Raw genomic sequence first — 108932 nt, forward strand, 5'->3', positions numbered from 1 at the left:
AATTTGAGGTCCTGGGGAACTGGTTGCGGATGACGGGCAGGCTGAGATAAGTATTGATGGTACCCGTATCCCGGATCAGCGCGCGGGCGATGGCCGAAGGGAACTGCGTTTGCCCTTTGGCGTCCTGCTGAGGCTGCATGGGGGGCATCAGGCGGAACAGCGGATTCTGGTTGGCCAGGTTCGCGGCTGTATCCTTTTTAGCGGTGTCGACGATGGGTTTCCCGGTTGAATCGACCTTGACGCTGTCTGCCTTAACGCCGTTGAGGTAATTCTGAAGGTTTTTGTCGGCGTTGATCAGCGAGGTCTGCAATTCACCTACATTATACACTTCCCAGAACTGGAGGTTGGCGGTCGACTGGAGGTACTTGCGGACGCGCTCGGGGTCGGTTGCGCCGGCGAGTTCTACGGAGATGATACCGCGGTTCTCGTCAAGGCTGATAGAGGGGCTGGGCCACGCCGAACTGGTCGATACGTTTCTGCAATACCTGGAAGGTCTGCTTCATCGCAGCGCTGGCCTGTTCGTGCAGGTAGCTGACGACTGTTTCGTCCGATGCGTCGTATTTTATTTTATTGCGGTTGCTGTTGGAGAAGAGGGGCGCGAGCTTACCTGTCGGGTTGACATTGTGGAAAGCTTCCGCGAAAAGGTCAATGAGATTCCCGGCACGGGTGGTCTTCAGCTGCTGGGCCTGGTCGAGCGCTTTGAGCAGGTTGGCGTCGTGAGAGTTATTGGCCAGATTCTTGATCAGCCCGTCGAGTGCAACATCGAGCGTAACGCTGATACCGCCCTGAAGGTCGAGACCGAGGAGCAGCTCGCTCTCTTTTGCTTTCAGGTAGGAAGTCCCCCACCAGGTGATCTTGGTATCCTGAGTGCTGTCCAACAATTTTTTCTTTCTCGTGTTGAGCGCGTTGTCGAGGGTATCCTGGTACAGGGCGCGGGCTTCCTTGTTGTCGGGATATTTTTGGGCAGCGGTTTCAGGGTACATCCGGTGCACCTGAGTTTTGGCTTTAGCCTCCATCGCAGATTCGTGCTTGTTCACGAACCAGGTGAAGCTCAGCTGGTAGAGGGAGATGATGATCAATAAAGCAGCAAAAATACTTACCAGTGCTCTCATTGGAAGTTTCGTTTGTTATTTTTAGAGCGGCAAATATAGGTTTTAGAATTGATTTATAGCCGGCGATCTTCTATTCAGGTGATTTTCCTACCTTTGCGGGCCTGAATTTTAATCAACTATGCAATTATCATCCATTCTTTCCCGCTTCAGCGAGCCGGAAACCTTGAAAATGGCCAAGCTGGGCCGTGAATTGAGAGCGAAAGGCATCGACGTTATTGACCTCAGCCTCGGCGAACCCGATTTCGACACCCCGACCCATATCAAGGACGCCGCCAAGAAGGCCATCGATGATAACTGGAGCCATTACACCCCCGTAGCTGGCTATGCCGACCTCCGGGAGGCCGTTTGCGTCAAGTTCAAACGCGATAACAACCTGGATTACAAGCCCGAAAACATAGTGGTTTCCACCGGCGCCAAGCAGAGCCTGGCCAACGTCATCCTCGCCCTCGTGGACGACGGCGACGAGGTGGTCATCCCAACCCCTACTGGGTTACCTATTCCGAGCTGGTCAAGATCGCGCGTGGCAAGGTCGTGGAAGTACATACCTCCCTGGAAAGCGGTTTCAAGATTACGCCCGCCCAGCTGGAGAAGGCCATTACCCCCAAAACAAAGGCTTTCCTTTTCTCCTCCCCCTGTAACCCCTCGGGGGCTGTTTACAGCAAGAGCGAACTGGCGGCGCTGGCGGAGGTTTTCCGCAAGCACCCGGACGTCACGATCCTCTCCGACGAGATCTATGAATACATCAACTTCGTAGGAAAGAACGAGAGCATCGCCCAGTTCGACGATATCAAGGACAGGGTCGTGATCATCAACGGTCTTAGCAAGGGTTTTGCCATGACGGGATGGCGCCTTGGCTATATCGCCGCCAACACCGAGATCGCCAAAGCCTGCGAGAAACTGCAGGGACAGTTCACCAGCGGAACCAATTCCATCGCCCAGAAGTCGGCGGTTGTCGCACTTACGGCGGACCTCGCGCCTTCGTTCGACATGGTCAAGGAGTTTACAGCCCGGCGTGAAAAGACGCTCCAACTGGTAAATGCTATCCCCGGTCTGAAATGTTTTGAGCCGGAAGGCGCCTTCTATATCTTCCCGGATGTATCCTATTATTATGGTAAATCCGACGGGACGACCACGATCAACAACTCGGGTGATTTCAGCATGTATATTCTGAATACGGCCCACGTCTCTTCTGTAATGGGAGACGCATTTGGGGAGCCTGCCTGTGTACGGTTCTCTTTCGCGAACAGCATGCCCAATATCGAGAAGGCCTGGGGCCGGATCAAGGACGCGCTGGCAAAACTGAAATAACTATTTTCCCGCGGCTGCTGCGAGTTGCAGCAGCCGCTGGTGCAACTCCAGAACTTGCGGCAATACGGCGTGCTGGTCGTCATTCACGATCACTGCGTCGCACAGCCGCATTTTTATTTCCTCGTCGATCTGATTCCTCATGCGCTGCAGGACCTCTTCGCGGGTGATATGGTCGCGCTGCATGGTGCGGTGGATGCGTAGGGTGGAGGGGGCGTATACGCCGATGACAAAGTCGAGATGCGCGGCCGCGCTGGTCTCGAAGATGATAGCCGCCTCGCGGATGGCGTACGGATAGCCACCGTCGAGTGCATGCATCCATTTCCTTCCTTCCCGGATGGTGGCGGGGTGGACAAGAGAATTCAGCGTCTCCAGTCTGGCAGGGTCGGAGAACACCTGTTTGGCCAGATATTTCCGGTTGAGGGCCCCTTCGCGGTCCGGCTGGCCTTTGTCGTTGACGTAGGCTTCGGCGCCGAATTTTTCGATAATGGCGCCCCTTAGTTCGGGATCCTCATTCATTACCCGTTTCGCCTCGCGGTCGGCATAACTGACAGGAATGCCGAGGACTTCGAAAATAGCGGCGATCGTGCTTTTTCCGCTGCCGATGCCGCCGGTCAATCCGACTCGGAACATATCTTTCTAAAATGGCCAGAGCCCGGATGGACCGGGCTCTGCGTTGGTAACTATTTTTTCTCTGCTTCGGCCGTTGCGGGCTTGTTCAGTTTTTGTGTCCACTCCATGGAGATGGCGCTTTTCTCGATCTTCAGGTAGCTGCCCGGGCTGGTTGCGATCTCGAGGGTATCGTCGTCGTTGATCTTATTGACGGTGCCGTGTATGCCTGCGATCGTAACGATCCTGTCGCCTTTCTGCATGTCCTGCTGGAATTTCTTGGCCAGCTTGGCTTTTAGCCTGGGGACGGATCATGAACAGCCAGAACACCAGGATCATACCACCCAGCAGGATCAGCTGAAAAGAACCTCCTCCGCCCGGAGCCGACTGTAAGAATACAAATAAAAGAGAATTCGTCATTGTTGTATTGTTTGAATTGAATTGAGATTTACGAAGCTTTCTTTTCCTGTTTTTCCACCTGTACCACGAACTGAAGGGAAAATTCCTGTTTGTCCTTCGTGTTGGCGGTCACAAATAAGGTTTTGTGATTGATACCCGTGCGTCCCTCGCTGTTGAATACGGCCCTGATCTGGCCTTCGCCGCCGGGGGCGATGGGTTCGCGGGGCTGTTCGGCTACCGTGCAGCCGCAGCTGGGTCTCACCGGCCAATGACCAGCGGGGTCGTCCCTGTGTTCCTGAACCGGAAGGCGACGTCCAGTTGCTGCCCTTCCGGCACTTTACCGTAGTCCTTTGTGGAATCGAGCCACTGGATCGTGGTAAACCTGGCCGTATCCGCAAGCGCGGCCTTCACGGCCGTTTGGTTCGCCCCGCCGTTACAGGCCGCGGCAGCGATGATAACCACGGAAAAGACCACCGGCAGGTATCGCATGGAAGAGATAATTTTTTGCAAACCTACTAATTTACTTGAAATTGATCTTGTGCATTTTCTCTTCCCGGACCAGGTCCTTATGGATATTGTCCAGGATGCCGTTGACAAACTGGCCGCTCTGGGGGGTGCTGTATTCCTTGGCCAGGTCGATGTATTCATTGATGGTCACCTTGGGCGGGATGGTCTCGAAATAGAGGAACTCGACGACGCCCATCTGCATCAGGATCATGTCGAGCGTGGCGATTCGCTCGGGGTCCCAGTTCTTCAGTTTGGGGCGGATCAGGTCGCCCACGACCTCTTTCTTATCGTTCACAGTCTCGAGCAGCCCTTTTGCAAACTCCCATTTCTCCTTGCTGATGATCTCCTGGAAATGTACCGAACCGGGCTTTGCCAGATAGCTCATGAGGATCTGACAGATCATCTCCCCGTCATCGTCCCAGTTGGTGAATAATTCCTCAATATGATTGATAAACAGCTCGTTAGGGAACATGAGGCCGGAGAAAACGAATTCCAGCATCTCCTTTTCCGACTTCTTGTCACGGCCTTCGACGGCAATATAGGCCTTGTACTCTTCGGTTGTGACCAGTTCGAGATAGAGTTTGCGGATCAGCTCCTTATGGTCCTGCAGGTGAGGCTTGTCGACCTCGATCGCTTTCTTATAGCTGTTATCCTCAAGGATCTTCCAAAGGTATTCGTTACCGGCCAGCTTGATGTTCACATTCAGGTCTTCATAGCTGGGGAGGTGCTTGGAACCACGCAGGCGGCTGTCTGTCTCGGCATAGCGCGCTACCTCGGTAATACTGAAGATGAGATATGTAAGTAGCTGTCTGGATTGGTCGAAATGCTTTTGCAGTATCCGTACGGGGTCTCCTGGCTTCAGGGTCTGTTCCTGCGCGTCCAGTGTATAAAGCGTCTGCATCACTTTTACCCGGATATTTCTTCTGCTGATCATTATATTATAAGAGCGTATTTAGCGGCTGCAAAGATAGGCTTAAATAATTTATTTTAAAAAGCGTAAATCCGGTGGCGTTCCGCTGTCGTATCTAAACCGGAGCTCCCCTATTTCACAGCTGAACTTTTTTATTCGTTTTCTCAGGTTTACATTTTTCACCAATCAGTAATCTTTTTTTATGAAGAAAAGGACATGGAAGAGAATTGCCCTTGCGGCGCTGGGAGTATTCGTACTGGGCGTCGTTGTGCTCGCTGTCCATATTTATGTAGTGACCCGGCCGCGCGTTGACTCCGATACCCGGGTCATGGTGCGGATCGATCTCCGGAAAGACATTGGCCAGGCCGAGGCTGACACGATCACGGCGTGGTTGTATCAGCAAAAGGGGTCGACCATGTTCTGGTCAACCCTCAGTCTGATATCGCCATATTTACGTTCGCGCCCGTCATGAACGACGCCAACCGGATCGTCGGCGACTTCTGTGCGCAGACGGATTGCAAACAGGCCCGGCGCTATTTGCCTTCTGAAAAGGAGATGCAGGGAGGCTGTCCGGTGGCGACGACATCGGCTACCTATAAGGTCGCCCGGTTTATTCAACACCTTTTTTAATTTTTAAACGAACACACATGAACTTGAAAAGAAGCGCAGCAGTCGCGGCAATTATCGCGTTGGGGGCGATCCCCATTTTGACTTCATCCTGTCACAAAGACCACAACAATCCGCCGGCCACAATGACCTTTTATGACACTCTTGGAGGAACCGCGACGGTCAATGACCCCGCTCATCCCGGGACGATGATCGAAAAAGGTCGCCTCGGGCTTCGTACCGTAGTGGACAGCGCCATCTTTATCATTGCAGGCGACAAAGAGATCAACGGATACTTTACCGTGCTGCTAAGTGAGGTAGGACAGGGCAATCTCAGCGGCTTTCAGGCGCTGAGCAAAAACCTGACGGATTTTCTTTGCGTGGCTACCGGCGCAAAGGATTTCAGCTATACGGGCAAAAATATGACGGATGCACACAATCCCGCGGCCAATTCCAGGATCAGCATGAAGGTGGCCGCCGACGATTTCGATCAGTTTGTAGTCGATGTGGCAGCATCTGCAAAAAAGAACGGGCTGACTGACGCAATGATCGCCAGGGTCGGGGCGCTGCTAAATTCGCTGAAGACTACAGTTGTCCAGCAATAGTTAATTGATTACTAGTATGTTATGTTGTGGGGCGAAACACCGGTTTCGCCCCTTTTTATTTTACAGGCTGACAAACAATCGCGGGCAGCTGAAAAATTGACACGGCTTCCCGATTTGGTACGGAATTAGTGTAGCTTTGCAAACCTGCAATTCAGACAGGCAATACATTTCATCAAATCAATAAATCAATACAACTATGGGCAAAAAGTTAAACGTTACCCCATTATCTGACAGGGTAATTGTGAAGCCAGCTCCTGCTGAAGAAAAAACGGCCGGCGGTATCATCATTCCCGATACTGCAAAGGAAAAGCCGCAACGTGGTACGGTAGTAGCTGCTGGTCCCGGCAAGAAGGACGAGCCGGTAACTGTAAAAGTTGGAGATACGGTATTGTATGGCAAATACGCCGGTACTGAGATCCAGATCGAAGGCGACGATTTCCTGATCATGCGGGAATCTGACATCCTGGCAATTGTCTAATGATTCGCTCTCAAAAACATTAACTCTAAATAATTCAAGATAATTATGGCAAAACAACTTTTCTTCGATATCGAAGCCCGCAACAAAATGAAAAAGGGCGTAGATACCCCGGCTAACGCCGTTAAGGTTACGCTCGGCCCCAAAGGACGCAATGTAGTTCTGGAAAAGAAATTCGGCGCTCCTGCTGTCACCAAGGACGGTGTCACCGTTGCAAAGGAAATCGAACTGGAAGATCCCATCGAGAACATGGGTGCCCAGATGGTAAAGGAAGTCGCCTCCAAGACTGCCGATATCGCTGGTGACGGTACGACTACCGCTACCGTGCTGGCGCAGTCCATCATCAGCGAAGGTCTGAAGAACGTCGCCGCAGGCGCGAATCCCATGGACCTGAAGCGTGGTATCGACAAGGCAGTTGAAAAAGTAGTCGCCAATCTGGGCGCTCAGTCCCAGACGATCGGCAACGACAAGAATAAGATCGAGCAGGTTGCTTCTATCTCTGCCAACAATGACAACGCTATCGGCAAGCTGATAGCCCAGGCTTTCGGCAAGGTCGGTAAGGAAGGCGTCATCACCGTAGAAGAAGCCAAGGGTACCGATACTACCGTTGACGTAGTAGAAGGCATGCAGTTCGATCGCGGCTATATCTCCCCCTATTTCGTTACCAACAGCGAAAAAATGGAAGCCGAACTGCAGAATCCCTACATCCTGATCTATGACAAGAAGATCGCAGCCATGAAGGATATCCTGCACATCCTGGAAAAGGTTGCGCAGAGCGGTCGTCCCCTGCTGATCATCGCAGAAGACCTCGAAGGCGAAGCACTCGCTACGCTGGTGGTCAACAAGCTGCGCGGTACCATCAAGGTAGCGGCAGTCAAGGCTCCCGGCTTCGGCGATCGCCGCAAGGAAATGCTGACCGATATCGCGACCCTCACAGAAGGCACCGTTATCAGCGAAGACCTCGGGTTCAAGCTGGAGGCTGCCGATCTGAAATCGCTCGGACAGGCTTCTTCCGTAACCATCGACAAGGACAACACGACTATCGTCGGCGGAAAGGGTAAGAAACCCGCGATCCTCGAGCGTGTTAACCAGATCAAATCTCAGATCGAAAATACTACTTCCGACTACGACAGGGAGAAACTGCAGGAACGCCTTGCCAAGCTGGCCGGCGGTGTTGCCGTCCTCTACGTAGGCGCTGCTACCGAAGTAGAAATGAAGGAAAAGAAAGACCGCGTTGATGACGCGCTGCATGCTACCCGCGCTGCCGTTGAAGAAGGCATCGTTCCCGGTGGTGGTATCGCTTACATCCGTGCCGTCGAAGCCCTCGACAAGCTGAAAGGTCTTAACGAAGACGAGACCACAGGTATCGCGATCGTTAAGCGCGCGCTCGAAGAACCCCTGCGTCAGATCGTTGCCAACAGCGGTCTCGAAGGCAGCATCATCGTTCAGAAGGTGAAGGAAGGCAAGGCCGATTTCGGTTTCAACGCCCGCACCGAACAGTACGAGAATCTGCTGAAGGCTGGTGTGATCGACCCGACCAAGGTTAGCCGCATCGCCCTCGAGAATGCAGCTTCCATCGCCGGCATGTTGCTGACCACCGAGTGTGTCATCGCCGACAAGCCTAAGAAGGAAGAAGCGCATGCTCATCCCGGCGGCGCTCCTGGAATGGGTGGAATGGACTATTAATAAAGTCCCCTCAATATTGAAAAGCCCCGCGTTTGCGGGGCTTTTTGTTTTTGGCAATCCGCACGCGGGGCTGCGTCGTATATTATGTGTTGTATACCCTTAAAACCATAGGAATGATATTGATCGGCAGCCTTTTATGGCTGTCTGTCAGACCGGCGGTTCACACGACAGCCGGGTCGGCGGTTCGCGTGGCTGGCCCGATGGTTCACGCCGACGGGCCGGCGCCCCTGCGGATGCTGGCGCTGGGCGATTCGTATACTATCGGTGAATCTGTGGCGGCTGTTGATCGTTATCCCGTTCAGCTGGTCAGGCGGCTCCGCGACAGCGATCATATCTTTTTTGACAGCCCGGAGATCATCGCCACTACAGGATGGACCACGGGCAATCTGCTCGACGCGATCCCGATGTCGAAGCCTGAAGGCCCCTATGCCGTCGTTACGCTGCTGATCGGAGTGAACAATCAGTATCAGGGGCGCAGCCTTTCGGAATACAGTGAGCAGCTGACGACACTGCTTCGGCAATCGATCGCGCTGGCCGGCAACAGAGCGTCGCACGTGCTCGTACTTTCCATCCCCGACTATTCCGTGACGCCTTTTGGGAAGGCTCTTGCTGATCCTGCGCGAATAGCCGCTCAGATCGATTCCTTTAATATTGTTGGGCGGCAGGTGACGGCGGTGCATGGCGCTGCCTGGCTCGATATTACGACGCAGAGCCGAAAGGCCGCGGATGATCTGTCGCTCGTTGCAGTCGATGGTTTACATTTTTCCGGAAAGGAATATCAGAATTGGGCGCGGTTGATGGAGCCCGTGATCAGGGGGATGGGGGAGTAGCGATCTCAGAACTTGATCCCCGCCGTTACGATCACCGTACCCGCGGTCTCCTTAAGGGCGGCGTAGGTATTAAGCTTATCCGAAAGCCGGTAAGGCACGTCGATGTCGCGGTTGAAGGCCATGACATAAGCAAGGTCGATAAAGTAGCCGTTCTTCCGGTAGCCGAGGCCGGCGCTTAGCATGGCCTTGTCGGCCTTGAGGCCCTGTCCTTCGTATGGGTTGGTGTAGTACGCTCCGCCGATACGCGCCATCAGCGTGTTGAATTTCATTTCTCCGCCCAGTCTCGCGGCGAAGCTTCCTTTGTAAGAGGCTTTAATGGCCTGGTTGACGGCGTCGTAATAGCTGTTGTCGCCGCTGCTGCCGTCTTCGTTGTCCGGTGCGCCGTAGCGTGGGCTACCCGTAGTAATGTATTCAAGGTCTGCGGTGATGAACCCCTTTTGCTGCCGCGCATCCTGCCGGCCACCGCCGAAGATATAGGAGCCGCTTACCAGAAAATGCCAGGGGGAATAAAAATCATATTTGAAGGTATTGGCCGGGCTGATGCCGACGCCCCTGTCGAGTGAGTCGCTGCTGATCGTGATCAGCTGGTTGGGATTTTCCAGCTGCGTGGCCATGCTCGCGTTGATGCGGTCCGTGAGTCCCATCAGACTGGGGGTGGTGATCGCCATGCCAAAGCGGAAGGAGTTGCTGGGCCGGAAGATCGTACCGAGTTTGAAATTGAAACCCCATCCGCTGGTGTGGTAGGTTTCGCGATAGACGAAATTGCTGAATCCGTTGCTGGTGTTGCCGCTGATATCATTCTCGGTAAAAGTCTGCTCGCGGGTGTAGTTGAGGATGGGAATGCCAAGGCTGCCGCCGATATACCATTTGTCGTGCTGGCTTGTGGCCAGTGCAAGGTCTATCTCGGTGATCCCTCCCGAGCTGCGCAGGTTATTCTGCTGCAGCAGGTGTCCGGCTAGTTGTGGAGCGGCGATCACCTGCTTGCTGCCGTTGATCGTCGCCGTATCGATCAGATAGGTCCACAGCGCCATTCTTGTGCCATAGCTGAGGCCGGGGGTGCCGATCGCCTCGTCGATGCCCAGACCGGAATAGGCAAACTCTTCGGCATATTGTTCGGCATAACTGCTGTAGTCGTTGCGCCCGTTGTAGGACAGCTGTTTGTTGAAATTCGCCATCCTGTTCACAGCGATCGTGAAAGTATTGGTCACACCCGGCGACCTGCCCGAATAGGCAAAGACGGCTCCGCTCGTACCGAGGTTGAAATTATTGGCTGCACTGCCCGTCTGACTGGTACCGAGATAGGACCCTTTATTTGTTCCGAAAGACCAGCCGGGGCTGAGGACAAATTCGTTGGTTTTGTAAATGCCGAGTCCGGCGGGGTTGACGAAAGCCGAAGTTATATCTCCGCCCAGCGAACCCATCGCGCCTCCGATGGCTTGTGAACGGGCGGTTCCGGAAGGGGTTGTCCAGGAGGCACGAAGAGCGTCTTCGGGCAGCTGCGCCTTGACTTGCAGGCGCACACGACTAAGCCTACAAAAAGCGGGAAATACTTTTTCTTCACAACAAATGGGGGTGTTAGTTAGCTCAACAAAGATAAGGGAGCCTGGGCTTAGTGCCTTCCGGGTCTGCTGAAACCACCACCGCCCCCGCCACCACCGCCCATCGACGGAGTATAGCTGCGAACCGGCTGGCTGTTCTGGAAGGTCGGCCTGTAGGTATTTGTATTGTTATTGCTGCGGTACCAATTGTTGTTGTTATTGGTACTGTTGACCGTTCTGTAGGTCTGACCCTGGCCATTCAGCCCGGAGTTATACGCAGAGGTGCCGGTCATGCCCGGACGATAAAAACGATTGCCGCTGCCATTGACCGACCTCGTAGTGCTGCCGTTGACCGTACGCACCAGCCCATTGTGGTAGGCGGGGGAGTTGAAAGGACGCAGGTGTGAGTAGACGTTTGTCGCAGGACCCCCTTTGTTGACTACGATCGCTCCACCATAGTACGGATTGTAGAAATAAGGATTATACCAGCTGTTCCACATGTAGTAGCTGTTCCAGGCAAAGTAGGGGTCCCAGAATCCATAGCCGAAGGCCGGACCGAATCCCATGCCATAGCCAAAGCCATAATAAGGAGAACCGATGCCGTAGCCATAACCTGCCGACAGCGACCAGCTGCTGGTGGGAGCATAGTAGGAATCGTAGGCGCTGTAATCGTCAAAATAGGACCAGCGGTTCGGGTCCTGCGCCTTCATGCGGATATAGTTGTCGCCGGGCGCTGTGCTGTAGTATTCGTCGTTATTGCCGGAGCTCCGGGTTGCGGCGGGTCTGCTGCCTCGGAAGAATAATAAATATCGTCTGTATTCTGCACGCTCCTCGACGAGGAACAGCTGCTCAAAAGAGCGCCAGCGCAGCGAAAAAGGTCAGTAGAGTATATAGGCGTTTCATGGCGAGTTTATTATTTTTTTATCGGAGCCACGCAGTCGGCGGGGGCCTCTTGTCATGGCAATAAACTTTATAAGTGCGTTATTTTCACCCCAGAAGTCGCTACCTTTGGCAGCCTTCGGGGTTAAAGTAAAGTTACAATAAATAATGAGCCTTGTTAGGAAAACTTAACATTTTATTGTTAAAAGCTGATTAATATATCATAAGCTATGAGCAAAGAAATTACGAGCCGGGAAGAGGATTATTCGCAGTGGTATAACGACCTGGTGATCAAGGGGGGATTGGCCGATCATTCCGAGGTCAAGGGATGCATGGTCATCAAACCTTATGGTTTTGCCCTTTGGGAAAAGATGCGCGACCAGCTGGACCGGATGTTCAAGGATACGGGTCACGTCAATGCCTATTTCCCTTTGTTCATTCCCAAGAGTTTTTTGAGCAGGGAAGCGGCCCACGTGGAAGGATTTGCCAAAGAATGCGCCGTGGTGACACACTACCGGCTGAAAAACGACCCCAACGGGGGTGGGGTCATCGTCGACCCGACAGCCAAACTCGAAGAAGAACTGATCGTACGCCCCACCAGCGAAACGATCATCTGGAATACCTATAAGGACTGGATCCGCAGCTACAGGGACCTGCCCCTTCTCATCAATCAGTGGGCCAACGTCGTTCGCTGGGAGATGCGCACCCGTCTTTCCTCCGGACTACCGAATTCTTATGGCAGGAAGGCCATACGGCGCACGCCACCGCAGTGGAAGCGATAGCGGAGACCCGGCAGATGCTGGACGTCTATGCCGAATTTGCCGAAGAGTATATGGCGCTGCCGGTCGTAAAGGGCGTAAAAACGCCGAACGAACGCTTCGCCGGCGCCGTCGACACCTATTGTATCGAAGCGCTCATGCAGGACGGGAAGGCGCTGCAGGCCGGGACCTCCCATTTCCTGGGACAGAATTTCGCCAAAGCCTTTGAAGTGAAGTACTCCGACAAGAACAACCAGCTGGAATATGTCTGGGCTACCAGTTGGGGGTCAGCACCCGTCTTATCGGCGGTCTCGTCATGGCGCACAGCGACGACAGCGGTCTTATTCTGCCTCCGCGAATAGCTCCCCTGCAGGTCGTGATCGTCCCCATCTACAAAGGGGAGGAAAAGAAGCAGGAGCTGGACGCGAAGGGGCAACAACTGGTAAAAAACCTCAAAGCCGCCGGTATCAGCGTCAAATTCGACGATAATGACAACTCGCGCCCGGGCTTCAAATTTGCAGAGTACGAGATGAAGGGCGTACCCGTTCGTATCGCAATGGGACTTCGCGACCTGGAGAACAATAGCGTAGAAATAGCCCGCCGGGACACGAAAGAAAAGAAAACAGTTTCCCTGGACGGGTTGACCGAATACATAAAGACATTGCTCGAGGATATCCAGACCTCCATGTATCAGAAGGCAAAAGCCTACCGCGATTCGCATATCACGAAGGCAGATACCATGGCGGAATTCGAACGGCTGCTGGACGAGAAAGGCGGCTTTGTTCTGGCGCACTGGGATGGCACCAACGAGACGGAGGACGCGATAAAGGAAAGGACCAAGGCGACCATCCGCTGCATCCCGCTGGATAACCCCGAAGAGCCAGGAAAATGTATCCTGACGGGACAGCCCAGTACACAACGCGTGCTCTTCGCCCGGGCCTATTAAGCGGACGGCAAGCGATAACGGACTAAAAAATAGTGGCTTTCCCTGCAGTGTTGAGCCACTATTTTATTTATATTAATGCTATGGAAACGATTGTGCCTTCTACTCCCGGATTGTTCGAGCTTTCGATTGACGGTACCTCCCATGTCTATCTGAAAGACGCCTCCCGCTGGGCAAAATTCCTTGCCATTGTGGGGTTCATCTTCTGCACCTTCTTCCTCGTCTTCGCTCTGCTGGCGGGAACGCTTTCCGATATCTTCACCTCCTGGGGAGTCAGTCCTTCAATGCCGTGGCGAGGGTGTTCATCACCATCTTCTATTCCGGGCTGGCGCTTCTCAATTTCTTCCCTGTCTCTTCCTCTACCGGTTCGCCGTCAAAATGCAGCTGGCCCTGCAGAATAGTAACCAGGGAGCAGCTGACGACCTCGTTCAAAAATATGCGGTCCTTCTACCGGTTTATCGGCATGGTGATGATCATCAGCCTTTGTTTCTGGGCGCTGGCCCTCGTCGGCATCCTGCTGCAGGCCCGCCTCATGCACCCCGGCACGGGTACCGGGATATAGCCCCCCGGCCTAGCGCGTCGAATAATAATTATAATCTTTCAGCAGCGTCTGCAGGAACTCCAGCGAATCCTGATCACTCGGAATATCCAGTTTCGTGCGGATGCGCTCGGCGATGCGGATCGAAAGGTCGTAGTCGCGGGTGCGGCTGACCGTATTGATGATCCCCTTGAGGGTATTGATGTCCTTGTCGCTGAGCTGCATGACCTTCGGATAACGGGGATGGTAGTCCTCTTCCAGCTTCCGTGAAGACGGTGTCCTCCGAGAGGTATGGCTTCGGGTGTCGATGAGGATGGTCCCGGCCACGAGGTCGCCGATCCGCTGGGAGTAGGGGGTCACGATGATGCAGATCAGCCCGGCGAAGATGAAGATGATCCACCACCAGGGGATGGCCTGGACGGAGATCGCGTAGATGATCCACGCGGAGGGAATGTCGATGGTCAGGAACAGCCAGCGGATCAGGTACTGGCTTACCGAGGGCTGGCCGCCGTCGGCGGCGATCACCTTCAGGCGCAGCAGCTCTTGCCGATGCTCTGTCCGTTGAGGAAGATCTCGCAAAGCAGGTGATAGAGAAAGGGGGCAGAAAGAACAGGGTGCGCAGCCATATTATGGAAAACCACCGCGCGCCGAAGGCCTTTTCCAGCAGCCATATGCCGATGAGGATATAGGCGGCGACGATAGCGTAGTCGATGAGGCGGGCGGCGACCCTCCGCATGAACGGTGCCACCTTGAAATCGATCTCGATATTAAAGCCGGTATCCAGTTTGACCTCGAGCATAAGGATCTTGGTGAATTATAATAATTCCATTTTAGTAACTATATTTAGAGGCTAATAGTATCCAGTGGTAAATATAAGTCTAAATTTTTCCTGTGAGAGAAGGCCTTTTTATTAAAAAATATTGATAAGTGGAAAGACTATCAATATGAGCCTACCAATAATCCTGATGAAATGGCCACCCAGTTTACCGAGCTGGTGAATGACCTCGGCTATTCCAAGACCTTTTATCCGCACAGCCGGGTCACCCAGTACCTTAACGGCCTTTCTTCCCGCATCTATCTGGGGATCTACCGAAATAAAAAAGAGGCCAGCTCGCGCATATTCCGTTTTTGGCGTACCGAACTGCCGCTCGTCATCCGCCGTCATCACCGCCAGTTGCTCTATTCCTTCCTTATCTTTACGCTGTTCGCCGTCATGGCCGCCTTTTCGGCAGCCCACGACGAAACGTTTGTGAGGGGCGTCCTCGGCGACCAGTACGTGGACATGACGGAAGACAATATCTCCCGCGGCGATCCTTTCGGCGTCTACAAAAGCGACAACCAGGCGAGCATGTTCACGGCCATCGCCGTCAACAATATCAAGGTGTCATTTACCGTTTTCGTCGCCGGGATCTTCGTGTCGCTCGGTACGATCTGGAACCTGTTCACCAACGGCGTCATGCTCGGGGCTTTTCAATATTATTTTTTCGCAAAGGGCCTTGGAATGAAGTCGGTGCTGGTCATCTGGATCCACGGCACGCTGGAGATCTCCTCGATCATCATGGCAGGAGCGGCCGGCCTCGCCCTGGGCAACAGCATCCTGTTTCCCCGTACGCACGGTCGGTTGTACTCCCTGAAAAAGGGCGGGAAGGACGGGGCAAAGATCATGATCGGCCTTGTACCTATTTTTATAACGGCCGCTTTCTTCGAGGGTTTTGTCACGCGCTATTCCGGAATGCCGGTATGGCTGAGCGTCTCCATCCTCGGCGCCTCCCTGTATTTCGTGATCTGGTATTTTGTCGTTTATCCTATCCGGCTGGAGAAAAAAATAAAAAACACTCCGGTACCCGAATCCTGAACCTCGTTCCCCAATGATCCTTTTAAAACATACGATCTTTCTTCGATATATTTTATCTCTGGTGCTGGCCCTTGCACTCTGTTCCGCGCGGGCTCAGAACGAGCCCAGGGTGGACACCACGGTGCTGGACTCAGTGATTAAAGAGAACGCATACGTGGATACCACCACTTATGTGACGGGCAGCGACACCAGCACTCCTGCCGGTAAAGAAGAAGGGGCTTCGGTACCCGAACGGTATGTCCTGCGGCAACTGCCGGACACCCTGGTCCGTCGCTGGAAGGACGACCCCGCCTATGCCTATGCCAATGACCCCGCCTATTGGAAGAAGGAAAAAGAAAAAACGCACGAGGCCGATCCACGCTTCCTTTTATGGCTGTTTCGGATCCTGAGCAGCCCGTACTTCTATTATACCCTGTATATACTGCTTGGCCTCCTTTTGCTATACATGATCATCCGGATCATGAACGACAATAATGTCCGGCTTTTCTATCGTTCGTCAAAGCTGGAAAAAGAAGGGCGAAGGACCGGACCGGCCCGACGACGACGCGGAAGAGGACCTGAACCAGCGGCTGAAAGAATGTTTGCTGGCCAGGGACTACCGGCAGGCTACCCGCTATCTCTACCTGATGAGTCTTTCGCTGCTGAACGAAAAGCAGCTGATCAAACAGCACGCCGATGCGACCAACCACGAATACGTTTCACAGCTGCAGGGCTCCGTCTGGGAAAGCCCCTTCCGTTATCTCACCGGCCTTTATGAAAAAGTATGGTACGGCGATTTTGCGCTGCAGGAATCGCAATTCACCCGGCTGCACCGCTATTTCGAGGACTTTTTTAAATCCGTCGCCGCATGAGAAGCCTCTACTTTTTAGGAAAGCTGGGTATTTTCCTGCTGCTGCTGTCCGGGACCTTCACGTCGTGCATCAGGGGCTCTAAAAAGCTGAACCGGAGGATCACTCTCTGGAGGAAGGACGATATACCTTACGGGACCAGGCTGGCCTATGAAGGACTGCCTCATCTCTTCCCCGACGTCGGGGTATCGGTGAATAAGAAATCTCCCGTAGACCTGGCGTCGAACAGCGGAACAAACAAGGCCTATATCATCCTCGTGGATCATCTCGACCCCCGGCCTTCGGAGGTCACCGCCCTGTTGAATTTCGTAGGGGAGGGCAACCATATCTTTATCTCCACGCACCATGTCGCGGATACCCTGCTGCACGCCCTGGGCCTGAAAGCATCCTGGGGTACTATGCAGGGGGCAGAGCCGGACAGCCTGCGCCTCAAACTGTACGATCCCGATACGGAGACCTTCCATCCCTTCTCCTATCCCGGCGACAGCTACGACAGCTGGTTCACGTCCCCTGGACACGCAGTATGCCACCGTGATGGGCAAGGACGGACGCGGCAGACCCGATTTCGTCAAGTTCACCTATAAAGGCGGCGGTTCCCTTTACCTGCAGCTCGCGCCCCTGGCCTTTTCCAATTTTTTCCTGCTGCACAAAGACAACCGGATCTATTACGAGAAGGCCATTTCCAACCTTCCGTCGAAGGCCAGCGAGGTACTATGGGATGATTATTACCGTTATAGCCATAACGAGGACTTTTCGGCATTTCAGTATATCCTGAGCAACAAGTCGCTGCGCTGGGCATTCTGGCTGACGCTGGTCCTGTTCGCCCTGATCTATCTTTTCGATTCCAAAAGAAGACAGCGGATGATCCCCCTGATCAGTCCCCTGCGGAATACTTCAGTGGATTTCGTCCGTACGATCGGCAGACTCTACTTCCAGCGAAGGGACAACCACAATCTGGCCATGAAGATGGTCGCCCACTTCCGAGGACCAGGTCCGTACCCGATATCATATGGCCTCCCCGACAATGGACGGAGAGTTCATCGACCGGCTCTCTTACCGCACCGGCTATCCGAAGGAGCAGCTGTCCCGCCTGGTAGGCTATATGCAGATGCTGCCCTCGAAGGCCTATGTCCCGGACGAAGAGCTATTGGAATTTCATCAGCAACTGGACGAATTTTATAAAACTGTATAAACAACATGGAAGAAAATTTATTCGAGCAAAGGACCGACCTTGGCGATCTGCAGGAGTCCGTCAATCAGCTGAAATCGGAGATCGGCAAGGTGATCGTCGGCCAGGAGAACATGATCGAGCTGCTGCTGGCCGGGATCCTGGCGGACGGCCATATTTTGATCGAGGGCGTCCCGGGCGTGGCCAAGACGCTCACGGCGAAGCTGCTCAGCAGGGCCATTTCCATCGGCTTTTCGCGGATCCAGTTCACCCCCGACCTGATGCCCAGCGACGTCATCGGTACTTCCGTGTTCAACCCGGGAGAAAGCAATTTCCAATTCAAGCCCGGGCCCATTTTTAGCAATATCGTCCTGATCGACGAGATCAACCGGGCTCCTGCGAAGACGCAGTCGGCGCTATTCGAGGTGATGGAAGAACGGCAGATCACGGTCGATGGCCAGACCTGGCATCTCCAGCCCCCTTCATGGTCGTCGCGACGCAGAACCCTATCGAACAGGAGGGCACCTACCACCTGCCCGAGGCACAGCTGGACCGCTTCCTGTTCAAGATCTCCGTTCACTATCCGACGGCGGAACAGGAGTTCCATATCGTATCCAACCACCACCAGATGAAGGGCCAGCAGCGGATCGAGATGGTTCAGCCCGTGCTTACGGCCGAACGCATCGAAGCGCTCCGCAACAAAGTACGCGCCCTGCACGTCGAGGGCAAGCTCATACAGTATATAACCGCGATCGTAGGGGCGACGCGCAACCACAAGTCCATCTACCTGGGCGCATCGCCCCGCGCTTCGATAGGCGTGCTCAACGGAAGCAAGGCGCTGGCGGCTATGCGGGGGCGTGATTTCGTAACGCCGGAAGACATCGTCTATGCGGCGCCCGCCGTGCTCCGCCACAGGATCGTGCTGACCCCCGAAAAGGAAATGGAAGGTGCGTCGGCCGACGAGGTCATCGCAGAGATCATAAAAGGAATAGAAGTGCCCAGATAACCCAACCAGAACCCCATACATGCTTAAACGGTTCTATAAATCCCTGTTCTTCTCCCGGCGTTTTTACTGGACGTTCGTGGGCATCATCTTTTTGTTCGTCTTTTCATTCGGCGTGCCCTTTCTTTTTACGATCGCCCAGCTCTTTTTACTGTTCCTGGCGCTGGTACTCATTCTGGACTATATCGTGCTATTTATGCGCAGGGAGCCCGTCGTTGTGAAGCGGAGGATGGCGGACCGGTTCAGCAACGGAGACCCCAATCCCGTGCATCTGTCGGTGACCAATCTGTATCCATTTCCCGTCTCTCTCCGGATCATCGACGAACTGCCCGAACAGCCGCAGCTGCGGGATTTCTCGCTGAAGGCCCAGCTAAAGGGCGGCGAACAGCGGGAGCTGGACTATACCCTCCAGCCAAAGGAGAGGGGAGAGTACGAATTTCACGACATCAACGTATTTATAAAGAGTCCCTTCAGGATGCTCATCCGCCGCAAGACGCTGCAAGAGAAGACGACCGTGCGGGTGCTGCCTTCCTTTCAGGCGCTTAGACAGTTCGAGCTGCTGGCCGGCGCGAGCAATGTGGCGGAAGCCGGGAACCAGCGGATGCGCAAACTGGGGCATAGTCTGGAATTCGAACAGATCAAGGAATACGTGATGGGGGACGATATCCGGAGCATCAACTGGAAGGCGACCGCACGAAAAGGCGGACAGCTGATGGTCAATAATTTTACGGATGAAAGAAGCCAGCAGATTTATTGTCTTGTGGACAAAGGCCGTGTCATGAAAATGCCCTTCGATGGCATGAGTCTGCTCGACTATGCTATCAATGCGACGCTGGTGCTTTCCCGCGTGGCGCTGATCCGGCAGGACAAGGCGGGTATCCTGACCTTTGCGGACCAGATCGGCACCTTTCTGCCGGCGGGCCGGAAGTCCATGCAGATGAGTCATATCCTGGAGATCCTTTACAACCAGCAGACTCGTTTTCAGGAGACCGACTACGAAAAGGTCTATGCGATGGTGAGGACCCGCATCACACAGCGCAGCCTGATCGTTCTTTTTACCAATTTCGAATCGCTGACGGGAATGCAGCGGCAGATGCCGTATATCCGGGCCATTGCCGGAGCCACCTGCTGCTGGTCGTTTTCTTCGAGAATACCGGGCTGGCCGAACTGCAGCAGAATCCGGCGGAGACCGTCGAAGGGGTCTATGAAAAGACCATCGCCGAAAAATTCGCCTACGAGAAAAGGGTGATCGTAAAGGAATTGAACCAGCACGGAATCCTGACCATCCTGACGGCCCCCGAACACCTCACCGTGGCGGCAGTGAACAAATATTTGGAAATAAAGGCACGCCTGGCGATTTAGAGCCGATAATACCCCTGTGGGCGATTGGGAGCTGGGAAAACCCCGGTTGGCAATCCAGGGCAATTGCCTCATCTTTGCGGCGATGAAAGGAAAAGCCGAAAATGTTAGCGGTGAGTCCGCGCCGAATATCTTTGAGCAGGGACGGGTATTGCTGATCGACAAGCCCCTCGACTGGACCTCTTTCGACGTCGTTCGCAAACTGAGGCGGCAGGTCCGCACCAAAAAGGTCGGTCACGCGGGCACGCTGGATCCCCTGGCCACCGGGCTGCTCATCCTCTGCACGGGGAAATTTACCAAAAGGATCAACGAATACATGGCGCAGGAAAAGGAGTACACGGGCACGATCACCCTCGGCGCTCTGACGCCCACCTACGACCTGGAGAGCGAACCCGAACAGCAGAAAGACTATGGTTTCGTAACGCCGCAGCTGGTAGCGGATACCATCGCAGCGTCCTTTACGGGTGCGATCCTGCAGAGGCCGCCGATACATTCCGCGATAAAGGTGGACGGCAAGCGGGTGTATGAACTGGCCCGCAAGGGTAAGGAAGTGAAGCTGGAGCCGCGGCCCGTCACAATTAAAGTATTTGAAATTACGTCCTTTCAACTGCCCGTCCTAGGCTTCCGGGTCGTCTGTACAACGGGGACCTATATACGAAGCCTGGCCAACGACCTCGGCGCTGCCTTGGGGTGTAACGGCTATCTCAGCGGTCTCCGGCGGACGCGTATCGGGGAGTTCAGTGTGGAGGATGCGATGGATATCCAAAGGGCTGAGGAATGGATCCAGGCGCAGCTGGATGGGCCGAAGGCTGGGCAGGCAGACGGGGCCCAGGGGCCCAGCCGGAAGGTCAGAACGGATAACCGATGCCCAGCTGGAACTGTCCTTTGAACAGCTTCATATCCTTGAACCATTTTTCGCTATAGTGAATGTTCTGCGGGTCTTTCACCTTGTAGGCCCAGTCGAGGCGGATGAGGAACAGGTCGAAGTCTACGCGCAGTCCCGTGCCCGCGTCGACGGCGATCTCCTTGTAGAAGCGGTTCAGCTGAAAATCGCTGCCCTGCTGCTCGGGGGATTTGTCGATGGGGTAGCGGTCCCAGATGTTACCGGCGTCGACATAGAGGGCGCTGAGGAACTTGACTCCGAAGATCGTGCCCAGCGGGAATCGGTATTCGATATTCCCTTCCAGCTGTACATCGCCAAAACGGTCGAGCTGCCCCTTGTTGGCCGTATCATAGAATTTTGCCGATCCCAGACCGAGCTGCCGGATCTGCCAGCCCCGCATACTGTTGGGGCCGCCGGCGAAGAAGGCCTTATAGAAGGGTAGGGTCTCCTCCCAGCCGCTGCCTTCTCTTCCATAGGCGATACCCGCCCCCGCATAAGCATGCATCGCCAGCTGCGTTCGACGGAAGTCGATATGGTGCCGGTAGTCGACCTCGCCCTTGACAAAGCGCCAGAGGTCGCCCTCGTCGAGCTGCCGGATGAGCCCGAACAGCGCCCCGCTGGACTCTCCGCTCAGCGTAAGATAGTTGGTCCTGTTCTCGTGCTTTTTTACCGATTTATAAACGTACTGCGTGCTCAGCACCAGTCCGCTGCGGAAGGCGAGGTTCAGCGAGGGTATCTCGTTGAGGAAGCGCTGGAAGCTGTCGGTCTTGATCAGCTTCGTATACTCCAGGTTCAGCAGTTTTAACAGATGGGATCTGTTCTTATTGGTCCATTCCCATCCGAATGAGGCATTGAAGGACCGAACGGTAAAGAACTCCCGTCTGTCGATATACGAAGCATTGAGGTTGATGACCGAGCGCAGGCTGTCGCGCACCCTCCTGAACCAGCCGGTCAGCGGGGCCACGTCGGGCAGCAGACGGGGAAAGGAGACGGTATGCGAGATGCTGGCCTGTGTTGTCTGGATAAAATTGGACCCCAGCTCGATACCACCGCGGAGATTGGTAGAGGTCAGGACGGACTGCCGGAAGGTGTTGCGGTTGCGCAGGCCCAGATTGACGTTCATACCGAACAGGTTGGTTGCCGTCACAATGTCATTCGTATTGCGGCTGGCTTCCAGGTCGGCGGAAAGAGACTGCTTCTTGTTCGGATATAGTTTCAGCGTGACGTCCAGTACGGAGTCCGAACTGTCGGACGGGATAAAGTTGAGGTTGGCCTGCTGCCAGGCGCCCATGAGGTTGAACCGGGCGATCGTGCGGGCCTCGTTGTCCACCTTGTAGACGCCGGCCCGGCCGGAGTCGGATATTGTTGGGGAAGATAGAAGGCTTGAACTTATCCGTCCTCGAGATCAGGGTGAAGCCTTTTGCGGTAGTCGTATCGATGGTGCTGACCGTAACCGTATCCTCGGCAAGGATCGGAAGGTCGGGATAAACGGTCACTCTTCCGATAGTATACTGGGTCAGGTGTGCCGAATCGCGGACGGGGCGTTGCTGGACGACGACGTTGACGGTGGGGTGCTCTCTTTCTTCTTCAGTTCTTCGAGCAGGGCTGCCTGCTGGAAGGGGTCGAGGTTGGGGTCGATGAGGGCAGCCACCACGGTATCTTTCACGATCAGCAGGTCGTCTTTGGAGAAATTGTAGTAGCCATTGTTCCGGAACAGTGTGACCAGCCTGTCGAGCTCAGAGGAGAGCGTCTGTTTTGAGTAGGGCTGCCCCTTTTTCAGCAGCGACTGGTGAAGGCTTTGGATGGCCAGGGCCTGAAGGGGAGGGCTGGACAGACTGTAGCCGATGGAATCCAGTATTACCTGCTTGCCCGGATAGACGGTAAAGTCTACCGTCACCCGCCGTTGGATGGTGGATTCGTTGCGGAAGAGGTGGCGGATATGAAAATGGTGGACGCGTACCGTGTCGCGCCGGAAAGTATCTTTTAAGACGGGGTTATAATAGCCGGAAGCGTTGAGCAGAGCGACCATGAAACCGACCGAACGGCGGACGTTGGCCGTGTCGAATACCGGCGGATACATTACGGTATTGAAGATGCCAAGGATGGAGCGTACCTGCACCCGCAGGCTGTCCGTCCAGCTGGTTGGAAAGCCGGGCGGAGAGGTCCAGTTTCTCCCCCTTGCGGATATTCCCCTCGACCTTGATGTTGGTAGCATAGACAAAGGGCTGTGTCTGCGAGGTCTTCGCGGTGGAACAGGAAAACAGCAGCACAGTGACGGCTGATAGTAGGAATGCGAGTTTGAAAAAAGATACTGTAAATTGCCGGGGCAATGGTAACAAAATCACAGGTCAAATATATTCAAAGTTTAGGCCATAAAAAATTTCGGGATGAGGAGGGGGTATTTGTGGCGGAAGGCCCGAAGATAGTAGGCGAGCTGCTGCGGGCCCCGCAACCTGCGGCTGCGGCAGCTGTATGCGCTCAAAGACTGGGATCCGGGTGGCGAATTTCGTTTGGCACAGCCATCCGTAGACGAGGTCAGCGAATCCGAGCTGGGAAGGATTTCGGGGCTGTCCACGCCCAATCAGGTGGTGGCCGTTTTGAAAAGCCGTCTTTTCCGGGGCCTGACTGGACTTCCGGTCTCCACCTCGTGCTGGACGGCATCCAGGACCCGGGTAATCTGGGCACCATCGTTCGTATTGCAGACTGGTTCGGCGTCCGGCAGGTGCTGGCCAGTCCCGACAGCGCGGACGTATTCAATCCCAAGGCCATCCAGTCTACCATGGGGAGCATCGGTCGGGTACAGGTGGTGTATGCCGACCCGGAGGTTTATCTGGAGAACCACCCCGGTCTGCCGTTGTATGCGGCAGTGCTGGAAGGGAAGCCGATCGCTGAAGTTGGACGGGTCGCGAACGGCGCACTGATCATCGGGAACGAATCGAAGGGGATCCGGCCGGGGGTCATGCGGCTGGCGAGTCATCTGATAACGATCCCGAGAGTGGGGCACGCCGAATCGCTGAACGCGGCCGTGGCGACGGGTATCATACTTTCCCATATCGCGGGTTGACCGGCCTATTTGAACTGGATCGCTCTTACCGGCTGTACCCGGCGGACGACGATGGTCGGGATCATCAGCACAAGGAAGCAGATGACGAAGGTTCCGATATTGACCACGGCAAAATGCCACCACTCGAATTTGACTACGGCCTTTGAGATAAAATAGGCCTCCTCTCTGAGGCGGATAAAGCCATAGCGGTTCTGTAGCCAGCCCACGAGCACGGCGATGATATTCCCCAGCGCCAGTCCGACCAGGGTAATAAAGGAGCCCTGATAGAGGAAGAGTTTCTGGATCGGAAATATCGCGGCTACCCAGGGCCTTTAGGACGCCGATCATATGGGTGCGTTCCAGCACGAGGATGACCAGGCAGGTGATCAGGTTCAGCGTAGCCACGACGATCATGATGATCAGTACCAGGACGATGGTGTTGTCCTGCAGGTCCAGCCACTGAAAAATATTGGGATAGGTTTCTTCTGTGGTACGGCTTCCCCAGGTGGGGGAGGCGGGCGAAGATGAGGCTGTCGATAAGGGAGGCTTTTCTGTAGTCGGAGGTAAATAGCTCGTAGCCGCCGATCTCGTTGGCCTCCCAGCCGCTGAGGCGCTGGATCAGCCGTAGGTCCCCGATGGCGATCAGCCTGTCGTAGTCCTCGATGCCGGTCTTGAAGATCCCCGATACGGTGACAGGCCGCACGCGGGGCGCTCCCGGGTTTGTATAAAATATACGAGTACCTTGTCGCCGGTTTTCAGCTTCAGCTCGTTGGCGGTATACGCGGACAGGGCGATCTCGCTGCTATAGCCGCTGTCGGGAAAATTTGGCCAGCGGCCATTTTTGAGGAAGTCCCGCAGGTTGCCGAAGTCGTAGTCGTTCTCCACGCCTTTTAGCAGGATATATTCGATGCCTTCCTTTCCGCGGACGATGGCGTTCTTTGTCGCATATGCCTGGACCGTACTCACGCCGTCCATGTGACGGAGCATGCGAAGAATGCTATCGTTCTTTTCGATGGGCTGTTCTTCTGTCAGCGGGCCGCTGGCGGGGGAAAGCGCTGTACCCGGATATCTCCCCAGAGGTTGAAGACCTTGCCGCCGACGGCCTTCTGGAATCCGTTGGTAAAGGCCAGGGTCACGAGCATCGCCGCGACACTGATGACCGTTGCCGCTATCGCGAGCCGGATGATGAATCGGGAGAAGGACCGTTGGTGGTTGAAGGCTATGCGTCGGGCGATAAAAGCGGCTACGTTCATTCTTTAATGTCTATGGACTGGAACTTCGTCGAAACTGCTTCGTCACGTTTCTCCCCGTTCGTTCGCTTCGCTGCACTCGCGAATGTCCAGTTATGCCCAAAAATAGCTAATATTGAGATTACTAATTCATTTCCCATGAATCGAATCCTTTTCGGGGCATTGTTGCTGATGGCGATGAGCGTGCGTGGCCAGCAACCCGATTTTACGTATTCCCCGTGATCCGTACCCCACAGTTGTTCACGGCCGGCAACCAGCTGGGCTATCCCGTACTCCGGCTGGGCACCAGCGACCAGCTGGAGCTGCATTTCGACGATATCGACGGCAACGTAAAAAGCTACTATTATACCATCGTTCTTTGCAACGAAGACTGGACCCCGGCGCCGGTGAGCGATTTCGATTTCATCAAAGGCTTTAACTCGATAAGGATCGACAACTACCAGCTGTCCTCCGTGGCCCTGACGAGGTACACCCACTATCAGGCGCTGCTGCCTGACCGCAACTGCATACCGATACATTCCGGCAACTATCTGCTGAAGGTCTATCTGGATGCGGATACCAGCAAGCTGGCCTTTACCCGCCGCTTCCTGGTCACGGACGCAAAGGCTACGATCCAGGCACAGGTGCTGGCGCCTATCGACTATCGAGCTGGCGCGTACGCACCAGCGCCTGGTCTTCCGGGTGAATACAAACGCGATCAATCCGAGCAATCCGCTGGACCAGATAAAGGTGGTCGTTCTTCAGAACAATCGCTGGGACAACCCTCTCCGGGGCTGAAGCCGACTTTTTATGCGGGCAATAACCTCGAGTATAACAATGACAATGACCTCGTCTTCGAGGGAGGGATGGAATGGCGCTGGCTGGACCTGCAGAGTTTCCGGTATCAGAGCGACCGCATCCAGAGCGTTAACTACAGCAAGACGTCTACCGATGTGACCGCACGGCCCGATGGAGAGCGCTCGCGTCTGGACTATTATTTATACAAGGACCTCAACGGCTATTTTATCATCCAGACCACGGAAAGCATCAATCCGCTGTGGCAGACCGACTATGCCAGCGTGCTGTTCAGTTATGTTCCGCCGGGCAACAGTCCCTATCCCAATAAAGACGTTTATGTGCTGGGGAAATTCAACGGCGGGTTGCTCAACGACAGCAGCCTGATGACCTTTGTTCCCGAGAGGGGCAGGTACGAACGCCGGTTCTTTATGAAGCAGGGCTATTACAGCTATTGCTACGCGACGGTCGGCAAGGGAGACCCGGACATGCGTCCTTCATTCGCGCTTACAGAAGGCAATCACGTGGAGACGGAGAATGACTATACTATTTTAGTGTACTATAGGGCTTTGGGCGCGCGGGCTGACGAACTGGTCGGCATCTCTCGTTTCAATTCATTGAACAGTAGATAATACAAGAGAAAAATAAAATTAGTTGATCGTTTTTTCAGTCAGAGACCCTATCTTTGTGCCGGCAAAGTCTTATACGACCAGCTCCCGCTGAACCCCGCCAGGGCCGGAAGGCAGCAACGGTAGGTGGTCGTAGCGGTGCGATATAAGTAACTTTGCCATTTTTTATTTCCCTCCAATATAACATTTTATGAAATTCTTCATTGACACCGCCGACCTGGCGCAAATTAAAGAAGCAAATGATCTGGGTATTTTAGATGGTGTGACGACCAATCCCTCACTGATGGCAAAAGTCGGTATTTCGGGAGAAGCAGCGGTCATCAACCACTACAAGACGATCGCAGAACTGGTAGACGGAGACGTGAGCGCAGAAGCTGGTATCTACGACATTCAACGAGATCGTCGAAGAAGGAAAGAAGCTGCACGCCATCCACCCCAATATCGTGGTGAAAGTGCCGATGATCAAGGACGGCATCAAAGCGCTGAAATGGTTTTCGGACAACGGCATCAAGACCAACTGTACGCTGGTATTCTCTGCCGGTCAGGCCATCCTCGCGGCAAAAGCAGGCGCCAACTACGTATCGCCTTTTATCGGCCGTATCGACGACAGCAACTGGGACGGTGTCGAGCTGATCGCGCAGATCGCCGAGATCTATAATATTCAGGGATATGAGACGGAGATCCTCGCGGCCTCCATCCGCAGCCCGTTGCATATCGTTAAATGTGCGGAAGCCGGCGCCAACGTGGTGACTTCTCCGCTGGAACCCATCCTCGGCCTGCTGAAGCATCCCCTGACCGATATCGGTCTGGCGAAGTTCCTCGAGGACGCCAAGAAATTCAAATAACTTTCCGGGGGTCAGATAGCTTTCTGAGTTATCAGATTGCTTGACGACTTGGAATAACGAGGGTTACAGGCGGCTGCTGGTATTGGCAGTCTGATCTGTAACCTTCTTTTTGCCGGGGTGGCTGCGCTCAGTCCCACCAGCTTCTCCGATGATGATAAGGGCAGGGTGTGAGAGTCCCTGTTCTTCCGCCATCTCCTGCAGTTCTTCCGCCGTGCCGACGGCGATCTTTTCGTAGGGCTGCGACGCGTGCTGGATGATGGCCGCGGGCATATGGCCAAAACCCTCCGACCGGTACAGCCCGGCGATCTCCGCCAGCTTTTTCATACCCATGTATATTACTACCGTGGCCTTGCTTTTCAGCGCGAGCCGCAGGTCTTCCGACAGGGTGCCGTCCCTTTTAGTACCGGTGACGACCCAGATACTTTCGCTGACCGCACGGTGTGTCAGGGGATGTCCGACAACCCCGTAGCCTGCATACTGCTGATGCCCGGGATATAGGAAACGGCCAGCCCCAGCTGGCGTGCAAACAGCGCCTCCTCGAAGCCGCGTCCAAATATATAGGGGTCGCCTCCTTTCAGCCGGACAATGATCTTTCCTTTCACCGCCTTTTCGCGGATCAGTTCGTGGATCCGGTCCTGGGGAGTCGTCGGGCCATAGGGCTCTTTTCCAACATATATCTTCTCACAGCCCTGCGGCGCCGGGTCCAGAAGGGCAGGGTTGGCGAGGTTGTCATACAGAATAACGTCCGCCCGCTGCAGGGCCTTCCAGGCCTTGACCGTGATCAGATCAGGGTCGCCCGGTCCCGCACCTACCAGTATCAATTCGCCAACAATCTTCATATATAATCTATTTAAATTCGAATATTACACACAAGTTAAGTGAAAAAACTGGCTCTTTTGAAATTTTATATTACATGAATAATAATTCGAAGACAAATTTTTAGTATACTTGTAAAATAATATTACATAGTAATATTTTTAATACGTCTACGATTGCCTGCCTTTACCATTAACTTTTAAATTGAACGCAGATGAGTTATACTGCCAAACCCATAGTTGTGGTGGTGGGCAATGGAATGGTCGGACACCGGTTTTGCGCCCGGCTCAAGGCTACCGGCACGTACCGGATCGTCCTTTTCGGCGAGGAGCCCCGTCCCGCCTATGACCGGGTTCACCTTAGCGAATATTTTAGCGGGAAGACGGCAGCCGACCTCAGCCTTCCGATGACAGGTTGGTTCGAGGACGAAGAGATCGTCCTCCATCTTGGCGACCCCATCCGCGAGATCGACCGGGAGCACCAGATCGTCCATTCCCTGAAGGGGCTGACCCAGGCTTATGATTATCTGGTGCTGGCCACCGGGTCTTCTCCCTTTGTTCCGGACATTCCCGGCGTCGAAAAAGAAGGCGTGTTTGTATACCGGACCATCGACGATCTGGAAAAGATAAAGGCGTACGCTCCGCGCGCTACCAACGGCGCGGTCATGGGAGGCGGGCTATTGGGCCTGGAAGCCGCCAAGGCGCTGCTCGATCTGGGCATCCCCAGACCCATGTCATCGAATTCGCCACCCGTCTCATGCCTCGCCAGATAGACAGCGCCGGCAGCCATACACTGGAGTCGAGTCTGAGACGACTGGGTCTGCAGCTGCACCTCAACAAGTCGACGCTGGCCATCGAGGGCAAAAATCATATCGAAAGCCTGCAATTCGCCGACGACACGCGCCTCGCGGTAGACATGCTGGTTATATCCGCAGGTATCCGTCCGCGTGATGAACTCGCCCGACTGGCCGGACTTCGGGTAGGCACCCGGGGTGGGATCATCGTGAACGAGAAACTGCAGACCAGCGACAAAAGGATCTACGCCATCGGCGAATGCGCCCTGATCAGCGGGATGGTCTATGGTCTCGTCGCACCCGGCTACGATATGGCGGACGCGGTAGTGACCAACCTGACCGGCGGGAACAAGAGCTTTACCGGATTCGACATGAGTACTAAGCTGAAGCTGATCGGTCAGGACGTCGCCAGCTTTGGCGATCCCTTCGCCAGCGAGCCGGACTGCAGAAGCATCGTTTTTGAAGACCGTCATAAAGGAGTATACAAACGGATCAATGTCAGCGCCGACGGAAAATACCTGCTGGGCGGCGTCCTCGTCGGGGACGCGTCCGCATATAATATTCTGCTGCAGACGGTGAACAACCGTCTCGTTCTGCCGCCCGACCCCGAGGACCTGATCCTCGGCAGCCGTGGTGGCGCGGGAGAGTCAGCAGGGGTGACCAGCCTGCCCGACGAGGCGCTGATCTGCAGCTGCGAGTCCGTTACCAAGGCCGCTATCTGTACCGCCGTTACCGAACAGGACGCGACGACCATCGACGCGATGAAGAAATGTACAAAGGCCGGCACCGGCTGCGGCGGCTGCGTTCCGCTGGTGAAAGACCTGATCACGGCCACGATGAAGGCCAATGGTCAGTATGTCCGCAACACCGTCTGCGAGCATTTCGACCACTCGCGTCAGGAGCTGTTCGATCTGGTCAGACTGCACAGCGTCCGTACGTATGGCGAGGCGCTGAGCAAATGGGGCAAGGGCGATGGATGTGAAGTTTGTAAACCCGTCCTCGCCTCCATCTTTGCCAGCCTCTGGAATGAGACGATCGTCAAACAGGCGACAATCCAGGATAGCAATGACCGCTACACTGGCCAATATACAGAAGGGAGGGAGTTACTCTGTAGTTCCCCGCATCCCGGGCGGAGAGATCACGCCGGAAAAGCTGATCGTCCTTGGAAGGGTCGCGAAGAAATATAATCTCTACACCAAGATAACAGGCGGTCAGCGCATCGACCTGTTCGGAGCCCATGTCGGCGACCTGCCCGATATCTGGGAAGAACTGATCGCCGCCGGATTCGAGAGCGGACACGCCTACGGAAAGGCCCTGCGTACGGTCAAAAGCTGCGTCGGCAGTACATGGTGCCGTTTTGGTCTCCACGACAGCGTATCCTTTGCCATCGAGATTGAAGAGCGCTACCGGGGTATCCGGGCGCCGCACAAGCTGAAGGGCGGCGTCAGCGGCTGTATCCGCGAGTGCGCCGAGGCCCAGGGGAAAGACTTCGGCATCATCGCCACCGAGAAAGGGTGGAACCTGTATGTATGCGGCAACGGCGGCTCAAAGCCGCAGCACGCCCAGCTGCTCGCGACCGATATCGACAAGGAGACCTGTATAAAATACCTCGACCGATTCCTTATGTTCTATATACGCACCGCGGATCCGCTGACGAGAACTGCCACCTGGCTGAATAAAATGGAAGGGGGATGAGCTATCTGAAGAACGTGGTGGTCAATGACAGCCTCGGGATGGGAGAGACCTGGGAAGCGGAAATGCAGGGGCTGGTCGACAGCTATTCCTGCGAGTGGAAGGACGTGGTGGAAAATCCGGAGCTCCGCAAGCGTTTCGTTCATTTTGTCAATGCCCCCCGCAAGAAAGATCCCGAACTGCAATTTGACCCGCTCCGCAGCCAGATAAAGGCGCAGGAATGGCAAAAATAAAACCTATACCATGAGCACAACAACATCAGTCAATTGGCAATGGCGTCTGGCCTGTCGTACCGGGGATATCCCGGCGGAAGGCGGAGCCTGCGTACTGCTGGACGGACAGCAGATCGCCATTTTTTATTTTGCCCGCCGCAACGAATGGTTTGCCACGCAGAACCGTTGTCCGCATCGCGGACAGATGGCGCTGTCCCGCGGCATGACCGGCAGTGCGGGTGAGAACTGCGAGCCCAAGGTCGCCTGTCCGTTTCACAAAAAGACGTTCTCTCTGGTCACAGGGGAATGCCTCAGCGGTGACGACTACCAGATACAGACCTATCCTGTGCGCGTGAAAGGGGACAAGGTCTATATCGGTATTTCTGCCTAACTTTCGGCAGAATTATTCACATGCGCGATATCACTCACAAACAGTCCACACTTCGAACCGCACGGGCCGTAGGCATTCTTTTTGCTCTGCCGCGACTGTGGATCTCATCCGGAACGAACAACTTCCCAAGGGTAACCTCTTCGACGTGGCCAGGGCCGCAGGTTTTCTCGGCGCCAAGGCGACGCCGCAACTGCTGCCCCATTGTCATCCGGTCGCTATCGACGGGATGGAGCTCGAGTTCGAATTCCTTGATAAGGAACTCCACTCCGAACTTTTTGGCGAAGCCATTGCCGGCAGGACGGGGATCGTTATAAAAGGCGAGGCCCGGTCCATCGGACGCACGGGTATCGAGATGGAGATGCTTACCGGCGTCTCGGTGGCGGCCCTCGAGATCTACGATATGCTCAAGCCCGTGGATAAAGTACTGGAGATAGGACATATCAGGCTGCTGGAAAAGAGGGGAGGAAAGAGCGACAGGCATCGGTATTTTGCCACGCCTCCTTCCTGTGCCGTGCTGGTCTGTTCGGATTCCACGGCCGAAGGAAAAAGGGAAGACAGGAGTGGTAAGATAATAAAGGAAATGCTGGAAGGCGTCGGCGCCTGGGTAAAGCACTATATGGTAGTACCCGACAACAAGGAAGACATTCAGCGGCAGGTCCGCGAGTGGGTGAAGGAGGATATCCAGTTCGTATTTACCACAGGGGGAACGGGACTTGGGCCCAGGGACAACACCGTTGACGCCGTTAAGGAGCTGCTCGAGCGGGATGCGGACGGCATCGCCGAAGCCATGCGGGTCTATGGCCAGCAGCGTACGCCGATGGCGATGATGAGCCGGGGCGTGGCGGGTTCGGTCGCCCAAACGCTGATCGTGACCCTGCCGTGCAGCAGCGACGGCGCCCGCGAGTCGCTGGAGGCCATCCTGCCGGCCGTATTTCATGCGCGAAAAATGATGAAGGGAGGAGGACACTGATGATCGACTACCGACAGGCGCAGCAGCTGGTCCTGGCGCAGGCCGGGTCGTACGGGCACGAAGAACTGCCGCTCGGAGAGGCATTCGGCCGCGTGCTGGCGGAGTCCGTCTATGCCGACCGCGACTACCCGCCCTTTCCAAGGGCTACCATGGATGGTTATGCGCTTCGGTCCGCCGACCTTGAAAAAGAAATATTTACCTATACTATTACTGAGACGATCTTTGCGGGTGACGCCGCCGCGCGGGACATCGGCGAAGGGGAATGCTACAAGATCATGACCGGAGCCGCCGTACCGGGGGCAGCCGACTTGATCGTCCGCCGGGAAGACGTGAGGGAGGGCGGGGGAAAGCCTTTTTGTTCGACACGCAGGCACAGCCCTTTCAGAATATTGCGAGACAGGGCGAGGACCTTCCGGGCCGGCGACTTCGTCATCGGGAAAGGCTGCCGCTGCGAGCCCGCCGTCATGGGTCTGCTGGCAACGCTGGGCAGGGACAAAGTGAAAGTGGAAAAGCTGCCGCGCATTACTATCCTGACGACGGGCAACGAGGTCGTTCAGGTAGGGGAACCCGTTAGTCCGGTACAGATAAGGAACAGCAACCGCTGGCTGCTGGAAGCTGCGCTGAGGAAGGAAGGCGTGGCGATCGATCGTTGCGCCCATGTCCCCGACGACCCCGAGCTGCTGCGCCTGCAGATCGGCGAAGCGCTTGAAGGAGACATCGTCATCCTCTGCGGAGGGGTTTCCGCCGGCGACGCGGACTATGTGCCGGAGGTGCTCGCCCAACTGGGGGTGGAAAAACTATTTCACAAGATGGCCATACGTCCCGGCAAGCCTACCTGGTGCGGCGTGGGGAAGGGAGCGGCGATGGTGTTCGCACTGCCCGGTAATCCATTTTCGTGTCTGGTGAATACGATCCTGCTGATAAAACCTTTTTGCAGGCCTGCTGGGGGCTTCCCGTTTCGACCCCGCTGGGTTTGCCGATGGGGGAGGCCCGGAAAAAGAAGACCCCGCTGGACGAATTCTTTCCCGTCCATTTGTCGGGTGCGCCGGCTCGGATCGTTCCTGTCAGTCTCAATGGCTCGGGGGATATCCGGCTCGGGAGGCAAGCCAACGGCCTCGCGCTGCACGCGGCGGATAGCGGTGACCTTTCGGCGGGTGATGAGGTCCTTTGCTATTCTTTTGTATAGTCGTCCAGTGTTTGGGTATCGAGCAGGATAATGTCCTTGCCGTCCAGCGCGATCAGTTTTTCGCTGCAAAGATCGTTGATGATCCGAAATACGGTTTCATAGGTCGCGCCGACGAAGGAGGCCAGGTCCTGGCGGCTAAGCGTGATACCGATATGGCCTTCAGGCGAGACGCCGAATTTCTGCTGAAGACTCAGCAGCGCCTGAGCTACCCGCCCCCTTGACCTGCATGTGGGCAAGGTTTCGCATCTTGCGCTCGGACTCCTGCAGCTCGTCCGCGAAGAACAGCAGCAGGCCGTACATCAGGTCCTGGTTGACCCGGAGGGAGGTCTGAAAGAAGTCGAGACCGATATAGCAGACGTCGATCGCTGTGATGGCCGTTGCCGAGATGGGGTAGTGGGGATCGTGTCCGAGACCGCGGTGGCCGAAGATGTCGCCTTTTTGGGCAAACCGGATGATCAGTTCTTTCTCTTTGCCCCATTTCTTGTGCACTTTTACCGTTCCGTCATATACAAAATAAATACCCTGCACTTCCTCGCCCTCCCTGAAGATGACTTCCCCCTTCTTAAAATGCAGGTTCTTTCGCTGCGCCTCCACGGCTGGCAGCCACTTGAGGAAGGCAGCGCTGACACAGAAAACAGCTTTTTCCGTCGCAACTATTGTTTCTTTTCTTCATTTAGCCCACAAATTAGGTTGGATCAGCCAGTTTTTATTACATTATTAAAATAAAAATATAATATTTATCGGAAATACAGATTAAAAGTTGCGTGTTATTTCTTATTTTTATTATATAGGTCAGGAAATAGTCAAATATTTTGTGTTGATACTTCTGATCTAATTATATTGATATATTTATAATATAAACGCGAGAGCGCGCCGTCTTCGATTGCCATCCATTCTCCGATTGCTTCCATTTGAACATTTTTTGTAACCAAAACGCGACTAACATGCAAAAAATCTTTAAAGGGATGCCTATTCTCCTTCTTTCCGGACTCGCGCTGTCCTCCCGCGCTCAGCTATCGCTGACGGGACAACTAAGAACGCGCACCGAACTCCGGGACGGCTATGGAACGCTGGAGACGACGGGTTCGAAGCCCGCTTTCCTCACCTCTCAGCGGGCCCGGCTCAATTTTAACTACCGCGGACAACGGGTGATCTTTCAAGCCTCCGTCCAGGACGTCCGGGTATGGGGCGCCGACGCTTCCACCATCAACAACGCCGACGGTACGCGGCTCGGTATTCACGAGGCCGGGCCGAGATCGTGCTGGCCAACAAGGCGGACAGCTCGTTCGGCCACAGCGCGGTCGACTATTTCGGCGTCCGCATCGGCCGGCAAGAGCTGGTGTATGACGACCAGCGGCTGCTCGGCAATCTGGACTGGCTGCAGCAGGCCCGACGCCACGACGCCGTCGTATTCCGCCTCCAGCACAGGGGCTGGCAGGCCGACCTGGGCGCCGCGTTCAACCAGAACACCGACGCATTCAATTATAACGGTACCTATTATACACCGGCCAACCTGCCGCCGTATGTAAAAGACAGCAGGGGCAATCTGGCGCCCGTTCCGGCGGCCTTTATCCCGCTGACGAACGCGGCCGGACTCAGCGCCCGCAACGGCAATCCGTCGCTGGCAGCCGCGCCAGGCACCAACGGCGCTACCCAGGACTACAAGTCGATGCAGTATCTCTACGTAGCCCGCAATATCCGGCGCGCACGCATTTCCGGTCTGGTATTCGCCGACGAGTTCGGCAAATACAGGCTGGACTCCTCACGTTCGGTCGCCGGCTCGGACACGGGCTATATATATGGACGCCGGTTCAACCAGACAGGGGTCAACGCCCGCGTGACAGCAGGGCTCCTGCTGAACGCTCCTTTCGGAAGGGACTGGCGCCTGCAGGGAGGATTTTATTATCAGGCCGGAAAGGACCGGGACGGGCTCGACCTGTCCGCCTACACGTCCACCCTGTCCGTCACCTATACCAAACAACTGTTCTCTGCCACCCTGGGGTGGGACTATGTTTCCGGGAACGACGCGTTCTCGGGCTCGACCACCAGCCACCGGTTCGACCCCCTGTACGGTACGCCGCACAAGTTCTGGGGATATATGGACTATTTCTATGCGGGAACCGGTTCCGCGACCGGCGGCCTGAACAACCCATATGCAAAGGGAAAATATACCTCCCGTAACAACCGGCTGACGCTGGAGCTGTGCTATCACTATTTCGCGCTGGCCGCCGCGCAGAAGGACGCAAAGGGCAGCGAGCTGTCGCGCGGCCTCGGCAGCGAGGTCGACGCCATCTCTGGGCTACCAGTTGAACAAGATCACCAATCTCGAACTCGGCGCCTGTATGGTCGCCGCTACGCACAGCATGGAATACGCCAAGGGGATAACCCCCGGCTCGGCCCGGATGAACGCCGCGTGGACCTATCTGCAGATCAATATAAGACCCGATTTCCTGACAAAATAAACTAACTGATCTATGACCAACAAACAGCTCGACCGCATCCGTCTCTTCTCCCTGGATACCATCCAGATGCGGACTTTCCATATTACCTGGCTCATGTTCTTCACCTGCTTCTTCGGCTGGTTCGGCCTCGCACCCCTGATGCCGGCCATCCGCGCCGACCTCGGTCTGACCAAGGCGCAGGTGGGCAACACCATTATCGCGTCGGTGTCGTCGACGATCATCGCCCGCCTGCTGATCGGCAAACTCTGCGACCGCATCGGGCCCCGCAGGACGGCCGTGGGCCTGCTGCTGCTGGGTTCGCTGCCCGTCATGCTGGCCGGGCTGGCCACCAGCTATACCACCTTCCTGTTATTTCGACTGGCCATTGGGGTTATAGGAGCCTCTTTTGTCGTTACGCAGTTCCATACTTCCATGATGTTTGCCGCGAAAATAAAGGGTACGGCCAACGCCGTTACCGGCGGCTGGGGCAACCTCGGAGGCGGGGTTACCAATATGGTCATGCCCCTCATCTTTTCGGCGATCGTGGGCTTTGGCTATGCTCCCCACTATGCCTGGCGGTATGCGATGGTGGTTCCCGCGGTGATGATGTGGGTCGTGGCCTGGCTGTATTACCGCTATACAAAAGATACCCCGGATGGCAATTTTTCGGAGATCCGGAAGGCTTCGGGAGCCGCCGGGCCAACCGACTGGTCTGTGCTGGCAGACTGGCGCGTAGTCGCGCTGACACTGGCCTATGCCATGTGCTTCGGCATGGAGATCACTTTTGACAACGTCGCCTCCCTTCATTTCGTGGATACCTTTCATCTGCCGCAGGGCAGGGCCGGATTCTGGGCCGGGCTATTCGGATTCATGAACATCTTCGCCCGTGCACTCGGCGGCTTCCTGTCCGACAAGGCCGGCTATCGCTGGGGGATGCGCGGGAAGGGCGGGCTGCTCGCCGGAGCCCTGTTGCTGGAGGGACTGGGTCTGATCGCATTTGCCCACGCGCCCAGCTTCGCGATAGCGATCGGCTTCATGATCAGTTTCGCCCTGTTCTTAAAAATGGCCAATGGCGCCGTATATGGTATCGTCCCCTTTATCAATGAAAAGAATGTCGGCCTGATCAGCGGGATCGTCGGAGCGGGAGGTAATCTGGGGGGATGCTGTTCGGCTTTCTGTTCAAGTCTGATACCATCACCTACGCGCAAGCCTTCACCTATATCGGGACGACGGTAGTGATCATCGCGGCGGTGGTGTCGCTCACGCGATTCAGGAAGGCGGACGCCGAACCGGGCGGTCGCCCGGCGCCGGTCACGGCTTAACTATTTTGAATATCTATGTCTGTAAACCCTCGCCATTCGGAACGTTTTTCTTCAACCTGCTGCTACTGCGGCGTAGGCTGCGGGGTCACTGTCTACAAGGACAAGAAGGGCCGTATATCCGTCGAAGGCAGCGCCGACTATCCCGTGAACAAAGGCATGCTTTGCAGCAAGGGGCTCAACCTGCACCATACAGCCAATGACCGCAGCGACAGACTGCTCTTTCCTCAAATGCGTCCGGCGCGGCATATGCCGCTGCAGCGGGTGGGCTGGGACGAGGGGCTCGACCGTGCGGCGGCGGTTTTCAGGTCGCTCATCGCCCGATATGGACCCGACTCCGTCGGGTTCTATATCTCCGGTCAGTGTCTCACGGAAGAATACTATGTGGTGAACAAGCTGATGAAGGGATTCATCGGCAGCAACAATATCGACAGCAATTCCCGTCTTTGCATGAGCAGCGCCGTGGCGGCCCACAAGCTGGCCTTTGGCGAGGACAGCGTGCCGCTCAGCTACGAAGACCTCGAGCTGGCCGACTGCTTTTTTGTGACCGGCGCCAATCCCGCCTGGTGTCACCCCATCCTCTGGAGAAGAATAGAGGCCCACAAGGCCGCCAATCCCGACGTGCGGATCATCGTCGCCGATCCGCGCCGCACCGACAGCTGCGCGGTCGCCGATCTGCACCTGCCCCTCAATCCGGGGACGGATATGACGCTGCACTACGCGATCGGAAGGCTACTCATCGAAGCCGGAAGTTTTAGTCCCGAATTCATCCGCGACCACACCGAAAAATACGAAGCCTACCGGAGCAGGGTGTTCGAACGGACCGTCGAAGAATCCGCCGTCATCTGCGGGCTGTCCGCCGGCGATATCCGCCAGGCCGCCGCGTGGATCGGAGACGCCAGCGCCTATATCAGTCTGTGGACAATGGGACTGAACCAGAGCGTCAGCGGAGTGAACAAGGTACTTTCTCTCATCGACCTGCACCTGCTGACAGGACAGATAGGCCGTCCGGGCGCGGGGCCCTTTTCCCTGACCGGTCAGCCCAACGCTATGGGTGGCCGTGAGACGGGCGGACTGGCCAATCTGCTGCCGGCGCACCGGGATCTCTCGAATCCGGAGCACAGAGCGGCCGTCCAGGACTATTGGGGTTCCGGGCCGCTCGCTGCGAAACCGGGACTAACGGCGACCGAGATGTTCGAGGCCATGGCAGATGGACGGCTGAAGGCCATCTGGATCATGGGAACCAATCCGCTGGTCAGCCTCCCCGATATCCGCAAGGCCGAAGAGGCCCTGAAGAAGGCGCGCTTCGTCGTGGTCCGAGGACGTTAGCCAGCGGCCGGAAACGCTGGCTTTTGCCGACCTCATCCTGCCCGCCGCCACATGGGCGGAAAAGACGGGCACCATGACCAATTCGGAACGCCGGATCTCACTGCTGGACAAAGTACTCGACCCACCCGGAGAGGCGCTGCCCGACTCGGTCATCCTCAGCCGGCTGGCGCAGAAAATGGGTTTTCCCGGATTCGACTACGACGGACCCGCGGAGATCTTCCGCGAACACGCGATGCTGACCGCGGGTACCTCCATCGACATCAGCGGTCTCGACTATGAAATACTGCGCCGCCGCCGGTCGGTACAGTGGCCCTATCCCGCGGGCAGCGAAGGGGCGGGGACGCCGAGGCTGTTCCTCGGACAGACAGTTCCATACTCCTTCCGGTAAGGCCGTATTCCATGCCGCAGAAGACGGTCTGAAGGGGGAGCTGCCGGACGCGGAATTCCCGCTCATACTAACGACGGGGCGTATACGCGACCAGTGGCATACGATGACCCGGACGGGAAAAGTGAATCGCCTGAAGCAGCATATCCCGCAGTCTTTTCTCGAGATACATCCCATTAATGCGAAGGAACAAGGGCTGGAAGACGGAGAGATCGTCGTGGTCCGGTCGCGCCGCGGAGAAGTAAGGGTGCCGGTCAGGGTCACGGACTCGGTGAAGAAGAATACGGTATTCCTGCCCATGCACTGGGGAAAAATATTGGGCAGCGACCTCAACAGGGCAAATAACGTGACCAACAACCTGGTGGACCCCATCTCGAAAGAACCGGATTTTAAGTTCTGCGCGGTTGCGGTCGAACGATATAAAAAGAGAAAAGAAAGGATCGTGATCGTAGGCGCGGGGGCGGGAGCCCACGGCTTCGTCCGCAGCTACCGCGAACTCAACAGGGAAGACGAGATCGTCATCTTCAGCAGGGAGAACCTGCCTTTCTACAACCGCGTCCAGCTGCCCGACTATATCAGCGGCACGCAGACCTGGCAGGACCTGGTGAGGATGGAGGACGAAGAAGAGGCGGACATGGCCATCGACCTGCGCCGGGGCGTCAGCATCGAACGCATCGACAGGGCCGGGAAATACGTGGTGGATTCAACGGGTACTGTCACCCACTATGACCGGCTGATCCTGTCTACCGGCAGCCGTGCTGCCCTGCCGAAGAACCTCCCCGCGCTGGACGGCATCTTTACCCTGCGCAGCCGGACGGATGCCGATAACTTCCGGCAACGGGTACCCGAAAACGGGCATATCGTAGTCGTCGGGGGCGGGCTGCTTGGGCTGGAACTGGCCGCCTCTCTTCGGGAAATGGATATCAGGGTCTCCATCGTACACCGCAGCTCGCGGTTTTTAGACCGTCAGCTGGACGCCCTGGGCAGCCAGCTGCTGCACGAAGAGATCGTCGACCTGGGCTGCGAGGTCTACTACTCGGACGAGGTCCAGCTGTTCTACGGCCAGTCCAAACTAACGGGGATACACCTCCGCAGCGGCCGCGTGCTGGACTGCGACCTGCTGGTCTTTGCCATCGGCACGGTGCCCAATATCGAGATCGCAAAGGCGGCGGGCCTCGAGATCCGCAGGGGCGTCGTCGTCAACGGACGCCTCCAGACCAGCGACCCGGATATCCACGCTATCGGGGAGATAGCGGAGTACAACGGCAACTGCTTTGGCTTTACGGCCGCCGCCGAACAGCAGGCCGCGGTGCTGGCGCGCTATCTGCACGGCGATATCGCCAGCCACTACAGGGGGACCGTACCGATGAACATCATCAAGATCCATGGCTTCGACCTCTGCAGCATCGGTCTGCCCGAGAGCCCCAATTCAAAGGAATACGAAGAGATCGTCTTCATCGACAAGGCGAGACGTTACTATAAGAAATGCATTATCCATCAGGACCGCACTGGTCGGGGCCATTCTCGTCGGCGACAAGGAAGAGTTCCGGCAGTTCAGGGAGTGGATCACGGAAGGCATCGAACTGAGTGACAAACGGCTGAACCTGCTGCGCAGCGGCGCGCGCGCGGAGCCCGTGCAGGGCAAGTTGGTCTGCAGCTGCAACAACGTCGGAAGGGGCAATCTGGAAAAGAAGATCAGGGAGGCTGCGGCGACATGGCGGCTCTGTCCGCGGCTACTGGCGCGGGGACGGGCTGCGGCAGCTGCCGCCCTGAGATAAAAAATACTGGAAGAATGTTCCGTAAAAATCACCTCGTAAAGATCAACCTGCCCGGCGGCATCATCGCTGCGGGAGACCTCTATACCATCGTGGAGGCGGCGGACCGCGCCCGCGTCACCGAATGCTGCTTCGGCACGCGGCAGCAGCTGTACTGCAAGGTCAGCGACGCCTACAGCGAAACCTTTCTGCGCCAGCTGGAGCAGGCCGGTATATTCTACGAATCCGGCAGCGACGGGCACCCCAATATCATCAGTTCGTATGTGACGGAAGCCGTCTTCAGCCGGTCAGCCCTGGGTCAGCGAGGGGCTGTACAAGGATATCCTCGGCGGTTTCGATTTCCGTCCCCGGCTAAAGGTCAATCTGGTGGAGAACAGCCAGAGTCTGATCCCGTTCTTTACCGGACACCTCAACTTCATCAGTTCGGCGATCAATAACCACTGGCATCTCTTTATCCGCCGGCCAGGGACCAATGATCTTTATGCCTGGAAAACGGGCGTCTATTCGCCTGATATCCCGCGCATCAGCCGCATGATTGAAGACTTTCTTATGGGAGGGAACACTCCGTCCGGCGGAATATCCCCTGGCGTCACCGCGTCCGGCGCCGCCTGGGGCGAGCAGCTATATGCCGCCATCCAGTCTTCCGGCGCCTTCTCCGAAGCGCCCGTTCCGCCGCCGCTGGAGCTGGCTCCCTTTACGGTCCCCTACTACGAGGGTTTCAACCGCTACGGCAATAAGAGCTGGCTGGGCATCTATCGCCGGGAAGAGCTGTTCCCGCTGGATTTCCTGAAGGCCGTCTGCCTCGTCTGTCTCAGCACCAGGATCGGTCAGCTCTATACCACGCCGTGGAAATCGCTGCTGATAAAGGGCATCGAAGATCAGGACCTGCCGCTATGGGAATTTGCCCTGGGCAAACACCGCATCAACGTCAGGCACGCCTCCGGCGAGCTCAACTGGCAGATGGAGGATTTTTGTCCCGAGGGGCTCCGGCTCAAACGCTATCTCGTGCGGCAGTTCGACCAGGACGATATCCGCACCGAAGGGCTGACCTTTGCGGTCAAGACCCGGAAAGGATCTGGTTTGTCGGGGTCGATCATCATCCGCAAACAGGAGGGCATCCGGCCCGGCCAGCTCAAGCTGCTGGACCGCTACGAGATCCAGCATACCAGGGGCTTCGACCCTCACTCCAAAGAATATATCGTCTTCCGGAAAGACCTGGAAAAGGAAAATCTTTTTCCCTATCTCGTGTCGCTCTGCAAGGAATTCTACCGGCTGCAGAACGAAAACGCCAGTTTCCCGGCGGGGGCCGGTGCCCTTTCCGGCGTTATGACGCCGCCTTCTGAACGCCGGCTATACCGCTGCAGCCACTGTCTCACCTGCTACGACGAACAATACGGCGATCCGGAAGGGGGAATAGCCCCGGGCACGGGGTTTGAATCGATAGCTTCCGCCTATAACTGCGGCGTTTGCGGGGCGCCGGGGACCGACTACATTCCCGTTGAGAAATCCCCTGTAACTGTCGTACCTTTATAGAATATAGTCGATAAATAAATGACCGTAATTGCGGATAAATATGGAAGGAGTTTCAGTACCCTAAGGGTAAGCCTGCTGCATCACTGTAACCTGGGTTGTGTGTATTGTGTCTCAGGGAATGACGAGCTGAAACAGGCCAATAATTCCGGAAAGACCGATACGCTGGCTCCCGATCGCCTGCTGGCGATGATCGGCAGGCTGCACGGACAGCTGGGGCTGAAAACGATACGCCTGACCGGCGGTGAACCGCTGCTCTACCCGGGACTTGTTGACCTGATCCGGGGGATAAAGGCGCTTGGGATCCCGAAGATCAAATTGACCACCAACGGCTTCCTTTTGGAGCGACTGGCCCTTCCCCTCAAAGAGGCGGGGATGCAGTCGATCAATGTCTCGCTGGACGCGATCGACGAGGACGTGTTCTTTGCGATGAGCAGGCGTCATCTCGGCCGACCGCATCGTCCGGGGATCGACGCAGCGCTTGCCGCAGGTCTGAACGTCAAGATGAATACGGTGGCCATGAAGGGGATCAATGATTCGCGAGCGCTTCCGCTGGCCGGGTTCGCCGCGGAACGAGGGCTTAAGATCCGCTTCCTCGAAGTGATGGCGATGGGGCATCTGTACGCGCAGGCCGACCGTCACCTGCTGACGCAGGATGAGATCCTCGGAGATCTTGTCGCGCAGGTATACGCTGACGCCGCTGGACAGGGAGGGCTTCAGCCACGGCGCGCTACTGGCAGGCGCTGAAGGAGGTCCGGTCGTCGGGATCATCGCCAATGAGAGCGAACCTTTTTGCCGGGACTGCGACCGGCTCCGGCTGGACAGCGGCGGGAATATCTATGGCTGTCTGAGCAGCAACCATCCGATAGCGCTGGGCCTGGAAGAGACGGACGCGGAATGGGAACAAAAACTGCAGCAGGCGATGGAGCAAAAGCAACTGGTGCGGTTTACCGGCAGCGACCTGAGCATGTTGAGAATAGGAGGGTAGACCCGTTGGGTCGCCCGACCTTGGATAAAACAAAAAAGCATGAAAATTCACGTCTACGCGGGCCTGAAGGACTATTTTCAGCCGGAATTCGAGCTCGGGGAAGAAATAGCCAATACAGACGAGTTGAGGGCCGTCCTGGTAAAGATCAACGGCAATGCAGGGCCGCTGTTGTCCACCTGCCGTTTTGCCGTCGAAGAAGGGTTTATCGATAAGAATTTCAAACTTAATTCGCATGACACCGTCGTCATCATACCCCCCAGCAGCGGAGGTTAGCGGCATGCCCCGTGCAGCCAGTCCGCGGGATCTCATCCCCGCCCTTTCCGCCGACCCGCTGGACGTCGTGGGGCTCCTCGCCGGCGCGCACCATCCAGTGCGCGGGCGCCGTCGTCCTGTTCAGCGGCGAGGTCCGCAACAGCAACAGGGGGCAGGCCGTTCTGGGTCTCGAATACAGAGGCCTATGCGCCGATGGCGGAAAAGCTGATCGGGGAAATTCTGGAAGAAGCCCGCACGAAATGGCAACTGCATATTGCCATAGCCCAGCACCGCGTCGGAAAGGTGGCCGCCGGCGACAGCGCCGTCGTCGTCATCACGGCCTCGGCCCACAGAAGCGAAGCCTACGCCGCCAACCGCCACATCATCGACCGTATCAAACACGAAGCCCCCATCTGGAAGTGCGAGCACTACGCCGACGGAACGAAGGAATGGGGCAATAACTGCAACTGTCACTCCGTGACCGGAGACATTCATAAACATATTTACGAGACCGACCAACGTCCATGAAGCCCACTATCACGATCGAATACTGTCCGCAGTGCGGCTGGATGCTCAGAGCCGCGTATATTGCTCAGGAACTGCTCACCACCTTTACGACCGATATCCACGCCGTAACCCTCCAGCCGGCGACGCTGGCCGGCACCTTCATCGTCACCATCGACGGAGACGTCCTTTTCGACCGCCGCAAGGAAGGCCGGTTCCCAGAGACCAAAGAGCTGAAGCAACTGGTCCGGGACAGGGTCAACCCCGAAAAGAGTCTGGGACATTCCGATAAAACACCTTAGTCATGCCCGTTATACCAAAGGATGATGCACTCCGCAAGCTGCTCGGCCTCGTGCTCTGCGGCGGCGAAAGCCGGCGGATGGGTCGGGACAAGGGCCTCATGCTGAAAGACGGCGTTCCGTGGGCGCTGCAGATGGGAGAGAAGATGACCCGGCTGGGTATTCCCGTCGTATATTCCGTCAATTCGGGCCAGCGCATCGCCTACAGCGCCATTCTCTCCGAAGAGCAGATGGTCTTCGACTCGACCAGTCTTGCCGGACCGCTGAACGGCCTTTTCACTGCGCACCGCTGCTATCCGGACCGCGACATCGTTCTGCTCGCCTGCGATATGCTGGATATGGATATGACAACACTGGAAAGTCTGATCGCCCGCTATCGCCAGGGCGGCGACTATGAATTCTATGCCTACGAGGAAGGCGCCTGGCTTCAGCCTTTTTGGCGCGATATACACGGCTGCCGGGCTCGGCAGGGCAGGGGCGCCGGCTGATGGGCGCCTGCAGAGTCTGCTGCGCTCGGGACGGACCATGCGGCTGGCTGCGGCCGGCGGCCCGGCCTTCAACAACTACAATACGCTCCCCAAATAAAAGGCCGGCTCAGAAGAGCCGGCCGGTTAGCACTATCAACATGGATCAATAACCATCGTTCTGTTTAAGGCTCGGGTTCTTGTCCGTATCGTATTTCGGGATGGGCAGCACCCGGTAGTTGGAACCCCATGCCTGCAGGGGTACCGTGCTGTGCGCGGGCAGGTCCATCTTGTTGCGCTCGAATTCCAGCGAGCCCTGACCCTCGAAGGCCAGCTCGATCCTTCTTTCTCTGATGATAAGATTGATCAGGTCCTGCTGCGTGAGGGGGCGATAGGCGCCGCGTTTGCTCTGGTCCTGATCTGGTTGACCAGGGAGACAGCATTCGCGTCGACCGTGCCGTTGGCCAGTTTGGCCAGGGCTTCGGCCTTGGACAGGATCACTTCCGCATAGCGCAGTGCCGGAACGAAGTCGGTCGTAAGACCCGTATATTTCCTCGTCCAGTAGGCCTTGTTGGAGATCTCCATCAGCGAATCCCCGCCGAAGCCGCGATACCTGCGGTCGACCGTCGTGTCCATCAGGTTGATAAAGTCGGTGCTGATCGAAATATCGCCCCTTGCCCTGGGACCGTAGTGCTGGCCGAGGGAATTGTTGGTATTGGGGTTGTCGGCGCCGCTCATGGCTACGGAGAAAATGGATTCCGTCGTGGTGTAGGGCGGACGGAAGACAGCGATCGGATTGTTGGCATTCAGCGCATACTTGCTCATACCGATCACCGCATCCGCGTATTGATTGGCCTTCGCCCAGTCGCTCTTTATAGAGGTAGAGACGCATCAGCAGCGCTCTTGCTCGCGCCCTTTGGTAGCCCGTGCTACATTGGTGAAGGCGTCCCCTCCCGGTGCCGGCAACTTTGCTTCCGCATCCAGCAGGTCCGTTTCCATCTGCGCATATACGTCCTTTACAGACGCGCGGGGGATAGCGTTGGAAGGAGAAAAGCGGATCCGCCGCGGCAGTCAGGACCAACGGCACACCGGGGTGTGACGCGTCTGCCGTAAAGTTATAAGGCTGTGCCCAGAGATTGACCAGATAAAAGTATACCAGAGACCGGATGAATTTGGCTTCACCGATATACTGATTGCCTTTGTCCGCGGACACCAGACTCGCCTTCGGAGTAAAACCTGCCAGGAAAAGATTGGCCTGATAGATCGTCCTGTAGGCGCCCTGCCAGGCGGCGCCGATGGTGCCGTCGCTGGAGTTGGCGCTGCTATAAAACCCCATATTGCCGAAATAGTTGCTCGGGATAGCGTCGAGACCGCGGATATCGGCATAGATCAGGACGCGGCCGCCAAAAAAGTTGGAATTCTGCAGCGCGTCATACATACCGACGGAGGATTTCTCGATCCGGTCGGGCGTGCTGAATGCCTGGTCCGCGGAGATGGCGTTCTGCGGGTCCTTGAACAGATCTGACTTTTACAGGCCGGTAGAACGGCGCCGGCGAGAAAACAACTGAATACGATATTTTTAATTTTCATTTTTTGCTGAATTTAATATTTAGAAACCCAGATTTACGCCGACAGTAAAGATCCTCGGCTGGGGCGTAGCGCGGGAGTCTACACCTACCTGAATATTACCATTGTTGGTGGAGGTATTCTGTATCGTACCAGCCGTGCTTACCTCGGGGTCCAGACCGGAATATCTGGTGATCACGAACGGGTTGAATGCCTGGGCATAGACGCGGATGTTTTCAAAGCCGATAGTGGTCAGCAGTTTTTTGGGAACATTGTATCCGACGGTGATCGTCCTGAATCGGATGAAATCACCCTTCTCGAGCCAGCGCGTAGAAGCCTGATTGCCGGTATTGTCGCTGCCCAGCCAGAGTTTAGGAACATTGGTGATCTGTCCGACAGTCGTCCACCTGTTCAGGATATCCGTGAAATTGTTGCTGAACTGGTTGGTCATCATACCGGCTTTCGAGCTGTTGTAGATGTAGTTGCCGCCGGAATAGGAGATCGAGACATTCAGGTCGAAGCCCTTATAGCTGAAGGTATTGTCCCAACCGCCATAATAGGTGGGCAGGCCCGCTCTCGACTGATAGACAAAGTCCGAACCGCTAAGCGCCGACGTAGGTTTGCCCTTTTCGTCCGTCCAGATCTGAGTTCCCGTAGCGCCATAGTTATACTGCTTGACGCTGCCATCCTTGCCGAACCAGCGCGGGTTGCCAGTTTGCGCGTCCTACACCGGCCCAGTTGGGCAGATAGAAAGTACCCAGCCTTTTGCCGACGCTGGCCACCGATTGACCAAACACAATGTCCGCATTGTTGTTGGAGGGCACCAGTCCTGTCACCTTGTTCCAGATGCGCGTAAAATTGATAGACGTGGTCCAGGTAAAATCCTTCGTGGATACAATCGTGCTTCCGACCGTCAGCTCGATACCCCTGTTATACATCCCGCCGACATTCGTGGCGATGCTGGAGCTGGGTATACCGACCGTATACAGCGTCGGAGCGGAAAGGATGAGCTGGTCGATCTTGTTGTTGAAATAGTCGACCGTCACGTTGAGCCTGCCCTTCATCACCGTTGCGTCAAATCCGATATCGGTCTTTTTCGCGCTTTCCCATCTCAGGTTGGGGTTGCCGGCCTGTGTGATACCGAGGCCGTTGAGGCTGGTGTAAGCAGCACCGCCATACAGCGTACGCGCAGCGAAGTCGCCGACGATCGAGGAGTTCCCCACCGTGCCGTAGCTTGCCGCGGAGCTTTAAGTAATTCAGCCAGGTAAGGCTCTGGACGAAGTTCTCCTTTGTTATTTCCCATCCGGCGCTTACGCTGGGGAAATTACCGAACTGGTAGTTGGTACCGAACGCGGAATAGCCGTCCCTGCGGAAGGAACCCTCGATAAAGTACTTCCCGGCGAACGAATAATTCACGCGGCCGAAATAAGAGATCAGGCCGTTGGAGCTAAGATTGCCGCCCGTATTGTCGAGGATGGTCGTCGTACCGGGCAGCGTGTTCGTATAGGCGCCGTCGACGATATGATCGAAGAAGGGGTCCGTGAAGTTGTTGGCCCCGGTGTACTGTGTGAAGGACTTGTTCCGCTGGTATTCCGTACCCGCGATCAGGCCGATCTTGTGTACGCCGGCGATGGTTTTGTCATAGTTGGCGTAGTTCTGCCATACCCACTGGTCGAACTCCCGGCGTTGTTCCTCGAGCAGACCACCGTAGGAATAGCCCAGACCGTTGACAAGCGGAGAGCTGTACTGGTCTTCGAAGTTGGTGATATACTGCGTCCCGAATTTCGAGGTCAGGCTAAGGCCTGCGATCGGAGTGATCGTTCCATAAATATTGGCGCGCACGTCCGTCGCTGTGTTGTTATTCCGCTGCAGCTTGATCTGAGGCAGGACATTCACGTAGTAGGAAGCGCCTGGCAGATAGTTGACGCCGCCAATCGTGGTCACGTTGTTGCCATTGCCCAGCAGACCGTTGGCCGTCAGGTTATAGCCCGTGGCATTCTTGGGGTCATAGGGTGATACATTGGGCTCGGACTGCCAGCCGGAGATCGTCGTACCGGCGATATAAGCGTCCGTTAGTACGCCCTGGTTAAGGGTTCTGGCGAAGCTCAGCTGGATCCCGGACTTGAACCATGTCTTTGGAGTGAAGTCCATGTTCAGTCGTCCCTGTCCCGAGGTCAGCTTGTTGCCGATGGTGATGCCCTCCCGGGTCAGGTATCTTCCTCGATCCATATACCGACAGCTTCGTCCGCGCCGCCGGAGAAGGAGATCGAATTATCGTAGGACTGGCCCGGTACGATAGATCACGTCCATCCAGTTGGTATTGTCGTTCTGCCCGTCTCCGTTGACGTCGCTGGCCTTGGCCATGCTTGCGGCGGGAGATCCGGCGCCAAAACGGTTGGAGCCTTTTTCGTTCGTTATGGTCATGAACTGGTCTGCATTCAGCAGGGAAGGCAGCTTTCGTAAGTGGCCCAGCCCGTCTTGGAATCGACCGATACCTTAGTCGTTCCTTTACGGCCTTTCTTGGTGGTGATCATGATCACGCCATTGCTGGCGCGACTGCCGTAAATGGATGCGGCGCCGGCGTCTTTCAGGACATCGATGGACTCGATATCGTTGGGATCCGAGCAGCTGCAGGGGATCGAACCGGGTACCGTTGCCGCTGTTGAAGCCGTTCAGGTTGTAGGAGTTGGCGTTCTGGGGAATCCCGTCGATGACGACCAGGGGCTGCGAGCCGGAAGAGATCGAGTTGATACCGCGCACGCGGATGGCGGTGCGGTCGGCAAGAACGCCGCTGCCCAGCGAGATCTGTACGCCGGCGACCTTTCCTGCGAGCGCCTGATCGACAGAAACGACGGGGTCGTTAACGATCTTTTCGCCTTTGACTTTCGATATGGCGCCGGTGTTCTCCCTTACAGCCTTGACGCCATAGCCGACTACAAGCACTTCTTCGAGGTTCTTGTTGGCGGGCTTCATGACGACATTCGCCGTAGAAAGACCTGCCAGGTCGAGCTCCCTGGGTTTCGAGGCCGATCCCGGAGACGACCAGCCTTTGGCGCCGGCGGGCACCACGATGCTGAATCCCCCGTCCGATGCCGACGAGGTTCCGGCTTTAGTGCCTTTGATCGTGATGCTGACCCCAAAGACGGGGCCGCCTTTTTCATCGGTGACCCTTCCCGTGACTGTACGCTGCTGGGCGAACAGGTGCACGGAAAGCAAAAACAGTCCTGCAATTAATAGCAGTTTTCGCATGTTGATAGTGTTTTGATTTGAAGGAATAGAGAAAAGGTGTCCGCGCATGTATTGGAGGGTCCAATGCACGCGTGCGACTGTTAGCGTGGGCTACAACAAATGTCGTTATGCCGTTTTACCGGTCAAGTCGTTAAATCAGTATGTTGATGATGGGGGAGGAGGCGGTCCATGAAATGGATAAGTAGCCAGCGATCGGAGCAGCTGTGCCATGTGTAGTGGTGTTTTGGTTAGTTAACAATGAAAGTATAGCGAATGTAAGAATTTAATTAATCAAAAAAAATCTTCGCTAAATAACGCTAAAAAAGCCCCCGCAGTTAAAATGCGGGGGCTTTTTTTGAATATTCTAAAAAAATGGCGGTCTACTTCAGCTCTTTCTGGAGGTTCTGGTCGATCGCGTCGAGGAACTCTTCCGTATACAAAAAATGCTTGCCGTGCTCTACCTTGTTGCCGTGAACGCAGATCGCCAGATCCTTCGTCATCTTGCCGCCTTCGACGGTTTCTGATACAGACCGCTTCCAGCGCATTGGCGAAGTCGATCAGGTCCTGGTTGCCGTCGAGCTTTCCGCGGAATGCGAGACCGCGGGTCCATGCGAAGATGCTGGCGATGGGATTGGTAGAGCTGGGCTTGCCGGCCTGGTGGTCGCGGTAGTGTCGCGTTACGGTGCCGTGTGCCGCCTCCGCTTCCATTATCTTCCCGTCGGGGGTGATCAGCACCGAGGTCATCAGACCCAGAGAGCCGAAGCCCTGCGCTACAGAATCGCTCTGTACGTCGCCGTCATAATTCTTGCAGGCCCAGACGAAATTGCCGTTCCATTTCAGCGCGCTGGCGACCATGTCATCGATCAGGCGGTGTTCGTATACTATCCCCGCCGCTTCGAATTTCTGTTTGAACTCGGCCTTGTAGATCTCTTCGAAGATGTCTTTGAAACGGCCGTCGTATTTCTTCAGGATCGTATTCTTCGTAGACAGGTAAAGCGGCCATTTTTTGCTGAGCGCCATATTGAAGCAGCTCCTTGCAAAGCCCTTGATGGACTCGTCCGTATTGTACATGGACAGCGCAACGCCGTCACCCTTGAAATTGAAAACTTCAAATGTCTGGGGTGCACTGCCGTCTTCGGGTGTGAAGGTCATGGTCAGCTTGCTCCTTGCCCTTGATGACGGTATCCGTAGCGCGATACTGGTCGCCGAAGGCGTGACGGCCAACGATGATAGGGGCCGTCCAGTTGGTGACCAGTGCGGGGCACATTTTGCATGACGATCGGCTCGCGGAAGACCGTACCGTCCAGAATATTGCGGATCGTCCCGTTGGGGCTCTTCCACATTTGCTTCAGGTTGAATTCTTTTACCCGTGCTTCGTCGGGAGTGATCGTGGCGCACTTGATGCCCACGCCGTATTGTTTGATGGCATTGGCTGCGTCGATCGTTACCTGGTCGTCCGTCTGATCGCGGTATTCGACACCCAGATCATAGTATTTAATGTCAATGTCGAGATAAGGCAGGATCAGCTTGTCTTTAATAAATTTCCAGATAATCCTCGGTCATTTCATCCCCATCCAGTTCAACTACCGGATTTGCTACTTTGATTTTTTTGGCCATATTTCTGCTTGTTTACTTTCAAAAACTTACAAACGTAAGGGATAATGACCAGATTTCACTCCCCGGCAGCATGGTTTTTTTGTATGTTTGTGGCACCTATGTTAGACATGTTACGCCAATATGTGTCGAGATACGTAGCACTAACCAACGAAGAATTTACTTTTTTGGCGGAAAAGATCGTGGTCAGAAGCTTTGACAGGCGTCAGCAACTGGTCAGTGTCGGAGATGTCGAGCAGTATATGAACTTTTTGGTCAGGGGGCTGGCGCGGATGTATTTCATAAAGGGGAGGACGGAAGTGATCACCAATATTGCAAAGGAAGGTGAACTGGTCAGCTCGTCCGCCTCCTTTCTGTCAGGAGACCCGTCCTGCTATTTTATCGAGACGCTCGAGCCTGCTACAATGCTGTCCATAACCCGGGAACACCTCGACGGCCTCTATCAGCAGAGTTCTTCGGTGGAGCGGCTGGGCCGGCTCATCACTACCCAGTTTGTATTGCAAAAAGAAGAGTGGGAGCTGGAGTGTATGCGGCTGGATACAAAGGAGCGTTTCCTCCGTTTTGTGGAGAACAATCCCGACTTACTGCAGCGGGTGCCCCAGAAATATCTGGCCTCCTATCTCAATATGAAACCCGAGACCTTCAGCCGCCTGAAACACCTCCTCAGAAAACGTCCGGGCGTGACCAAAACCTTCCAGCCATGACCAGGAGCAACAATTTTCATAAGACCGCTCTCGAGAGGCTGCACCACTATCTTTCCGGCTATTCTCCGCTGACGAAGGCGGAATTTATGCAGCTGCTGCCCTTTATCGAGATCAGGGAATTCGACAAAAAGGTCAAAGTGATCCGCGAAGGCGAGACCGAACGATACCTGAACATCGTTGCGCGCGGACTCGCGCGTAAATTCCTGCCGCTGCGCAACAACGAAGAGGTCACCATTCAGCTGGCGACCGAAGGGCATATCATCCATTCGGAGCTGTCCTTTCACAACCGGCTGCCTTCCCGGTCGGTCGTCGAGACGATCGAACCCACGGTCTTATTTTCCATCTCCTACGACAGCCTGCAGGAGCTGTATGAAAAATTCCCTGCTTTCGAGCGGATGGGCCGCCTGCGTGATCTCCGAGCTTTTTGTCAGGAAGGACCGGCGGTATTTCGATCAGCTGAACAAAAGCACGCGCGAGCGCTTTCTGGACTATGTCAGCACGCATCCCCAGATGATGCAGCGGGTACCCCAGAAATATCTCGCCTCTTTTCTGAATATCAAACCAGAGACTTTCAGCCGGCTGAAACACCTGATAGGGAAGAAGGAGTAAGTTACTTAGAGAGGGACAATGGCTGTTCTGTACCGATGCCGAAGGCATAACCGAGCGAAGCGAAGGTTACGAACAAGGAGGAGCGTGGCGAAGCAGCTCCGACGACGTTCTCGGGGCCAACGATTTTTTGTCGTTAGCCTTAAAGGCTAACGACAAGGACCGGTATCTTCAGTTCATGCCTCACTGCATTCACCGTCTCCCCATAGATAAAATCTTTTAGCCCGCGGTGTCCATGCGAGCCGATCACGAGCATGTCCGCGCCCTGTTCCTTTGCCAGCCGGGCTATCTCCTCGGCTGCGGTGGCGGAAGCCGAGCGCCGTATGCGTCTGGATACCTCTCTGCTGCAGCAGCAGCTGGTACTGGTCCGGGCGCTGCTGGTCTTGTCGCGTCTCGAAGTCGTCGCTTTCTTTCCCCAGCATGCGGGCCGAGGCGCTCTCCACCACGTGGATCAGCAGGTACCGGGCGGAGCTGCCACCTGACCTACGGCATAGGCCAGCAGCTTCTGGTCGTGTTCGCTAAAGTCCAGGGCGATGGCGATATGACGGAAGCTCGGCGCCGACCAGTCATTCCAGCTGTCGGCCTGCGGGTGTACGCGCAGCAGCTGCGAGTGCCGGATGCGGCGGGCGATCCAGGGATGCAGGGTGATATAGGTCAGCAGGAGAATGGCCCCGAGCGCGGCCAGGGCGACCAGTATTTTCAGGACGTCGTGGCCCGGCGCCGCCATAAAGGGCGCCGCCTCTTCTATCACCAGCTTCACATTGAGGTAGACGAGCAGCGCCGCGGCTGCCCAGGCCAGTGTTCGGATCACGGGGCTCGCGGTAAACTCTCCCATGGTACTCCGATCGCTGACGAAATGTATCAGCGGGATGACGGCGAAACCGAGCTGGACGCTGAGGAAGACCTGGCTCAGCACCAGCAGATTGTCCACTTCATTCTCTCCGAAGATCAGGATGACGACGACGGCGGGTATGATCGCCAGCAGCCGGGTCAGCAGCCTCCGCACCCAGGGGTTGATCCGCAGCTGCAGATAGCCTTCCATGACGATCTGTCCCGCGAGAGTGCCGGTTAGCGTCGAGCTCTGACCGGCCGCGATCAGGGCGATGGCGAAAAGTTTGGGCGCCATCTGCGTTCCCAGCATCGGCAGCAGGCGGTAGGCATCGCGTATGGACGCGACGTTCGTATTGCCCGTTTTGAAAAAGACGGTAGCCGCCAGTATCAGGATCGCGGCGTTCACCAGAAAGGCGAGGTTGAGGGCGACGGCGCTGTCGAGAAAGTTGATCTTTAGGGCCTTGCGCACGTGTTCGGCGCCCGGTTTGATCTTGCGGGTCTGGACCAGCGCGGAGTGGAGGTAGAGATTGTGGGGCATAACCGTCGCGCCGATGATGCCGATAGCGATATAGAGCGCTTCCTTGCCCTGTAGCCTGGGGACAAATCCCGTGGCGATGTCTTTCAGCGCCGGCCGGGCCAGCAGGATCTCCACGAGAAAGGAGCCTCCCACCACGGCGATCAGGCCTATGACAAAGGCCTCCATCCGGCGCATACCCAGCCGCTGCAGAAATAACAGCAGAAAGGTGTCCAGCACGGTTATACATACGCCGTACACCAGCGGAAGGCCGGTCAGTAGCTGAATGCCGATGGCCATACCGAGGACTTCGGCCAGGTCACAGGCGGCGATGGCGATCTCTGCAAGAACATACAAGGGAATATTGATAAAGGCCGGATACACTTCCCGGTTGGCCTGGGCCAGGTCCCGTCCGCGGACGATGCCAAGACGCGCCGAAAGGTTTTGCAGCAGGATGGCGATGCCATTGCTCATCAGCAGTACCCAGATGAGGGAATAACCAAACCGGCTGCCACCCGCAAGGTCGGTCGCCCAGTTGCCGGGGTCCATATAGCCCACGCTAACGAGATAGGCCGGCCCGAAGAATACAAAAAGCTGTCTCCACCAGGGACCTTTCCGGGTGGTGGTATCGATGGTGCCGTGCACCTCGCTGAGGCTAACGTTTTTCTGCCAGTGGTTCGTCATCTTTTACCAGTACATTTTTTGCCAGCTGGGCGCTGATCGTCACCGGAGCCCGGTTACGGATCTTCACTTCCAGCGATTCGTCAAAAGGAAATTTCTTTTTATCTCGAGCCGGGTGCCCAGCCGGATATGATTGTGCTGCAGTATCTCCAGCATCTCCGAGGTCTGCGTGGCGATACCCGAAACCTGAACCTCCTTGTTGAGGGGCAGCTCGGCCAGACAGATCTGCCGCCGGGTTTGAATGCGCCCCTGACTGTCGGGGATGGGATCGCCGTGAGGATCGGTATCGGGATGACCGAGGAAGGCGTCCAGCCGGTCGACCAGCTTCTTGCTGCTGATATGTTCCAGTTCTTCTGCGATCTCGTGCACTTCCTCCCAGCCAAACTGCAGCTTTTCCACCGGGAAGAACTCCCAGAGCCGGTGCTTACGGATGATCTGCACCGCGGCCTTTTTCCCCTCGCCGCTCAGCTTGAAACCCTTATACCGCTCGTAGATGAGCAGCTTCTGGTCTTTGAGCTTTTTAGCATGTCCGTTACGGACGCCGGACGGGTCTGCAGGGCCGCCGCCAGCTCGTTGGTCGTAACGAGCCCTTTCTCCTGCTGCAGGTGAAAGATGGCTTTGAGATGGTTCTCTTTACTGACCGATATCATATCTTTTTTACCGGACCGTGTCCGGTTTTGATAGTTTGTTGACAGGGCTCCGCCCAGTTGAGTTTAGTCGAAAAATAAATTTAGACAAATCTAAATTAAATTTTTGGAAAAAAACACCCACCCCGGCCCAATCTTTGCCCTGAATGTTTACTTTTAGAGCCGGAACCGGAAGGGTTCCGAAACATGGTGCTATGAATAAATACCTGTTGCCGATCGTCTTGTTGGTGTTATTCTTCTCGTGCAAAAGCAAAAAGGCGTCCCTGGCTGAGAACGATGAGGAGGTTGGCATCCCCGAGTTCCTGGAACTGGTCTCTCCCCTCAAATTACCCTATCAGGTCACCGATACGATATTCCGGCATAAAGAGCCTGCTGCGTCTGTCATCAACAACAAGCTCTTTTCGCGTCTTATTCCCGACTCTGTGCTGACGCACTGGTTTGGAAAAGAGGCCCATCCCCGTCTCTATGCCGTAGGCAAGATCAAGGTGCCTAAACAGGAGACCTACCTGTTCGTAAAGGGTACGACAAAGGACAGGCGGGTACTCTATGTCCTTTGTTTCGACAAAAACAACCATTTCTCCGCCGCCAGACCGGTCCTCTACTCCGACAACGAACCCGGGGTCACGGGCACTGGCGGGAATGGACAACAAGTATACACTCACGGTCTCCCATCAGCGAAAGGTCAACGGCGAGCTGCTATACAAGCGGGACGCCTATATCTTTAGTGAAGAGAGCGGCTTTGTGCTCATCCTGACGGAGTCCAACGATTCCAAACCCAAAATACCCCCGATCTTTAATCCCATCGACACCCTTCCCCGCAGGCATAAGTTCTCCGGCGACTATGCACAGAACAAACGGAATATCGTCGCCATCCGCGATGGCAGGGACGCTACCCGGATCCTGTTCTTTGTGCACTTCGAAAAGGACGACGCGACCTGCAACGGCGAGCTGAAAGGCGAGGCCAAATTCGTATCACCCGGTGTTGCCCGCTATAAGTCCTATTCCGACCCTTGTGCGATCGAATTTAGTTTTGGCGTGACCGGAGTCACGCTGAAAGAACTGGGCGGCTGCGGCGTCCACCGGGACATCAAATGTTTTTTTGAGGGCTTTTTCGAACGCCGCAAAGGGGAGACCAGACCGCCAGCCAAGCCTGCATCCAAACAGGCGGTCAGGACCAATAAGGCCTGATAAGAAAGCCCTGGAAGTTATCAAACCCCCTACGGACAATTGCTAAAGAGATATTGCGTTAACCGATGGAGTCGGTTCAGACATCAGAGATATAACGGGAAAAAATAATATTTTTGGACAATTTTTTCCCGCGATTTAACATTGCGTAGTTTTTACATATAGATTAATTAATATTTGGATTTGTTATGAGTTTCAAAAATTATGTTGTGCCTTACGCTGTGGACGATCAGTATTCGAAAAAGGTCGCTTATTTTTCGATGGAATTTGCCGTGCACCAGCCTTTGAAGATCTACAGCGGCGGTCTTGGCTTCCTGGCAGGTTCGCACCTGCGCAGCGCGTACGAATTGCGTCAGAACATGATCAATATAGGGATCCTGTGGAAATATGGCTACTATGACCAGGCCCGCAACCAGGACCAGACCCTCCAGGTCACCTGGATGGAAAAACAATACAGCTTTCTCGAAGATACGGGGATCAAGTTTCAGGTGACCATTCACGACCATCCCGTCTGGGTCAAAGTCTTTTATCTCAACCCCGAAACCTTCAAAAGCGCGCCTCTCTTTCTGATGAGCACGGACCTGCCCGAGAACGACTATGTTTCGCAGACCATCACCCACCGCCTGTATGACGCCAACGTCGCGACCAAGGTAGCGCAGTTCATCCTGCTCGGGGTAGGAGGGGCGCAGCTGGTCGACGAACTCGGCTTTAAGCCCGACCTCTATCATCTCAACGAGGCTCACGCCATCAGCAGCGCGTTCTGGCTCTACAAGAAATACAACCACAATCTCGAAGAGGTTCGCAAACGGATGGTATTCACCACGCATACCCCCGAAGAGGCCGGCAACGAGAAACACGACATCTATCTCTGTCATAAGATGAGCTATTTCTGCGGCCTCTCGGTCGAGGAGGTCAGGAAGCTCACCGGTCTGGAAGACGATGCATTCAATCACTCGCTGGTGGCGCTGCGCTTCGCGCATCTCGCCAACGGCGTGTCCCAGCTGCACGGCAACGTCTCCCGCGCCATGTGGAGCAAGTACAAAGACATCTGTCCCATCATCTCGATCACCAACGCACAGAACTGGCGCTACTGGGCCGACAAAGAACTCTACCGGAAAATGGAAGAAGGCAACGACTACTGGTGGGACGACCGCAAGAAATACATGAAGAAAAGAAGCTTCGAGATCGTGGCCGACCAGACAGGTAAGGTCTTCGATCAAAATGTCTTCACCATCGTATGGGCGCGTCGTTTTGCCGGCTATAAACGCGCGAGCTTCCTTACAAGGGATATGGACAGGTTCAACCAGCTGGTGAACGATACCAAATATCCCGTACAGATCATCTGGGCAGGGAAGCCTTACCCAATGGACTATCCCGCGATCAACGAATTCAATCACCTCGTCCACCTCAGCAAGAACTATAAGAACGTCGCCGTGGTCATCGGCTATGAGATGTCCCTGTCCAAGCGGCTCAAACAGGCGGCTGACTGCTGGCTCAACAATCCCCGCGTACCGCGCGAGGCTTCCGGTACCAGTGGAATGACCGCGGCCATGAACGGCGCCGTCAATTTCTCTACCGACGACGGATGGATACCCGAATTCATCAACCACGGCAACAACGGCTTTGTCGTGCCTAAAGCTGACTACGCCAACATGCACGTCGAGCAGCAGGACGACTACGATTTCGAGAAGCTATACCATATACTTCAGCACGAAATACTGCCGGTCTATTACGATAAATACGACACCTGGCGCCAGATCGCAAAGAACGGTATGCGCGACGTCCGGTACCAGTTCGACGCCGGTCGGATGGCGCACGAATACTACGAGTTGCTATACAAGTAAATACTTACTCGTCGGTTTTATTAGTAATTCACTCCGGAAATTAGTAGTAGGAGCTTGCTAAAATCTCGCGGGGGTTTAGGTTATATTTAGCTACGGAAACATAATTAACCAAAACTACTCACATGAGAAAACTTCTGCTTTTGGCAGGTAGCATGCTATTGCTATCTGCGAGTCTTCTTGCACAAAACCGAACGATCACCGGAAAAATCCTCGACCCTGAAGGAAAACCCATCCCCAATGCCACCGTTCTGGTAAAGGGGTCAAAGACGGGCACCAGCTCGCAGACTGACGGTAGCTTCTCCATTACTATTCCATCCGCCACGAAGACACTCGTTATCTCGGCCATCGGCATGACCGCTCAGGATGTGGACGTGACGGGCCGCGCGGCGCTCACCGTCTCCCTCGCGACCGCCGACAAGACCCTGTCGGAGGTCGTGGTCACGTCCCTCGGCATCGTGCGCGACAAGCGGTCCCCGGGTTATGCCACGCAGCGGCTGGGGGGACCAACTGGCCGACAAAGGTTCGGTCAATCTCGTAAACGCCCTTGAAGGCAAAGTTTCCGGGGTAAATATCACCGGCGCCAGCGGCAGCGCGGGCGCGTCGGTCAATATCAATATCCGCGGTATCACGTCCTTCACCCGCAGCAACCAGCCGCTGTTCGTCGTAGACGGAATCCCCATCAGCAATGACGTGGACCGTACCAACGGCGGCCCCAACGGGACCCTCGGCGACAATCAGCCCGCCAACCGCGCACTGGACATCGACCTCAACAATGTCGAGTCCGTCAACATCCTCAAAGGCCCTGCCGCGGCCGTTCTTTATGGTTCGCGTGCCGCAGCAGGAGCAATCGTCATTACTACGAAAAAGGGCGGTATGGGCGGCCGGACCGAGATCATCGCCAGCTCTTCATACAGCCAGCAGAACGCGGAAGGCCTTCCCAAAACACAGAACCAGTACGGCCAGGGCACCAATGGCGTATACAACCCGATCTCCGGCAACTCGTGGGGGCCAAAATTCGGCACCACTCCGACGGCGGCCAACGGCCTTCTGGTCGGCGGACAGCCCGTGCCCTATCAGGCCTATCCGGACAATATCAATGATTTCTGGCAGACCGGGAAAATCTCGGACAATAGTCTGCTCATCAGCGGAGGCGACGCCAAACAAAACTTCACCCTGTCCGGAGGCTATCTGACACAGAACGGGATCCTGCCCAATACTTCGCTGAAGCGGGCCGACGTGAAATTCGGCGGCAACACGGTATTTCGCAACAAGATACATCTCGGCGGCTCCATTACTTTTACCAATACGCTGCAGAACGGTATCCTTGGCGGCAACGGCGCCAGTGCGCTGGCCGTGGTACTGGGCCTGGCGCGCAGCATCGACCTCACAGGCTTTAAGAGGAAGCATACCTATCAAAACCCCGACGGTTCCAATAACTGGCCCATCACCGGCCAGGACAATCCGTATTTCGACGCCTACAACGACCCGCTGACCAGCAATCTGACGCGCACCCTGGGCAGCGTCAATCTGGGATATGACCTTACGCCCTGGCTGAATGTCAACTACCGGTTGGGTATAGACGCATACACCGACCGCCGCAAACAGGTGTTTGCCATCACCTCCGCCCGCGTACCCGCCGGACAGGACCTCGAAAGCACCATCTTCCGCAGCGAGCTCAACGGCGACCTGATCATCACCGCGCACAAGAACGACATGTTCATAAAAGACCTCAGCGTTTCGGCACTGCTGGGTCAGAACATCAACCAGCGCCGCAGCCAGACGGTGACGGTACAGGCCGACCAGATCTCCATACCGGGATTCTTCAACGTCAGCACAGGCGCGAATTTCAACATCGGCTCCACAGAGGTTACGAACCTGCAGCGCCTGCTGGGATACTACGGACAGTTGTCCTTCGCCTACAGCAACTACCTGTTCCTCGGAACTGACCGGCCGTGTCGACCAGAGCTCGACCCTGCCTGCTTTTAAGAACACCTTCTTTTATCCTTCCGTCAACGCCGGGTTCGTATTTACCGACGCTTTCAAGGTACAGTCCGATATCCTCAGCTATGGCAAGCTGCGGGCGAGCTACGCGAGGGTCGGGTCCGACGCGCCGCCCTACCTGCTCTCCAATACATTTGTCAAAGCCAGCTATGGCAACAACGTGGCCAACTTCAATTTCCCCTATGGTTCTGTCCCCGGATTTACGCTCAATTCCAATATAGCCGACTCGACGCTGGCCCCCGAATTTACCACTTCGTATGAGGCGGGCCTCAACCTCGGTTTCTGGAAGAACAGAGTCTCCGTCGACGCTGCATATTTCAACACCATCAGCACAAGCCAGATCTTCAACGTGGGTATTCCCCTTCGACCGGCAATCAGACAAAGACGGTCAACGCCGGCAGGATGACCAACAAGGGAGTCGAACTGCTGGTGACTGTGACACCCATCTCCAGTCCCAACTTCAAATGGGATATCTCCGCCAATTTCACGAAGATCGTCAACAAGGTCACATCGATCGCCCCGGGCATCACCAGCTTTGGCATTCCCGGCAGCGCCTTTATCGGCTCGATACCTTCGATCAAGGTGGGGCAGCCCTACGGCGTGATCATCGGCGGCCTTATCCCGCGCGACAGCGCCACGGGCGCCCGTCTCATCAATCCCAACACCGGCGTCTATGCCACCACCATCGCCAACCAGGTGCTGTCCAATCCTAACCCCGACTATACGGCGGGTATTACCAATACATTCCGCTATAAGGGTTTCAATCTGGGCTTCACCTTCGACTTTGTAAAAGGGGGACAGATACTATCCTTCACCGCAGCCTCGTACAAATCGCGCGGCGCCTGGATAGAGACGACAAAAGACCGCGAGCAGCCCCTGGATCCTGCCCGGCGAGATCTTCTCCGGAGGGAAGTATAGCAAGAACAATATCCAGATACCGGCCCAGACCTACTGGGGCGTGATGGGCGGCCTGCAGAGCGAGTTCAACGTCTACGACGCAACCGTTTTCCGCATGCGGGAATTGTCGCTGGGCTATGATCTTCCCTCGCGTCTGATAAAGAGCTGGCATATCAACTATATCCGCATATCCGTGTTTGCGAACAACATCTTTCATGTTGCGCCGAATACCTTCTTCGACCCCGAGATCAATACGCAGGGCGCGGGCAATATCCGCGGACTCGACCTGCAGGGCGCACCCAATGCGAGAACCATCGGTGCAAACCTGAAAGTATCCCTGTAATAACTTCAAAATTCAGAACATGCGTTATAAAAAAATATTCATTTTACTGCTGCCGGCGGGTCTGCTGCTCGGCTCCTGCAAAAAATACCTCAACGTCAATACCAGTCCAAACAACCCACAGACGGTGCCGTCGACCGTGCTGCTGCCGACGACAACCATCGGGATCGCCTTCGCCAACAGCAATGACCTGGACCGCGCGACGTCTGCGATCATGCAGCATATCGCCGGGGTGGCCAATCAGACCCAGGGCTATGACGTCTACAATTTCAGCGGCGCCTTCGACAACCAGTGGAACGGCGAGATCTACGGAGGAAGCATCAACAACTGTCAAACGCTGATCAACCTCGACTCGGTTTCCAGTCCGGTCTACTCGGGGATCGCCAAACTGCAGATGGCCTATGCCTTTTCTCTTGCGACGGATATATGGGGGGACGTCCCTTATTCCCGTGCGGGGCAGCCGTCGACTTTCCTGTACCCCCGGTTCGACAAAGTTCAGGACATCTATCAGGGTAATTCTTCTTTGGGTATCCGCAGCCTTTTCGACCTTGTCGCCAGCGGAATGGCCGACCTCGACAAGCCCAGTTTTTTCAAACCCAAGACCGACGATATCGTCTACGGCGGCGACCTTACCAAATGGAAGAGGATGGGGAATACGCTGCTGCTGAAATTTGCTATCATGCTGACCAATACCAATCCGACGCTGGCAAAGTCGGTGATCAGCACCGTGCTGACGGGCAACAACTTTATCAACGACAACAGCCTTGATTTCGAGGTGCCGTTTGGGTCGGGTACCGGCAACCAGAACCCTATCTACAATTTCAACTATATCAACCGTACGGGAGACCAGATGCTGAGCCTCCGTCTCCTCACCCTCATGAACGGCCTCAACGATACCCTGCGGCTGGCGAAGTTCTTTACCAAGCCCAACGGCGCATTCGTGGGATTCGACAACGGCAGCAATGCCGTGGCCCCGGCGGTCACCAGCCGTTCGCAGTATGGCACCTATCTGATCGGAGTGACGGGCAACGCACCGATTCGTCTGCTGACGAATTTCCAGGCGCAGTTCATCCTTGCCGAGGCGGCGCTGGTCCTCGGCACGCCGGGCGACCCCAATGCCTACTATCAGGCGGGTATCAAGGCCTCGATGACAAAGGTCGGCATGTCCTCGACGGATATCGCCGCCTATTTTGCGGCCAACCCCTCGGTCGTAACGCTTTCCGGCACCACCGAGGACATGCGCAGGCAGATCATCACCCAGAAATATATCGCGTGGATCGGCAACGGCATCGAAGTATTTGACGACTATCGCCGCACAGGATACCCCGTCCTTGCGCTGCCGAACAATCCGGGCGGCGACGATCCAACGGTAATACCTACCCGACTTCCTTACACCAATACGGAACAGTCGACCAACCCCAACGCGCCGAACCCGAGACCCTGGTAGACGTCAAACTCTGGTGGGCCAAACAATAACTATTCTAAACGATACTATATATGATCAATATGATAAAAAGAATGCCGGCCTTCGCCCTGTCGATGGCCCTGCTATGCTCCTGTTCGAAACAAAATGGATTCGGTCCCAACTACTCGGCCTACAACGGAGGCGACGTGCCGATCAGCGTGCAGAACGCGGTTGGCTTTCGCCCCGATCCAACGGTGACCGCCAGCGTCAACGGAGACAGCAGCATCACCGTGAATATGGTCCTTGCTTCGACTACCGGCCGAACGATCAGGGAGATCACCAAAGTAGCGACTTCTTCGAGTTATGCGGCGATTCAGAGCACGGGTACGACGGGATTTTTCCGGTGCCCGTCATTCCCGGCAGCGGAAACTCGGTGACGTTCAAGACCTCGCTGAGCGCATATCATAGCGTTTATCCCAAGGAAGCATTCAAGCTGAATACCGAGCTCGTCAATCGATTTTATTTCCGGATCACGCTGGACGACGGCAGTATCGTCTATCCGACACCGACAAGAGTGTTGGTCGTCAATTGATTATCTTGAGTCAGTATATCAGGCCGCTCCATCTCGGGGTGGCCTTTTTTTGCCGTTCATCCTCATTTCTGTAGCGGGACATTCCGGCGTGTACAAACTTTGCGGGATCGATCCGGTAGATTATATTCGGACCAGCTAAAACCTAAACTTCTATAACATGGACTCTTCTTCGATGATGATCAAGTGGATATTGATCATCGGTATTCCGGTACTCTGCGCTATTCTTTACCGTCTTATCCTCCGCGTCTTCTTTGGCGTTATTATCGTGCCCGAGGACCGCATCGGTCTCGTAACCAAGAAATTTGTACTCGTAGGCCGCCAGTCCCTGCCCGAAGGGCGTATCATCGCTACCAACGGCGAGGCCGGATTTCAGGCGCAGACCCTGGCGCCCGGCGTCTATTTCGGCAAATGGTTCTGGCAGTATGTGATCAAATTCGAACCCTTTACGGTCATCCCCACCGGTAAGATCGGTCTCGTGCTCGCCCGCGACGGCGGCGAGCTGGATACGGGCGCCATACTCGCCCGAAAGGTACCCTGTGACTCTTTCCAGGACGCCGAGGCTTTTTGCGGAATGGCGGCCGAAAGGGCCGGCAGACGGCGATCATCACACCCGGTTCATATCGTATCAACACTTTTTTGTTTGAAGTCGAGACGGCCGATATGATCAGCGTTCCGGACAATGCCGTGGGCATCGTCACGACGCTCGAAGGCCGTCCTCTGGATGAAGGACAGATCGCCGGCCGGATCATCGGCGAGCACAATAAATTCCAGGACGCGGACCTGTTCCTTTCCAATGGAGGGTACAAGGGTCTGCAGGAACAGGTGATACTCGCGGGTTCTTATTTCTTCAACCCCTGGTTCCTCAAGGTGGATATGGTCAAGATGACCGAGATCCCCATCGGTTATGTGGGCGTGGTCATCTCCTTTGTCGGCTCCGACGGCGAAGACCTCAGCGGCGTGGAATTCAAACACGGCAATATCGTTGCCCGCGGCAACAAGGGCGTATGGGCGGAACCGCTGGGTCCGGGGAAATATCCGATCAACCCCTTTATCCTGAAGGTCGAGATGGTGCCGACTACCAACCTCGTCCTCAACTGGGCCAGCGCGCGCAGCGAGGCGCACCAGCTGGACAAGAATCTGTCTACGATCACGGTGCGAAGCAAGGACGGCTTCCCCTTCAACCTCGACGTCGCGCAGATCATCCATATTCCCAACACCGAGGCGCCCAAAGTGATCGCGCGTTTCGGGAACATGGTCAATCTCGTAAGCCAGGTGCTGGAACCCACTATCGGCAACTATTTCCGTAACTCGGCGCAGGACAGCGACGTCATCTCCTTCCTCGGCGCCCGTAAGGAAAGACAGGCTGCTGCCAGGGAACATATCGGCCAGGTGCTCGAGCAATACAACGTTCACGGCGTGGACACCCTTATCGGAGATATCGTCCCGCCCGAGAGCCTGATGAAGACGCTGACCGACCGTAAGATCGCGGAGGAGCAGAAGGTCACCTATGATACGCAGATGAAGGCGCAGGAGACGCGCCAGAGCCTCGAGAAGGAGACGGCGATTGCCGACATCCAGAAAGAGATCGTCAAGGCCGACCAGGGCGTACTGATTGCAGAGCGTATTGCCGACGCGGCGGTGAAGAAAGCCACCGGTGACGCCAACAGCGTTCGCCTGCAGGCCAACGCCGAAGCCGACCGGCTCAAGCTGCTGGCCAGTGGCGAAGCGGAGAAGACGAGACTGCTTGCAAAGGCGGACGCCGAGAAGATCGAATGGCTGGCGAAGGCCGACGCCGAAAAGATCTCACTGACGGGTAACGCCGAGGCGGAGAAAATTCTCGCCATCGGTAAGTCCTCCGCCGAATCCTATAAGCTCGCCGTCGAGGCGATGGGCGGTGACAACTTTACCCAGCTGAAGGTGATGGAATCCATCGGCGAACAGAAGATCAAGATCATGCCCGATATCCTTATCGGCGGCAACGGTGAAGCTGGTAGTCCGATCAGCGGATTGCTGGGCCTGCAGTTGCTGGAACAGCTACGAAAGAAGGCGGATCACGACAGAAAAGAATAGACTACCGAAAGAAATATTTCTGAAGCCAGGCCATTGCCTGGCTTTCGTTTTTGGCGCAGATATTACAAACGCTGTCGGGGGATGGGCCGCCTTCGTTCTCCCAGCGTAGTTCTTTTGCCGGCCCCTTCGGTCGGTGAGCCGTATAGCGTTGCCCTGTGCTATTAGTACCCAGTTGAGCGTATCGGCCGGTCCCCTTAGCCGGAAACCTTTCTTGCCGCCGGACGAATCCGGTCCGCCCCAGCCGATGTCGATCTCGTCGTCGGTACCGTGAGCGTACCGGACATAGGCCCGCTGGTTGCTCTTGATCCAAAAAGCAAGGCTTTCATAGTCTTTTGAGCTCGTCCTGCCGTTGGAGTAGGTGACCACCCGGACGTCCTGGGGAAAACGGCAAAGGGTAAGGATCACTGGCAGGAGGAAGGTCTTTAGCATGCCCCAATTTACCACCAAAATGCCGTATTTTCCAGCCTCAATTTTCCGATATGGCGCTCATCAAACCGACTCCTTTTATCCTGTTATTATTCTTTGGGTTATACGCGATGGGGCAGGAGGGCGCCGGCGTCTCCTTTGCGCTCGCGCAGCAGCGAAGCGCGTGTCTGAAGAACATACGCTATGAGTTGGTTTTTCGCCTGCCGGAATCCAAAGGCGTCGCTGTCGAAGGAGAAGAGAAGCTCTATTTTCAGCTGGACAGGCAGCGTCTGGCCTCGCACCCCTGTTGCTGGATTTCAAAGGCCGCGCCCTCGATGCCGTGGCCGTCAACGGATCGACGATCGCTGCAACCGTCGTCAACGAACATATTTCCTTGCCGTCGGAATTGCTTAAGGAGGGAGAGAACGTTGTGAAGGTATCTTTCGAATCCGCGGACGCGGCACTCAACAGGAACAATGATTTTCTATATACGCTGCTGGTGCCCGACAGGGCCCGGACGATCTTCCCCTGTTTTGACCAGCCGGACTGCAAGGCCGTGTTCACGCTGCGGCTGACGATGCCGGCCGGCTGGAAGGCGATCGCCAACGCTCCGCTGGGACAACCCTCCGACCGGATCAGCACCTATCTGTTCTCGTTTGCCGCAGGGAAGTTCTTCGATACATCGCGGGTCGTCGACGGGCGGACCATGCATCTGCTGTATCGCGAGACCGACGAGGCCAAACTGCGGTTCAGCATCGACTCGATCTTTCGGATCGAAGGACAGGCACTGCGCTTTATGCAGGACTATACCGGTATCGCCTATCCTTTTCAGAAGTTCGATTTTGTGGCGATCCCCGATTTTCAGTTCGGAGGGATGGAGCACCCCGGCGCTATTCAGTACAAGGCCAGCACGCTGTTCCTCGATTCGGGCGCTACGCGCGAGCAATTGATCAGCAGGTCGAACCTGCTCGCACACGAAACGGCGCATATGTGGTTCGGGGACCTGGTCACCATGACCTGGTTCAACGACGTCTGGATGAAGGAGGTCTTCGCCAATTTTATGGCCGACAAGATCAGTAATCTCACCTTGCCGGATAATAACTACGATCTCAAATTTTTGACCGACCATTACCCGGCGGCGTACAGCGTCGACCGCAGCGCCGGCGCGCATCCGATACGCCAGACGCTGGACAACCTCAACGAGGCGGGTTCGCTCTACGGGAATATCATCTATCACAAGGCGCCGATCGTGATGCGTCAGCTGGAAGCGCTGATGGGGGAGGAGCCTTTCCGCGCCGGGCTGCGGGACTATTTGAAAAAATATGCCGGCGGCAACGCCACCTGGCCCGACCTGTTACACTGCCTGCAGCCACACACGAAGCTGGACCTTATAGCCTGGAATGAGGTTTGGGTCAACGGCGCCGGGCGACCGAAGTTCACCTATGAGATGAAGGTGAAGGATGGGAAGATCTCCGATTTCGTGATCCACCAGCAGGGCGAGGACGGGTCGAAGCGGGTATGGCCGCAGAAGTTCAGCATCGCGCTGTCCGGGGAAGAGATAGAAGTCAATAGCAACGCAGCGACTGTTCATGTGCCGGCAGCTGTAGGCAAAACAGATTCGCAGTTTATTATATTCAACTCGGATGGCCGCGGATATGGGGTGTTTCCAATACATTATGGTGCGTTTGACCTGTACGGATTTTCCGGCATCCGTCATTGGGCTTACGGAAAAACTCCCCTTATGCGTGCGGCCAATTACATCAACCTTTACGAAAACGCGCTCAATGGCAGTGGCTTTACCCCGGAGTTGTTGTTCCTTGGTTACAACGCCCGGCTTACTGAACCCGATGAGCTTGCTCTGAATGTCGTTCTCGATGAATGGCAGTCGCTCTTTTGGCGCTTTGCTCCGAAACCGCGCTGGGATACTCTGGCCGATGCGGCAGAAGACGACTGCTGGAGAGCCATGAAATGGGCCACAGCCAAAAACAACAAAAAACTCCTCTTCCGCGCCTACACAAACATCGCCACAACCCGTGCGGCGATGGACACACTATATGCCGTATGGCACGACCGCCGTCCACCTCCCGGCGTCGTCCTCACCGAAGACGACTACACGAATCTCGCGGCAGCCCTGGCCGTACGCGACTACCCGGACAGCAAAGGGATTTTAGTGGAACAGCTTTCCCGTATCTCCAATCCGGACCGAAGACAGCGGCTGCTATTCCTGATGCCTTCGTTGTCGAACGACGAGGCGGAGCGCGACAGCTTCTTTCTCTCGCTGAAAAGGCCCGAGGTCCGGCGAAGGGAAGCCTCGGTGGTCACGGCCCTCGGCTATCTCCATCATCCCCTGCGGGCGGAGTCGGCAAAAAAATACCTGCAGCCTTCTCTTGACTGGCTCGAAGACATCCAGCGAACCGGTGACGTCTTCTTCCCCCAAAGCTGGCTGCAGGCAAGCTTCGGCTGGTGCAGAACACCGGCCGAAGCGCAAATTGTGCGGGATTTCCTAACTGCGCACCCCGACTATAATCCTCTACTAAAAGCGAAGCTGTTGCAAGCCGCGGATCTGTTGTTCCGGGCCGATCGGCTGAAAGCGGCTGGAATCAACTTCTCGGCCGCAGACGTCAATTAGTGCGAAGTGCTGTCCGGCTTCGCAGTGCTGTCCTGTGCCGCAGCACCCGGCTTCTTCACGATATCGAGCAGTTCGACGTCGAAGATCAGCGTCGAGCCCGGAGCGATCATCGGTCCCGCCTGCTGGTCGCCATACGCCAGGTTCGAGGGGATGAAGAGCTTCCATTTGCTGCCTACGGGCATCGCTGCAGCGCTTCCGTCCAGCCGGGGATAACGCCATTGACAGCCAGCTCGATGGGTTGTCCCCTTTCGACGCTGCTGTCAAATACTTTGCCGTCGATGAGCGTACCGTGATAGTGTACCCTGACCATATCCGTTAGTGCGGGTTTGGGACCGGTACCTGCCTTGACGACGCTGTATTCGAGGCCGCTGGGCAGAGTGACTACGCCGGGCTTATTCTTGTTGGCAGCTAAGAAGTCCTGGCCGATCTTTTTGTTGCCGGAAGCTTTCTCCGACTTCACTTTCTGAATATAGCTGCTCATGACCGCATTGCACTGCTGGTCGTCCATAAGCGCCTTACCCCTGATATTGACGTCATTGATGGCGCGGGTCACCAGAGAAGTGTTGATATTGGTGATGTTCATCTGTTTGTAGAAGTTAGCGACGCTGACACCGATGGCATAGCTCAGAGAGTCCTGGGCAGTCTTCAGCGCGACAGTGCCGGCCCCCGGTTTGGCTGCAGCGGGCTTATTGGTCGCTGTCCCCGGCTTCGTTGCCGTCGCCGGTTTGGTCTGCGCAAAGACCGAAAGACCCGCGGATGTGAGTAGAACAGAAAAACTAATTTTTTTGCTTACGTTCATGGTATTAGAATTGTCGCGCAAAGGTAAGGGTTTATTGTATTTCTTCTTAATACATTGAGCGGCAGCCATTCGCAATAAATGGCCTCCACGGGCGTTAGTTAACATTAGTTTATCAGTATTAGACCGTATTTTTATCCCCTATTGTAAAACGCAAAATATCCTTGAATGAAAAAATTTTCCTATGCCCTGATCGTCTTCCTCTTTTTTGCCATGATGGCGCACGCGCAGGGGGCCTCCTCGGCGGTGCCAAGAACGCACTCAGCAGTCTAAAAAGCGGTGGCAAAGGCCTTAGTTCTGACGATATTGTGGCTGGTCTGAAAGAAGCGCTTTCCCGTGGTACGTCCAAAAGCGCTGACAAATTGTCTGCCGTTGACGGTTTTTTTAAAGATGCTGCCGTAAAGATACTCCTGCCTCCCGAAGCCGCGAAAGTCGAGTCGACCCTCCGCAGCGCCGGTTTTGGCAAACAGTGTGATGACGCGATCCTCAGCCTCAACCGGGCCGCGGAAGACGCCGCCAAATCTGCCGCTCCCATTTTCCTGGGCGCTATTAAGAATATGACCGTCTCCGACGGACTGGGTATCCTCAAGGGCTCGGATACCGCTGCCACGGGCTATCTGCGCAAAAGTACAACGACCCAGCTGACCGCGGCTTTCCGCCCCGTCATCGATACGTCACTGCAGAAGACGGGCGCAACGAAATACTGGAAAGTACTGTTCGAAACCTATAACAAGCTACCGCTCGTCAAGAAAGTCAACCCCGACCTGTCCGGCTATGCCACGCAGCGGACGATGGACGGCGTGTTCTACTATGTCGCAGCAGAAGAAAAGAATATTCGTAAGAACCCGGCTGCACAGGTAGACGATCTACTCAAAAAAGTTTTCGGCGGGAGTAAGTAAAATAAACCTCTTATATAATAGAACCCGCCTCCAAGAGGCGGGTTTTTTATTTTTGCGATCCGTATGCTTGCGCGCACAATCTCACTATATCAAAACGCCTACAGCGGTCTGTCGAAGTCTACCTGGCTGCTGTCGCTGGTAATGCTGGTCAATCGCAGCGGCACGATGGTCATCCCTTTCATGACGATCTATCTCACGTCCTCCGGCTACAGCATCGGCCGGGCGGGGCTCGTCATGGGCATCTTCGGCTTTGGCGCGGTCTGCGGCGGATTCATCGGGGGCCGGCTGACGGACCGGTTTGGCTTCCAGCGCGTCCAGTGGGCAACGCTGGCAGGGGGAGGGCTGCTGTTCATGGTGCTGGGGCAGATGAAAAGCTACCCGCTCATCTGCGTTTGCACCTTTCTGTTAAGCGTCGTCAACGAGGCTTTCCGCCCCGCCAATTCCACGGCTATCGCGCACTATTGCAATACGGAGAACAGGACCCGGTCGTATTCCCTCAACCGGCTGGCCGTGAACCTCGGCTGGGCGGTAGGAGGGGCCATTGGCGGTATTCTGGCCAATATCAACTATCACCTTTTGTTCTGGGTCGATGGCGCGACCAACCTGGCCGCCGTCCTGCTGCTTCGCTGGTTCCTCCCGCTGCACAGCGACGCCGTCCCCGAGCACGAGACCACCGCGGGCAAGGCCCCGGCGCTTTCTCCCTACAAGGACAGCGGCTACCTCCGGTTTGTGACCTTCACGATCGTATTCGGCTGTGGGTTTTTCCAGTTGTTCTCCACGCTGCCGGTATTCTACAAAGAACGGCTGCACATGCCCGAGTATATGATCGGACTGCTGATGACCCTCAACGGTCTGCTGATCACCGTGCTCGAGATGGTCCTCGTCTTCAAGCTGGAAGGGAAAAGGGAGAATCTTTTTTATATCGTTTTCGGCGTCATCCTCGTCGGCGTGTCCTATATGCTGCTGAATGTTCTTCCCTGTCCATCGCCGCGGCGTTCTTTTGCATGATCCTGACTACCTTTGGCGAAATAGGATCGATGCCGTTCATGAATTCCTTCTGGATCTCGAGGACCTCGCTGACCAACCGGGGGCAGTATGCCGGGCTCTATACCATAGCATGGTCGGTTGCGCAGGTGATCGGGCCGATAGGAGGGTCACAACTGGCGCAGCACGCCGGATTCACGGCGTTGTGGTGGGCGGTCGGCGGGCTCTGTCTGCTGGCGGCCACCGGATTCTGGTATTTACGACAAAACAAGCCCGATGTCTGACCCCAAATTAATGATGTTCCATAACCGGCTGACCAAGGTCTACCGTCACCTTTCAAAACAGGCCCGGCGGCAGCAGATCACCTGCTGGCGCGTCTATGACCATGACCTGCCGGAATTTCCTTTCTGCATAGAGATCTATGAAGACAAGGTATACCTGGCCGAATACCAGCGCCGCCACGGCATGACCGAAGAAGAGCACCAGGCCTGGCTCGAATCCTGTGTACCCACCATCACCGGGATACTCGGGATCCCCGACGAGCGCATCTATTTCCGCGAGCGCCGTCGTAAGGCAGGACGCCAGGGACAGTACGGGAAACTCGCCAGTGAACAGGAATTCTTTATCGCCAAAGAAGCCGGTCTTTCCTTCCGCATCAATCTAACGGATTATCTGGATACCGGTCTTTTTCTCGATCACCGGATCACCCGGAGTATGGTCAGGGAGGAAGCAAAAGACAAACGCGTCCTCAATCTCTTCTGTTATACCGGATCGTTCTCCGTCTATGCGGCGGCGGGCGGCGCCGCGCGCGTGGATTCGGTCGACCTTTCCCGAACTTACCTGTCATGGGCGGAGGAGAATATGAAGCTCAATACCGCAGCGCCGCAGACCAATTTTATCCATGCCGACGTCAAACAGTGGCTGGACGAGGCGCCGGCCGGATATTACGATCTGGCGGTCATGGACCCGCCCACTTTCAGCAACAGCAAGCGGATGAAAGACTTTCTCGATATTCAGCGCGACCACTCGGAGCTCATCAACCAGGTGCTGCGGGTGCTGCGCCCGGGTGGAGTCCTGTACTTCAGCACCAACTACCGGAAGTTTCAGCTGGACAAAGACAAAATAGAAACACCGGCAATAAAGGATATTACCGGTGCGACTACCCCATTTGATTTTCAGGGGAAACTTTTTCGATATTGCTTCCGGATTACCGCCCCGGATCGTTGAGCGGAATATCGCGTTTCAGCATATCATTGCGGTTCGCCATCTCCCAGGCCGTAAAAAAGACGAGACGGGCCCTTTTCTCCATGATATCGTAGTTGATCTTGTCGGGAGTATCCGTGGGCTTGTGATAGTCCCTGTGGATGCCGTCGAAATAGAAGATGATCGGTACCCCCTTGCGGGCAAAATTATAGTGGTCGCTGCGATAGTAGATGCGTTCGGGATCGGTCGGATCGTCGAACTTATAGTCCAGCTCCATCTTCGTATACTTCTTATTGTTGCCTTCGCTGATCGGCTTGAGGTCCGTCGACAGCTTGTCGCTGCCTACAACATACACATAGTTGGTGGAGTCGCCGACCTTGCGGTTGGGATCGATCCGTCCGATCATATCGATGTTGAGGTCCACCGTGGTATGCTCCAGGGGATATGTCGGGTGTTCGGAATAATACTGCGAACCGAAGAGTCCTTTTTCTTCGCCGGAATTGGCGAGGAACAGAATGCTGCGGCGGGGACCCTTTCCGGCTGCCTTTGCTTTCGCGAAGGCTTCGGCCAGTTCGAGTACGCTCACCGTTCCCGAGCCGTCGTCGTCGGCGCCATAATAGATGACGGTGTCCCGCTTGCCCAGATGGTCATAGTGCGCGGAAATCACGACGATCTGGTCCTTCAGGTCGCTGCCCTCGAGGAAACCGAGGACGTCGCTGCTCTTCAGTTGGAGGATGGTCTTGTGTACTTTCATGCCGATATTGACGGTATAGGCCTTGCCGGCTCCCTGTCCCGAAACCGCTGTCTTGAAGTCATCGCCAAGGATGGCCTGCGCCAGCTTTTTCGGTGATGTAAAAACTATTGGGATAGATGGTCTTCCTGAATTCGTTCAGGTACATATTGCCTTTTGCGCCGAAGAAGGCACGCGGCAGGTTGGACTGAAGGATCAGCACGGCCGCTGCTCCATGACTCTGGGCGGCGTCCTGTTTGGCATAGAATGCGGATCCCCTTCTGCCCGCGGGCTGGGTCGATCCTGCCGGCTGTCCGCCAAGGACCAGCACTATCTTCCCTTTTACGTCGAGCCCCTTGTAGTCGTCCCGGTTGTTGTCGCTGATGCCATAACCCGCGAAGACGACGTCGCTGCCCAACAGCTCGGCACTGTAGTTGGCGCCAACGTTGACGAAGAAGTCTTTGTCGAGTTCAAAGGACTGGTTGCCTACCGTGAGACCGGCCGACTCCAGCGAGTCCTGGAATACGGGGTAATACAGCTGGTAGTCGCTGCCGTTGCCGGGCTGCAGCCCCAGGTTGCGGAAGTCGTTCTCGATATAGGCGGCAGCTTTGCGCTGGCCTTCAGTCGCCGTCTCGCGGCCTTCGAAATCTTTTGAGGCGACAATGTAGAGATGCTTTTTGAGGTCGTCTGCCGTGATGGTTTTTGCAAAAGGCCGCGGGTCAGGGATTTTCTGAGCCTGTGCGACACCGGCTGTGCATATGGACAGCCAGAGGAAGAGTTTTCTCATTAATGATAATTAAGGGGCCAAATATATAGTCTTTCCCCATATCCGAATGTGCGGATACTGACAAATGGATGAGCGGTTGAATTCACGCGCAGACCCCGGTTACGAGCCAGTCCGGCTGAGTGTTATGCCCCGATCTCGCTGAGTTCGAGCCAGCGCAGCTCTTTATCGTCGAGCAGCTGGCCGATCTCGCCGATGCGGATGGACATTTGCTGCAGCTGATCGAAGGGCGCGCTGCCGCTGTTCAGTTTCCCGGTGATGTCCTGTTTTTCCTGGTTGAGCTGGGCGATCTCCTTCTCGAGGATCTCGAATTCCCTTTTCTCCTTATAGGACAGCTGCCGTCGCGCCGCGGGAGCCGCGGCGGGGGAGGCCGCCGCTGGCTGCTGGGTGGGGGGAGCGGACTGAAAACCGTCTCCGACCGGACGAAACTCGGCCTGTTCGTCGCCCTGTTTCTGCCACTGACGGTATTGGGTATAGTTGCACTGGGAAGTCCCTGACAACCCCGTCGCCTTCGAGGACCAGCAGGTGGTCGACCAGACGGTCCATAAAGTAACGGTCATGGCTGACGATAAGCAGACAGCCCTGGAATTCGCTGAGGAAGTTTTCGAGGATGGCGAGGGTGGGCAGGTCCAGGTCGTTGGTCGGTTCGTCCAGTACCAGGAAATTGGGATTCCGGAAGAGGATCGACAAAAGGTGCAGCCTTCTTTTCTCTCCCCGCTGAGTTTGGAAATATAGGTGTACTGCTGTTCGGGCGGGAAAAGGAAAAGGTTGAGGAATTGGGCTGCGCTCAGCGAGCCTCCCGCCGCGAGAGGGAAGACCTCGGCAATATTCTTGACAAACTCGATCACGCGCATATCTTCCTTGATGACCAGCCCCTGCTGGGAATAGTTGCCGAAGATGACGGTCTCGCCGATATTGATCTTGCCGCTGTCGGGCTGTTCGAGACCCTGCAGCATGTTGATGAACGTGGATTTGCCAACGCCGTTGCGGCCGATCACCCCCAGACGTTCGCCTTTTTTGAAGGTATAGTCGAAGCCTTTCAGGATGGTCTTTTCGCCATAGGCCTTGTAGACCTTTTTTAGTTCGGCGATCTTCCCGCCCAGGCGGTTCATCTTCATCTGTAACTCGACCTGCTGGTCTTCGATACGCTGTTTCGCTCTGGCCTCGACGACATAGAAATTATCCTGGCGGCTCTTGCTCTTGGTCGTACGGGCCTTGGGCTGCTTGCGCATCCACTCCAGTTCTTTCCGGTAGGTGTTTCTCGCTTTTTCTATCGATGCGGATTCGTTCTCGATGCGGGCCGATTTTTTCTCCAGGTAGTTCTCGTAGTCCCCTTTATATACGTGGAGACTGCTGCCGTCCATCTCCCAGATCTCTTCGGAGACGTTGTCGAGAAAATAACGGTCGTGGGTGACCAGCAGCAGGGTCACTTTTTCCTGATTGAGATAGTGCTCCAGCCACTCGACCATCTCCACGTCGAGGTGGTTCGTCGGTTCGTCCATGATCAGCAGGACGTGTTTGTGCTCAAATCCGATATCGATCAGCGTTTTCGCCAGCGCTACCCGTTTGCGCTGTCCGCCGGAAAGAGTGCCCGCCGGCTGCTGCAGGTGATGGATATTCAGTTTCCCCAGGATCTGTTTGACCTTGGTATCGAAATCCCACGCGTTGAGCTCGTCAAGACGAACAATGGCTTCCGTAAGAAGCTCGACGTCTTCGGAGTCCGAAGCAGCCTCGTAGTCCCTGATGGCGTTGATGACGGGGTGGTTGTGGTGGAAGATATTGTCGAGGATGGACTTGTCTTCGGCGAAGACAGGCTCCTGCTCGAAAAGTGCGACGGTGACGTCCTTGTGGATCCATACCGTGCCGTTGTCGGCCGTGTCATTGCCCGAGAGGATCCTGAGAAGGGTAGACTTGCCGCTGCCATTTCTGGCAACCAGGGCGATCTTGTCGCCTTCCTCTATATGAAATGTAATATTTTCGAATAAGGGCTTTACGCCGTATGACTTGCCAAGTCCTTCCACAGAAACGTAGTGCATGGCGCGAAGATACGCAAAAAGGGCAGGCCGGCCCACGTATGGGACCGGCCCGCTATATGCACTAAGCCTTTACAAATTCGAGGTCGACATGGAGACGGACGTCGTCGCTGACGACGAGACTGCCCGTTTCTGTGACACCGCTCCAGGTGAGACCGAATGATTTACGGTTGATCTTGCCGGTGACGGTAAAGCCGGCACGGGTTGCACCCCAGGGATCCTTGATCACGCCGCCGAATTCCACGTCCAGCTTGACCTGCTGGGTGATGCCGCGGATGGTCAGGTCGCCGTATACTTCGTAGTCGCCGTCGTTGTCTACGTTCTCGTATTTGGTAGCCACGAATTTCAGCTGCGGGAAATTGCCAGCGTCGAAGAAGTCCGCCGACTTAAGGTGGCCGTCGCGCTGCTCGCTGCCGGTGTCGATGCTGTCTATATCTGCCGTGAAGCTGACTTTTGCTGTCATGAAATCTTCTCCTTCCGTCTCGACCTGAGCGTCGAATTTCTTGAACTGACCGCTGACGTTCGAGATCATCATATGTTTCACCTTAAATTCTACTTTAGAGTGAGAGGGGTCGAGTATCCAATTAGTTGCCATACAATTAATTTTTAATGTTTGAACAGTATTTGATAATTTCCAGACAAAGTTAGCAGCAAAGACAGTGCCTGGCCATTAACCTAGATTAAGAGTTTGTGGGTTTATGGCAAAAACCACCCTGTTGGGGGTGGTTTTTGTTGCATAGCGCAGTGGTAAGTCTTGATTTTTCAGCTTGTCTAGAACCCAAGGGTATAGGCTACCCGCAGGCCGAGGAAGTTCATGGAAGAACCATTGTCCCAGTAGGAAGACTGTCCCTGCCAGCGGACGCCCACGTCCAGATAGTTCTTCTTTGCCAGCGGGATGAGTACGCCAACCGAACCTGCATAAGCGAAATCGGCAGATTTATCCGCTGCGAGGTCGGTCTTGTTCAGAAGAATGGAAGTACCCGCTTCTCCCTGTACATAAAGAAAGTCCGGTAAGAAATAATAGCGGAGACCGGCCTTTACGGGCAGTGCGCTTATATTCTTGCTGGGGATTCCGTCCTTTACGAGGAAATCATTATAACCGGCATTGAGGATTACGCTTAGGTTCTTTACCACCGGCAGTTCACCCTGTACACTTCCTCCGATGAATGAGCCATAGCCATCGTGGAATGAACCCAGCGGAAGGCCCGCTTCGGGTCCAACGCTAAGGCGGAATTTGTCAGAAGAAGAGGAGGAGCCGCTTTGCGGCTGCGTTTGCGCCTGTGAGGCAAATGCAAGACTTACTAATAGAGCTGTCACTACGCCAATCTTACGTGTCGTTTTCATCTTTTGTTGTTTTATGTTTACGAATAATTACGCGCTGTCGTTTCTTAAAATTTGCTCTTGACCCTAATAGAACGCTGGTCGAATTGAAAGGTTCGAAGAATTAACAGAAATTTTTTTCGGAGAGCGAAAGTTTTTTTCGCGGAGATTTTTCGCGGAAGAATTACCAGGCGAAGTACAGCGAGATATTGCCCGTCTGATGACAGTACAGACCTTTTAATTGTGCGGAAGACGCGATCTGTGAAAAGTACAATCCAAAATTACCACTGCTGAACACCGCGCCATAGGTCAGCGAAGTTTCGAGTTTATTCAGGTCGGGATAGGGCTTCGGCGGTATCGTCTCCGGAGTTGTCGTCTGGGGGCCTTGTCCTCCGGGAGGCGCCGGCTTGGAATCGGGCAGCGGGTGAAGATTGGGGTTATGCGTGAATACGCCGCCCTGCAGGAGGGCGTTGGTAAGGACCAGCTGTGCCGCCGGTTTGACAAAGAAATAGAACTGTCCTTTTCTGCCTCCGTCGCTTTTCGTTCCGGTGGTAGCGAACTGAGGGATAAAGCCGTTAAAATAAGCCGTCATGTTTCCAAAACGTATCAGCGGATAGACCGTCAGGCTGTTCTGCATCGTCCCGGCACTCAGCTGGCCGCCTGCGATGACTTCCAGACCCCTGCCGGCCTGCGCCAGTTGCTTCTCGGCGGTGACGTTGAGGTTTAATAGAAGGTCGTTCCTGTACTGGTGGCTCCATCCCTGTGGAATATCGAAGCCCTCCCAGCGGTGGACCAGTCGCTGGGTTTGCCCCGCAAGAGACGCGGGTCCTATGACACCGAGGACGACTTCGTTCTGAAAAGAGAATTTGCTGACGGGATTATAGGAATACAGGGAATGCGACGCAAAGAGGGCACCCGAATACGGATAGTCGTCGGGCTGGTAGTCTGAGACCAGGAGTTTATCGGGGGTGTACATCAGCTGGACGATTCCCCAACCGTATGTATTGATACTGCCCCTTCCGGCTTTCGGCAGAACTTTGTCCACAATGAACCGCGGGGGGTGATCGGGGTTGTAGAAATAGTCGAGACGGGTACCGTTGGTATAAGCATTGTCCGAACCCTGCCCCCAGATATTGATAAAGTCATCGTCCTCGTAAACCCGGAACAGATGGGTCGGCGTGTCCAGTCCTTTTTGCGCAAGACCCTTCTCCGCGCTGGCAAATAAAACCGTAAAAAATAAAATACGTACAAATCGTCTCATAGCCCGCCTGTTTAGCTGGTCCGGTTGGAGGTTGAACAAAGGGAACCAGCAATTGTTGAACCCAGCCGCCCTTATTCCGATACTTTAAAATGGTACTGTCCCGACCCCAGTCTCACGACAAGATAGCCTCTTTCCACATTTTCCACGCGGATATCCGGCGAAGCCGCCAGCGGGTGGCCTCCTTCAGTAATGAGACCGCCTTCGGGCGCCGGGATATAAAAGGTCGAGCTGGTGTTGGCCGGTATGGTCAGGTCGATGAATAGCCCCTCCTTTTCCTGCCTCCAGTGGCTGCTAAGGAGTCCGTACCCTGTTTGCAGGTCGGCCCCGGCATAGCTAAGGCTGCCACCCGGGTGCGGGCCTATACGGCTGTGGCGATAGCCTGCGCCGTCCTCGTAGGTGTCGATCCCCGCGACTACCCGGTACATCCAGTCGCCGATAGCCCCGTAGGCATAGTGGTTGAAAGAGTTCATATCCGGCGTTTCGAACGTGCTGTCAGGCCGCATGCCGTCCCAGCGCTCCCAAATAGTTGTGGCGCCCATTTTCACCGGATACAGCCAGGAAGGGTAGCTGTCCTGCAGCAGCAGCCGGTAGGCCACCGAAGTATATCCATACCTGCTGAGTACATGGCAAAGATAGGGCGTACCGAGAAAGCCCGTCGTCAGGTGATAGTCATAATCCTTTATATTCTGCACCAACCGTTCGGCCGCCTGTTTGCGCAGGGATTCCGGCAGCATGTCGAACTGCAGCGCCAGTACATAGGCCGTCTGAGTCCCCGACACCAGTCTTCCGCCGGGCGTCATATATTCGCGAACGAAGGCGTCCTTTATCTTTTGCAGAAGCCTGCTGTATTCGACCGAATCTGCTGTCTTGCCGATGACGGAGGCCGCTTTGATCAGCAGCTGCGTGGAACCGGCATAAAAACACTGGGCGATCAGGTATTTGTCCGTCACGGCGGCCTTGCCATCATTGTCGTCGAACGGGCGGTAGAACAACCAGTCGCCAAAATGAAATCCGGTATTCCAGAGGTCGCCCCTTGACTGCTCCCGCATATAGTCCACCCATCCCTTCATACTGGAGTACTGTTCTTCCAGGACCCTGCGGTCGTCATAGGCGAGATACATATTCCAGGGCACGATGGTCGCCACGTCGGCCCAGCCCGCGCTGGCTCCTCTGCCGAGCACATTCGGGATCACGAAGGGGACGGCCCCGTCGGTCGTCTGGTCTGCCGCTACGTCTTTGAGCCATTTGGCAAAGAAATTCTCGACCCCGCGGTTGAACGCCGCCGTTCGGGAGAAGACCTGCGCGTCGCCCGTCCAGCCGAGGCGCTCGTCGCGCTGGGGACAGTCCGTCGGCACGTCCAGGAAATTACCCCGCTGGCCCCACTGGATATTGTGCTGCAGCTGGTTGATCAACGGGTTCGAACATACGAAATTGCCGGTAGGAGCCATGTCCGAGTAGAGGGCGACGGCCGTAAAATCGTCCGGATTGATCGCGCCGCCGATGCCTTCGATCCGGATATAACGGAAACCATGCCACGTAAAATGGGGCTGGAATTCCTCTTCTTCTCCGCCTTTCAGGATATAGAGGTCCTGGGCCTTCGCCTTGCGCAGGTTTTCCGTATAGAAATTACCTTTCTTGTCCAGTACTTCGGCGTGGGATATCCGGACGCTGTCGCCCGCCTTCCCGCGTATCTTTATGCGCACCCAGCCGGTAAGGTTCTGTCCGAAGTCGATAACCTGCTCGCCGGCGGGCGTCGTCCACGACCTTTTGGCGCGGAAGGTCTCCTGCTCCTTTACCGGCTCGTTCACGGTCGTGACAAGGTTATCGAAGGGAAAGCTTTCCGTGGTCACCGCTGTCCAGGCGGACGCGTCATAGTCGGGACTGCTCCATCCCCGCCTTTCCTGACGATGGTCGATGGTCTCTCCTCCGTAGATCTCGGAACTCAGGATCTCGCTCTGCGCCCAACGCCAGTTGGGGTCGGTCCCGAACACCTGTACCCTTCCGTCTTTATAGTGGATGACCAGTTGCAGGAGCAACGACCTGTCTTTGCCATAATAATTATGCTGCCAGTTAAATCCGATATAGCCCTTGTACCAGCCATTTCCCAGCATCGCCCCGATGGCATTTTTGCCGGGCCTCACCATCGCGGTCACGTCGTAGGCCTGGTACTGAAGTCTTTTACGGTAGGAGGTCCAGCCCGGAGTAAGATGGGCATCGCCGATGCGCTTGCCGTTGAGCTGCGCTTCGTAAAGACCGTGCGCGGTAATATATACCGTAGCTGAAGCAATATCCTTTCCTGCTTCGAAAACACTGCGAAAAATGGGACAGGCGCCGCTGTCGGCTGCGGACACCCACTGCGCCTTCCAGTCTGCGGATCCCAGTAGCCCCATTTGCCACCAGGCCGGTTTCGACCAGGCGGAAACCCGGCCCTTGTTGTCCCAGACCCGGACCCGCCAGAAATAGCGGTGGCCGGACTGCAGCCCCGCGCCGGCGTAGGCAACGTGAAGAGACTGCCCCGAAGCCAGTTTCCCGGAACTCCAGACCGAACGACCGCCCTCGGGGCTTTCACCGGCCTTTATCTCATAGGCAGTCTGGAGAACGCTCCGGTCAGGACTTTCCAGCTGCCAGCTGAGACGCGGCGCGAGCGTTTGCACGGCCAGCGGGCTGGTCTCATTCTCGGTCAATAATTTGTTTACGGACAACTGTGCGAAGACAGGCAGGCAAAAGATCGATAAAAAAGGTAGAAGACAAATGCGTTTGGTCATAAGATCGTCAGGTTCTTCGACCGGTAGGCTTGCAATTCAGGACTATCCGGCGATAATTCCGTGATAAGATAGTCGATTTCCTCGATATCAGCAATCTTCATCTGCATATTGGAATTCAGCTTCTCGGATATGGCGATCACCGCCACCTTTTCCGCTGCCTTGATCATGGCTTTCTTTACCTGGATCGTTTCCCAGTCGGAGTCTGTGAGGCCGTTGCTGGGGTCGATGGCGTTCGTGCCCAAAATGCAAAGGTCGGCCCTGATACCGGCCAGATATTCGAAGACCTCGCCGCTCACCGTCATCTGGCTATAGGCGGAGATCTGTCCGCCGATCATAATGGTCTTGATCGCCGGCTTGTCCAGCAGCTCGACCGCCGTCAGGACGTTTACCGTAATAAAGGTGGCCCGCAGATTGGCGGGTATCCTCTTGATGAACTCCCCGGCCGTGGTGCCACCGCCGATGAGTACGATGATATCTTCCCGCAATAATGAAAGTGTCTTGTCTGCAATGACGTGTTTGCTGGACTGCGCATAGGTCTGCGAGTCATGTCCTATATGATAGGCTGCCGACATGGCGCCCCCTTTATCCGGATCAGTTGTCCTTCCTCCGCCAGCTCGTTCACGTCCCGCCGGATCGTGTCTTCGGAGACGTCGATCAGATTCACGAGGTCGTTGTACATCAGCCGGGTGTGGATATTGATCTGTTTAAGGATCAGATTTTTCCGCTCCTTCTTGGGCAGGGCGACGGGAATACCGTTGGACTTAAGTTTTGTCATCACTGCTTGTTGAGTCCCGGATAAGGCCTTTTGGCCCCTCATGCGGGCGTAATTGTTAAAGATACTATATCCGTAGCGATGAGAGGGTAAAAATTTGCATTTTTTGCAGTTTTTGCGGATTGCGGCTAATTATATCACAGTAAGAGAAGAATATTCATCATTTGTTGCAAATTATTTGCAATTAAATTTCGCTGTTACAAATTTTTCGGATACATTCGGTGAGTATTTTGCAAAAATTGCATGCCAGCTCACCAAAACAAAAACAACTGCTCATGACAAAATTCCAACTAGCTGTCTGGGGATGCCTCCTCTTCGGCTGTCTCCTCTTTTCCTCTATCGGCAAGGCCCAGCCGGGGTCAGGCCAGCCACATATAAAAGGCCTGGTAAAGGGTCCGGATGGCCTCCCTCTCACAGGCGTAACCATTACCGTCGCCAGCAACAGGAAGGTCGTCACCACGACAGACGGCGCCGGGAACTTTGACCTTACACTCCCTGCCGCAATGAGCGGCCAGCACATCGACCTCGAGATCAGCTTCGTGGGATTCGAGACCAGACGTCTCAGCACCCAGGCCGGCGCCTCCGACCCGGCCGTCGTCCTCGACAATACCAAAGGTCTTAACGAAGTGGTCGTGACGGCCCTCGGTATCAACCGGCAAAAAAGATCGCTGGGCTATGCCGTCACCGAGGTCAAAGGTTCGGAATTTACGCAGGCTCGCGAGAACAACGTCGCCAATGCCCTCTCCGGAAAAGTAGCGGGTGTCAACGCTGCGGGACTCTCTACAGGACCCGGCGGCAGCAGCCGCGTCACCATCCGTGGCACGGGTTCTCTCTTCGGCGAGAACCAGCCGCTATATGTTATCAACGGTATGCCGATGAACAACAGCGTACCCGGCGGCGCTCCCACCGCGAACGGGATCACCTTCAACATCGATCGCGGAGACGGTATCGGCGGCATCAACCCGGATGATATCGAAAGCATCAACGTCCTGAAGGGAGGCACCGCAGCCGCTCTTTATGGCTCCCGCGGCGCAAACGGCGTCATCCTGATCACCACCAAGAAAGGCCGGCTCCAGAAAGGAGTGGGTGTGGAATACAACTCGACGGGAACACTCGAGAACGTAGCCGTGACCCCGGATTTTCAATACCAGTACGGACAGGGCGACGGCGGCGTAAAACCCACCACGCTTGCCGCCGCACAGGCTACCGGCCGCCGCTCCTGGGGCTCGAAGATCGACGGCTCTACCGACTATGTCGCAGTCGACGGCAAGACCCATCCCTATACGGCGAAAAAGGACAACCTGCAGAATTTCTACCAGACCGGTACCACCTTCACCAATACGCTCGCCTTCTCGGGCGGCAACGAGAATGTGACCTACCGCTTCAGTGCATCCGATCTCAACAGCAAGGGCATCCTCCCCAATACGACCTTCGACCGCAAGACGGTGAACCCGGCAATGAGCGCCCGCCTCGACGACAAGCTGTCGATCGAAGCGCTTGCACAGTACAATCTCGAGAAAGGACACGGCCGCACCGGCGCCGGCGACGCCCTGGGCAATCCCAACTGGACGCCCCTCGGAGATCGCCAATACTGCGGACGTTCGCTGGCTCAAGCCGGGCTATGACTCCAACGGCAACGAGATCCTCTGGAACGACGCGGCGATCGCCTCCAACGGCTATTTCGTGGCAAACAAATACCAGGAGAACGATACGAAGAACAGATTTATCGGCCAGGCATCGATCATTTACAAGGTGCTGCCCAACCTAACCCTCAGGGGTACCGTAAGTCAGGACCAGTACAGCTATAACTACTCCAACGTCCTGCCCACCGGAACGCTCTACGTCCCCAACGGTCAGTACACCGGTCTGAAGGCAGACGCCGCGGAAACCAACACCCAGGTCACCGGTACCTGGAAGACCCATATCGGGGAGAACCTGCACATCAACGTGCTGGGTGGTGCCAACGGGCGTAAATTCCAGAACAACTACCTGAAGCTGGACGGACAAACCTTTACGATCCCTTATTTCTATTCCTTCTCTAACCTGGCAACATCGTCCGCCGTTCCCACCAACCAGCATACCACGACCAATTCGGTATTCGGCGGAGTGGACTTCGACTATAAAAGCCTGCTCTTCCTCTCCGTCACCGGCCGCGAAGACTGGTTCTCGACACTCAGCAAGGGACACTATGGTATCTTCTATCCCAGCGTCGGCGCGAGCTTTATCCTTTCCGACGCCGTTCAACTGCCCGCCATCTTCAACCTCGCCAAGATCAGGGCTTCCTGGGCGGAAGTCGGCGGCGGTGCTCCGGATCCCTATGTCATCAACCTGGGCTACAGCGTCGTCCCCAGCTCGGGACAGCCGCTGCAGAATGTCACGCCTGACGTCAACAACAACAACAATTCCATCACCAACGCCCAACTCAGACCTTATACGTCGACCACTTATGAGGCAGGCTTCGAGCTGAGCATGCTCAAGCAGCGGCTGGGCATCGACTTTACCTACTATAACCGCGAGACCAGGAGCGATATCTTCCCCGCGGCGGTATCCACCACTTCCGGTTACAGCAGCGCCATCGTCAACCTGGCGGACAAGCCGAACCTGCGTAACAGAGGCGTCGAACTTTTGCTCACCGGCACTCCGGTCAAGGTAGGAGACTTCGCCTGGACGGTCAGCTACAACGTGGCATATAACACGAACAAGGTGCTTTCCCTGCTGCCCGGCTTCAATACCGTACAGGTCGCGAATTCCGTCGGCAACTGGGCATACCTGAACAATGTCGTGGGCCAGTCCGCTTTCGAGCTCGTCGGTACCAGCATGCAAAAGAACGCCAACGGCGATACGGTCTTCAACGCCGCCAGCGGCCTGCCCGTCATGTCCGCCCAGCACAACCTGGGCAGAAGCGTAGCGCCCTGGACCATGGGTCTGACCAACGAATTCCACTACAAACGCTTTGGCTTCAGCTTCCTCCTCGACGGCAAATTCGGCAACAAGATCTTCTCCATCTTCGAGGTCTACGCAACGCGCATGGGCAAGCTCAAATCTACCCTGCCCGGTCGCGAGAACGGCCTGACGGTACACGGCGTCGACCAGTCCGGTAACAAGTATACCAATACGATCCCGGTTGCCAATCTTCGCCCTTACTACGACAACTACAAAGTATATTCCGATCTGTTCCTGCACGATGGCAGCTTTGTCAAACTGCGCCAGGTGATCTTCTCCTACAGCATCCCCACGGCAAAGCTGGGCCTTTCAAAACTGCAGTCGGCCAGTATCTCCTTCGTCGCACGCAACCTGTTAATCCTTTACCGGGATACGAAGAACTTCGATCCTGAACAAAGCTTTACCAACAGCAACTCGCAGGGCTTCGAATCCATCGGCCTGCCCCGCACCCGGTCATTCGGTCTGAACCTGTCGGTGAAATTTTAATTGAAAATCCCAAAAGCATTAATTATTATGAAATCAAGATATATCGGCGCTTTTATCGGTCTGTGTGTGCTTACGCAGAGTTCCTGTACCAAGAATTTTCAGGCGGAGAACACCAACCCCAATGCGGTGTCGTCACCAACTCCGGGATTTGTCTTCACCAAATCCCTCTACGATGGGATGGGCAACGGTTCCGGCGTCTATGGCAGCAGCGTGATGTTCCCCCTGCACCAGGGCATGATGCAGTATACGACCAGCTATAACGACGTGGCGGGTTTTGGCTCGAAATACGTCGCCAGCCAGATCACCCAGACCAACGCGACCTTCAACGCAGCCTATCCCGACGAGATCAATGAGATCGGCATCGTCATCAAGGCCGTGAAGGCGGATCCTTCGAAAGTGAATCTGCTGGCAGCAGCCCGCATCTGGCGCGTCTATTGTTTCTCGAGGATCACGGACCTTTATGGAGACGTGCCCTACTCACAGGCCGGTCTCGGGTATGACTCTTCGGTGTACAAACCCGCCTATGATCCGCAGCAGGCGATCTATATGAATATGCTGTCCGAACTGGACGGGGCGGCGCAGAGCTTCGACGCCAACAAGACGACATTCGGCGCGGCCGACCTCATCTATGGCGGCAATACCGCACAGTGGAAGAAGTTCGCCTATTCCCTGATGCTGCGTCTCGCGATGCGGCTCACCAAAGTCGACGCGGCCAGCGCACAGACCTGGGCGACAAAAGCCATCGCCGGCGGCGTGATCACCGCCGATGCCGACGTAGCCAAAGTAGCCTATCTTTCCTCGGGACAGGTCATCAACCAGAACCCGATGGCGTACAATCTCTGGAACAGCGACTATATCGCGCAGAACGGCAGCACGAATACCGAAGGCGGAAAATATCAGGACGTATGGATCAACTATCTGAAGTCGACCAACGACCCGCGCCTGCCGATCATCTCCATCGTCTACAACAACGGAGTGCCCGATACCTCGGTCGGCATCCAGAAAGGAATGGCTTCGAACATCAATAACGTCCGGCCCGCCAATTTCGTCACCTATTCGGAACCCAATCCGAAGACCGTTCTACTCCTGGGTTCTCCGCAGCTGATCTTTACGCCCGCCGAATCTTACTTCCTGATGACGGAGGCCGCACTGCGCGGCTGGTATTCCGGAGGCGTGGCGGCAACGCTCTATACCAACGGCGTCCAGGCCGCACTTCGCCAGTGGTCGATCATCGCCGGTTCCGCAGGGACCATCTCCGCCGGCGCGATGAATGCCTATGTGGCAGCCAATACACTGGTAGCGGGAACCCTCGACCAGCAGATGAATCAGATCCACACCCAGTTCTGGGTCAGCATTTTTCCTAATGCGCCGGAAGCGTATTCCAACTGGCGCCGTACGGGTTATCCCGCACTGGTACCCAACAACTACGCCGGGAATGCGACAGGCGGACAGATACCCCGCCGGATGCTCTATCCCACTTCCGAGCAGAACCTCAACGCGGCCGCATATAGCGCGGCAATCGCCCGTCAGGGAGCGGATGACCTGATGACCAGGATTTGGTGGGACAAGAAATAACAGACATGCGTACACTACTGCTGCCGATCCTTTATATCTGTGCCCTGCTGCCGCACCCTGCCCTGGCGCAAAATGACGTCGTGAAGGACGCGGGCGCCAGCGATTTTAACAGGAACAAGCCCGAACGCGTGGAGTGGTTTCGTCAGGCCGGCAGCGGCCTCTTCATCCACTTCGGCGTGGACGCCCAGCTGGGCGTCGTGATCAGCCATTCGCTGGTGGGCGCTTCGGACGAATACGTGCAGCGCTATTTTAGCCAGCTGCCGAAGACATTCGATCCGTATCGTTTCAACCCCCGCGAACTGGCGGTGCTCGCGAGGCTGGCGGGAATGAAATACGTCATGTTCACCACGAAGCATCACTCGGGCTTCTGTCTTTGGGATACGAAAACCACGGCATTCAATTGCATGAATACCCCTTACCACCGGGATATGGTGAAGGAATACGTCGAAGCCGTACGCGCCGAAGGGCTGGAGGTGGGGTTTTATTTCTCGCCGGAAGATTTCCACTTCCTCCACGAACACCACCTGCCCATTCAGCGGGGAACGATCGAAATGGACGCGGCGACCCGCGCCGAATACGACGACTACACGCGCAAACAATGCGAAGAGCTGATGACCAACTACGGAAAGATCGACCTGTTATTCATCGACGGCGAGCCGAAGGATGTCGTCAAACGCACGTGCTGGCAGCTTCAGCCGGACCTGCTGATCACCCGGGGCGCCATGAAAACGCCCGAGCAGGTGCTGCCCGGCGCAACGGTCACCGATCCCTGGCTATCCTGTATCACGATGGGGACGGCCTGGCAGTACCAGCCGACCAACGAAAGGTATAAGACCGGAACACAGCTGATCGGTCTGGCTATCGAGGCAAGGGCCAAGGGCGGATCGCTGCTGCTGAATGTCGGTCCTAAACCCAACGGAGAGCTGCCCGCCGAACTGGAAGACAGGCTTCGGGAAATGGCCGCATGGTATTTTATCAACCACGACTGTATGGACAGCGTCCACGCCTGGACGGTGAGCAGGGAAGGGGATATCTGGTTTACGGCCGACAGCAGCCATACACTGTATGCGATTGTTACCAACTGCGAGAACTGGAAGGAAGGACAGCGAAGGTCACTGGTCCTGCGTTCGGTCCGCGGCACGGCCGCGACACGGGTGAACGTCCTTGGACAGAACAGCCGGGTCATCGAATACAAAAATGACGACGTAGGCTGCCGCTGGCGCCAGACCGACAGCGGGCTCGAAGTCTCCGTGGTAAAGGCCCAGCGCATCTATGACGACCACCGCTGGCCCAATCCGGTGGTGATAAGACTGGATCATGTCGAACCCGTTTTTACATCGGTCATCAGCGTTCATACGGGGAACAGCGCCCTCTCGGGCGACAAACCGGTCTTTACGGGCAGGGTCGACGGCCCCTCGAAAGGCAGGGCGGGGACAGGATATTTCTATTACCGGCCCTATGCGGGGCAAATAGAGACGCTGTATGCCGCACCGTGGAAAAGATCGCGACCGGTCGCTATCGCTGCCGACGGCAGTTTCCGGCTTGTCATGACCGGCGCCGACCGATGGCATTCATTTGAATACAGGGCAGTGGTGTCCTGGTACGGGGTTGAGATCAACGGTGAAGACAAATTATACCAGCCCGTACCCGATCCAAAACTGATTGAATAATACGATTAACCAGAACACATGCAAACCAACACCGCAGAAGAAAGACTTAACATTATGGGGCTTGCCTTACCTCCTGCTCCGGACCCCGTGGGCGTTTACAAACCCTTCCTTATCGAAGGCAACTACCTGTACCTGTCCGGACACGGACCGGTGCTGCCTGACAGGAGCCTGATCACGGGGCGTATCGGGCTCGATCTGGATATCGAACAGGGCAAACTTGCGGCGCGTCAGGTGGGACTGACCATGCTCTCCACGATCGTGAGACATCTGGGGTCGCTCGACCGCATCAAACGCGTGATCAAAGTCCTTGGGATGGTCAACTGTACCTCCGATTTCGAGCGCCATCCCTATGTGATCAACGGCTGCAGCGAACTCTTTGCCGAGATCTGGGGAAAAGACAGCGGGGTAGGGGTGCGCAGCGCCGTCGGATTTGGTTCGTTGCCGGGTAATATCCCGGTGGAAATAGAGGCTATGTTTTTGTTACACGACTAAAAATTAAAGAATCGGGCAGACGTTTATTGTCTGCCCGACATTTTTAAGTAGGTTTGAAGTAGGGATAAAACCACCTGTGACCATGACCCCTACTGCGAAGAATTCGACAACTGAACTGGTAGCGTTTGGCGAACTGATGCTCCGGTTGCACTGCCGGGAAGGACGGCGGATCGTACAGACCAATGCATACGACGTATACTATGCCGGCGCCGAGGCCAATACCTGCGTGCTGTTATCCCGGTTAGGCATTCCCGTTGGATATATCACCCGGGTACCGGACAACGATATCGCTCACGCCGGCATCGACGCGCTGCGCGGACAGGGCGTCTCCACCGCCGGCATCGTCGTCGGCGGCGAAAAGCTGGGCGTCTATTTCACCGAGCCGGGCAACGGGATCCGGCCTACCCGCGTCATCTACGACCGGGACGGCTCTGCCTATGCAACAATCCGGCCCGGTATCATCGACTGGAAGAGCAGTCTTCCCGACGGCGCCTGGTTTCACTGGTCGGGCGTGGCGGCGGCGGTATCTCAGGGTGCCGCGGACACCACCGCGGAAGCGATCGCAGCAGCGCGCGAAAAGGGATGCGGATCTCCGCGGACTTCAACTACCGGACCACGCTGTGGAAATACGGCAAGGCGCCCAAAGAGGTCATGCCGGATCTTTTGCGGCATAGTCAGGTGGCGGTAGCCGATCTGGACTCGGCCCAGGTTTACTTTGGGATAGAGACCGACAGGTCGGCCGGCTTCGAAGACCGCTTCCGCCAGTGTTCGGCAGCACTGCTGGAGAAGATACCCGGGCTGGAGGTGCTGGCGATGAGTTTCCGCACGACCCACGGCATTCAGCACGTCTATTCGGGTGCTTTATATTATAAAGGGTCGTATTATTTTTCGCCCTATCACGAACTGCCCTATGTCACCGACCAGATCGGCAGCGGCGACGCCTTCACCGGCGGCATGCTTTCAGGTCTGATGCGGGACGCCGACGGCCTTCCCTACGGACCGGGCCAGGAGCCGAACCCCCAGCAGGTCATCGACTTCGCAGTGGCCTGCGGCGCGCTCAAACAAAGTATTGTGGGTGACTGGGCGCTTATATCCCGTCACGAAATAGAAAGTTTCATCCGGAGCGGCTCCTCGGGACGCATCCTCCGGTGATTGGTCAACAACAAAGAACAACCATGTTTATCATAGACGCACATTTGGATCTCAGCATGAACGCCATGGAATGGAACCGCGATCTGCGGCTATCCGTGGCCGATATCCGTTCGCGCGAAAAAGGACTTCATGACAAGCCGGACAGGGCCAAAGGCACCGTTTCTCTGCCCGAACTTCGTAAGGGCGGTATCGGACTCGTTGTGGCTACGCAGATCGCCCGCTATGTCGCGCCGGACAATCCGCTGCCCGGCTGGCATTCTTCCTGGCAGGCCTGGTCGCAGACGCAGGGCCAGCTGGCCTGGTACAAAGCCATGGAAGAGGCAGGGGAAATGGTAATGGTCCGCGACCTGCCTTCGCTGGAGAAACATATTGCGTTGTGGACGGGTCCAAAGACGGCCGGCCTTCCGGTTGGATATATACTCAGCCTCGAGGGCGCCGACTCGATCGTGACGCCGGACTACCTGCACCGCGCATGGGAGTATGGTCTTCGCGCCGTCGGTCCCGCGCACTATGGGCCCGGTCGCTATGCCAACGGCACCGACAGCACCGGCAGGCTCAGCCCGGACGGAAAAGCATTGCTGCGGAAAATGGACGAGCTCGGCTTTATACTCGACGCGACGCATCTCTGCGACGACGCCTTCTGGGACGCCATGGATCTCTATAGCGGACCGGTATGGGCCAGTCACAACAACTGCAGGGCCCTGGTCGACCACAACAGACAGTTCAGCGACGATATGATCCGGGCTCTGGTCGCCAAAGGGGCGGTTATCGGCGGAGCGCTGGACGCGTGGATGATGGTCCCAGGCTGGATAAGAGGGCAGTCGACTCCGTTGGCGATGGGCTGCAGCCTGGAGAAGGTCGTCGACCACCTCGACCACATCTGTCAGCTGGCCGGCAACAGCCTTCACGTCGGGATGGGCACCGATCTCGACGGCGCATTCGGAAAGGAGCAGTGTCCGTATGACCTCGAGACGATCGCCGACCTTTCGAATATGTCGGGTCTGCTGGCTAGACGCGGGTATGGGCCTGCCGACATAGAGAATATTCTCCACGGCAACTGGCTTCGTTTTTTGAGAAAAGCCTGGGGCTAGTTAACAGACGTCATCTTCAGACATACCGGAGCGGGTAGTTCGATCTTTTTGCCGCTGTCCGTCAGCAGACCCGTCTTCGGATCGATCTTAAACACCACGACATTCTTGCCGTTCTGTGCGGCAACCAGCAGCCAGCGACCGCTGGGATCGATCATAAAATTGCGCGGTCCCTTTCCCGTCGCCTGAAAGCCCTTCAGTGTGAGCTTGCCCGTCGCCGGGTCGATCGAATAAACGGCGATGCTGTTGGCGTCTCCGCGGTTCGAGGCATAGAGGAATTTTCCGTTGGGTGAAATATGGATATCGGCGCTGCCGATATTGCCGGTAAAGCCGGCGGGGTGAGAGGAGATGCACTGCATCTGGTGGAGCTTGCCACCGGAATAATGAAAAGCGTCCACGGTGCCCGCCAATTCATTGACACAATACACGTACGGCTTGCCGGGATAAAAACTGGTGTGACGGGGGCCGGCTCCGGGCTCGACACCGACAATGGAATCTGCGGCCGGTGTCAGCGGCTGCCTGGCGGCGAGATAGTTGAATCGTTCGACCGATATCTTGTCCATGCCCAGGTCGCAGACCAGCAGGTATTTTTCGTCGGGAGAAAGTATGGTCGAATGGACGTGCGCTTTTTCCTGGCGGGCTTTGTTCGCACCGCTGCCCGTGTGCTGGATGGTCTGCGTACGGGCGCCGAGCGAGCCGTCGGCAGCAATAGGGAGGGCCGAGAAATTGCCTCCGTTGTAGTTGGCCACCAGCGCCCATTTCCGGTGGGCATCGACCGCGATATAGCAGGGGTCGTCTCCGCCGCTGGCCTGCTGATTGATCAGCTTTAGCTGACCGGTCTTTTTGTCGAATGAAAAAGCGCTTACACCACCCGGTTTGGCGCCGTCCGTTTCATTGACAGAATAAAGAAATTTCCCCCCGGCGCGATCGCCAGGTAGGAAGGATTGTCCGCAGCCTGGCTACTCACCGCCGTCATGTCGCCCGTGGCACCGTCGAACTTATATACGTAGATTCCTTTGCTCTCGCCATTCTTAAACCCGCCCTCGGTATAGGTCCCGACAAAGAGATAGTACTGTTGTGAATGACCCGTAAGGGAGAACAGAAGTGCCGCAGCAAGTAGGCCCATCAGACGGGAGGGAATGTGTTTACGCATATAGTCTGTAAACTTACGAAAAATAAACACGTATACTTTCTAATTTTCATCATAGTATTTACCGAAGCCTAAGTAAATACGATTACAAAGAATTAAGATAATCACAAAAAGTAATCAATTGTTCATACCAAAAATTTGTAGTCATACCCCTTTACGGAACTTTGCTGCAGTGAATGAATGAATGGTCCGTATCCGTGAAACCAACCGTTCTAAATGTCCAATTCCGTTGAAGGCCCCATCCAATGTCCGTCCTGTTTAGGGCTCTGCTGTGAGAAACGTCCAATCTTGCAGTGAATTCATTAACCCCGTCGGCAGTCCTGCTGATGGGGTTTTTTTGTACATTTACGCTCTAAAAAATTACTTCACATGCGCAAGTTCCATTTACTTCCAGCTGCTTTACTGTTAGCAATGGCCGCCTGTAACAACGCAGGCGACAAGGCTGCTTCCGCCGATAGTGTTGCTGCCGCCCCAAAGGATTCGGGTATGTCTCATATGGCCGATGCTTCCCAGACCGGCACGCCGCTGCCCGCGGTACCCGCCGGTGCAAAGGTTTTCTTTAAGAACCTGAAGGACGGTGAGACGGTTAAATCGCCCGTCAAGGTGGAAATGGGTCTGGAAGGCCTCAAGCTCGATACGGCCGGCGCTATCGTCGCCGGGTCGGGACACCATCACCTGCTGATCGACGCAGGGGATTCGATTCCCGCTGGTCTCGCCGTTCCCAAGGATTCCACCCACCTGCACTTTGGCAAGGCCCAGTCTACCGCCGAAGTCCCCCTGTCGCCCGGTAAGCACAGGCTCACCCTGCAGTTCGCCGATGGGATCCATCGCAGCTATGGCGCCCAACTGGCCAGCTTCGATCAACGTCACCGTAAAATAGTGTTCTTCGTCAGGATGGCCAGCTTTCGGCGTTGCCGGGGGCTGGCCTTCTTCTTTTGCCAGGGCAACCCGCGCAACGAAACATGCGTAAGTGTTGTCAAGGGGGAAGAGAACCAATGTTGATCGCCTTTAATCAGGCAAAAAAATGAATAAAATCATGAGAACTACAACGAAGCATTTTTTTGGGGAATCAGTATTTTTGTTGTTTCAGCAATTGGGTTGGCCGGATGCGCAAAGACCGGGTCTACCTATAGTGTCAGTCCTGTAACCTATGTCTCTCTGATGAATGTGGCCCCCTATTCACCCGCGGCCGACGTCTACCTGAACGGACAGCTCGCTACCAGCAGCGGCGGGATCGCTTCCGGCAGCTTTTCCCTGAAATACGGCGCCCTTCAGCCGGGATCTTATTCCATCAAATTCACAAAGACCGGCACCACAGACAGCCTTACCGGAATTCCGGGAGGTCCCCAGCGCCTGGATACCCTGAACTTCTACACGCTGATCATGTACAACGATACGACGCATGCCGTTCAGTCCACGCTGATCCACGATGATTTTACGAGCATCTCAACCACGAATGCGAACTACCGGTTTTTCAACCTGAGCCCCGACGCTCCAAACGTCAATTTTTATCTGAACGATGGTACACAGCCCGTCTATACCCATCGTACTACCGGCGACAACGCCTACAATTCCAACTACAATACTTTTATTTCAACGGCGCCCAATACCTATAGCTTTGTCGTAAAAGGCGTCACGGCTTCCGGCGATACGACCCTGACCAGCCTGTCCAACCAGAACCTGATGGGCGGTAACGTATACACCATCTTCCTCACGGGTGTGAAGGGAAGCTATAAGCTCAATCTTTTGCCAGCTTCATATTGATTATATCGGAAAAAAGAGAAGGGGCCCCTGTTGATTGGGGCCCTTTTTTTATGTGGTGTCAGGGGCATTTGCCTGCCCCGGGTCTTATTTCAGCGAGCCGGGGAGAACTTTTTGATATTTTTTGAACGTGCTGATGAATGCGCTGACTTTCTCATAGCCGAGGCGGTAGGCCGTTTCCGAAACGCTGATCTTTCTCTCCTGAAGCAGCCATCGGGCCAGCGCCATCTTCTTTTCCAGGTAATAGTCGTACATGGTCGTCCCGTAAATCGCCTTGAAATGTCTTTTCAGCGTGGACTCACTGAGTGCAAATTCCTTCGCCAGCTGTTTCTGTGAGGGCAACATGTCTTCGAGGCTCTGCACCAGCCGCCGTTCGACCTGCTGGATGGCCTGTGTCTGCAAGGTTCTGTACATAGATAGTCACACAATTAAAGTGGAAAATAGGATTGGCGACTATCGTTGTAAAAGGGATGAACTATAATATACGAAATTTCGGGCGTTTTGGATGTAGGGAACGGCTATTTTGTCAGCGGGAACCCTGCACCAGCGGCAGCCTGCAGCTGTACCAGCTGTCTTCTTCCTTTTGTCCTGGGTTGGAGCCCCTCCTCCGCCGTACCGGCGGCCTCCACCCGTTCCCCGCATGCCTCCCGGGCCCCGTATACCGATGACTCCCCCTCCGGGTCTTCCGCCGCGGTAGCCGCCGCCCGTGCCGGGCGTGGAGTTGAGCGCCAGGTTGATGCTGAACCGGTTCTTGGCGGCCTTTGCCATCCATTTGGGACCGAGCAGATTCCGGAGAGGGATAACGACCTCATAGACGAGCAGGCTGTCCCGGTCATCGTTCTTTATCGCCAACCGGATGGGACTGCTGGTATCGGTTATGCCGAACTGCCCGTTCTCCATATTCAGAAAGCCCGAGGTATTGTAGTAGTTGGATTGCAGCAACAGCTCTGCTTTTCTGGTTCCTGTGTTGACAGCCCTGCCGCCGCCCGTTCCGACACGGCCTGCATAGTCGCCACTTGCCGTCCGCATAGCTGCCGCGACTGCGGTTTTGCCCGGGCTCGGGCTGTTTCCGGATAGGAAAGAACAGCCCGATGGTCTTGTTCTTTTCTCCTTTAGGGTCGAGCCAGATCGTCAACCCCGACCGCAGCATTCGCAACTGGGTCTCTTCGTCGCCGGTGGCAACGCAGATATACAGGGCTTTGTCATCGCTGGTGATATTGTACTGGATCGGATAGTTGGGATAGTTGAAACGCAGCGGCTGCTTCCAGTCGTTGAGCTGGCCGTCTGCAACGACGGGCGTACTCTGGTAGTGGCCCAGTGGGGCGAGCTTGTGGCCGCAGCTTGCAAAAATGCTGCACGTAACAAGCGCCATTATCCATTTTCCTGAAGGGAGAAGGGGAATTTTCATCCGCGGAATATTTATCCCAAATTTCCGGACGCCTGGCCAATCTTCCGAACAAAATCGGTGAAAAGGCCAGGTTAACAAGCGAAAATTTTTCCGAAATTTAGGGAACACTCCTGACTATGGCTAAAACATCCAGGGTTTCGAAACCGAAAGCCTCCGCGACCACGGACCAGGGCCTCGGGATCAAATATTCCGACAAATCGGCCGGCCAACCCGCGCTAACCCTCGTCTTCGACGAGATCAAAAAACTAATGATCCCCTACGCAAAGGACTCGCTGGTGCTCAAAGGAGGGACAGACGGCCAGATCGCGCTCATCACCAACAAGCCCGTTGTCATCCAGGGTCGCAAACGGAACGAGCTATGGTTCGTCAGCATGCTGATCCAGAAAGGCTATGTAGGATTCTACTATATGCCGGTGTATATGAATGAACCCGTCCGGCGGCAGCTGCAACCGGAATTGCTGAAAACGCTGAAGGGCAAAGCCTGTTTTCATATCAAAAACACGGACCCGCCGCTGCTGGCGCAGATCGAAGAGGCACTTCGCATCGGGTATAATGCCTATAAGAAAATGGGTTGGATCTAATATAAAAGCCCCGGTTTGGTCCGGGGCTCTTCATTATGTAGTTGGCGCCAACTCTTAATTGGCGACGGCCTCTTCCGCATAGGAGCTGACCGGCTCACACGTGCAGATAAGATTCCTGTCTCCAACGGTATTGTTTACCCGCGCGACGCTGGGCCAGAACTTATTGTCCTTTACATAGGGCAGCGGGAAAGCCGCCTGATTCCGGGAGTAAGCGTGCTTCCATTCGTCGGCGCAGATGACGTGCTGTGTATGGGGCGCATTCTTCAGCGCATTGTCGTTCTTGTCGGCCTTGCCGTCCCCGATAGCCTGGATCTCTTCATAGATGCTCAGGAGCGCGTCGCAAAAACGGTCCAGCTCGGCCTTGTCCTCGCTTTCCGTTGGCTCGATCATGATCGTTCCGGGGACAGGGAAGCTGAGGGTGGGGGCGTGGAAGCCGTAATCCATCAGGCGCTTGGCCACGTCTTCGGCTTCGATACCGGCGCTCGCCTTGAAGGGGCGCAGGTCGACGATGAACTCATGGGCGCAGGTGCCGTTGGCGCCGCTATAGAGGATCTTGTATTTCTTCTCCAGTCTCGCCTTCATGTAATTGGCGTTCAGGATGGCGTACCGCGTTGCATTGGTCACCCCTCGGCGCCCAGCATCTTGATATAGGCATAGCTGATGAGCAGGATGCTGGCCGAACCAAAAGGCGCAGCCGAAACGGCATGTCCCTGTGTCCCCGTTGCCGCCTTGCCATTGCTGGAGGCTCTTACTTCGACGTCCGCAGAGTGGACGTGGCTGGGCAGATAGGGCTTCAGCTTTTCGTTGACGCAGATGGGCCCCATGCCGGGACCACCGCCGCCATGCGGGATGGCAAAGGTCTTGTGCAGGTTGAGATGGCAGACGTCCGCACCGATCAGTCCGGGACTCGTCAGCCCTACCTGGGCGTTCATATTGGCGCCGTCCATATAGACCAGGCCGCCGTTGTCATGGATGGCCTTGCAGATATCCTTTATGCTTTCTTCGAATACGCCGTGTGTGGAAGGATAGGTCACCATCAGACCCGCCAGCTGGTCCTTGTACTGGACCGCTTTTGCCTTCAGGTCTTCGATATCGATATGACCGTCTTCGTCGCTCTTGACCACTACGACCTTCATTCCCGCCATCACCGCGCTCGCAGGGTTGGTGCCATGGGCGGATATCGGGATCAGCATGACGTCGCGGTGTCCGCCGTTATTGGCTGCATGGTAAGCGCGGATGGTCATCAGGCCGGCGTATTCACCATTGGCGCCGCTATTGGGCTGCAGCGAGGTAGCCGCAAAGCCGGTGATCTCGCTCAGCGAATTTTCCAGCTCCGTCAAGATCTGGCGGTATCCCTTCCACTGGTCCGCCGGTGCGAACGGATGGAGCCCGCCAAACTCAGGCCAGCTCACCGGTATCAGCTCGGTTGCGGCATTCAGCTTCATCGTACACGATCCCAGAGAGATCATGGACGTATTCAAAGACAGGTCCTTCACCTCGAGACTTCTCAGATAACGCATCATCTTGGTCTCGCTGTGATAGCTGTTGAATACGGGATGCGTCAGGAATTCCGAGGTACGGGTGACGGAAGACGGAATATTGGTCAGTCTGTCGTCCATGTCGAAAGTAGCACTCACCACATCGGTGCCCGCCAGTTCTCCAAAGACAGCCAGAATATTGACCACGTCTTCCTGCGACTTTGTCTCGTCGAGCGTGATGCCAACGGAGCCACCCGAATAGTAGAAGTTTATTTGCCGGGCTTCGGCCAATTGCCGTAATGTATCTGTATTCTTTACGGCGATGCGGACAGTATCGAAATAGGATTCGTTGCTGTTGGTGAACCCGAGCGCTTCCAGTTCGCCGGCAAGGGTACGGGTCAGCAGGCTGACGCGTTTGGCGATATTGGTGAGCCCTTCGGGACCATGAAATACCGCATACATAGCCGACATATTTGCCAGCAGCGCCTGCGCGGTACAGATATTGGACGTGGCTTTTTCCCTTTTGATATGCTGCTCCCGGGTCTGCAGAGCCATCCGAAGCGCGCGGTTGCCCTGGGCGTCGACACTGACGCCGATGATCCGGCCCGGTATGCTGCGTTTGAAATCGTCTTTTGCACTGAAGAAGGCGGCGTGCGGTCCGCCAAACCCCATCGGTACGCCCAGACGCTGCGTAGAGCCCACGGCAACGTCCGCCCCCAGCTCGCCCGGAGGCGTCAGCAGGGTCAGCGCGAGCAGGTCGGTAGCCATCACCACGTATGCACCGGCCGTATGTGCCTGCTGGATGAACTGGCGGTAGTCATGGATCGCTCCGTTGCTGTCGGGGTATTGAACGATGGCGCCAAAATAAGATGCGTCGAGTGACGCTTTCCGGAAGTCTCCCGTCACGAGCTCGATGCCGATCGGCTGCGCCCGGGTTAGCAGGATGTCTTTCGTCTGCGCGAATATATTGGTATCGACAAAGAATTTTGGCGTGGTTACGTGGTCGTGGTCCCTGTTCTTCAGGTTGAAGAACATCGTCATGGCTTCCGCTGCCGCGGTGCCTTCGTCCAGCAAAGAGGCATTGGCCAGGGGAAGCCCCGTCAGGTCGGATACCATGGTCTGGAAGTTCAGAAGGCTTTCGAGCCGGCCCTGGGCGATCTCCGCCTGGTAGGGGGTATACTGTGTATACCAGCCCGGGTTCTCAAATACGTTGCGAAGGATGACGCTGGGAACGATCGTGTCGTAGTAGCCCTGCCCGATATAAGACTTGAATACCTTGTTCCGGGCCGCTACCTGACGCAGCGAGCCGAGGTACTGATACTCGCTCATGGCTGCGGAGATATTCAATTTTTTTCTACTGCGTATCGACGCCGGAATCGTCCGGTCGATCAGCTCATCGAGAGAGTCTACTCCGATGGTTTTCAGCATGTTCGCCGTTTCTTTTTCATTGGGACCGATGTGACGGCCCGCAAATTCATTCGCCTGTTGTTCGAATAGATTCATATTAGAGGAGGGTTGACCGTTTGCATTTAAATTGTGGCAAAAAAATTACCGAAAAAATAATTTTTTACCACAACACCACAAATAACTCTGTACTTCGGCCTTCGGGGCCTCGTACACGAACTGGACTCCGTCCAGTTTTGGAAGGTGCAAAGTTACAATTAAGTAAGGATAATTAGTGCAAAAAGGCTGCCTTGTGGAGTAGGTGTGACTAAAATGAAAAAAGGCCGTCCCTACTTTGACAAATTGGGACTGGCCTTTTTTCGATTAAAAACCCCTAAACCCTAAAAATTGAATGCTAAACTATTCTTCGTGCGTAAGCAGGAATGAATTGCTGATACAAAAATACCAGGCAAACCCAAACAACGGGAATGGGACATATTAAAAGGAAATTAAAATTGAGGATCCGGCGCAAAATCCAGTGATCCAAGCGCTTCAGCCTCGCGCATTTGCTCGCTGGTCAGCCGGCTGCCGTCATGACTCCAGCCGGGAGGGCCAAATACATAGTTCCAGCTTCTCCCTCCACCCGATATCCTTCCGGACGAGATCGTCGCCGATGGCTTTCCATTCGTGAAAGATGATATTGACCGGGCCCGAACTTTCAAGAGGCTTCGTCAGTCCATATCTGGTGGGCTGATACTCTTCCGGCCCGAGCTCTGGTTGAAAAGTCCCGAACAACTGGTCCCAGATGATCAGGAACATGCCCATATTCTTGTCGAGATAGCGCGGATTGGACGCGTGGTGTACCCGGTGATGAGAAGGGGTGACAAGGATGTACTCCAGCCATCCCATCTTGCCGATCAGCTCGGTATGCACAAAAATGCCCCAGATCTGCGTGGCCGAATATATAAATATGATGTCCAGCGGCTTGAACCCAAGCAGCGCAAGCGGAATAAAATAGACGAAGCGGTACAGCGGCTGGAAGACCGACGACCGGAAACCGACCGTGAAATTCATATGCTCCGAGGAATGGTGCGTGACGTGTACCGCCCAGAACAATCGGATCTCATGATCCCAGCGGTGCAGCCAGTAATAAAGGAAGTCTTCCGCCAGCAGCAGCAGGAACCAATACGAAAATACATTGGTGATCGATATCCAGTGGTGTCTGTAGCAGACGCTCAGGACCAGGATATAAAAGCCCCTCAGGAGCAGGTCGATGCCGCCATTGAGCAGCATCAGGTAGCAATTGGTCAGGGTATTCCGCCAGGTATAGGTCCTGATACGCGGACCGGAGCGGCCATGATGATGGTCCCTGTGCTTGTAGTTACTTAAAAATACTTCCAGCCCTATAATGATCAGGTATATCGGGCTACTTACGAGGATTAGGATTGTTTCTCTGAGGCTTTCCACCATATAAAAATAAAGCAATTAACGGATTGTTGTACCTTGCTATTGTTAATCAGGTGATAATGTGCTCCCCCTACGAGGAATTATTTAGATATGAGTGATTTGTTGCATAACTGGGAAAAAAGTCGGGCGACCGCCAAAAAGAATACCGCCGCTTCCTCGAAAAGGCCGCCAAACCCGCCCAGCGCAACCGCGTTCTCGACCAGCTGCCGGAACTCCACGAAGAAGCATTCGAAAAGATCGACTGCCTGAAATGCGCGAATTGCTGCAAGAACTACTCCCCCCGTTTTAAAACCCCGGACATCAAACGCATTTCCCGTCACCTCAAATTGAGAGAGAGCGAGTTCATCGAACGCTACCTCCGCCTCGACGCCGACGGAGACTATGTGGTCAGGTCGACGCCCTGCCCCTTTCTCGGCGCGGACAACTACTGCAGCATCTATGAAGTGCGTCCCTCCGACTGCGAGCGCTTCCCCTATACCGACGAAGACGTCCTTGTCCGCCGGCCCGCCGTCACGCAGAAGAACTCGACGTTTTGTCCGATCGTTTATTTTGTTCTCGAAAGACTGATCGCGGCGGATAAGTAGTCGTCACTCCGTTTTTAAACTCTTCACCGGATTCGCCAGCGCGGCGCGGATCGTCTGAACGCTCACCGTCAGCAGCGCGATCCCGAGCGCGAGCGCGCCGGCGATGAGAAAGACCCACCAGCCAATAGACACGCGATAGGCAAAACTCCCGAGCCATTGATTCATCGCCCACCAGGCAAGAGGGAACGAAATGACCGAAGAAATAAGGACCAGCCGCGTAAAATCGCGGGAGAGCAGCACGACGATCGTGCCGACCCTTGCCCCCAGTACTTTCCGGATCCCGATCTCCTTTGTCCGCTGCTCCGCCGCATAGGTCACCAGACCGAACAGGCCGAGGCAGGCGATCAGGATCGCAAAAACGGCAAAGGTGACAAACAATTTGCCCGTCTGCTGCTCGGAGGTATAGAGATTATTGAAATCATTGTCCATAAAGGAATAGTGGAACGGAATGCCCGGGGACACCGTCTTCCATTTCGTTTCTATCTGGCCGACGAGGGAGGGGAGGTCGTGCGTGCTGACAGACAGCGCGATATTTCCCCAGTGCTCGCCGCGCGTGATGATGAGCGGACCGACCTTGTCGTGCATCGTACTGAAGTTAAAATCCTTTACAACACCCACTACGTGGTAGGGAAGGACTTTCGTCATTTCGTTGTTGCCTGGCCGGTAGAGCTGCATATTCACCGGGTCCTTTACCCCCAGAAGCGCCGCCGCCGATTCGTTCAGAATGATCCCCGAGCTGTCGGATTTGAATTCTTCGGAAAAATTCCTCCCTTTCAGCACCTGCATTCCCAGCGTGGGGATATATCTTTCGTCCACATAGAAGGTCGTGAAGATGATCACGCGTTTGGCGTCAAAAGAGGGGTCACGGAACCAGCCCTGCTGGTTGAAACCGGAGGGGTCGGCGGTAGGCAGGTTGCCGGTGATCGTGGCGTTGCGCACGCCGGACAGCTGCAGCAGCTGCTGCCGGAAGGTCTTTATCTTGTCCCCCATATTGCCGGTATTGTGGAGGACCAGCACCTGGTCACGGTTGTAACCGATCTGTCTGTTGCGGATATAGTCCAGCTGGTTGTAGATGACGATCGTGCCGATGATCAGTGTGATGGAAATGCTGAACTGGAAGACGACGAGGCTGCTGCGAAGCCAGCTATTCTTGAAGCCCGTAGACAGGCTTCCCTTCAGCACTTTTATCGGCTGAAAGGAAGAAAGATAAAAAGCCGGATAGCTGCCCGCGATGAATCCGACGATGAAGACGAGCGCGACCGCCGTCAGCAGCAGACGGGGAGAGAAAAGCGTTCCGGTGGTGATCGCCTTTCCGGCCAGCTGGTCAAATATGGGGAGCAGCAGCGCTGCGATGCCGACGGCCAGCGCCAGCGCGATAAAACTGAGTAGGATGGACTCGACGAGAAACTGGACGATCAGATTTCCTTTCGATGAGCCCGCCACCTTTCTTATGCCAACTTCCTTCGCGCGGTTGGCGCTGCGCGCCGTCGCCAGGTTCATGAAGTTGACGCAGGCGATCAGCAGGATCAGCGCCGCGATGACGGAGAAGATATAGACATAGCTGATATTTCCGTTGGGCTCGATCTCGTAGGACAGGTTGGAATGCAGGTGGATCTCCGGCACGGCGGTCACGTGGTATTTAATATGGCCGCCATTGCTGTTCATCGCGTGGACGCTGGTATGCAGCGTGGCTTCCAGCTGGCGGTTGAGATAGGTATTGACGGTCTGGTCCACGCTCTTTTGTAAAAACTCCTTCGTCACACCCGGCTTTAGCAGGACATAGCTCTGGCAGTTGTTGCTGAGCCAGTCCTGCAGATCGTCCTGAAAACTCAGATCGCGTAATGGCCGGATAAAAGCGAAATGGAAATGCGACTGGCGGGGGATGTCTTTTATGACCCCGGTCACCTTGCAGGTCGTGGTATTGTTGACGTAAAGGGTCTTGCCCAGTACGTCGCTGCTGTTGAAATAACGGAGGGCGGCAGATTCGTCGATCACGATCGAGTGCGGCTCGTCGAGGGCCGTGGCGGGGTCGCCATAAAGCATCGGGAGAGGGAAGACCTTAAAGAAAGTAGAATCGGCATATGCCGCCTTGTGGTCCTGGATATTGTCGTTACCCTTTCGCACGAGAATATTGCCGTCGGAAAGGACCCTGACCATCTGCTCTACCTGCGGATAGTCCTTGACCAGCGCCGGCGCCATCGGCTTGGGCGATGCGGCCGAACTGAACTGGGTGTTGTTGAAATAGATGTCCGCGTCCAGCCTGTAAGTGCGGTCCGCATTGGGGTTATAGCGGTCATAGCTGAGCTCGTCGGAGACATATAGCACGATCAGCAGGCAAACGGCGAGACCAGCCGCCAGCCCCGCGATATTAATGGCGGTAAAAGCCTTGTTCTTCCAAAGACTGCGCAGGGCTGTCCTGAGATAGTTCTTTAACATGCAGGTTAGGTTGTATGGGTATTAAGACGTATCGGTCAGGAAATAGGTTACTCCGTTTTCAGGCTTTTTACGGGATTGGCCAGCGCGGCACGGATGGTCTGGATGCTGACCGTCAGCAGGGCGATCCCAAACGCGAGCACACCGGCGATGAGAAAGACCCACCAGCCGATGGACACCCTGTAGGCAAAGCTTTCCAGCCATTTATTCATCGCCCACCAGGCCAGCGGGAAGGCGATGAGCGAGGCGATCAGGACCAGCCGCGTAAAGTCGCGCGACAGCAACACCACGATGGCTCCGACCCGGGCTCCCAGCAGTTTGCGGATGCCGATCTCTTTCGTCCGCTGTTCTGCCGCAAATGTCACCAGCCCGAACAGGCCGAGACAGGCGATCAGGATCGCAAAAACGGCAAAACTGATAAACAGCCGGCCTGTCTGCTGATCTGCGTGATACAGCCTGTCAAAATCGCTGTCCATGAACGTATAGCTGAACGGCATGCCCGGCGCCATGCGCCGCCATTGATCTTCGACCTGCTGTATCGCCGATGAAACATTCCCGGGATTGACGGCAACCGCGATATCGTTCCAGTCGTCCGCAAGCTGCATGATGAGCGGGCCTATCTTTTCGTGCATCGTGCTGAAATTGAAATCCTTTACCACGCCGACGACGTGGTAGGTGAAGGTGTGGATCAGGTTGGCGTTCTCATAGTCGGGGCGATAGAGCTGCATGCTCAGCGGGTCCTTTATCCCCATCAGCCTCGCAGCCGACTCGTTGATGATAACGGCGGAACTGTCCGACAAAAAATCCTTCGAAAAATTTCGGCCCTGCGCCAGCTGCATTTTAGGGTGGGGATGTAGCGCTCGTCCACGCGGAGGCTCGTGAGAATGACCCCTCTTTTGGCGTCCATGGATGCGTCCCTGAACCAGCCCATCTGATTAAGACTGCCCGGCCCGGAAGTGGGCAGACCTCCGGTAATTGTAGCGTTTCCAATACCCGATAGCTGGAGCAGCTGCTGGCGGAACGCTTTTATATTGTTGCCCAGGTGATAGGCGTCGTGCAGGACCAGCACCTGTTCGCGCGTATAACCCGTATTCCTGTTGCGGATATAGTTCAGCTGGTTGTAAATAACCATGGTGCCGATGATCAGTACGATCGAAATGCTGAACTGGAATACGACGAGCACGCTGCGAAGCCGGCTGCTTTTAAATCCGGCGGCGATCCTGCTTTTTAATACCTGGATGGGCTGAAAAGACGACAGATAAAGTGCCGGATAGCTGCCGGCAAGAAAACCGACAAGAACCACGAGTCCGATCGAAACGCCAAGGAAACGGGGCGACCACAGGGTGTTTGCCTGCAGCTGTTTGCCCGCCAGCTGATCGAACACCGGCAGCAGCAGCACGGTCAGGGCAAATGCGAGGAGCATCGCCACCAGGCTCAGAAGGGTCGATTCGGTGAGGAACTGGATGACGAGGTTGCCTTTCGAAGAACCGGCCACTTTCCTGATCCCGACTTCCTTTGCCCGGTTGGCACTGCGCGCGGTCGATAGATTCATGAAGTTCACGCAGGCGATCAGGAGGATCAGGGCAGCGATGACTCCAAAACTATATACGTAGCTGCTGTTGCCATTGGCCTCTATCTCGAAGGTCAGATCTGAATGAAGGTGAATATCCCGCAGCGGCATCAGGTTGTACCTGAAATGGGATCCCGTCTTCTGCATGTCAGTGGCAGAAACATGCAGGAGCCCTTCCAGCTGCCTGTACAGATAAGTATGGGTCGTCTGGTCGACATGCGCCTGCAGGGTGGCCCGGTCGACGCCGGGTCTCGCCAGGATATAGGTGCAGGTGTAATTGGTCAGCCAGTCGTCTTTGGCGCCCTGGTAGGCATCCCGGATGGGCCGCAGGAAATGGAAATGAAAATGGGACGCCCCGGGCAGGTCCTTTATCACCGCCGTAACTTTACACGGCGTCGTATTGTCGACATAGAGGGTTTGTCCCGCAACTTCGGTGCCGTTGAAATATTTTCTTGCCGTGGTCTCGTCGATGACGATGGCGTTGGGCGCGTCGAGCGCCGTCCTCAGATCGCCCTGTATGGGGACGACGGTGAACATGTTGAAAAAACTGGAGTCCACATAGGCGGCCTGCCGGTCCTGAATATTTTCATTGCCTTTTTTTACCAGAATGCTGCTCTGCGCGACGACCCGGGTCATTTGTTCGACCTGCGGGTTGTCTTTCATCAGGGCCGGTCCGAGCGGTCGGGGAGAGGTGGCCGCGCTGAACTGGGTATTGTTGAAATAGATATCCGCGTGCAGCCGGTAGATGCGGTCGGCATTGATATTGTATTGGTCATAGCTGGTCTCGTCCACTACATAGAGTGTGATCAGCAGACAAACCGCCAGTCCGGCGGCCAGACCGATGATATTGATGGCGGAAAAGGCCTTGTTCTTCCAAAGGCTGCGAGCGGCAGTCCTGAGATAACTCTTTAGCATAGCCTGGTGGTGCTAATAAAATGCCTTTTTGGTAAATGGCTGATGATCACCGTGTTGACGAAAATGGCTCCGGAAAGACTGTTCGCTTTTGATACGCTGCTGTGCGATTTAGTACTCCATCTCGCGCAGGCTCGGCGCTCTGAACCAGGTGGCGACCACAATACCGATGGTCATACAACCGCCGACAACGACGGAAGGTACAACCCCCATCAGCCTGGCCATCACACCGCTCTCGAACTGTCCCAGCTCGTTGCTCGAATTGATGAACATCGAATTGACGGCGGATACGCGACCCCGCATTTCGTCCGGCGTTTTCAGCTGGAGGATGGTCCCCCTGATCACGACGCTTACTCCATCCAGTAGCCCGCTGGCCAGCAGCGCCAGAAAGGAAAGCAGGTACCAGCGCGAGAGGCCGAAGAGGATGATGCAGGCGCCAAAGCCGGCAACGACATACATCAGCCGCAGCCCCTGCTTGTGTCGCAGCGGGCGAAGGGTCAGTATCGCGATAGTCGTCATCGATCCGATATCGGACGCAGCGTTTAGCCAGCCAAATCCGATGGCGCCGACCTGCAGGATGTCGCGGGCGAAGACGGGGATCATCGCGACGGCGCCCCCGAAGAGCACCGCAAACAGGTCCAGCGCCATCGCGCCGAGCACTTCGCGGGTCCTCCAGACGAACCGCAGGCCATCCAGTATGCTGTCCCATGTCCTCCGCTCGGAATTGGTGACCATGACCTGCTTCGGCGAAATGGTCGACATAAAATAGAGCGCGATAGCAACGTAGATACCCACGACGATAAAGGAATTGACATAGCTGGTTTTCGCGATGAGAAATCCCCCGTCGCGTGTCCGATGACGCTGGCGGTGAGAAAAGCGCTCGAGTTGAGGGTAACGGCGCTGGGCAGCTCTTCGCGCGGAACGATCTGGGCCACGATGGCATTCATCGTCGGTCCGGCAAATGCCCTGATCACTCCGGTGAGAAAGATGGTCATATAGATCAGCCACTGGATCCAGTGGCTTCCGAGAGACTGGATCACGGATCCGACCGACAGGGTGATCAACCCGCCAACGCAGACAAGATAGGCGGTAGTCGTCGTCAGCAGCAGCGCGCGCTTATCGCTCTTGTCGATCACGTGCCCTGCATAGAGGGCCAGACAGAAGGCGGGGAGGAATTCCGAAAGCCCGATCAGCCCGATGGCGAACGGGTTGTGGGTGATCTCGTAAATGCGCCAGCCGATGATCGTCGTCACCATGCGAAGCGCCATGACGTAAAAGAAACGGGCGATGATAAAATTCCGGTACTCGGTGATCTTTAATATTTCCAGTGCTGTCTTACGATCTGCCATAAATGCATTAAGGAAGTGTAAAATAATGCTGACCCTCGTCATAGTCCTTGTCCAGCGCGTCGAGGACGACCTTGAGATGTGCCTCGTTGCCCAGGAAATCTGCGTTGCTGACGTCTATAAAAAGGGTGCGGATATTGTACTGACGGATATAGTGCGTATAGGCTTCCTGGATATTGTACAGGTATTCATCCGGGATATGCTGTTCATAGCTGCGGTTGCGTTTTCGGATATTGGACTGTAGCTTGTTCACGGGAGCATGAAGATAGATCAGAATATCCGGCTGGATCATCTGGGAATGGATAATGTCGAATAATTTCTGATAGAGCAGGAACTCCTGGTCCGGCAGGTTCACTTTTGCAAAGAGCAGGCATTTCGTGAACAGATAGTCGGAGATCGTCACCGACTGGAACAAGTCACCGGTGTGCACCAGCTCTTTGAGCTGTTTGTAGCGCTCGGCCATGAAGAACAGCTCCAGGGGGAACGCGTACTGTGCCGGGTTCTCGTAGAATTTGGGCAGAAAAGGATTGTCGGCGAACTGTTCAAGAATGAGCCGGGCGTTGTAGTGCCGCGCCAGCAGATGCGAAAGTGTCGTCTTGCCGGCCCCGATATTGCCTTCTATCGTGATAAAGTGGTACTTCATGGGTCAAATTTCCAGTTTTCTCACCGCGAGCGGGTCGGTACAGGCTTCCAGCAGCTGTTGTATCGTCCGCCCGAGGATCGGATGTATTAACAAAGGGGCGATCTCTGCCATCGGCGCCAGTGCAAACCGGCGGTTCTGGATCTCCGGGTGTGGTATCACCAGCTGTGGCAGCCGTATTATCGCATCATTAAAAAAAGTATATCTATATCGATGATCCGTGATCCGTAGCGCTCTTCTCTTCGTCTGCCCATCTCCAGCTCGATCCCCAGCAATGATTCGATGAGTTCGGTCGGCTCCAGCCGGGTTTCCAGCTCCAGAGTCTGGTTGAAAAAGTCGGGCTGGTCGGTCTTGCCCCAGGCCGCGGTCTCGTACAGCGATGAAACGCGAAGCAGACGGCCTGCTCCGGCGGTGATCTTCTTCCGTGCAAGCGCCAATTGAGCCGCCCTTTCTCCCTGATTGCCACCTATCAATAAATAGGATATGTTCATAGATTCCTTACTTTCGGGGCCCAAATATCTTTATTTTTGAACATAAAGTATAGGTTTACATGAGAGGCTTTTTCAAATCATTTTTTGCGGCATTGCTCGCGCTGATCATTTTCACCGTAATCGCGGTTATTATTCTGGTCGGCGTCGTTGGCGGCCTGCTTTCCCCCTCCAAACCGGATATCGACGGCAAAGCGGTCCTGATGGTCGATCTGGGACAAACGTATAAGGAACAAACCCAGGACAACCCCTTTCCGATCTGGGATCCGACGAGCAGTACGACGTACCCGGTATTTACGATATCGTCCGGCTGATC

General features: G+C 55.6%; 133 protein-coding genes, 1 other RNA gene and 11 pseudogenes (1 of these 145 running past the window's edge). 80 read left to right on the plus strand and 65 right to left on the minus strand.

What is annotated here, in order from left to right; all coding sequences use genetic code 11:
• The 3 genes and pseudogenes from ACQ86N_RS13345 to ACQ86N_RS13355 all read right to left on the minus strand — a co-directional run.
• On the minus strand, positions 1-328 hold the 5' portion of the coding sequence (locus ACQ86N_RS13345) for a hypothetical protein (protein ID WP_431215574.1). Its footprint begins 158 nt before the window's first position; only the first 328 of its 486 coding nucleotides appear in the window; it begins with the start codon at positions 326-328; its stop codon lies off the left edge, out of view.
• Positions 329-367: 39 nt separating this feature from the next.
• A pseudogene (locus ACQ86N_RS13350) lies at positions 368-439 on the minus strand (hypothetical protein); the annotation flags it as partial.
• The gene (locus ACQ86N_RS13355) at positions 429-1112 is read right to left on the minus strand and encodes a hypothetical protein (protein WP_431215575.1); all 684 of its coding nucleotides are present in this window, start codon (positions 1110-1112) and stop codon (positions 429-431) included. The gene ACQ86N_RS13355 and the pseudogene ACQ86N_RS13350, both read right to left, overlap by 11 nt.
• Positions 1113-1281: 169 nt before the next feature.
• Here ACQ86N_RS13355 and ACQ86N_RS13360 point away from each other — a divergent pair.
• Positions 1282-2420: pseudogene (locus ACQ86N_RS13360) on the plus strand (pyridoxal phosphate-dependent aminotransferase).
• On the opposite strand, the gene coaE reads toward ACQ86N_RS13360, so the two are convergent.
• The 5 genes from coaE to nusB form a co-directional block, all read right to left on the minus strand.
• Positions 2421-3050, minus strand: coding sequence for a dephospho-CoA kinase (gene coaE / locus ACQ86N_RS13365; RefSeq protein WP_431215576.1), 630 nt, complete (start codon positions 3048-3050; stop codon positions 2421-2423). It abuts the pseudogene before it with no gap.
• A gap of 50 nt (positions 3051-3100) precedes the next feature.
• Complete coding sequence (locus ACQ86N_RS13370) at positions 3101-3289, minus strand: preprotein translocase subunit YajC (RefSeq protein ID WP_431215577.1); 189 nt, start codon at positions 3287-3289, stop codon at positions 3101-3103.
• Positions 3290-3474: 185 nt separating this feature from the next.
• Complete coding sequence (locus ACQ86N_RS13375) at positions 3475-3687, minus strand: DUF1573 domain-containing protein (protein WP_431215578.1); 213 nt, start codon at positions 3685-3687, stop codon at positions 3475-3477.
• Entirely contained in the window at positions 3684-3935 is a 252-nt protein-coding gene (locus tag ACQ86N_RS13380) for a hypothetical protein (protein WP_431215579.1), read from the minus strand. The genes ACQ86N_RS13375 and ACQ86N_RS13380 overlap by 4 nt, the downstream gene beginning before the upstream one ends.
• A gap of 10 nt (positions 3936-3945) precedes the next feature.
• Positions 3946-4866, minus strand: a complete 921-nt coding sequence (gene nusB, locus ACQ86N_RS13385) for a transcription antitermination factor NusB (protein WP_431215580.1) — start codon at positions 4864-4866, stop codon at positions 3946-3948.
• A 178-nt stretch (positions 4867-5044) separates the two neighbouring features.
• Here nusB and ACQ86N_RS13390 point away from each other — a divergent pair, with 178 nt between their 5' ends.
• The 6 genes from ACQ86N_RS13390 to ACQ86N_RS13415 all read left to right on the plus strand — a co-directional run bounded on the left by ACQ86N_RS13390 (position 5045) and on the right by ACQ86N_RS13415 (position 9044).
• Positions 5045-5314 carry a hypothetical protein gene (locus tag ACQ86N_RS13390; protein ID WP_431215581.1) on the plus strand — a complete coding sequence of 90 codons (270 nt, stop codon included), beginning with the start codon at positions 5045-5047 and terminating at the stop codon, positions 5312-5314.
• The gene (locus ACQ86N_RS13395; RefSeq protein ID WP_431215582.1) at positions 5311-5472 is read left to right on the plus strand and encodes a hypothetical protein; all 162 of its coding nucleotides are present in this window, start codon (positions 5311-5313) and stop codon (positions 5470-5472) included. Before ACQ86N_RS13390 ends, ACQ86N_RS13395 begins: the two co-directional genes overlap by 4 nt.
• 17 nt (positions 5473-5489) lie before the next feature.
• Entirely contained in the window at positions 5490-6053 is a 564-nt protein-coding gene (locus ACQ86N_RS13400) for a group 1 truncated hemoglobin (protein WP_431215583.1), read from the plus strand.
• A gap of 196 nt (positions 6054-6249) precedes the next feature.
• Entirely contained in the window at positions 6250-6531 is a 282-nt protein-coding gene (locus ACQ86N_RS13405; protein ID WP_431215584.1) for a co-chaperone GroES, read from the plus strand.
• Between the two features lie 45 nt (positions 6532-6576).
• Positions 6577-8214, plus strand: a complete 1638-nt coding sequence (groL, locus tag ACQ86N_RS13410; protein ID WP_431215585.1) for a chaperonin GroEL — start codon at positions 6577-6579, stop codon at positions 8212-8214.
• Positions 8215-8327: 113 nt separating this feature from the next.
• Positions 8328-9044, plus strand: coding sequence for an SGNH/GDSL hydrolase family protein (locus tag ACQ86N_RS13415; RefSeq protein WP_431215586.1), 717 nt, complete (start codon positions 8328-8330; stop codon positions 9042-9044).
• 5 nt (positions 9045-9049) lie between these two features.
• Here the strand turns inward: ACQ86N_RS13415 and ACQ86N_RS13420 are convergent, their stop codons facing one another.
• Both ACQ86N_RS13420 and ACQ86N_RS13425 read right to left on the minus strand, forming a co-directional pair.
• The gene (locus ACQ86N_RS13420) at positions 9050-10564 is read right to left on the minus strand and encodes a hypothetical protein (RefSeq protein WP_431215587.1); all 1515 of its coding nucleotides are present in this window, start codon (positions 10562-10564) and stop codon (positions 9050-9052) included.
• Positions 10565-10653: 89 nt separating this feature from the next.
• A complete protein-coding gene (locus tag ACQ86N_RS13425) occupies positions 10654-11292 on the minus strand; it encodes a hypothetical protein (protein WP_431215588.1) in 639 nt (212 codons plus the stop codon).
• A 399-nt stretch (positions 11293-11691) separates the two neighbouring features.
• Between ACQ86N_RS13425 and ACQ86N_RS13430 the strand changes: the two genes are divergently transcribed.
• From ACQ86N_RS13430 to ACQ86N_RS13445, 4 genes are all read left to right on the plus strand, one after another.
• Entirely contained in the window at positions 11692-12243 is a 552-nt protein-coding gene (locus ACQ86N_RS13430) for a hypothetical protein (RefSeq protein WP_431215589.1), read from the plus strand.
• Positions 12231-12581, plus strand: coding sequence for a hypothetical protein (locus ACQ86N_RS13435; protein ID WP_431215590.1), 351 nt, complete (start codon positions 12231-12233; stop codon positions 12579-12581). Before ACQ86N_RS13430 ends, ACQ86N_RS13435 begins: the two co-directional genes overlap by 13 nt.
• Complete coding sequence (locus ACQ86N_RS13440) at positions 12536-13165, plus strand: proline--tRNA ligase anticodon binding domain-containing protein (RefSeq protein ID WP_431215591.1); 630 nt, start codon at positions 12536-12538, stop codon at positions 13163-13165. Before ACQ86N_RS13435 ends, ACQ86N_RS13440 begins: the two co-directional genes overlap by 46 nt.
• A gap of 295 nt (positions 13166-13460) precedes the next feature.
• Complete coding sequence (locus ACQ86N_RS13445; RefSeq protein ID WP_431215592.1) at positions 13461-13724, plus strand: hypothetical protein; 264 nt, start codon at positions 13461-13463, stop codon at positions 13722-13724.
• A 9-nt stretch (positions 13725-13733) separates the two neighbouring features.
• On the opposite strand, the gene ACQ86N_RS13450 is transcribed toward ACQ86N_RS13445, so the two are convergent.
• Entirely contained in the window at positions 13734-14279 is a 546-nt protein-coding gene (locus ACQ86N_RS13450) for an RDD family protein (protein WP_431215593.1), read from the minus strand.
• Positions 14280-14670: 391 nt separating this feature from the next.
• Here ACQ86N_RS13450 and ACQ86N_RS13455 point away from each other — a divergent pair, with 391 nt between their 5' ends.
• The 8 genes and pseudogenes from ACQ86N_RS13455 to truB all read left to right on the plus strand — a co-directional run bounded on the left by ACQ86N_RS13455 (position 14671) and on the right by truB (position 20822).
• Positions 14671-15555, plus strand: coding sequence for a stage II sporulation protein M (locus ACQ86N_RS13455; protein ID WP_431215594.1), 885 nt, complete (start codon positions 14671-14673; stop codon positions 15553-15555).
• Positions 15556-16028: 473 nt separating this feature from the next.
• On the plus strand, positions 16029-16406 hold the full coding sequence (locus ACQ86N_RS13460) for a DUF4129 domain-containing protein (protein ID WP_431215595.1): 378 nt from the start codon (positions 16029-16031) through the stop codon (positions 16404-16406).
• A complete protein-coding gene (locus tag ACQ86N_RS13465; RefSeq protein WP_431215596.1) occupies positions 16403-16987 on the plus strand; it encodes a hypothetical protein in 585 nt (194 codons plus the stop codon). Before ACQ86N_RS13460 ends, ACQ86N_RS13465 begins: the two co-directional genes overlap by 4 nt.
• Positions 16935-17585, plus strand: coding sequence for a hypothetical protein (locus ACQ86N_RS13470; RefSeq protein ID WP_431215597.1), 651 nt, complete (start codon positions 16935-16937; stop codon positions 17583-17585). Before ACQ86N_RS13465 ends, ACQ86N_RS13470 begins: the two co-directional genes overlap by 53 nt.
• Before the next feature lie 120 nt (positions 17586-17705).
• Positions 17706-18076: pseudogene (locus tag ACQ86N_RS13475) on the plus strand (AAA family ATPase); the annotation flags it as partial.
• 123 nt (positions 18077-18199) lie between these two features.
• Complete coding sequence (locus ACQ86N_RS13480) at positions 18200-18577, plus strand: AAA family ATPase (protein ID WP_431217396.1); 378 nt, start codon at positions 18200-18202, stop codon at positions 18575-18577.
• A gap of 19 nt (positions 18578-18596) precedes the next feature.
• On the plus strand, positions 18597-19823 hold the full coding sequence (locus ACQ86N_RS13485) for a DUF58 domain-containing protein (RefSeq protein WP_431215598.1): 1227 nt from the start codon (positions 18597-18599) through the stop codon (positions 19821-19823).
• 159 nt (positions 19824-19982) lie between these two features.
• A complete protein-coding gene (gene truB / locus ACQ86N_RS13490; protein WP_431215599.1) occupies positions 19983-20822 on the plus strand; it encodes a tRNA pseudouridine(55) synthase TruB in 840 nt (279 codons plus the stop codon).
• Here truB and ACQ86N_RS13495 read toward each other — a convergent pair.
• Positions 20782-22146 carry a BamA/TamA family outer membrane protein gene (locus tag ACQ86N_RS13495; RefSeq protein WP_431215600.1) on the minus strand — a complete coding sequence of 455 codons (1365 nt, stop codon included), beginning with the start codon at positions 22144-22146 and terminating at the stop codon, positions 20782-20784. The genes truB and ACQ86N_RS13495 overlap by 41 nt on opposite strands.
• Before the next feature lie 186 nt (positions 22147-22332).
• A complete protein-coding gene (locus ACQ86N_RS13500; protein ID WP_431215601.1) occupies positions 22333-23031 on the minus strand; it encodes a hypothetical protein in 699 nt (232 codons plus the stop codon).
• Between the two features lie 114 nt (positions 23032-23145).
• On the opposite strand from ACQ86N_RS13500, the gene ACQ86N_RS13505 reads away from it, so the two are divergent.
• Entirely contained in the window at positions 23146-23880 is a 735-nt protein-coding gene (locus tag ACQ86N_RS13505; protein WP_431215602.1) for an RNA methyltransferase, read from the plus strand.
• 5 nt (positions 23881-23885) lie between these two features.
• Here ACQ86N_RS13505 and ACQ86N_RS13510 read toward each other — a convergent pair whose 3' ends face one another.
• From ACQ86N_RS13510 to ACQ86N_RS13525, 4 genes are read right to left on the minus strand one after another with little or no spacing between them, the layout of a single operon-like run.
• Positions 23886-24173: an FtsX-like permease family protein gene (locus ACQ86N_RS13510; RefSeq protein ID WP_431217397.1), complete on the minus strand. Its 288-nt coding sequence runs from the start codon at positions 24171-24173 to the stop codon at positions 23886-23888.
• A gap of 5 nt (positions 24174-24178) precedes the next feature.
• Positions 24179-24562 carry a hypothetical protein gene (locus ACQ86N_RS13515; protein WP_431215603.1) on the minus strand — a complete coding sequence of 128 codons (384 nt, stop codon included), beginning with the start codon at positions 24560-24562 and terminating at the stop codon, positions 24179-24181.
• A complete protein-coding gene (locus ACQ86N_RS13520; protein WP_431215604.1) occupies positions 24502-24846 on the minus strand; it encodes a hypothetical protein in 345 nt (114 codons plus the stop codon). Before ACQ86N_RS13520 ends, ACQ86N_RS13515 begins: the two co-directional genes overlap by 61 nt.
• A gap of 41 nt (positions 24847-24887) precedes the next feature.
• The gene (locus ACQ86N_RS13525; protein ID WP_431215605.1) at positions 24888-25112 is read right to left on the minus strand and encodes a hypothetical protein; all 225 of its coding nucleotides are present in this window, start codon (positions 25110-25112) and stop codon (positions 24888-24890) included.
• A gap of 215 nt (positions 25113-25327) precedes the next feature.
• Between ACQ86N_RS13525 and ACQ86N_RS13530 the strand changes: the two genes are divergently transcribed.
• From ACQ86N_RS13530 to ACQ86N_RS13540, 3 genes and pseudogenes are all read left to right on the plus strand, one after another.
• Complete coding sequence (locus tag ACQ86N_RS13530) at positions 25328-26515, plus strand: type IX secretion system plug protein domain-containing protein (RefSeq protein WP_431215606.1); 1188 nt, start codon at positions 25328-25330, stop codon at positions 26513-26515.
• A 60-nt stretch (positions 26516-26575) separates the two neighbouring features.
• An RNA gene (ffs, locus tag ACQ86N_RS13535) (signal recognition particle sRNA small type) lies at positions 26576-26674 on the plus strand.
• Positions 26675-26702: 28 nt separating this feature from the next.
• Positions 26703-26801, plus strand: a pseudogene (locus ACQ86N_RS13540) (transaldolase family protein); the annotation flags it as partial.
• On the opposite strand, the gene ACQ86N_RS13545 reads toward ACQ86N_RS13540, so the two are convergent.
• Positions 26790-26987, minus strand: a complete 198-nt coding sequence (locus ACQ86N_RS13545) for a hypothetical protein (protein WP_431218073.1) — start codon at positions 26985-26987, stop codon at positions 26790-26792. The pseudogene ACQ86N_RS13540 and the gene ACQ86N_RS13545 overlap by 12 nt on opposite strands.
• Here ACQ86N_RS13545 and ACQ86N_RS13550 point away from each other — a divergent pair.
• The gene (locus tag ACQ86N_RS13550; protein ID WP_431217398.1) at positions 26941-27357 is read left to right on the plus strand and encodes a transaldolase family protein; all 417 of its coding nucleotides are present in this window, start codon (positions 26941-26943) and stop codon (positions 27355-27357) included. The two genes, ACQ86N_RS13545 and ACQ86N_RS13550, sit on opposite strands and share 47 nt — an antisense overlap.
• 63 nt (positions 27358-27420) lie before the next feature.
• Here ACQ86N_RS13550 and ACQ86N_RS13555 read toward each other — a convergent pair whose 3' ends face one another.
• Complete coding sequence (locus ACQ86N_RS13555) at positions 27421-27912, minus strand: uroporphyrinogen-III C-methyltransferase (protein ID WP_431217399.1); 492 nt, start codon at positions 27910-27912, stop codon at positions 27421-27423.
• Positions 27801-28196, minus strand: a complete 396-nt coding sequence (locus ACQ86N_RS13560; RefSeq protein ID WP_431215607.1) for a uroporphyrinogen-III C-methyltransferase — start codon at positions 28194-28196, stop codon at positions 27801-27803. The genes ACQ86N_RS13555 and ACQ86N_RS13560 overlap by 112 nt, the downstream gene beginning before the upstream one ends.
• Before the next feature lie 191 nt (positions 28197-28387).
• Here ACQ86N_RS13560 and ACQ86N_RS13565 point away from each other — a divergent pair, with 191 nt between their 5' ends.
• From ACQ86N_RS13565 to ACQ86N_RS13600, 8 genes and pseudogenes are all read left to right on the plus strand, one after another.
• Entirely contained in the window at positions 28388-28945 is a 558-nt protein-coding gene (locus tag ACQ86N_RS13565; protein ID WP_431215608.1) for an NAD(P)/FAD-dependent oxidoreductase, read from the plus strand.
• A complete protein-coding gene (locus ACQ86N_RS13570; protein WP_431215609.1) occupies positions 28930-30153 on the plus strand; it encodes an FAD-dependent oxidoreductase in 1224 nt (407 codons plus the stop codon). Before ACQ86N_RS13565 ends, ACQ86N_RS13570 begins: the two co-directional genes overlap by 16 nt.
• Positions 30104-30661 carry a hypothetical protein gene (locus ACQ86N_RS13575; protein WP_431217400.1) on the plus strand — a complete coding sequence of 186 codons (558 nt, stop codon included), beginning with the start codon at positions 30104-30106 and terminating at the stop codon, positions 30659-30661. The genes ACQ86N_RS13570 and ACQ86N_RS13575 overlap by 50 nt, the downstream gene beginning before the upstream one ends.
• Positions 30658-30891, plus strand: a complete 234-nt coding sequence (locus tag ACQ86N_RS13580; RefSeq protein ID WP_431215610.1) for a hypothetical protein — start codon at positions 30658-30660, stop codon at positions 30889-30891. Before ACQ86N_RS13575 ends, ACQ86N_RS13580 begins: the two co-directional genes overlap by 4 nt.
• A gap of 10 nt (positions 30892-30901) precedes the next feature.
• Positions 30902-31261 (plus strand): nitrite reductase small subunit NirD, encoded by a 360-nt coding sequence (nirD, locus tag ACQ86N_RS13585; protein WP_431215611.1) that lies wholly within the window; start codon positions 30902-30904, stop codon positions 31259-31261.
• Positions 31254-32231: a bifunctional molybdenum cofactor biosynthesis protein MoaC/MoaB gene (moaCB, locus tag ACQ86N_RS13590; RefSeq protein ID WP_431217401.1), complete on the plus strand. Its 978-nt coding sequence runs from the start codon at positions 31254-31256 to the stop codon at positions 32229-32231. Before nirD ends, moaCB begins: the two co-directional genes overlap by 8 nt.
• Positions 32231-33154 (plus strand): annotated as a pseudogene (locus ACQ86N_RS13595) (molybdopterin molybdotransferase MoeA); the annotation flags it as partial. The gene moaCB and the pseudogene ACQ86N_RS13595, both read left to right, overlap by 1 nt.
• 56 nt (positions 33155-33210) lie before the next feature.
• Complete coding sequence (locus ACQ86N_RS13600) at positions 33211-33417, plus strand: hypothetical protein (RefSeq protein ID WP_431217402.1); 207 nt, start codon at positions 33211-33213, stop codon at positions 33415-33417.
• Here the strand turns inward: ACQ86N_RS13600 and ACQ86N_RS13605 are convergent.
• Together ACQ86N_RS13605 and ACQ86N_RS13610 are read right to left on the minus strand one after the other, a co-directional pair.
• Complete coding sequence (locus ACQ86N_RS13605; RefSeq protein WP_431215612.1) at positions 33402-33653, minus strand: Crp/Fnr family transcriptional regulator; 252 nt, start codon at positions 33651-33653, stop codon at positions 33402-33404. The two genes, ACQ86N_RS13600 and ACQ86N_RS13605, sit on opposite strands and share 16 nt — an antisense overlap.
• Entirely contained in the window at positions 33577-34011 is a 435-nt protein-coding gene (locus ACQ86N_RS13610; protein WP_431215613.1) for a Crp/Fnr family transcriptional regulator, read from the minus strand. Before ACQ86N_RS13610 ends, ACQ86N_RS13605 begins: the two co-directional genes overlap by 77 nt.
• A gap of 664 nt (positions 34012-34675) precedes the next feature.
• Between ACQ86N_RS13610 and ACQ86N_RS13615 the strand changes: the two genes are divergently transcribed.
• The 11 genes from ACQ86N_RS13615 to ACQ86N_RS13665 all read left to right on the plus strand — a co-directional run bounded on the left by ACQ86N_RS13615 (position 34676) and on the right by ACQ86N_RS13665 (position 43457).
• Positions 34676-35884: an alginate export family protein gene (locus ACQ86N_RS13615; RefSeq protein WP_431215614.1), complete on the plus strand. Its 1209-nt coding sequence runs from the start codon at positions 34676-34678 to the stop codon at positions 35882-35884.
• Between the two features lie 7 nt (positions 35885-35891).
• Entirely contained in the window at positions 35892-37094 is a 1203-nt protein-coding gene (locus ACQ86N_RS13620) for an MFS transporter (RefSeq protein ID WP_431215615.1), read from the plus strand.
• A gap of 101 nt (positions 37095-37195) precedes the next feature.
• Complete coding sequence (locus tag ACQ86N_RS13625) at positions 37196-38506, plus strand: molybdopterin-dependent oxidoreductase (protein ID WP_431215616.1); 1311 nt, start codon at positions 37196-37198, stop codon at positions 38504-38506.
• Between the two features lie 37 nt (positions 38507-38543).
• Complete coding sequence (locus ACQ86N_RS13630; protein ID WP_431217403.1) at positions 38544-38894, plus strand: molybdopterin-dependent oxidoreductase; 351 nt, start codon at positions 38544-38546, stop codon at positions 38892-38894.
• Positions 38895-39015: 121 nt separating this feature from the next.
• The gene (locus ACQ86N_RS13635) at positions 39016-40482 is read left to right on the plus strand and encodes an FAD-dependent oxidoreductase (RefSeq protein WP_431215617.1); all 1467 of its coding nucleotides are present in this window, start codon (positions 39016-39018) and stop codon (positions 40480-40482) included.
• Between the two features lie 43 nt (positions 40483-40525).
• Positions 40526-40669 (plus strand): hypothetical protein, encoded by a 144-nt coding sequence (locus ACQ86N_RS13640; protein ID WP_431215618.1) that lies wholly within the window; start codon positions 40526-40528, stop codon positions 40667-40669.
• A 14-nt stretch (positions 40670-40683) separates the two neighbouring features.
• Complete coding sequence (locus tag ACQ86N_RS13645) at positions 40684-41103, plus strand: hypothetical protein (RefSeq protein ID WP_431215619.1); 420 nt, start codon at positions 40684-40686, stop codon at positions 41101-41103.
• Entirely contained in the window at positions 41033-42199 is a 1167-nt protein-coding gene (locus ACQ86N_RS13650) for a rubredoxin (RefSeq protein ID WP_431215620.1), read from the plus strand. The genes ACQ86N_RS13645 and ACQ86N_RS13650 overlap by 71 nt, the downstream gene beginning before the upstream one ends.
• Positions 42200-42217: 18 nt before the next feature.
• A complete protein-coding gene (locus ACQ86N_RS13655) occupies positions 42218-42943 on the plus strand; it encodes a radical SAM protein (protein WP_431215621.1) in 726 nt (241 codons plus the stop codon).
• Positions 42870-43184, plus strand: a complete 315-nt coding sequence (locus ACQ86N_RS13660; protein ID WP_431215622.1) for a hypothetical protein — start codon at positions 42870-42872, stop codon at positions 43182-43184. Before ACQ86N_RS13655 ends, ACQ86N_RS13660 begins: the two co-directional genes overlap by 74 nt.
• A 39-nt stretch (positions 43185-43223) precedes the next feature.
• A complete protein-coding gene (locus ACQ86N_RS13665; RefSeq protein ID WP_431215623.1) occupies positions 43224-43457 on the plus strand; it encodes a MoaD/ThiS family protein in 234 nt (77 codons plus the stop codon).
• Here the strand turns inward: ACQ86N_RS13665 and ACQ86N_RS13670 are convergent.
• Positions 43432-43602 carry a hypothetical protein gene (locus ACQ86N_RS13670; RefSeq protein WP_431215624.1) on the minus strand — a complete coding sequence of 57 codons (171 nt, stop codon included), beginning with the start codon at positions 43600-43602 and terminating at the stop codon, positions 43432-43434. The genes ACQ86N_RS13665 and ACQ86N_RS13670 overlap by 26 nt on opposite strands.
• A gap of 41 nt (positions 43603-43643) precedes the next feature.
• Between ACQ86N_RS13670 and ACQ86N_RS13675 the strand changes: the two are divergent.
• From ACQ86N_RS13675 to mobA, 3 genes and pseudogenes are all read left to right on the plus strand, one after another.
• A pseudogene (locus ACQ86N_RS13675) lies at positions 43644-43964 on the plus strand (molybdenum cofactor biosynthesis protein MoaE); the annotation flags it as partial.
• Positions 43961-44242 (plus strand): SelT/SelW/SelH family protein, encoded by a 282-nt coding sequence (locus ACQ86N_RS13680; RefSeq protein ID WP_431215625.1) that lies wholly within the window; start codon positions 43961-43963, stop codon positions 44240-44242. The pseudogene ACQ86N_RS13675 and the gene ACQ86N_RS13680, both read left to right, overlap by 4 nt.
• A gap of 2 nt (positions 44243-44244) precedes the next feature.
• Positions 44245-44727: a molybdenum cofactor guanylyltransferase gene (mobA, locus tag ACQ86N_RS13685; protein WP_431215626.1), complete on the plus strand. Its 483-nt coding sequence runs from the start codon at positions 44245-44247 to the stop codon at positions 44725-44727.
• A gap of 142 nt (positions 44728-44869) precedes the next feature.
• Here the strand turns inward: mobA and ACQ86N_RS13690 are convergent, their stop codons facing one another.
• The 11 genes and pseudogenes from ACQ86N_RS13690 to ACQ86N_RS13740 all read right to left on the minus strand — a co-directional run bounded on the left by ACQ86N_RS13690 (position 44870) and on the right by ACQ86N_RS13740 (position 51050).
• A complete protein-coding gene (locus tag ACQ86N_RS13690; RefSeq protein WP_431217404.1) occupies positions 44870-45073 on the minus strand; it encodes a hypothetical protein in 204 nt (67 codons plus the stop codon).
• On the minus strand, positions 45070-45528 hold the full coding sequence (locus ACQ86N_RS13695) for a RagB/SusD family nutrient uptake outer membrane protein (RefSeq protein WP_431215627.1): 459 nt from the start codon (positions 45526-45528) through the stop codon (positions 45070-45072). Before ACQ86N_RS13695 ends, ACQ86N_RS13690 begins: the two co-directional genes overlap by 4 nt.
• 271 nt (positions 45529-45799) lie before the next feature.
• Positions 45800-46222: pseudogene (locus ACQ86N_RS13700) on the minus strand (RagB/SusD family nutrient uptake outer membrane protein); the annotation flags it as partial.
• A 90-nt stretch (positions 46223-46312) separates the two neighbouring features.
• Positions 46313-46723, minus strand: coding sequence for a hypothetical protein (locus ACQ86N_RS13705; RefSeq protein ID WP_431215628.1), 411 nt, complete (start codon positions 46721-46723; stop codon positions 46313-46315).
• Between the two features lie 211 nt (positions 46724-46934).
• Positions 46935-47450, minus strand: coding sequence for a TonB-dependent receptor domain-containing protein (locus tag ACQ86N_RS13710; RefSeq protein ID WP_431217405.1), 516 nt, complete (start codon positions 47448-47450; stop codon positions 46935-46937).
• Positions 47344-48498 carry a hypothetical protein gene (locus tag ACQ86N_RS13715; RefSeq protein ID WP_431215629.1) on the minus strand — a complete coding sequence of 385 codons (1155 nt, stop codon included), beginning with the start codon at positions 48496-48498 and terminating at the stop codon, positions 47344-47346. The genes ACQ86N_RS13710 and ACQ86N_RS13715 overlap by 107 nt, the downstream gene beginning before the upstream one ends.
• A 42-nt stretch (positions 48499-48540) precedes the next feature.
• On the minus strand, positions 48541-48693 hold the full coding sequence (locus ACQ86N_RS13720) for a hypothetical protein (RefSeq protein ID WP_431215630.1): 153 nt from the start codon (positions 48691-48693) through the stop codon (positions 48541-48543).
• Between the two features lie 14 nt (positions 48694-48707).
• Complete coding sequence (locus ACQ86N_RS13725) at positions 48708-48908, minus strand: TonB-dependent receptor plug domain-containing protein (protein WP_431217406.1); 201 nt, start codon at positions 48906-48908, stop codon at positions 48708-48710.
• Positions 48909-48936: 28 nt separating this feature from the next.
• Positions 48937-49566: pseudogene (locus ACQ86N_RS13730) on the minus strand (TonB-dependent receptor plug domain-containing protein); the annotation flags it as partial.
• A gap of 222 nt (positions 49567-49788) precedes the next feature.
• A complete protein-coding gene (locus ACQ86N_RS13735) occupies positions 49789-50649 on the minus strand; it encodes an NADP-dependent isocitrate dehydrogenase (RefSeq protein WP_431215631.1) in 861 nt (286 codons plus the stop codon).
• A gap of 2 nt (positions 50650-50651) precedes the next feature.
• Complete coding sequence (locus ACQ86N_RS13740; RefSeq protein ID WP_431217407.1) at positions 50652-51050, minus strand: isocitrate/isopropylmalate family dehydrogenase; 399 nt, start codon at positions 51048-51050, stop codon at positions 50652-50654.
• A gap of 171 nt (positions 51051-51221) precedes the next feature.
• Between ACQ86N_RS13740 and ACQ86N_RS13745 the strand changes: the two genes are divergently transcribed.
• Both ACQ86N_RS13745 and ACQ86N_RS13750 read left to right on the plus strand, forming a co-directional pair.
• Positions 51222-51815, plus strand: a complete 594-nt coding sequence (locus ACQ86N_RS13745) for a Crp/Fnr family transcriptional regulator (RefSeq protein WP_431215632.1) — start codon at positions 51222-51224, stop codon at positions 51813-51815.
• Positions 51812-52474, plus strand: coding sequence for a Crp/Fnr family transcriptional regulator (locus ACQ86N_RS13750; RefSeq protein WP_431215633.1), 663 nt, complete (start codon positions 51812-51814; stop codon positions 52472-52474). The genes ACQ86N_RS13745 and ACQ86N_RS13750 overlap by 4 nt, the downstream gene beginning before the upstream one ends.
• An 89-nt stretch (positions 52475-52563) precedes the next feature.
• Here ACQ86N_RS13750 and ACQ86N_RS13755 read toward each other — a convergent pair whose 3' ends face one another.
• A complete protein-coding gene (locus ACQ86N_RS13755; protein ID WP_431217408.1) occupies positions 52564-52746 on the minus strand; it encodes a universal stress protein in 183 nt (60 codons plus the stop codon).
• On the opposite strand from ACQ86N_RS13755, the gene ACQ86N_RS13760 reads away from it, so the two are divergent.
• Positions 52676-52903: a hypothetical protein gene (locus ACQ86N_RS13760; RefSeq protein ID WP_431215634.1), complete on the plus strand. Its 228-nt coding sequence runs from the start codon at positions 52676-52678 to the stop codon at positions 52901-52903. The genes ACQ86N_RS13755 and ACQ86N_RS13760 overlap by 71 nt on opposite strands.
• Here the strand turns inward: ACQ86N_RS13760 and ACQ86N_RS13765 are convergent.
• The 3 genes from ACQ86N_RS13765 to ACQ86N_RS13775 all read right to left on the minus strand — a co-directional run bounded on the left by ACQ86N_RS13765 (position 52873) and on the right by ACQ86N_RS13775 (position 55097).
• Positions 52873-54450 (minus strand): Nramp family divalent metal transporter, encoded by a 1578-nt coding sequence (locus ACQ86N_RS13765; protein ID WP_431215635.1) that lies wholly within the window; start codon positions 54448-54450, stop codon positions 52873-52875. The genes ACQ86N_RS13760 and ACQ86N_RS13765 overlap by 31 nt on opposite strands.
• Positions 54451-54513: 63 nt before the next feature.
• Positions 54514-54888, minus strand: a complete 375-nt coding sequence (locus tag ACQ86N_RS13770; RefSeq protein WP_431215636.1) for a metal-dependent transcriptional regulator — start codon at positions 54886-54888, stop codon at positions 54514-54516.
• Between the two features lie 23 nt (positions 54889-54911).
• Entirely contained in the window at positions 54912-55097 is a 186-nt protein-coding gene (locus ACQ86N_RS13775; protein WP_431215637.1) for a metal-dependent transcriptional regulator, read from the minus strand.
• A gap of 191 nt (positions 55098-55288) precedes the next feature.
• Here ACQ86N_RS13775 and ACQ86N_RS13780 point away from each other — a divergent pair, with 191 nt between their 5' ends.
• The 13 genes from ACQ86N_RS13780 to ACQ86N_RS13840 all read left to right on the plus strand — a co-directional run bounded on the left by ACQ86N_RS13780 (position 55289) and on the right by ACQ86N_RS13840 (position 65428).
• Positions 55289-55819 carry a hypothetical protein gene (locus ACQ86N_RS13780; RefSeq protein ID WP_431215638.1) on the plus strand — a complete coding sequence of 177 codons (531 nt, stop codon included), beginning with the start codon at positions 55289-55291 and terminating at the stop codon, positions 55817-55819.
• Positions 55734-56282 carry a hypothetical protein gene (locus tag ACQ86N_RS13785; protein ID WP_431215639.1) on the plus strand — a complete coding sequence of 183 codons (549 nt, stop codon included), beginning with the start codon at positions 55734-55736 and terminating at the stop codon, positions 56280-56282. The genes ACQ86N_RS13780 and ACQ86N_RS13785 overlap by 86 nt, the downstream gene beginning before the upstream one ends.
• Positions 56283-56488: 206 nt before the next feature.
• Complete coding sequence (gene glgP, locus ACQ86N_RS13790) at positions 56489-58123, plus strand: alpha-glucan family phosphorylase (protein ID WP_431215640.1); 1635 nt, start codon at positions 56489-56491, stop codon at positions 58121-58123.
• A 122-nt stretch (positions 58124-58245) separates the two neighbouring features.
• Positions 58246-58671 carry a carboxypeptidase-like regulatory domain-containing protein gene (locus ACQ86N_RS13795; RefSeq protein ID WP_431215641.1) on the plus strand — a complete coding sequence of 142 codons (426 nt, stop codon included), beginning with the start codon at positions 58246-58248 and terminating at the stop codon, positions 58669-58671.
• The gene (locus ACQ86N_RS13800) at positions 58604-60109 is read left to right on the plus strand and encodes a TonB-dependent receptor plug domain-containing protein (protein WP_431215642.1); all 1506 of its coding nucleotides are present in this window, start codon (positions 58604-58606) and stop codon (positions 60107-60109) included. Before ACQ86N_RS13795 ends, ACQ86N_RS13800 begins: the two co-directional genes overlap by 68 nt.
• The gene (locus ACQ86N_RS13805) at positions 60096-60530 is read left to right on the plus strand and encodes a TonB-dependent receptor domain-containing protein (protein ID WP_431217409.1); all 435 of its coding nucleotides are present in this window, start codon (positions 60096-60098) and stop codon (positions 60528-60530) included. Before ACQ86N_RS13800 ends, ACQ86N_RS13805 begins: the two co-directional genes overlap by 14 nt.
• On the plus strand, positions 60527-61042 hold the full coding sequence (locus ACQ86N_RS13810) for a hypothetical protein (RefSeq protein ID WP_431215643.1): 516 nt from the start codon (positions 60527-60529) through the stop codon (positions 61040-61042). Before ACQ86N_RS13805 ends, ACQ86N_RS13810 begins: the two co-directional genes overlap by 4 nt.
• A 40-nt stretch (positions 61043-61082) precedes the next feature.
• Positions 61083-61364 (plus strand): hypothetical protein, encoded by a 282-nt coding sequence (locus ACQ86N_RS13815; RefSeq protein WP_431215644.1) that lies wholly within the window; start codon positions 61083-61085, stop codon positions 61362-61364.
• Positions 61365-61383: 19 nt separating this feature from the next.
• Positions 61384-62808: a SusD/RagB family nutrient-binding outer membrane lipoprotein gene (locus ACQ86N_RS13820; protein ID WP_431215645.1), complete on the plus strand. Its 1425-nt coding sequence runs from the start codon at positions 61384-61386 to the stop codon at positions 62806-62808.
• Between the two features lie 50 nt (positions 62809-62858).
• Positions 62859-63203 (plus strand): hypothetical protein, encoded by a 345-nt coding sequence (locus tag ACQ86N_RS13825; protein ID WP_431215646.1) that lies wholly within the window; start codon positions 62859-62861, stop codon positions 63201-63203.
• Complete coding sequence (locus ACQ86N_RS13830) at positions 63200-63358, plus strand: hypothetical protein (protein ID WP_431215647.1); 159 nt, start codon at positions 63200-63202, stop codon at positions 63356-63358. Before ACQ86N_RS13825 ends, ACQ86N_RS13830 begins: the two co-directional genes overlap by 4 nt.
• Before the next feature lie 157 nt (positions 63359-63515).
• Positions 63516-64022: a hypothetical protein gene (locus ACQ86N_RS13835; RefSeq protein WP_431215648.1), complete on the plus strand. Its 507-nt coding sequence runs from the start codon at positions 63516-63518 to the stop codon at positions 64020-64022.
• A complete protein-coding gene (locus tag ACQ86N_RS13840) occupies positions 63995-65428 on the plus strand; it encodes an SPFH domain-containing protein (protein ID WP_431215649.1) in 1434 nt (477 codons plus the stop codon). Before ACQ86N_RS13835 ends, ACQ86N_RS13840 begins: the two co-directional genes overlap by 28 nt.
• On the opposite strand, the gene ACQ86N_RS13845 is transcribed toward ACQ86N_RS13840, so the two are convergent.
• Both ACQ86N_RS13845 and ACQ86N_RS13850 read right to left on the minus strand, forming a co-directional pair.
• Complete coding sequence (locus ACQ86N_RS13845) at positions 65393-65875, minus strand: hypothetical protein (protein WP_431215650.1); 483 nt, start codon at positions 65873-65875, stop codon at positions 65393-65395. The two genes, ACQ86N_RS13840 and ACQ86N_RS13845, sit on opposite strands and share 36 nt — an antisense overlap.
• Before the next feature lie 80 nt (positions 65876-65955).
• Entirely contained in the window at positions 65956-66135 is a 180-nt protein-coding gene (locus ACQ86N_RS13850) for a hypothetical protein (RefSeq protein ID WP_431215651.1), read from the minus strand.
• Positions 66136-66140: 5 nt separating this feature from the next.
• Between ACQ86N_RS13850 and ACQ86N_RS13855 the strand changes: the two genes are divergently transcribed.
• Complete coding sequence (locus ACQ86N_RS13855; protein ID WP_431215652.1) at positions 66141-68462, plus strand: M1 family aminopeptidase; 2322 nt, start codon at positions 66141-66143, stop codon at positions 68460-68462.
• On the opposite strand, the pseudogene ACQ86N_RS13860 reads toward ACQ86N_RS13855, so the two are convergent.
• A pseudogene (locus tag ACQ86N_RS13860) lies at positions 68459-69366 on the minus strand (FKBP-type peptidyl-prolyl cis-trans isomerase). The gene ACQ86N_RS13855 and the pseudogene ACQ86N_RS13860 overlap by 4 nt on opposite strands.
• A 56-nt stretch (positions 69367-69422) precedes the next feature.
• Here ACQ86N_RS13860 and ACQ86N_RS13865 point away from each other — a divergent pair.
• From ACQ86N_RS13865 to ACQ86N_RS13880, 4 genes are all read left to right on the plus strand, one after another.
• Positions 69423-70157, plus strand: coding sequence for a DUF4197 domain-containing protein (locus tag ACQ86N_RS13865; protein ID WP_431215653.1), 735 nt, complete (start codon positions 69423-69425; stop codon positions 70155-70157).
• A gap of 63 nt (positions 70158-70220) precedes the next feature.
• Entirely contained in the window at positions 70221-71165 is a 945-nt protein-coding gene (locus tag ACQ86N_RS13870; RefSeq protein WP_431215654.1) for an MFS transporter, read from the plus strand.
• Entirely contained in the window at positions 71162-71425 is a 264-nt protein-coding gene (locus tag ACQ86N_RS13875) for an MFS transporter (RefSeq protein WP_431215655.1), read from the plus strand. The genes ACQ86N_RS13870 and ACQ86N_RS13875 overlap by 4 nt, the downstream gene beginning before the upstream one ends.
• The gene (locus ACQ86N_RS13880; protein WP_431215656.1) at positions 71418-72368 is read left to right on the plus strand and encodes a class I SAM-dependent methyltransferase; all 951 of its coding nucleotides are present in this window, start codon (positions 71418-71420) and stop codon (positions 72366-72368) included. Before ACQ86N_RS13875 ends, ACQ86N_RS13880 begins: the two co-directional genes overlap by 8 nt.
• On the opposite strand, the gene ACQ86N_RS13885 is transcribed toward ACQ86N_RS13880, so the two are convergent.
• The 9 genes from ACQ86N_RS13885 to ACQ86N_RS13925 form a co-directional block, all read right to left on the minus strand.
• Entirely contained in the window at positions 72349-73098 is a 750-nt protein-coding gene (locus ACQ86N_RS13885) for a M28 family peptidase (protein ID WP_431215657.1), read from the minus strand. The genes ACQ86N_RS13880 and ACQ86N_RS13885 overlap by 20 nt on opposite strands.
• Before the next feature lie 58 nt (positions 73099-73156).
• Positions 73157-73861, minus strand: coding sequence for a PA domain-containing protein (locus ACQ86N_RS13890; RefSeq protein WP_431215658.1), 705 nt, complete (start codon positions 73859-73861; stop codon positions 73157-73159).
• A 122-nt stretch (positions 73862-73983) separates the two neighbouring features.
• On the minus strand, positions 73984-75894 hold the full coding sequence (locus tag ACQ86N_RS13895; protein WP_431215659.1) for an ABC-F family ATP-binding cassette domain-containing protein: 1911 nt from the start codon (positions 75892-75894) through the stop codon (positions 73984-73986).
• Positions 75895-75955: 61 nt separating this feature from the next.
• On the minus strand, positions 75956-76486 hold the full coding sequence (locus ACQ86N_RS13900; protein ID WP_431215660.1) for a YceI family protein: 531 nt from the start codon (positions 76484-76486) through the stop codon (positions 75956-75958).
• Positions 76487-76662: 176 nt separating this feature from the next.
• A complete protein-coding gene (locus ACQ86N_RS13905) occupies positions 76663-77235 on the minus strand; it encodes a hypothetical protein (RefSeq protein ID WP_431215661.1) in 573 nt (190 codons plus the stop codon).
• 160 nt (positions 77236-77395) lie between these two features.
• Entirely contained in the window at positions 77396-78472 is a 1077-nt protein-coding gene (locus tag ACQ86N_RS13910) for a lipid A deacylase LpxR family protein (protein WP_431215662.1), read from the minus strand.
• A 71-nt stretch (positions 78473-78543) separates the two neighbouring features.
• Positions 78544-81237: a family 78 glycoside hydrolase catalytic domain gene (locus tag ACQ86N_RS13915; RefSeq protein WP_431215663.1), complete on the minus strand. Its 2694-nt coding sequence runs from the start codon at positions 81235-81237 to the stop codon at positions 78544-78546.
• The gene (locus ACQ86N_RS13920; protein ID WP_431215664.1) at positions 81234-81809 is read right to left on the minus strand and encodes a DeoR/GlpR family DNA-binding transcription regulator; all 576 of its coding nucleotides are present in this window, start codon (positions 81807-81809) and stop codon (positions 81234-81236) included. The genes ACQ86N_RS13915 and ACQ86N_RS13920 overlap by 4 nt, the downstream gene beginning before the upstream one ends.
• On the minus strand, positions 81788-82012 hold the full coding sequence (locus ACQ86N_RS13925; RefSeq protein ID WP_431215665.1) for a DeoR family transcriptional regulator: 225 nt from the start codon (positions 82010-82012) through the stop codon (positions 81788-81790). Before ACQ86N_RS13925 ends, ACQ86N_RS13920 begins: the two co-directional genes overlap by 22 nt.
• 272 nt (positions 82013-82284) lie before the next feature.
• Between ACQ86N_RS13925 and ACQ86N_RS13930 the strand changes: the two genes are divergently transcribed.
• The 8 genes from ACQ86N_RS13930 (at position 82285) to ACQ86N_RS13965 (ending at position 91418) form a co-directional block, all read left to right on the plus strand.
• Positions 82285-83634, plus strand: a complete 1350-nt coding sequence (locus ACQ86N_RS13930; protein ID WP_431215666.1) for a TonB-dependent receptor plug domain-containing protein — start codon at positions 82285-82287, stop codon at positions 83632-83634.
• A gap of 58 nt (positions 83635-83692) precedes the next feature.
• Positions 83693-85438: a TonB-dependent receptor domain-containing protein gene (locus tag ACQ86N_RS13935; RefSeq protein WP_431217410.1), complete on the plus strand. Its 1746-nt coding sequence runs from the start codon at positions 83693-83695 to the stop codon at positions 85436-85438.
• Positions 85439-85465: 27 nt separating this feature from the next.
• A complete protein-coding gene (locus tag ACQ86N_RS13940) occupies positions 85466-87013 on the plus strand; it encodes a SusD/RagB family nutrient-binding outer membrane lipoprotein (protein WP_431215667.1) in 1548 nt (515 codons plus the stop codon).
• 5 nt (positions 87014-87018) lie between these two features.
• On the plus strand, positions 87019-88683 hold the full coding sequence (locus ACQ86N_RS13945) for an alpha-L-fucosidase (protein ID WP_431215668.1): 1665 nt from the start codon (positions 87019-87021) through the stop codon (positions 88681-88683).
• A gap of 18 nt (positions 88684-88701) precedes the next feature.
• Positions 88702-89175, plus strand: a complete 474-nt coding sequence (locus ACQ86N_RS13950) for a RidA family protein (RefSeq protein WP_431215669.1) — start codon at positions 88702-88704, stop codon at positions 89173-89175.
• A gap of 82 nt (positions 89176-89257) precedes the next feature.
• Positions 89258-89863: a PfkB family carbohydrate kinase gene (locus tag ACQ86N_RS13955; RefSeq protein ID WP_431215670.1), complete on the plus strand. Its 606-nt coding sequence runs from the start codon at positions 89258-89260 to the stop codon at positions 89861-89863.
• A complete protein-coding gene (locus ACQ86N_RS13960; protein WP_431215671.1) occupies positions 89827-90327 on the plus strand; it encodes a hypothetical protein in 501 nt (166 codons plus the stop codon). Before ACQ86N_RS13955 ends, ACQ86N_RS13960 begins: the two co-directional genes overlap by 37 nt.
• 23 nt (positions 90328-90350) lie before the next feature.
• Entirely contained in the window at positions 90351-91418 is a 1068-nt protein-coding gene (locus ACQ86N_RS13965; RefSeq protein WP_431215672.1) for a dipeptidase, read from the plus strand.
• Here ACQ86N_RS13965 and ACQ86N_RS13970 read toward each other — a convergent pair.
• Positions 91415-92568: pseudogene (locus ACQ86N_RS13970) on the minus strand (lactonase family protein). The gene ACQ86N_RS13965 and the pseudogene ACQ86N_RS13970 overlap by 4 nt on opposite strands.
• Before the next feature lie 366 nt (positions 92569-92934).
• Here ACQ86N_RS13970 and ACQ86N_RS13975 point away from each other — a divergent pair.
• Entirely contained in the window at positions 92935-93567 is a 633-nt protein-coding gene (locus ACQ86N_RS13975; protein ID WP_431215673.1) for a DUF4399 domain-containing protein, read from the plus strand.
• 96 nt (positions 93568-93663) lie between these two features.
• The gene (locus ACQ86N_RS13980; protein ID WP_431215674.1) at positions 93664-94329 is read left to right on the plus strand and encodes a DUF4397 domain-containing protein; all 666 of its coding nucleotides are present in this window, start codon (positions 93664-93666) and stop codon (positions 94327-94329) included.
• 84 nt (positions 94330-94413) lie between these two features.
• Here the strand turns inward: ACQ86N_RS13980 and ACQ86N_RS13985 are convergent, their stop codons facing one another.
• The 3 genes from ACQ86N_RS13985 to ACQ86N_RS13995 are packed head-to-tail and all read right to left on the minus strand — an operon-like array spanning position 94414 to position 95734.
• The gene (locus ACQ86N_RS13985; RefSeq protein WP_431215675.1) at positions 94414-94740 is read right to left on the minus strand and encodes a helix-turn-helix domain-containing protein; all 327 of its coding nucleotides are present in this window, start codon (positions 94738-94740) and stop codon (positions 94414-94416) included.
• Between the two features lie 39 nt (positions 94741-94779).
• Positions 94780-95178, minus strand: a complete 399-nt coding sequence (locus tag ACQ86N_RS13990; RefSeq protein ID WP_431215676.1) for a hypothetical protein — start codon at positions 95176-95178, stop codon at positions 94780-94782.
• Positions 95159-95734 carry a hypothetical protein gene (locus tag ACQ86N_RS13995; protein ID WP_431215677.1) on the minus strand — a complete coding sequence of 192 codons (576 nt, stop codon included), beginning with the start codon at positions 95732-95734 and terminating at the stop codon, positions 95159-95161. The genes ACQ86N_RS13990 and ACQ86N_RS13995 overlap by 20 nt, the downstream gene beginning before the upstream one ends.
• A gap of 116 nt (positions 95735-95850) precedes the next feature.
• Between ACQ86N_RS13995 and ACQ86N_RS14000 the strand changes: the two genes are divergently transcribed.
• Positions 95851-96315 carry a hypothetical protein gene (locus ACQ86N_RS14000; protein ID WP_431215678.1) on the plus strand — a complete coding sequence of 155 codons (465 nt, stop codon included), beginning with the start codon at positions 95851-95853 and terminating at the stop codon, positions 96313-96315.
• 54 nt (positions 96316-96369) lie between these two features.
• Here the strand turns inward: ACQ86N_RS14000 and ACQ86N_RS14005 are convergent, their stop codons facing one another.
• The 3 genes from ACQ86N_RS14005 to ACQ86N_RS14015 form a co-directional block, all read right to left on the minus strand.
• Entirely contained in the window at positions 96370-96939 is a 570-nt protein-coding gene (locus ACQ86N_RS14005; RefSeq protein WP_431215679.1) for a hypothetical protein, read from the minus strand.
• Positions 96936-99296 carry an aminomethyl-transferring glycine dehydrogenase gene (gene gcvP / locus ACQ86N_RS14010; RefSeq protein ID WP_431215680.1) on the minus strand — a complete coding sequence of 787 codons (2361 nt, stop codon included), beginning with the start codon at positions 99294-99296 and terminating at the stop codon, positions 96936-96938. Before gcvP ends, ACQ86N_RS14005 begins: the two co-directional genes overlap by 4 nt.
• Positions 99297-99767: 471 nt before the next feature.
• Positions 99768-100646, minus strand: coding sequence for a sterol desaturase family protein (locus ACQ86N_RS14015; RefSeq protein ID WP_431215681.1), 879 nt, complete (start codon positions 100644-100646; stop codon positions 99768-99770).
• Positions 100647-100942: 296 nt separating this feature from the next.
• On the opposite strand from ACQ86N_RS14015, the gene ACQ86N_RS14020 reads away from it, so the two are divergent.
• Positions 100943-101227, plus strand: coding sequence for a YkgJ family cysteine cluster protein (locus ACQ86N_RS14020; RefSeq protein WP_431217411.1), 285 nt, complete (start codon positions 100943-100945; stop codon positions 101225-101227).
• A 3-nt stretch (positions 101228-101230) separates the two neighbouring features.
• On the opposite strand, the gene ACQ86N_RS14025 is transcribed toward ACQ86N_RS14020, so the two are convergent.
• The 8 genes and pseudogenes from ACQ86N_RS14025 to folK all read right to left on the minus strand — a co-directional run bounded on the left by ACQ86N_RS14025 (position 101231) and on the right by folK (position 108619).
• Complete coding sequence (locus tag ACQ86N_RS14025; RefSeq protein ID WP_431215682.1) at positions 101231-103663, minus strand: ABC transporter permease; 2433 nt, start codon at positions 103661-103663, stop codon at positions 101231-101233.
• Positions 103664-103710: 47 nt separating this feature from the next.
• A complete protein-coding gene (locus ACQ86N_RS14030; protein ID WP_431215683.1) occupies positions 103711-104460 on the minus strand; it encodes an ABC transporter permease in 750 nt (249 codons plus the stop codon).
• Positions 104412-106145, minus strand: coding sequence for an ABC transporter permease (locus tag ACQ86N_RS14035; RefSeq protein WP_431215684.1), 1734 nt, complete (start codon positions 106143-106145; stop codon positions 104412-104414). The genes ACQ86N_RS14030 and ACQ86N_RS14035 overlap by 49 nt, the downstream gene beginning before the upstream one ends.
• Before the next feature lie 108 nt (positions 106146-106253).
• Positions 106254-107150, minus strand: a complete 897-nt coding sequence (locus ACQ86N_RS14040) for an MFS transporter (RefSeq protein WP_431215685.1) — start codon at positions 107148-107150, stop codon at positions 106254-106256.
• A pseudogene (locus ACQ86N_RS14045) lies at positions 107042-107533 on the minus strand (MFS transporter); the annotation flags it as partial. The gene ACQ86N_RS14040 and the pseudogene ACQ86N_RS14045, both read right to left, overlap by 109 nt.
• The gene (locus ACQ86N_RS14050) at positions 107499-108131 is read right to left on the minus strand and encodes a deoxynucleoside kinase (RefSeq protein WP_431215686.1); all 633 of its coding nucleotides are present in this window, start codon (positions 108129-108131) and stop codon (positions 107499-107501) included. The gene ACQ86N_RS14050 and the pseudogene ACQ86N_RS14045, both read right to left, overlap by 35 nt.
• Positions 108132-108134: 3 nt before the next feature.
• Positions 108135-108290, minus strand: a complete 156-nt coding sequence (locus ACQ86N_RS14055) for a hypothetical protein (RefSeq protein WP_431215687.1) — start codon at positions 108288-108290, stop codon at positions 108135-108137.
• Positions 108291-108307: 17 nt separating this feature from the next.
• Positions 108308-108619, minus strand: a complete 312-nt coding sequence (gene folK, locus ACQ86N_RS14060; RefSeq protein WP_431215688.1) for a 2-amino-4-hydroxy-6-hydroxymethyldihydropteridine diphosphokinase — start codon at positions 108617-108619, stop codon at positions 108308-108310.
• 59 nt (positions 108620-108678) lie between these two features.
• On the opposite strand from folK, the gene ACQ86N_RS14065 reads away from it, so the two are divergent.
• Positions 108679-108930 (plus strand): hypothetical protein, encoded by a 252-nt coding sequence (locus ACQ86N_RS14065; protein ID WP_431215689.1) that lies wholly within the window; start codon positions 108679-108681, stop codon positions 108928-108930.
• Positions 108931-108932: the final 2 nt, after the last annotated feature.

It is taken from the genome of Puia sp. P3, assembly GCF_050632245.1.
GTDB lineage: Bacteria > Bacteroidota > Bacteroidia > Chitinophagales > Chitinophagaceae > Puia.

Bases quoted from the DNA above. Each gene is read 5' to 3' on its own strand.
- ACQ86N_RS14025 (WP_431215682.1), bottom strand. From the start codon at position 103,663: ATGTTAAAGAACTATCTCAGGACAGCCCTGCGCAGTCTTTGGAAGAAC.
- ACQ86N_RS14050 (WP_431215686.1), bottom strand. From the start codon at position 108,131: ATGAAGTACCACTTTATCACGATAGAAGGCAATATCGGGGCCGGCAAG.
- ACQ86N_RS13455 (WP_431215594.1), top strand. From the start codon at position 14,671: ATGGCCACCCAGTTTACCGAGCTGGTGAATGACCTCGGCTATTCCAAG.
- ACQ86N_RS13560 (WP_431215607.1), bottom strand. From the start codon at position 28,196: ATGAAGATTGTTGGCGAATTGATACTGGTAGGTGCGGGACCGGGCGAC.
- ACQ86N_RS13695 (WP_431215627.1), bottom strand. From the start codon at position 45,528: ATGAGCAAGTATGCGCTGAATGCCAACAATCCGATCGCTGTCTTCCGT.
- ACQ86N_RS13565 (WP_431215608.1), top strand. From the start codon at position 28,388: ATGAGTTATACTGCCAAACCCATAGTTGTGGTGGTGGGCAATGGAATG.
- ACQ86N_RS13395 (WP_431215582.1), top strand. From the start codon at position 5,311: ATGAACGACGCCAACCGGATCGTCGGCGACTTCTGTGCGCAGACGGAT.
- ACQ86N_RS13430 (WP_431215589.1), top strand. From the start codon at position 11,692: ATGAGCAAAGAAATTACGAGCCGGGAAGAGGATTATTCGCAGTGGTAT.
- ACQ86N_RS13760 (WP_431215634.1), top strand. From the start codon at position 52,676: ATGTCCGCGCCCTGTTCCTTTGCCAGCCGGGCTATCTCCTCGGCTGCG.
- ACQ86N_RS13870 (WP_431215654.1), top strand. From the start codon at position 70,221: ATGCTTGCGCGCACAATCTCACTATATCAAAACGCCTACAGCGGTCTG.
- ACQ86N_RS13955 (WP_431215670.1), top strand. From the start codon at position 89,258: ATGACCCCTACTGCGAAGAATTCGACAACTGAACTGGTAGCGTTTGGC.
- ACQ86N_RS13460 (WP_431215595.1), top strand. From the start codon at position 16,029: ATGTCCGGCTTTTCTATCGTTCGTCAAAGCTGGAAAAAGAAGGGCGAA.
- ACQ86N_RS13485 (WP_431215598.1), top strand. From the start codon at position 18,597: ATGCTTAAACGGTTCTATAAATCCCTGTTCTTCTCCCGGCGTTTTTAC.
- ACQ86N_RS13600 (WP_431217402.1), top strand. From the start codon at position 33,211: ATGGGGGAGGCCCGGAAAAAGAAGACCCCGCTGGACGAATTCTTTCCC.
- ACQ86N_RS13875 (WP_431215655.1), top strand. From the start codon at position 71,162: ATGATCCTGACTACCTTTGGCGAAATAGGATCGATGCCGTTCATGAAT.
- ACQ86N_RS13985 (WP_431215675.1), bottom strand. From the start codon at position 94,740: ATGTACAGAACCTTGCAGACACAGGCCATCCAGCAGGTCGAACGGCGG.
- ACQ86N_RS13645 (WP_431215619.1), top strand. From the start codon at position 40,684: ATGTTCCGTAAAAATCACCTCGTAAAGATCAACCTGCCCGGCGGCATC.
- ACQ86N_RS13905 (WP_431215661.1), bottom strand. From the start codon at position 77,235: ATGAAAACGACACGTAAGATTGGCGTAGTGACAGCTCTATTAGTAAGT.
- ACQ86N_RS13940 (WP_431215667.1), top strand. From the start codon at position 85,466: ATGAAATCAAGATATATCGGCGCTTTTATCGGTCTGTGTGTGCTTACG.
- ACQ86N_RS13425 (WP_431215588.1), bottom strand. From the start codon at position 11,292: ATGAAGGCGCAGGACCCGAACCGCTGGTCCTATTTTGACGATTACAGC.
- ACQ86N_RS13975 (WP_431215673.1), top strand. From the start codon at position 92,935: ATGCGCAAGTTCCATTTACTTCCAGCTGCTTTACTGTTAGCAATGGCC.
- ACQ86N_RS13625 (WP_431215616.1), top strand. From the start codon at position 37,196: ATGTCTGTAAACCCTCGCCATTCGGAACGTTTTTCTTCAACCTGCTGC.
- ACQ86N_RS13930 (WP_431215666.1), top strand. From the start codon at position 82,285: ATGACAAAATTCCAACTAGCTGTCTGGGGATGCCTCCTCTTCGGCTGT.
- ACQ86N_RS13525 (WP_431215605.1), bottom strand. From the start codon at position 25,112: ATGAACGTAGCCGCTTTTATCGCCCGACGCATAGCCTTCAACCACCAA.
- ACQ86N_RS13715 (WP_431215629.1), bottom strand. From the start codon at position 48,498: ATGGATCGAGGAAGATACCTGACCCGGGAGGGCATCACCATCGGCAAC.
- ACQ86N_RS13355 (WP_431215575.1), bottom strand. From the start codon at position 1,112: ATGAGAGCACTGGTAAGTATTTTTGCTGCTTTATTGATCATCATCTCC.
- ACQ86N_RS13890 (WP_431215658.1), bottom strand. From the start codon at position 73,861: ATGAGAAAACTCTTCCTCTGGCTGTCCATATGCACAGCCGGTGTCGCA.
- ACQ86N_RS13570 (WP_431215609.1), top strand. From the start codon at position 28,930: ATGCCTCGCCAGATAGACAGCGCCGGCAGCCATACACTGGAGTCGAGT.
- ACQ86N_RS13775 (WP_431215637.1), bottom strand. From the start codon at position 55,097: ATGATATCGGTCAGTAAAGAGAACCATCTCAAAGCCATCTTTCACCTG.
- ACQ86N_RS13885 (WP_431215657.1), bottom strand. From the start codon at position 73,098: ATGAAAGTACACAAGACCATCCTCCAACTGAAGAGCAGCGACGTCCTC.
- ACQ86N_RS13415 (WP_431215586.1), top strand. From the start codon at position 8,328: ATGATATTGATCGGCAGCCTTTTATGGCTGTCTGTCAGACCGGCGGTT.
- ACQ86N_RS13440 (WP_431215591.1), top strand. From the start codon at position 12,536: ATGGCGCACAGCGACGACAGCGGTCTTATTCTGCCTCCGCGAATAGCT.
- ACQ86N_RS13950 (WP_431215669.1), top strand. From the start codon at position 88,702: ATGCAAACCAACACCGCAGAAGAAAGACTTAACATTATGGGGCTTGCC.
- ACQ86N_RS13910 (WP_431215662.1), bottom strand. From the start codon at position 78,472: ATGAGACGATTTGTACGTATTTTATTTTTTACGGTTTTATTTGCCAGC.
- ACQ86N_RS13785 (WP_431215639.1), top strand. From the start codon at position 55,734: ATGGACAACAAGTATACACTCACGGTCTCCCATCAGCGAAAGGTCAAC.
- ACQ86N_RS13745 (WP_431215632.1), top strand. From the start codon at position 51,222: ATGTTACGCCAATATGTGTCGAGATACGTAGCACTAACCAACGAAGAA.
- ACQ86N_RS13465 (WP_431215596.1), top strand. From the start codon at position 16,403: ATGAGAAGCCTCTACTTTTTAGGAAAGCTGGGTATTTTCCTGCTGCTG.
- coaE (WP_431215576.1), bottom strand. From the start codon at position 3,050: ATGTTCCGAGTCGGATTGACCGGCGGCATCGGCAGCGGAAAAAGCACG.
- nirD (WP_431215611.1), top strand. From the start codon at position 30,902: ATGAGCACAACAACATCAGTCAATTGGCAATGGCGTCTGGCCTGTCGT.
- ACQ86N_RS13915 (WP_431215663.1), bottom strand. From the start codon at position 81,237: ATGACCAAACGCATTTGTCTTCTACCTTTTTTATCGATCTTTTGCCTG.
- ACQ86N_RS14065 (WP_431215689.1), top strand. From the start codon at position 108,679: ATGAGAGGCTTTTTCAAATCATTTTTTGCGGCATTGCTCGCGCTGATC.
- ACQ86N_RS13400 (WP_431215583.1), top strand. From the start codon at position 5,490: ATGAACTTGAAAAGAAGCGCAGCAGTCGCGGCAATTATCGCGTTGGGG.
- folK (WP_431215688.1), bottom strand. From the start codon at position 108,619: ATGAACATATCCTATTTATTGATAGGTGGCAATCAGGGAGAAAGGGCG.
- ACQ86N_RS13390 (WP_431215581.1), top strand. From the start codon at position 5,045: ATGAAGAAAAGGACATGGAAGAGAATTGCCCTTGCGGCGCTGGGAGTA.
- ACQ86N_RS13920 (WP_431215664.1), bottom strand. From the start codon at position 81,809: ATGTCGGCAGCCTATCATATAGGACATGACTCGCAGACCTATGCGCAG.
- ACQ86N_RS13960 (WP_431215671.1), top strand. From the start codon at position 89,827: ATGCCGGATCTTTTGCGGCATAGTCAGGTGGCGGTAGCCGATCTGGAC.
- ACQ86N_RS13835 (WP_431215648.1), top strand. From the start codon at position 63,516: ATGGACTCTTCTTCGATGATGATCAAGTGGATATTGATCATCGGTATT.
- groL (WP_431215585.1), top strand. From the start codon at position 6,577: ATGGCAAAACAACTTTTCTTCGATATCGAAGCCCGCAACAAAATGAAA.
- ACQ86N_RS13925 (WP_431215665.1), bottom strand. From the start codon at position 82,012: ATGACAAAACTTAAGTCCAACGGTATTCCCGTCGCCCTGCCCAAGAAG.
- mobA (WP_431215626.1), top strand. From the start codon at position 44,245: ATGCCCGTTATACCAAAGGATGATGCACTCCGCAAGCTGCTCGGCCTC.
- ACQ86N_RS13825 (WP_431215646.1), top strand. From the start codon at position 62,859: ATGATCAATATGATAAAAAGAATGCCGGCCTTCGCCCTGTCGATGGCC.
- ACQ86N_RS13795 (WP_431215641.1), top strand. From the start codon at position 58,246: ATGAGAAAACTTCTGCTTTTGGCAGGTAGCATGCTATTGCTATCTGCG.
- ACQ86N_RS13520 (WP_431215604.1), bottom strand. From the start codon at position 24,846: ATGCTCCGTCACATGGACGGCGTGAGTACGGTCCAGGCATATGCGACA.
- ACQ86N_RS13545 (WP_431218073.1), bottom strand. From the start codon at position 26,987: ATGCCGTCCTTGATCATCGGCACTTTCACCACGATATTGGGGTGGATG.
- ACQ86N_RS13665 (WP_431215623.1), top strand. From the start codon at position 43,224: ATGAAAATTCACGTCTACGCGGGCCTGAAGGACTATTTTCAGCCGGAA.
- ACQ86N_RS13800 (WP_431215642.1), top strand. From the start codon at position 58,604: ATGCCACGCAGCGGCTGGGGGGACCAACTGGCCGACAAAGGTTCGGTC.
- ACQ86N_RS13810 (WP_431215643.1), top strand. From the start codon at position 60,527: ATGACCAACAAGGGAGTCGAACTGCTGGTGACTGTGACACCCATCTCC.
- ACQ86N_RS13705 (WP_431215628.1), bottom strand. From the start codon at position 46,723: ATGATGACCAACCAGTTCAGCAACAATTTCACGGATATCCTGAACAGG.
- ACQ86N_RS13505 (WP_431215602.1), top strand. From the start codon at position 23,146: ATGGTAACAAAATCACAGGTCAAATATATTCAAAGTTTAGGCCATAAA.
- ACQ86N_RS14015 (WP_431215681.1), bottom strand. From the start codon at position 100,646: ATGGTGGAAAGCCTCAGAGAAACAATCCTAATCCTCGTAAGTAGCCCG.
- ACQ86N_RS13945 (WP_431215668.1), top strand. From the start codon at position 87,019: ATGCGTACACTACTGCTGCCGATCCTTTATATCTGTGCCCTGCTGCCG.
- ACQ86N_RS13750 (WP_431215633.1), top strand. From the start codon at position 51,812: ATGACCAGGAGCAACAATTTTCATAAGACCGCTCTCGAGAGGCTGCAC.
- ACQ86N_RS13720 (WP_431215630.1), bottom strand. From the start codon at position 48,693: ATGACCATAACGAACGAAAAAGGCTCCAACCGTTTTGGCGCCGGATCT.
- ACQ86N_RS13480 (WP_431217396.1), top strand. From the start codon at position 18,200: ATGAAGGGCCAGCAGCGGATCGAGATGGTTCAGCCCGTGCTTACGGCC.
- ACQ86N_RS13620 (WP_431215615.1), top strand. From the start codon at position 35,892: ATGACCAACAAACAGCTCGACCGCATCCGTCTCTTCTCCCTGGATACC.
- ACQ86N_RS14000 (WP_431215678.1), top strand. From the start codon at position 95,851: ATGGCTAAAACATCCAGGGTTTCGAAACCGAAAGCCTCCGCGACCACG.
- ACQ86N_RS13900 (WP_431215660.1), bottom strand. From the start codon at position 76,486: ATGGCAACTAATTGGATACTCGACCCCTCTCACTCTAAAGTAGAATTT.
- ACQ86N_RS13995 (WP_431215677.1), bottom strand. From the start codon at position 95,734: ATGAAAATTCCCCTTCTCCCTTCAGGAAAATGGATAATGGCGCTTGTT.
- ACQ86N_RS13895 (WP_431215659.1), bottom strand. From the start codon at position 75,894: ATGCACTACGTTTCTGTGGAAGGACTTGGCAAGTCATACGGCGTAAAG.
- ACQ86N_RS13765 (WP_431215635.1), bottom strand. From the start codon at position 54,450: ATGACGAACCACTGGCAGAAAAACGTTAGCCTCAGCGAGGTGCACGGC.
- ACQ86N_RS13820 (WP_431215645.1), top strand. From the start codon at position 61,384: ATGCGTTATAAAAAAATATTCATTTTACTGCTGCCGGCGGGTCTGCTG.
- ACQ86N_RS13735 (WP_431215631.1), bottom strand. From the start codon at position 50,649: ATGACCTTCACACCCGAAGACGGCAGTGCACCCCAGACATTTGAAGTT.
- ACQ86N_RS13370 (WP_431215577.1), bottom strand. From the start codon at position 3,289: ATGCAGAAAGGCGACAGGATCGTTACGATCGCAGGCATACACGGCACC.
- ACQ86N_RS13500 (WP_431215601.1), bottom strand. From the start codon at position 23,031: ATGCTACCAACATCAAGGTCGAGGGGAATATCCGCAAGGGGGAGAAAC.
- ACQ86N_RS13655 (WP_431215621.1), top strand. From the start codon at position 42,218: ATGACCGTAATTGCGGATAAATATGGAAGGAGTTTCAGTACCCTAAGG.
- nusB (WP_431215580.1), bottom strand. From the start codon at position 4,866: ATGATCAGCAGAAGAAATATCCGGGTAAAAGTGATGCAGACGCTTTAT.
- ACQ86N_RS14035 (WP_431215684.1), bottom strand. From the start codon at position 106,145: ATGCTAAAGAGTTATCTCAGGACTGCCGCTCGCAGCCTTTGGAAGAAC.
- ACQ86N_RS13780 (WP_431215638.1), top strand. From the start codon at position 55,289: ATGAATAAATACCTGTTGCCGATCGTCTTGTTGGTGTTATTCTTCTCG.
- ACQ86N_RS13405 (WP_431215584.1), top strand. From the start codon at position 6,250: ATGGGCAAAAAGTTAAACGTTACCCCATTATCTGACAGGGTAATTGTG.
- ACQ86N_RS13965 (WP_431215672.1), top strand. From the start codon at position 90,351: ATGTTTATCATAGACGCACATTTGGATCTCAGCATGAACGCCATGGAA.
- ACQ86N_RS13680 (WP_431215625.1), top strand. From the start codon at position 43,961: ATGAAGCCCACTATCACGATCGAATACTGTCCGCAGTGCGGCTGGATG.
- gcvP (WP_431215680.1), bottom strand. From the start codon at position 99,296: ATGAATCTATTCGAACAACAGGCGAATGAATTTGCGGGCCGTCACATC.
- ACQ86N_RS13880 (WP_431215656.1), top strand. From the start codon at position 71,418: ATGTCTGACCCCAAATTAATGATGTTCCATAACCGGCTGACCAAGGTC.
- ACQ86N_RS13580 (WP_431215610.1), top strand. From the start codon at position 30,658: ATGAGCTATCTGAAGAACGTGGTGGTCAATGACAGCCTCGGGATGGGA.